The sequence below is a fragment of the Natrialba magadii ATCC 43099 genome (assembly GCF_000025625.1).
Classification (GTDB): Archaea; Halobacteriota; Halobacteria; order Halobacteriales; family Natrialbaceae; genus Natrialba; species Natrialba magadii.
The window spans coordinates 1,358,939-1,471,796 of the sequence record NC_013922.1; the positions used below are offsets into that span (position 1 = coordinate 1,358,939).

At 62.3% G+C, this 112,858-nt stretch carries 110 protein-coding genes and 1 tRNA gene (2 of these 111 cut by a window edge); 43 read left to right on the plus strand and 68 right to left on the minus strand.

From position 1 onward, the window contains the following. The 3 genes from NMAG_RS06375 to NMAG_RS06385 form a co-directional block, all read right to left on the minus strand. A protein-coding gene (locus tag NMAG_RS06375) for a DUF1102 domain-containing protein (RefSeq protein WP_004267965.1) crosses the window boundary here: on the minus strand, positions 1-338 show its 5' portion. 214 nt of this gene lie to the left of the window's left edge; only the first 338 of its 552 coding nucleotides appear in the window; the start codon lies at positions 336-338; the stop codon falls past the left edge of the window. Between the two features lie 51 nt (positions 339-389). Then, positions 390-953: a DUF1102 domain-containing protein gene (locus NMAG_RS06380; RefSeq protein ID WP_148221902.1), complete on the minus strand. Its 564-nt coding sequence runs from the start codon at positions 951-953 to the stop codon at positions 390-392. A gap of 277 nt (positions 954-1,230) precedes the next feature. Continuing rightward, a complete protein-coding gene (locus NMAG_RS06385) occupies positions 1,231-1,830 on the minus strand; it encodes a hypothetical protein (protein ID WP_004267969.1) in 600 nt (199 codons plus the stop codon). Positions 1,831-2,467: 637 nt separating this feature from the next. Here NMAG_RS06385 and NMAG_RS06390 point away from each other — a divergent pair. Together NMAG_RS06390 and NMAG_RS06395 are read left to right on the plus strand one after the other, a co-directional pair. After that, positions 2,468-3,085, plus strand: a complete 618-nt coding sequence (locus tag NMAG_RS06390; RefSeq protein ID WP_004267971.1) for a DUF7344 domain-containing protein — start codon at positions 2,468-2,470, stop codon at positions 3,083-3,085. A 77-nt stretch (positions 3,086-3,162) separates the two neighbouring features. Then, complete coding sequence (locus NMAG_RS06395) at positions 3,163-4,275, plus strand: hypothetical protein (RefSeq protein ID WP_004267972.1); 1,113 nt, start codon at positions 3,163-3,165, stop codon at positions 4,273-4,275. Between the two features lie 109 nt (positions 4,276-4,384). Here NMAG_RS06395 and NMAG_RS06400 read toward each other — a convergent pair whose 3' ends face one another. The 3 genes from NMAG_RS06400 to NMAG_RS06410 all read right to left on the minus strand — a co-directional run bounded on the left by NMAG_RS06400 (position 4,385) and on the right by NMAG_RS06410 (position 8,624). Further along, positions 4,385-5,305, minus strand: coding sequence for a TIGR03571 family LLM class oxidoreductase (locus tag NMAG_RS06400; RefSeq protein ID WP_004267974.1), 921 nt, complete (start codon positions 5,303-5,305; stop codon positions 4,385-4,387). Between the two features lie 82 nt (positions 5,306-5,387). Next, a complete protein-coding gene (locus NMAG_RS06405) occupies positions 5,388-6,458 on the minus strand; it encodes a M20/M25/M40 family metallo-hydrolase (protein ID WP_004267976.1) in 1,071 nt (356 codons plus the stop codon). A 195-nt stretch (positions 6,459-6,653) separates the two neighbouring features. Then, positions 6,654-8,624, minus strand: coding sequence for an aconitate hydratase (locus NMAG_RS06410; protein WP_012996503.1), 1,971 nt, complete (start codon positions 8,622-8,624; stop codon positions 6,654-6,656). Between the two features lie 421 nt (positions 8,625-9,045). Between NMAG_RS06410 and NMAG_RS06415 the strand changes: the two genes are divergently transcribed. Beyond that, positions 9,046-9,528: a deoxyuridine 5'-triphosphate nucleotidohydrolase gene (locus NMAG_RS06415; protein ID WP_004267981.1), complete on the plus strand. Its 483-nt coding sequence runs from the start codon at positions 9,046-9,048 to the stop codon at positions 9,526-9,528. A 361-nt stretch (positions 9,529-9,889) separates the two neighbouring features. Here the strand turns inward: NMAG_RS06415 and NMAG_RS06420 are convergent. The 7 genes from NMAG_RS06420 to NMAG_RS06450 form a co-directional block, all read right to left on the minus strand. Continuing rightward, a tRNA-Arg gene (locus NMAG_RS06420) sits at positions 9,890-9,962 on the minus strand. 140 nt (positions 9,963-10,102) lie between these two features. Next, positions 10,103-10,429: a HalOD1 output domain-containing protein gene (locus NMAG_RS06425; RefSeq protein ID WP_004267984.1), complete on the minus strand. Its 327-nt coding sequence runs from the start codon at positions 10,427-10,429 to the stop codon at positions 10,103-10,105. 327 nt (positions 10,430-10,756) lie between these two features. Then, entirely contained in the window at positions 10,757-11,656 is a 900-nt protein-coding gene (gene gnd / locus NMAG_RS06430; protein WP_012996504.1) for a phosphogluconate dehydrogenase (NAD(+)-dependent, decarboxylating), read from the minus strand. A gap of 236 nt (positions 11,657-11,892) precedes the next feature. After that, positions 11,893-12,309, minus strand: coding sequence for a hypothetical protein (locus NMAG_RS06435; RefSeq protein ID WP_004267988.1), 417 nt, complete (start codon positions 12,307-12,309; stop codon positions 11,893-11,895). 151 nt (positions 12,310-12,460) lie between these two features. Further along, positions 12,461-12,931 (minus strand): hypothetical protein, encoded by a 471-nt coding sequence (locus tag NMAG_RS06440; protein ID WP_004267990.1) that lies wholly within the window; start codon positions 12,929-12,931, stop codon positions 12,461-12,463. A gap of 165 nt (positions 12,932-13,096) precedes the next feature. Then, positions 13,097-13,654: a hypothetical protein gene (locus NMAG_RS06445; RefSeq protein ID WP_004267993.1), complete on the minus strand. Its 558-nt coding sequence runs from the start codon at positions 13,652-13,654 to the stop codon at positions 13,097-13,099. 138 nt (positions 13,655-13,792) lie between these two features. Beyond that, positions 13,793-15,031, minus strand: coding sequence for a hypothetical protein (locus tag NMAG_RS06450; protein WP_004267995.1), 1,239 nt, complete (start codon positions 15,029-15,031; stop codon positions 13,793-13,795). 149 nt (positions 15,032-15,180) lie between these two features. Here NMAG_RS06450 and NMAG_RS06455 point away from each other — a divergent pair, with 149 nt between their 5' ends. The 3 genes from NMAG_RS06455 to NMAG_RS06465 all read left to right on the plus strand — a co-directional run bounded on the left by NMAG_RS06455 (position 15,181) and on the right by NMAG_RS06465 (position 17,178). After that, positions 15,181-15,576 carry a DCC1-like thiol-disulfide oxidoreductase family protein gene (locus tag NMAG_RS06455; protein ID WP_004267997.1) on the plus strand — a complete coding sequence of 132 codons (396 nt, stop codon included), beginning with the start codon at positions 15,181-15,183 and terminating at the stop codon, positions 15,574-15,576. Between the two features lie 192 nt (positions 15,577-15,768). After that, positions 15,769-16,518, plus strand: coding sequence for an alanyl-tRNA editing protein (locus NMAG_RS06460; protein ID WP_004267998.1), 750 nt, complete (start codon positions 15,769-15,771; stop codon positions 16,516-16,518). Between the two features lie 33 nt (positions 16,519-16,551). Continuing rightward, complete coding sequence (locus tag NMAG_RS06465) at positions 16,552-17,178, plus strand: TFIIB-type zinc ribbon-containing protein (RefSeq protein WP_004268000.1); 627 nt, start codon at positions 16,552-16,554, stop codon at positions 17,176-17,178. 133 nt (positions 17,179-17,311) lie between these two features. Here NMAG_RS06465 and NMAG_RS06470 read toward each other — a convergent pair whose 3' ends face one another. The 6 genes from NMAG_RS06470 to NMAG_RS06495 form a co-directional block, all read right to left on the minus strand. Beyond that, the gene (locus NMAG_RS06470; protein WP_004268001.1) at positions 17,312-18,544 is read right to left on the minus strand and encodes an MFS transporter; all 1,233 of its coding nucleotides are present in this window, start codon (positions 18,542-18,544) and stop codon (positions 17,312-17,314) included. A 174-nt stretch (positions 18,545-18,718) separates the two neighbouring features. Further along, a complete protein-coding gene (locus tag NMAG_RS06475) occupies positions 18,719-21,514 on the minus strand; it encodes a heavy metal translocating P-type ATPase (protein ID WP_012996507.1) in 2,796 nt (931 codons plus the stop codon). 186 nt (positions 21,515-21,700) lie between these two features. Beyond that, positions 21,701-23,278, minus strand: coding sequence for a carboxylate--amine ligase (locus NMAG_RS06480; protein ID WP_004268006.1), 1,578 nt, complete (start codon positions 23,276-23,278; stop codon positions 21,701-21,703). 28 nt (positions 23,279-23,306) lie between these two features. Continuing rightward, on the minus strand, positions 23,307-24,659 hold the full coding sequence (locus NMAG_RS06485; protein WP_004268007.1) for a GNAT family N-acetyltransferase: 1,353 nt from the start codon (positions 24,657-24,659) through the stop codon (positions 23,307-23,309). A gap of 216 nt (positions 24,660-24,875) precedes the next feature. Further along, a complete protein-coding gene (locus tag NMAG_RS06490) occupies positions 24,876-26,393 on the minus strand; it encodes a WD40/YVTN/BNR-like repeat-containing protein (protein ID WP_004268008.1) in 1,518 nt (505 codons plus the stop codon). A 311-nt stretch (positions 26,394-26,704) separates the two neighbouring features. After that, positions 26,705-28,351 carry a sulfatase-like hydrolase/transferase gene (locus NMAG_RS06495; protein WP_012996508.1) on the minus strand — a complete coding sequence of 549 codons (1,647 nt, stop codon included), beginning with the start codon at positions 28,349-28,351 and terminating at the stop codon, positions 26,705-26,707. 200 nt (positions 28,352-28,551) lie between these two features. Here NMAG_RS06495 and NMAG_RS06500 point away from each other — a divergent pair, with 200 nt between their 5' ends. Together NMAG_RS06500 and NMAG_RS22430 are read left to right on the plus strand one after the other, a co-directional pair. Further along, the gene (locus NMAG_RS06500; protein ID WP_004268010.1) at positions 28,552-29,664 is read left to right on the plus strand and encodes a transposase; all 1,113 of its coding nucleotides are present in this window, start codon (positions 28,552-28,554) and stop codon (positions 29,662-29,664) included. A 265-nt stretch (positions 29,665-29,929) separates the two neighbouring features. Next, positions 29,930-31,618 (plus strand): sulfatase family protein, encoded by a 1,689-nt coding sequence (locus NMAG_RS22430; RefSeq protein WP_237076821.1) that lies wholly within the window; start codon positions 29,930-29,932, stop codon positions 31,616-31,618. 14 nt (positions 31,619-31,632) lie between these two features. Here the strand turns inward: NMAG_RS22430 and NMAG_RS06510 are convergent, their stop codons facing one another. The 3 genes from NMAG_RS06510 to NMAG_RS06520 form a co-directional block, all read right to left on the minus strand. Beyond that, positions 31,633-32,040, minus strand: coding sequence for a hypothetical protein (locus tag NMAG_RS06510; RefSeq protein ID WP_004268012.1), 408 nt, complete (start codon positions 32,038-32,040; stop codon positions 31,633-31,635). A gap of 139 nt (positions 32,041-32,179) precedes the next feature. Further along, positions 32,180-33,115, minus strand: a complete 936-nt coding sequence (locus NMAG_RS06515) for a nucleoside hydrolase (protein ID WP_004268013.1) — start codon at positions 33,113-33,115, stop codon at positions 32,180-32,182. Between the two features lie 65 nt (positions 33,116-33,180). Continuing rightward, a complete protein-coding gene (locus tag NMAG_RS06520; protein ID WP_004268015.1) occupies positions 33,181-34,392 on the minus strand; it encodes a hypothetical protein in 1,212 nt (403 codons plus the stop codon). Between the two features lie 207 nt (positions 34,393-34,599). On the opposite strand from NMAG_RS06520, the gene truA reads away from it, so the two are divergent. Continuing rightward, positions 34,600-35,481, plus strand: coding sequence for a tRNA pseudouridine(38-40) synthase TruA (truA, locus tag NMAG_RS06525; protein ID WP_012996511.1), 882 nt, complete (start codon positions 34,600-34,602; stop codon positions 35,479-35,481). Positions 35,482-35,612: 131 nt separating this feature from the next. Beyond that, positions 35,613-35,858, plus strand: a complete 246-nt coding sequence (locus NMAG_RS06530) for a hypothetical protein (RefSeq protein WP_004268018.1) — start codon at positions 35,613-35,615, stop codon at positions 35,856-35,858. Positions 35,859-35,882: 24 nt separating this feature from the next. On the opposite strand, the gene NMAG_RS06535 is transcribed toward NMAG_RS06530, so the two are convergent. Beyond that, positions 35,883-37,247: a M28 family peptidase gene (locus tag NMAG_RS06535; RefSeq protein ID WP_004268020.1), complete on the minus strand. Its 1,365-nt coding sequence runs from the start codon at positions 37,245-37,247 to the stop codon at positions 35,883-35,885. A gap of 112 nt (positions 37,248-37,359) precedes the next feature. On the opposite strand from NMAG_RS06535, the gene pepF reads away from it, so the two are divergent. The 4 genes from pepF (at position 37,360) to NMAG_RS06555 (ending at position 41,568) form a co-directional block, all read left to right on the plus strand. After that, positions 37,360-39,201, plus strand: coding sequence for an oligoendopeptidase F (pepF, locus tag NMAG_RS06540; protein ID WP_004268023.1), 1,842 nt, complete (start codon positions 37,360-37,362; stop codon positions 39,199-39,201). A 102-nt stretch (positions 39,202-39,303) separates the two neighbouring features. Next, the gene (gene pan2 / locus NMAG_RS06545; RefSeq protein WP_004268024.1) at positions 39,304-40,536 is read left to right on the plus strand and encodes a proteasome-activating nucleotidase Pan2; all 1,233 of its coding nucleotides are present in this window, start codon (positions 39,304-39,306) and stop codon (positions 40,534-40,536) included. A gap of 69 nt (positions 40,537-40,605) precedes the next feature. Then, positions 40,606-41,085, plus strand: a complete 480-nt coding sequence (locus NMAG_RS06550; RefSeq protein WP_004268026.1) for a pyruvoyl-dependent arginine decarboxylase — start codon at positions 40,606-40,608, stop codon at positions 41,083-41,085. 90 nt (positions 41,086-41,175) lie between these two features. After that, entirely contained in the window at positions 41,176-41,568 is a 393-nt protein-coding gene (locus tag NMAG_RS06555) for a DUF5811 family protein (protein WP_004268027.1), read from the plus strand. A 118-nt stretch (positions 41,569-41,686) separates the two neighbouring features. Here NMAG_RS06555 and NMAG_RS06560 read toward each other — a convergent pair whose 3' ends face one another. The 3 genes from NMAG_RS06560 to NMAG_RS06570 form a co-directional block, all read right to left on the minus strand. Continuing rightward, positions 41,687-42,142 carry a DUF6276 family protein gene (locus NMAG_RS06560; RefSeq protein WP_004268029.1) on the minus strand — a complete coding sequence of 152 codons (456 nt, stop codon included), beginning with the start codon at positions 42,140-42,142 and terminating at the stop codon, positions 41,687-41,689. 78 nt (positions 42,143-42,220) lie between these two features. Further along, positions 42,221-42,940 carry a V-type ATP synthase subunit D gene (locus tag NMAG_RS06565; protein WP_004268030.1) on the minus strand — a complete coding sequence of 240 codons (720 nt, stop codon included), beginning with the start codon at positions 42,938-42,940 and terminating at the stop codon, positions 42,221-42,223. A 122-nt stretch (positions 42,941-43,062) separates the two neighbouring features. Beyond that, complete coding sequence (locus tag NMAG_RS06570) at positions 43,063-43,332, minus strand: zinc ribbon domain-containing protein (protein WP_004268032.1); 270 nt, start codon at positions 43,330-43,332, stop codon at positions 43,063-43,065. Between the two features lie 65 nt (positions 43,333-43,397). On the opposite strand from NMAG_RS06570, the gene NMAG_RS06575 reads away from it, so the two are divergent. Beyond that, positions 43,398-43,691 carry a hypothetical protein gene (locus NMAG_RS06575; RefSeq protein WP_004268034.1) on the plus strand — a complete coding sequence of 98 codons (294 nt, stop codon included), beginning with the start codon at positions 43,398-43,400 and terminating at the stop codon, positions 43,689-43,691. Positions 43,692-43,827: 136 nt separating this feature from the next. On the opposite strand, the gene NMAG_RS06580 is transcribed toward NMAG_RS06575, so the two are convergent. Further along, positions 43,828-45,453, minus strand: coding sequence for a long-chain-fatty-acid--CoA ligase (locus NMAG_RS06580; RefSeq protein WP_004268035.1), 1,626 nt, complete (start codon positions 45,451-45,453; stop codon positions 43,828-43,830). A gap of 21 nt (positions 45,454-45,474) precedes the next feature. On the opposite strand from NMAG_RS06580, the gene NMAG_RS22005 reads away from it, so the two are divergent. Beyond that, the gene (locus tag NMAG_RS22005; protein ID WP_160165670.1) at positions 45,475-45,633 is read left to right on the plus strand and encodes a hypothetical protein; all 159 of its coding nucleotides are present in this window, start codon (positions 45,475-45,477) and stop codon (positions 45,631-45,633) included. Between the two features lie 43 nt (positions 45,634-45,676). On the opposite strand, the gene NMAG_RS06585 is transcribed toward NMAG_RS22005, so the two are convergent. From NMAG_RS06585 to ahaH, 8 genes are read right to left on the minus strand one after another with little or no spacing between them, the layout of a single operon-like run. After that, positions 45,677-47,095, minus strand: a complete 1,419-nt coding sequence (locus tag NMAG_RS06585) for an ATP synthase subunit B (protein ID WP_004268036.1) — start codon at positions 47,093-47,095, stop codon at positions 45,677-45,679. 2 nt (positions 47,096-47,097) lie between these two features. Beyond that, the gene (locus tag NMAG_RS06590) at positions 47,098-48,861 is read right to left on the minus strand and encodes an ATP synthase subunit A (RefSeq protein ID WP_004268037.1); all 1,764 of its coding nucleotides are present in this window, start codon (positions 48,859-48,861) and stop codon (positions 47,098-47,100) included. Between the two features lie 4 nt (positions 48,862-48,865). Then, positions 48,866-49,213, minus strand: coding sequence for a V-type ATP synthase subunit F (locus NMAG_RS06595; protein ID WP_004268038.1), 348 nt, complete (start codon positions 49,211-49,213; stop codon positions 48,866-48,868). After that, positions 49,210-50,280 (minus strand): V-type ATP synthase subunit C, encoded by a 1,071-nt coding sequence (locus NMAG_RS06600; RefSeq protein WP_004268039.1) that lies wholly within the window; start codon positions 50,278-50,280, stop codon positions 49,210-49,212. Before NMAG_RS06600 ends, NMAG_RS06595 begins: the two co-directional genes overlap by 4 nt. Continuing rightward, entirely contained in the window at positions 50,277-50,858 is a 582-nt protein-coding gene (locus tag NMAG_RS06605) for a V-type ATP synthase subunit E (RefSeq protein WP_004268041.1), read from the minus strand. Before NMAG_RS06605 ends, NMAG_RS06600 begins: the two co-directional genes overlap by 4 nt. A gap of 21 nt (positions 50,859-50,879) precedes the next feature. Beyond that, positions 50,880-51,152 (minus strand): hypothetical protein, encoded by a 273-nt coding sequence (locus tag NMAG_RS06610; RefSeq protein ID WP_004268043.1) that lies wholly within the window; start codon positions 51,150-51,152, stop codon positions 50,880-50,882. 6 nt (positions 51,153-51,158) lie between these two features. Then, a complete protein-coding gene (locus NMAG_RS06615) occupies positions 51,159-53,414 on the minus strand; it encodes a V-type ATP synthase subunit I (protein ID WP_004268045.1) in 2,256 nt (751 codons plus the stop codon). A 4-nt stretch (positions 53,415-53,418) separates the two neighbouring features. Further along, positions 53,419-53,751: an ATP synthase archaeal subunit H gene (gene ahaH, locus NMAG_RS06620; RefSeq protein WP_004268047.1), complete on the minus strand. Its 333-nt coding sequence runs from the start codon at positions 53,749-53,751 to the stop codon at positions 53,419-53,421. Positions 53,752-53,909: 158 nt separating this feature from the next. Here ahaH and NMAG_RS06625 point away from each other — a divergent pair, with 158 nt between their 5' ends. Next, entirely contained in the window at positions 53,910-54,533 is a 624-nt protein-coding gene (locus tag NMAG_RS06625; protein WP_004268051.1) for a methyltransferase domain-containing protein, read from the plus strand. 297 nt (positions 54,534-54,830) lie between these two features. Here NMAG_RS06625 and NMAG_RS06630 read toward each other — a convergent pair whose 3' ends face one another. Both NMAG_RS06630 and NMAG_RS06635 read right to left on the minus strand, forming a co-directional pair. Then, the gene (locus NMAG_RS06630; protein ID WP_004268052.1) at positions 54,831-55,343 is read right to left on the minus strand and encodes a type IV pilin; all 513 of its coding nucleotides are present in this window, start codon (positions 55,341-55,343) and stop codon (positions 54,831-54,833) included. Positions 55,344-55,480: 137 nt separating this feature from the next. Beyond that, positions 55,481-56,722, minus strand: coding sequence for a DUF7096 domain-containing protein (locus NMAG_RS06635; RefSeq protein ID WP_004268053.1), 1,242 nt, complete (start codon positions 56,720-56,722; stop codon positions 55,481-55,483). A gap of 382 nt (positions 56,723-57,104) precedes the next feature. On the opposite strand from NMAG_RS06635, the gene NMAG_RS06640 reads away from it, so the two are divergent. Further along, complete coding sequence (locus tag NMAG_RS06640) at positions 57,105-58,409, plus strand: helix-turn-helix transcriptional regulator (protein ID WP_004268054.1); 1,305 nt, start codon at positions 57,105-57,107, stop codon at positions 58,407-58,409. 371 nt (positions 58,410-58,780) lie between these two features. Here NMAG_RS06640 and NMAG_RS06645 read toward each other — a convergent pair whose 3' ends face one another. Next, positions 58,781-59,776 (minus strand): radical SAM protein, encoded by a 996-nt coding sequence (locus NMAG_RS06645; RefSeq protein WP_004268057.1) that lies wholly within the window; start codon positions 59,774-59,776, stop codon positions 58,781-58,783. 179 nt (positions 59,777-59,955) lie between these two features. On the opposite strand from NMAG_RS06645, the gene NMAG_RS06650 reads away from it, so the two are divergent. After that, positions 59,956-61,089 carry a DUF373 family protein gene (locus NMAG_RS06650; protein ID WP_004268059.1) on the plus strand — a complete coding sequence of 378 codons (1,134 nt, stop codon included), beginning with the start codon at positions 59,956-59,958 and terminating at the stop codon, positions 61,087-61,089. A 54-nt stretch (positions 61,090-61,143) separates the two neighbouring features. On the opposite strand, the gene NMAG_RS06655 is transcribed toward NMAG_RS06650, so the two are convergent. From NMAG_RS06655 to NMAG_RS06675, 5 genes are all read right to left on the minus strand, one after another. After that, positions 61,144-61,986, minus strand: a complete 843-nt coding sequence (locus tag NMAG_RS06655; protein ID WP_004268062.1) for a polyprenyl synthetase family protein — start codon at positions 61,984-61,986, stop codon at positions 61,144-61,146. Between the two features lie 253 nt (positions 61,987-62,239). Further along, positions 62,240-64,843: a methyl-accepting chemotaxis protein gene (locus NMAG_RS06660; protein WP_004268064.1), complete on the minus strand. Its 2,604-nt coding sequence runs from the start codon at positions 64,841-64,843 to the stop codon at positions 62,240-62,242. Continuing rightward, positions 64,843-66,117, minus strand: a complete 1,275-nt coding sequence (locus tag NMAG_RS06665; RefSeq protein WP_004268066.1) for an ABC transporter substrate-binding protein — start codon at positions 66,115-66,117, stop codon at positions 64,843-64,845. The genes NMAG_RS06660 and NMAG_RS06665 overlap by 1 nt, the downstream gene beginning before the upstream one ends. Positions 66,118-66,341: 224 nt before the next feature. Then, entirely contained in the window at positions 66,342-67,295 is a 954-nt protein-coding gene (locus NMAG_RS06670; RefSeq protein WP_004268071.1) for an electron transfer flavoprotein subunit alpha/FixB family protein, read from the minus strand. Next, a complete protein-coding gene (locus tag NMAG_RS06675) occupies positions 67,292-68,083 on the minus strand; it encodes an electron transfer flavoprotein subunit beta/FixA family protein (RefSeq protein ID WP_004268074.1) in 792 nt (263 codons plus the stop codon). Before NMAG_RS06675 ends, NMAG_RS06670 begins: the two co-directional genes overlap by 4 nt. Positions 68,084-68,340: 257 nt before the next feature. Between NMAG_RS06675 and NMAG_RS06680 the strand changes: the two genes are divergently transcribed. The 4 genes from NMAG_RS06680 (at position 68,341) to NMAG_RS06695 (ending at position 71,745) form a co-directional block, all read left to right on the plus strand. Then, positions 68,341-68,856, plus strand: a complete 516-nt coding sequence (locus NMAG_RS06680; RefSeq protein WP_004268076.1) for a TRAM domain-containing protein — start codon at positions 68,341-68,343, stop codon at positions 68,854-68,856. Positions 68,857-69,288: 432 nt separating this feature from the next. Then, on the plus strand, positions 69,289-69,759 hold the full coding sequence (locus NMAG_RS06685; RefSeq protein WP_394295572.1) for a Tfx family DNA-binding protein: 471 nt from the start codon (positions 69,289-69,291) through the stop codon (positions 69,757-69,759). Positions 69,760-69,900: 141 nt separating this feature from the next. Further along, a complete protein-coding gene (locus NMAG_RS06690) occupies positions 69,901-70,686 on the plus strand; it encodes an SDR family oxidoreductase (RefSeq protein WP_004268087.1) in 786 nt (261 codons plus the stop codon). Between the two features lie 54 nt (positions 70,687-70,740). Then, entirely contained in the window at positions 70,741-71,745 is a 1,005-nt protein-coding gene (locus NMAG_RS06695; protein ID WP_004268089.1) for a hypothetical protein, read from the plus strand. Positions 71,746-71,802: 57 nt separating this feature from the next. Here the strand turns inward: NMAG_RS06695 and ubaA are convergent, their stop codons facing one another. Further along, positions 71,803-72,639 carry an SAMP-activating enzyme E1 gene (gene ubaA, locus NMAG_RS06700; protein WP_004268091.1) on the minus strand — a complete coding sequence of 279 codons (837 nt, stop codon included), beginning with the start codon at positions 72,637-72,639 and terminating at the stop codon, positions 71,803-71,805. Between the two features lie 201 nt (positions 72,640-72,840). On the opposite strand from ubaA, the gene NMAG_RS06705 reads away from it, so the two are divergent. The 5 genes from NMAG_RS06705 (at position 72,841) to NMAG_RS21540 (ending at position 77,503) form a co-directional block, all read left to right on the plus strand. Next, on the plus strand, positions 72,841-73,026 hold the full coding sequence (locus tag NMAG_RS06705) for an HVO_0416 family zinc finger protein (RefSeq protein ID WP_004268093.1): 186 nt from the start codon (positions 72,841-72,843) through the stop codon (positions 73,024-73,026). Between the two features lie 278 nt (positions 73,027-73,304). Continuing rightward, entirely contained in the window at positions 73,305-73,463 is a 159-nt protein-coding gene (locus NMAG_RS22830; RefSeq protein WP_012996513.1) for a DUF7563 family protein, read from the plus strand. A gap of 153 nt (positions 73,464-73,616) precedes the next feature. Then, positions 73,617-75,482: a UvrD-helicase domain-containing protein gene (locus NMAG_RS06710; RefSeq protein ID WP_004268095.1), complete on the plus strand. Its 1,866-nt coding sequence runs from the start codon at positions 73,617-73,619 to the stop codon at positions 75,480-75,482. A gap of 15 nt (positions 75,483-75,497) precedes the next feature. After that, positions 75,498-76,814 (plus strand): M24 family metallopeptidase, encoded by a 1,317-nt coding sequence (locus NMAG_RS06715; protein WP_004268097.1) that lies wholly within the window; start codon positions 75,498-75,500, stop codon positions 76,812-76,814. Between the two features lie 209 nt (positions 76,815-77,023). Next, complete coding sequence (locus NMAG_RS21540) at positions 77,024-77,503, plus strand: hypothetical protein (RefSeq protein WP_012996514.1); 480 nt, start codon at positions 77,024-77,026, stop codon at positions 77,501-77,503. A 522-nt stretch (positions 77,504-78,025) separates the two neighbouring features. On the opposite strand, the gene NMAG_RS06725 is transcribed toward NMAG_RS21540, so the two are convergent. Beyond that, positions 78,026-78,205, minus strand: a complete 180-nt coding sequence (locus tag NMAG_RS06725) for a hypothetical protein (protein WP_004268102.1) — start codon at positions 78,203-78,205, stop codon at positions 78,026-78,028. Further along, a complete protein-coding gene (locus NMAG_RS06730; protein WP_004268104.1) occupies positions 78,205-78,504 on the minus strand; it encodes a DUF7533 family protein in 300 nt (99 codons plus the stop codon). Before NMAG_RS06730 ends, NMAG_RS06725 begins: the two co-directional genes overlap by 1 nt. Positions 78,505-78,629: 125 nt before the next feature. Between NMAG_RS06730 and NMAG_RS06735 the strand changes: the two genes are divergently transcribed. Then, on the plus strand, positions 78,630-79,256 hold the full coding sequence (locus NMAG_RS06735; protein WP_004268106.1) for a riboflavin synthase: 627 nt from the start codon (positions 78,630-78,632) through the stop codon (positions 79,254-79,256). Between the two features lie 78 nt (positions 79,257-79,334). Here the strand turns inward: NMAG_RS06735 and NMAG_RS06740 are convergent, their stop codons facing one another. Both NMAG_RS06740 and NMAG_RS06745 read right to left on the minus strand, forming a co-directional pair. Next, positions 79,335-79,685 (minus strand): hypothetical protein, encoded by a 351-nt coding sequence (locus NMAG_RS06740; protein ID WP_004268108.1) that lies wholly within the window; start codon positions 79,683-79,685, stop codon positions 79,335-79,337. A 111-nt stretch (positions 79,686-79,796) separates the two neighbouring features. Then, complete coding sequence (locus NMAG_RS06745; protein WP_004268110.1) at positions 79,797-80,813, minus strand: PrsW family intramembrane metalloprotease; 1,017 nt, start codon at positions 80,811-80,813, stop codon at positions 79,797-79,799. Between the two features lie 130 nt (positions 80,814-80,943). On the opposite strand from NMAG_RS06745, the gene NMAG_RS22010 reads away from it, so the two are divergent. The 3 genes from NMAG_RS22010 to NMAG_RS06755 all read left to right on the plus strand — a co-directional run bounded on the left by NMAG_RS22010 (position 80,944) and on the right by NMAG_RS06755 (position 83,290). After that, a complete protein-coding gene (locus tag NMAG_RS22010) occupies positions 80,944-81,117 on the plus strand; it encodes a hypothetical protein (RefSeq protein WP_004268111.1) in 174 nt (57 codons plus the stop codon). Positions 81,118-81,327: 210 nt separating this feature from the next. Continuing rightward, entirely contained in the window at positions 81,328-81,711 is a 384-nt protein-coding gene (locus NMAG_RS06750; RefSeq protein ID WP_004268119.1) for a DUF7532 family protein, read from the plus strand. Positions 81,712-81,805: 94 nt separating this feature from the next. Beyond that, positions 81,806-83,290 (plus strand): DUF402 domain-containing protein, encoded by a 1,485-nt coding sequence (locus tag NMAG_RS06755; RefSeq protein WP_004268121.1) that lies wholly within the window; start codon positions 81,806-81,808, stop codon positions 83,288-83,290. 25 nt (positions 83,291-83,315) lie between these two features. Here the strand turns inward: NMAG_RS06755 and NMAG_RS06760 are convergent, their stop codons facing one another. Both NMAG_RS06760 and NMAG_RS06765 read right to left on the minus strand, forming a co-directional pair. Next, positions 83,316-84,326, minus strand: a complete 1,011-nt coding sequence (locus NMAG_RS06760) for a bile acid:sodium symporter family protein (protein ID WP_012996516.1) — start codon at positions 84,324-84,326, stop codon at positions 83,316-83,318. A gap of 180 nt (positions 84,327-84,506) precedes the next feature. Beyond that, positions 84,507-85,562 (minus strand): aldo/keto reductase, encoded by a 1,056-nt coding sequence (locus NMAG_RS06765; protein ID WP_004268125.1) that lies wholly within the window; start codon positions 85,560-85,562, stop codon positions 84,507-84,509. Positions 85,563-85,751: 189 nt separating this feature from the next. On the opposite strand from NMAG_RS06765, the gene NMAG_RS06770 reads away from it, so the two are divergent. The 3 genes from NMAG_RS06770 to NMAG_RS06780 all read left to right on the plus strand — a co-directional run bounded on the left by NMAG_RS06770 (position 85,752) and on the right by NMAG_RS06780 (position 87,432). Further along, entirely contained in the window at positions 85,752-85,967 is a 216-nt protein-coding gene (locus NMAG_RS06770; protein ID WP_004268127.1) for a hypothetical protein, read from the plus strand. A 120-nt stretch (positions 85,968-86,087) separates the two neighbouring features. Further along, entirely contained in the window at positions 86,088-86,987 is a 900-nt protein-coding gene (locus NMAG_RS06775; RefSeq protein WP_004268129.1) for an acyltransferase, read from the plus strand. Positions 86,988-87,102: 115 nt separating this feature from the next. Further along, positions 87,103-87,432, plus strand: coding sequence for a DUF7577 domain-containing protein (locus tag NMAG_RS06780; RefSeq protein ID WP_004268131.1), 330 nt, complete (start codon positions 87,103-87,105; stop codon positions 87,430-87,432). 33 nt (positions 87,433-87,465) lie between these two features. On the opposite strand, the gene NMAG_RS06785 is transcribed toward NMAG_RS06780, so the two are convergent. After that, positions 87,466-88,347: a hypothetical protein gene (locus tag NMAG_RS06785; RefSeq protein ID WP_004268132.1), complete on the minus strand. Its 882-nt coding sequence runs from the start codon at positions 88,345-88,347 to the stop codon at positions 87,466-87,468. A 384-nt stretch (positions 88,348-88,731) separates the two neighbouring features. Between NMAG_RS06785 and NMAG_RS06790 the strand changes: the two genes are divergently transcribed. After that, a complete protein-coding gene (locus NMAG_RS06790) occupies positions 88,732-88,977 on the plus strand; it encodes a hypothetical protein (protein ID WP_004268134.1) in 246 nt (81 codons plus the stop codon). On the opposite strand, the gene NMAG_RS06795 is transcribed toward NMAG_RS06790, so the two are convergent. Then, the gene (locus NMAG_RS06795) at positions 88,974-89,780 is read right to left on the minus strand and encodes a helix-turn-helix transcriptional regulator (RefSeq protein ID WP_004268135.1); all 807 of its coding nucleotides are present in this window, start codon (positions 89,778-89,780) and stop codon (positions 88,974-88,976) included. The two genes, NMAG_RS06790 and NMAG_RS06795, sit on opposite strands and share 4 nt — an antisense overlap. 234 nt (positions 89,781-90,014) lie before the next feature. Continuing rightward, positions 90,015-91,274: a peptide chain release factor aRF-1 gene (gene prf1, locus NMAG_RS06800; protein WP_004268138.1), complete on the minus strand. Its 1,260-nt coding sequence runs from the start codon at positions 91,272-91,274 to the stop codon at positions 90,015-90,017. 176 nt (positions 91,275-91,450) lie between these two features. Between prf1 and minD the strand changes: the two genes are divergently transcribed. Both minD and NMAG_RS06810 read left to right on the plus strand, forming a co-directional pair. After that, positions 91,451-92,356, plus strand: coding sequence for a cell division ATPase MinD (gene minD, locus NMAG_RS06805; RefSeq protein ID WP_004268140.1), 906 nt, complete (start codon positions 91,451-91,453; stop codon positions 92,354-92,356). A 298-nt stretch (positions 92,357-92,654) separates the two neighbouring features. Continuing rightward, positions 92,655-93,200 (plus strand): hypothetical protein, encoded by a 546-nt coding sequence (locus tag NMAG_RS06810; protein ID WP_004268141.1) that lies wholly within the window; start codon positions 92,655-92,657, stop codon positions 93,198-93,200. 128 nt (positions 93,201-93,328) lie between these two features. Here the strand turns inward: NMAG_RS06810 and argS are convergent, their stop codons facing one another. From argS to NMAG_RS06840, 6 genes are all read right to left on the minus strand, one after another. Next, positions 93,329-95,131, minus strand: coding sequence for an arginine--tRNA ligase (gene argS / locus NMAG_RS06815; RefSeq protein WP_004268145.1), 1,803 nt, complete (start codon positions 95,129-95,131; stop codon positions 93,329-93,331). A gap of 398 nt (positions 95,132-95,529) precedes the next feature. Then, positions 95,530-95,724, minus strand: a complete 195-nt coding sequence (locus NMAG_RS06820) for a cold-shock protein (RefSeq protein WP_004268146.1) — start codon at positions 95,722-95,724, stop codon at positions 95,530-95,532. Positions 95,725-95,997: 273 nt separating this feature from the next. Next, positions 95,998-96,708 (minus strand): uridine kinase, encoded by a 711-nt coding sequence (gene udk, locus NMAG_RS06825; RefSeq protein ID WP_004268148.1) that lies wholly within the window; start codon positions 96,706-96,708, stop codon positions 95,998-96,000. 26 nt (positions 96,709-96,734) lie between these two features. After that, complete coding sequence (locus tag NMAG_RS06830) at positions 96,735-97,331, minus strand: NUDIX domain-containing protein (RefSeq protein ID WP_012996517.1); 597 nt, start codon at positions 97,329-97,331, stop codon at positions 96,735-96,737. 25 nt (positions 97,332-97,356) lie between these two features. Then, positions 97,357-98,472, minus strand: coding sequence for a threonine synthase (locus NMAG_RS06835; RefSeq protein WP_004268151.1), 1,116 nt, complete (start codon positions 98,470-98,472; stop codon positions 97,357-97,359). Between the two features lie 92 nt (positions 98,473-98,564). Further along, on the minus strand, positions 98,565-99,524 hold the full coding sequence (locus NMAG_RS06840) for a succinylglutamate desuccinylase/aspartoacylase family protein (protein ID WP_004268153.1): 960 nt from the start codon (positions 99,522-99,524) through the stop codon (positions 98,565-98,567). 147 nt (positions 99,525-99,671) lie between these two features. Here NMAG_RS06840 and NMAG_RS06845 point away from each other — a divergent pair, with 147 nt between their 5' ends. Further along, a complete protein-coding gene (locus NMAG_RS06845) occupies positions 99,672-99,875 on the plus strand; it encodes a hypothetical protein (RefSeq protein ID WP_004268154.1) in 204 nt (67 codons plus the stop codon). Here the strand turns inward: NMAG_RS06845 and NMAG_RS06850 are convergent. Next, positions 99,870-101,405, minus strand: coding sequence for a stage II sporulation protein M (locus tag NMAG_RS06850; RefSeq protein WP_012996518.1), 1,536 nt, complete (start codon positions 101,403-101,405; stop codon positions 99,870-99,872). The two genes, NMAG_RS06845 and NMAG_RS06850, sit on opposite strands and share 6 nt — an antisense overlap. 74 nt (positions 101,406-101,479) lie before the next feature. After that, positions 101,480-101,755 carry a hypothetical protein gene (locus tag NMAG_RS06855; RefSeq protein ID WP_012996519.1) on the minus strand — a complete coding sequence of 92 codons (276 nt, stop codon included), beginning with the start codon at positions 101,753-101,755 and terminating at the stop codon, positions 101,480-101,482. Between the two features lie 133 nt (positions 101,756-101,888). On the opposite strand from NMAG_RS06855, the gene NMAG_RS06860 reads away from it, so the two are divergent. After that, a complete protein-coding gene (locus NMAG_RS06860; protein WP_004217233.1) occupies positions 101,889-103,094 on the plus strand; it encodes an MBL fold metallo-hydrolase in 1,206 nt (401 codons plus the stop codon). A gap of 83 nt (positions 103,095-103,177) precedes the next feature. Here NMAG_RS06860 and NMAG_RS22015 read toward each other — a convergent pair whose 3' ends face one another. Then, positions 103,178-103,321: a hypothetical protein gene (locus NMAG_RS22015; RefSeq protein ID WP_004217234.1), complete on the minus strand. Its 144-nt coding sequence runs from the start codon at positions 103,319-103,321 to the stop codon at positions 103,178-103,180. A 59-nt stretch (positions 103,322-103,380) separates the two neighbouring features. Between NMAG_RS22015 and NMAG_RS06865 the strand changes: the two genes are divergently transcribed. Continuing rightward, entirely contained in the window at positions 103,381-103,629 is a 249-nt protein-coding gene (locus tag NMAG_RS06865; RefSeq protein ID WP_004217235.1) for a hypothetical protein, read from the plus strand. Between the two features lie 9 nt (positions 103,630-103,638). Here NMAG_RS06865 and NMAG_RS06870 read toward each other — a convergent pair whose 3' ends face one another. Next, positions 103,639-104,013: a nuclear transport factor 2 family protein gene (locus tag NMAG_RS06870; RefSeq protein ID WP_004217236.1), complete on the minus strand. Its 375-nt coding sequence runs from the start codon at positions 104,011-104,013 to the stop codon at positions 103,639-103,641. Positions 104,014-104,171: 158 nt separating this feature from the next. Between NMAG_RS06870 and NMAG_RS06875 the strand changes: the two genes are divergently transcribed. Beyond that, positions 104,172-105,986 (plus strand): Rieske (2Fe-2S) protein, encoded by a 1,815-nt coding sequence (locus NMAG_RS06875; RefSeq protein WP_004217237.1) that lies wholly within the window; start codon positions 104,172-104,174, stop codon positions 105,984-105,986. A 90-nt stretch (positions 105,987-106,076) separates the two neighbouring features. On the opposite strand, the gene NMAG_RS06880 is transcribed toward NMAG_RS06875, so the two are convergent. From NMAG_RS06880 to NMAG_RS06900, 5 genes are all read right to left on the minus strand, one after another. Further along, positions 106,077-107,459 (minus strand): ABC transporter ATP-binding protein, encoded by a 1,383-nt coding sequence (locus tag NMAG_RS06880; RefSeq protein ID WP_004217238.1) that lies wholly within the window; start codon positions 107,457-107,459, stop codon positions 106,077-106,079. After that, the gene (locus NMAG_RS06885; RefSeq protein WP_004217239.1) at positions 107,452-108,537 is read right to left on the minus strand and encodes an ABC transporter ATP-binding protein; all 1,086 of its coding nucleotides are present in this window, start codon (positions 108,535-108,537) and stop codon (positions 107,452-107,454) included. Before NMAG_RS06885 ends, NMAG_RS06880 begins: the two co-directional genes overlap by 8 nt. After that, positions 108,537-109,481, minus strand: coding sequence for an ABC transporter permease (locus NMAG_RS06890; RefSeq protein WP_004217241.1), 945 nt, complete (start codon positions 109,479-109,481; stop codon positions 108,537-108,539). Before NMAG_RS06890 ends, NMAG_RS06885 begins: the two co-directional genes overlap by 1 nt. Then, positions 109,478-110,458, minus strand: coding sequence for an ABC transporter permease (locus tag NMAG_RS06895; protein WP_004217242.1), 981 nt, complete (start codon positions 110,456-110,458; stop codon positions 109,478-109,480). The genes NMAG_RS06890 and NMAG_RS06895 overlap by 4 nt, the downstream gene beginning before the upstream one ends. Before the next feature lie 87 nt (positions 110,459-110,545). Next, positions 110,546-112,210, minus strand: coding sequence for an ABC transporter substrate-binding protein (locus tag NMAG_RS06900; protein ID WP_004217243.1), 1,665 nt, complete (start codon positions 112,208-112,210; stop codon positions 110,546-110,548). A 207-nt stretch (positions 112,211-112,417) separates the two neighbouring features. On the opposite strand from NMAG_RS06900, the gene NMAG_RS06905 reads away from it, so the two are divergent. Then, positions 112,418-112,858, plus strand: the 5' portion of a protein-coding gene (locus tag NMAG_RS06905) for a DUF367 family protein (protein ID WP_004217245.1). 87 nt of this gene lie beyond the right edge of the window; the window shows 441 of its 528 coding nt (coding positions 1-441); it begins with the start codon at positions 112,418-112,420; its stop codon lies off the right edge, out of view.

Genomic DNA, 112,858 nt, shown 5'->3' on the forward strand with positions numbered 1-112,858 from the left:
ACGACGACGGGGTCAGTTCCCTGATTTCGAACTTCGACTAGCCGGTCGAAGTAGTACTCAGAGTTTGTTCCGAGGCCGTCTCCTCGAATCACATCACCCTCGCTCGCTCCTGGGAAACTGAATTTAGTTCGATATCCCGGGTTTCGGGATCGTTCGAGAACGTCTCCCTCTTCGTTTTCAGTTGGGAGAGCGTTTAATCCGAGATATGCTCTCTCGTCAGTCTCGATGTCAACCGAGATTTCTCGGTCAACTCGGCTCGTATTGAACGCACCACTACTAACTACCAGTGAACCGCTTGCTGCGCCCGTAACGAGACCGAGGAAATTACGTCGTTTCATTTGTATCACCTTGCGGCTACACGGGCTGAAAACCGTGTTCCGCAAACGGGCTTAGTTCGTTGCCTCAGCGTAGACGCCGAGCGTTTCTGGAAGGTCGTCTGGTTCCCCTTCAGTTTCAGCGTCTCGGCCAACGAACTCGAAGTGGACGTAGACCTCGTCACCAGGGGCGATGGTCGCTCCATCGGCAGCTGTTCCACCGGTGAAGTCACCGTCGCCGTTGACATCGTTGCTGGTGCCGATTTCCTCGAACGAGTAATAGGCGCGTGGGTACTCTGTCTCCCACTCAATGGAATCAAGGGATTCCGAGAGAGTGACGGAAATGTCGTCTGTTCCGTTGTTACGAATCGCGAACACGTCCGTGAAAACGTAGTTTGCGTTCTCGCTCAGCCCTTGGCCGCCTTCTCCGTTCGACCCGAAGTCGATCTTGAATTCTCCGTCGTCTTCCGTCGAATAGGCACTAGTTGCTTCGAGGCCAAGGTAGGCGTTACTGTCCTCGACGATGTCGACGGTTACTTCTCTGTCTGCTCGGGCGACGTTAAACGCGCCAGTGCCCATCGCCGCAGCTGCTCCTGATGCCAGTGCTCCCATTCCGATTACGAATTTGCGTCGTTGCATTGTTGGATTCTCCGTGTGTTGTCGCCTGCACGTCGTCACCGGCGGACACCGCGTCCACCCCGACACCGGTCGCCACCGCCGCAATCCCCATCGAGGGATCACAATTCGTCCATCGGGAACACCGGATATTGTAATATATTCGTAGACTAGCTTCTGAGAAGAATTGAGTTTAGTCAACGGACCCAAGAGAACGGACTCGAGACAGTATCGGACGAGTTGAGAACACACTCGACCAGTAAACAGCAGATAGACCACCCCTCAATCAGTCATCTCTCGGTCAGATATCGAGGACGTCGAACGGATCAGCAGCCGCCTCGAACGAAATCTGATCGAGAAGGAGCCCCGACCCGCCGTCTTCGAGCACCGTCGTATCCAGGACGATATCGACGGCTGCCGCTTCGCCCGGCCCGAACGACGCGGCTCGCCCCGGCACAGTCAGATCGCTCTGCCCGCCATTCGGCCACGCTTCCGTCGGAACGAACTGAACGACGTCCTCTGGGAGCGCCTCGGTTACGTCTTCTCCGTCGTTGAAGAGCCGTGTATTGACCGCACCCTGATCGCCTGGACCTGAGCCGTTCGTTCCCTGATAGCGGATCGTGAACGCCTCTTCGATCCGTGTCACGGCGTTTGGGTTGACTCCCTCGCCAGCGGTAACGCTGTCATCGAGTCGCACACGAAACTGGCCGTCGGCGTCCTGATCGACGAATTCCGTTGTGTTGTCGGTCGCATCCAGAGCGAGATAGGCCGTGGAATCGTCTGCGACGGTTATCGCGACCGATCTGTCCGCTTCCACACTCGAGAACGCGCCTGTTCCCATTGCCGCGCCGATTCCAGAGACCGCTGCGCCCAGTCCGATGATGAATTTGCGTCGGTGCATTGGTAGGTTTCGTATCTGTGGTCGTCGTCGTGGTCGTGGTCAGCACGAAATCATCGCCTGCGACGTGAATTCCTGCCTCTCACGGCATATCATTGAAACGCCCAGTAGGTGTGGAGGTAGCGTTCGGTTATTATTGTAATACGTTCATAGTCGCCCTTCCATTCGATGTTTCGGTTGTTCAGGGTGAGCCAGACCACTGAACTGGGTGGGAAACGGACACCCGAGAGTAGTCACGTCAGCTCTGCTCAGATGGCTACAGCAGCCACCCCATCCCACCAACCAACTTAACTGATCACTCAAAGCAACGTATTAACCGAAATCGACAAAATCAGCCAAACCAGCCAAACCAGCCAAATTAGCCAAACCACCTCCGAAACCACTCGCAAGGCACGATACAATCAATCGCTGAGTGTCGTATTGAGGCAATTGACTCCACAACGCCAGCAGTAACACAGCGGTTGACACGCACAGGCTCACCAATACCACCTCTTATTCAACCGTTCCGAAGCGAAAATTGGCGATAACGCCCGGAATAGCCGCTTTGAAGCCACATAGGAGGAGTGGTAATAGCCAATTTTATTTCAAAAAGGCTGAACGATAGATAGTTTTATCTATAGAAGTGTTGACCCACCAACCGATGCGGGGGACTGGAATTGATCATGCGCAGGAGGTACATGTCTCGCAATCGGGTCAAGAGAGGCTCACTGAGGACGAACTCTTCGAATTACTGTCGAACCGGCGACGGCGACACATCCTACACACACTCATCAACGAAACCGAACAGGTCGATATCGGAACACTCTCACAGGAAATCGCTGCCGAGGAAGACGAGCTCGCGTTCGACGAAGTCTCGAGTAGCGACCGAAAACGCGTCTACACTGCACTCCAGCAATCACACCTCCCAAAGATGGACAACGCGGGTGTTCTCGAGTTCGACCGTGATCGCGGCACTGTCGAGGCGACGCCGGCACTCGAGGACATCGAGATCTACATGGATGTCGTTCGCGGGCGCGAGATTCCCTGGAGCGACTACTATCTCGGCTTGACGGGGATCATCGCCGTCGTACTCGGCGGCGCAACCCTGAGTGTCGGACCGTTTGCACTCCTCCCACTATCCGCGTGGGTCGCGTTTGCGATCGTTGCGCTTGCTGTCTCAGCGCTTTCGCACCGATACTACGCGCGACAGAATCGGCTGGGGATCGGCTCGTCACCACCAGCATCGAGCACCGAACTCGAGTACGAGGAGTCAGCGTAAGCGTCGATCATGAACGAAACGGGACCGACGAACGGCACCAGGAGTTCGTTCGAGCGGGCTGGAGGTCGATCGAACCGATGAAACGGACACGACGCGCTGCGCTTGCGCTGGTCGCCGGTTCGAGCAGCCTGCTCGCAGTCGAGACGCTCGGGTACTCGAGTAGCAGCGTGGATCGGTCGTTCACCGCCGACGTCGTCGATGACGAGCGGGCGTATCTGGGTCTCGATGAGGAGAGCCCGAACGACGGACAGTTGTTCGATAGCTCGCGAGAGGCACCGGCAGCGTTCGACGTTGTGAATCAGTTTACGGTATCGATCGAGGTTGCGGTTGCATTCGAGAGCGACGGAGGAAGCGAGAACGAGGGCGCCCACCCAACAGACAGCAACAGACCCGACCTTCGGGTTGGCACCATCGAGGACGGCGAGTTCACACCGGGAGTTCACGCGTCACTCACACCAGGAGCGCAACAGTCCAGACTCGCCGTCGACCTGAACCCCTGTGGAATCAGTCACGGCGAACTCGCTGCCGAGCGGTCCGGAACGCTCATCATTACCGCCAAGAACGATGCCAGCGACGCAGACGGATCGGAAGCGATGGCGACGGTGTCCCGATCGTTCGTACTCGAGTCGAATCTGCTCGCGCGAATCGGCGTCCCGTGGTCAGATGCGGTTGCGGTGGTTCGAGCGGAGTCCGGCGCCGAACTGGTAGTCGAAGTCGTCGACTGTCCGAGCGGGGAAACGAGGACTCGTCTCGAGACAGGACTGGACTTCCCAGCGATCCTCCGGTTGATTCCGGAGCGACACGACAACTCGAGTGCACGACGGGAGCAGCGAGACCTCACTGTCGATTCGATCGATGAAATCGAGGCGACGGTTGAACAGTCGACGCCAAACGGTGAGCCCAAAAATGGGGGCAATGGATCGGGAGAGAATTCTGGAAACGGTCAAAGAGACACATCTGAGAACAATTCAGATGATAGGACGGGGAGTGGACCCTCGAGTACGTCCGGTGACGGAGACGACGGAAATACTGAACCTGCCGAAGACAACGTAACCGACGAAGCAACGAGACAACCAACCCAGGACAACGAGCCATACGTCGAGGTCACACCAAAATCGATTGCGCCGAATGAGTCTGACGCTGACGTTCCCGTCAAAACGATTCGGGTTCCGTTCCCGGCGACTGACTGACTGACCTCGAAACCGGCGCTTTACGTTCCAGTTTTCACGTTCGATTCTCACGTTTGGCTTTCACCGTTCAACCTGTGGGGTTTTGGCTGTAGCTGTCAGAAAAAGGCTCTCAGTAACGGTTCAAAACCCCATCCGCGAACCGATCCAGCCCGCGCTCTGCATCCTCGGTGTCAACTGAGACGATCACGTGGTCGAGGCCCAGCGCGTCGAGCCGGTCAAAATAGTCCTGGAACCACTCCATCCCGGCCCGATATCCCAGATGAAGCGGCTCCGGCTCCGCGCCAGGGTCGTCGGCGAATTCGACGCGAACCGCGATGGCGAACGGTTTCTCGCCGGCAGCCTCGCGCCACTGCTCGAGGTAGCTCTCGAGTGTCGGCTCTGGCAGGTGGTAGAACAGCCAGCCGTCACCGTGGTCGGCGATCCAGGCGTCGGACTGGCGTGCGTTGCCGGTCGGCAACAGTGGAATCGTCTCCGTCGTCGGCGTCGGGACGAGATCGAGGTCGCCCTCGAGGTGGCCCCACTGGCCCTCGCGTTCGACGAAGTCCTCGCGCCAGAGCGCGCGGACGGTTTCGACGGCTTCGCGGAACAGTGCCCCGCGTTCCTCGCGGTCGACGCCGAACGCCTCGTACTCTGGGTCGCGGTCGCCGGAGGCAACGCCGAGGACGAGTCGGCCGTCCGAGAGCTGGTCCACCGTCGCAGCGGATTTTGCGACGTGAATCGGGTGTCGAAGCGTGAGGACGACACTCGAGGTACCGAGTGCGATTTCGTCCGTGTGTGCTGCGACGTGTGAGAGCCACGGCCAGGTGTCGAACGTCTGGCCGGCATCTCCGAATTTCGGCCAGTACGTCGGAACGTCGCGCGCCCAGAGGCCGTCGAACCCGAGTGCCTCGGCTCGCTGTGCGAGTTGTATCTCGGCTTCAGCGTCGGGCATCGACCGATTCGTACCCGTTATGGGGAAGCCGACACCGAACGTCAGCCCGTCGCCGTCGAACAGCCGTCGATAGCCAGCGTTTTCGTGTCCAGTCGGCATTCGTCCGAGCTATCGGGGCGGAGCGGATGACGGTATCGGTCTGTACGCACGCCGAGGCGAAATTTCACAATCGGCGGCCTGCTCAGAGATCGACTTCGAACGGCGCAAACTCGTCTGCACGGCTCGCGAACGCACCCAGCAGCGTCGCAATCTCCTCGAGGTCGTCCGTATCGATCAGCTCAACCGGCGTGTGCATGTACCGGTTCGGCACGCTGACCACCTGCGAGGGGATCGCCCCCGCCGCAGTGAAGAAACTGTCCGCGTCCGTCCCGGTTCCGCGACCGAGCGCTTCGACCTGTAACTCGAGTTCCCGTTCGTCTGCGATCGATCGCAGCGCGTCGAAGACGGCCGGATGATTCGTGCTGCCGCGGCCGAGGGCCGGGCCGCCGCCGAGTTCCATCTGGCTTGTCTTTGTGCTCGGCGCGGAGGGGTAGTCGACCGCGTGGCCAACGTCGACGACGAGGACGGCGTCAGGTTCGAGGTCGAAGCCGACCATCTGTGCGCCCTTCCGACCGACTTCCTCCTGAACCGTGGAGACGGCGTAGACGGTCGCGTCGGTGCCGGTTTCGACGGCCTGTCGGAAGCCCTCGGCTGCCGCCCACGTCCCGACGCGGTTGTCGAGCCCGCGGCCGGCGAGGCGAGTTTCCGAGAGCCACGACACTGTCGAGGAGAACGTGATCGGATCGCCAATTTCGATGCGCTCGCGCGCCGCGTCCTCGCTTTCAGCGCCGATATCGATCCAGAGATCCTCGATGTCGGCTTCCGACTCGTCCTCACGAAGGTGGATCGCGTTCTGCCCGATCACACCCTCGACAGGGCCGTCGGAAGCGTAAATCGTGACGTGTTGGCCCTGCGAGACCGTCGGATCAGTACCGCCGACACGACCCGGCCTGACGAAGCCGTTATCGTCGATCGACTTGACGAGGAAGCCGATTTCGTCGACGTGGCCGGTAAGCGCGATTTCGGGTGCGTCAGCGTCGTCGGCACTGGCCCCCTCGTGTACTGCAACCGCGTTTCCGTAGGCGTCCGTCCGAACCTCGTCTGCGAACTGGCTGACGTAGTCGATCCAGACCCGCTGGCCGCGCGTTTCGTAGCCCGATGGCGAGGGCGTCTCGAGTAGGTTCGTGAGGAATTCACGCGAATCGTCGTTCATGGCGTCCGATTGGTCGGGTTGTACTTTACGTCCGGTGATTTCCGTGTCGGTGCGACTGGGTAGTGTCGCCACTGGTGAGCGGGTTGCATAACGCTGTGGAGTCACCGTTCACACGTCGTTGCCTAAAAATGGAACCTAGTCGTCGAGCGGGCGAGCCACGCGACTAATCGGTGACCAGCAGTTAGCGGTCAGCGATCAGTCGTCTGCCGGCGTCGCGCCGCTTGCGCCCTCGGCCTGCTCGCGCGTCCAGGCGAGCTTGCCACCGGCGGCGAGGATGTCGCGCTCACGTTCGGAGGCGTCGAGGGTTGCGGTGAACTCGTCGTCGCCAACGCGGACGGTGAACTCTTCTTGACCGCTCGTGACGGCCTCGTAGACGTCGTCGACGATTTCGATCTCGTCGCCCTGATCGATCGACTCGTAGGTGTCCTCGTCGATCGTCAGCGGGACGATACCGAAGTTGAAGAGGTTCGCGCGGTGGATCCGGGCGAAGCTCTGTGCGAGGACGGCCTCGATGCCGAGATACATCGGACAGAGGGCCGCGTGTTCACGCGAGGAGCCCTGTCCGTAGTTCTCGCCGGCGACGAGGAAGCCGCCATCGGCGTCGAGTGCGCGCTCGGCGAAGGTGTCGTCGACGCGCGAAAGGGTGAACTCGCTCAGTTTGGGGACGTTCGACCGGTACATCAGGATGTCTTGCGTTGCAGGGATGATGTGGTCGGTCGTGATGTTGTCCTCCATCTTGAGGAGTGCCTCACCCTCGACATCGGCACTCAGCTGGTCGCGAATCGGCACGTCGCCGATGTTCGGACCCTTGATGAGCTCGTCGTCGACGGCCTCGTCGGGTGCGATGAGGTCTGTCTTGGAGCCGTCGTACTCTTCGGGGAGTTCGACGCCTGGGGCCTCGAGATCCTCTTCTTCCTCTTCGAGGTCGCGTGGGTCGATGATTTCGCCCTTGATCGCCGCGGCGGCGGCGACCTCCGGCGAACAGAGGTAGACGTTGTCGTCTTCGATGCCCGAGCGGCCCTCGAAGTTGCGGTTGAACGTCCGCAGCGAGACGGAGTCGCTCGCTGGCACGTGGCCGATACCGATACAGGCACCGCAGGTAGCCTCGGAGAAGTTGACGCCGGCGGCCATCATCTCCGCGACCCAGCCCTCACGGGCGAGCATCTCGGAGGCCTGCTTCGAACCGGGTGCAACGATCGTCTCGGTCTCCATCGAGGTCTCGCGACCCTCGAGCATCTTGGCGACGGGGAGGATGTCCTCGTAGCCGCCGTTCGTACAGGAGCCGACGATGACCTGTTCGACGTCCTCGCCAGCGACTTCGCTAACTGGGACGACGTTGTCGGGCATGGACGGCTGGGCGATGAGCGGTTCGAGGTCCGAGAGGTCGACGACGATCTCGTCGTCGTACTCGGCGTCCTCGTCCGGCTGGATCTCGACGTACTCGTCGCCGCGACCGACGCGCTCGAGGTAGTCCTCGGTCTGCTCGTCGGTTGGGAAGATCGACGTCGTCGCGCCGAGTTCCGTCCCCATGTTCGTGATTGTCATCCGCTCTGGTGCGGTGAGCGTCTCGACACCTGGGCCGGTGTACTCGAGAATCTTGCCGACACCACCCTTCACGGAGAGACGGCGGAGCATCTCGAGGATGACATCCTTCGCCGTGGCCCACTCGGGGAGTTCGCCTTCGAGGCGGACGTTGACGATTTCCGGCATCTCGATGTAGTACGGTGCGCCACCCATCGCGACGGTGACGTCGATCCCGCCGGCACCGATGGCGAGTTCGCCGAGGCCGCCGGGGGTTGGGGTGTGGCTGTCGGAGCCGAGCAGCGTCTTGCCGGGCGCTGCGAAGTTCTCGCGGTGAACGTTGTGACAGATACCGTTGCCGGGGCGAGAGAAGTGAGCGCCATATGTACCGGCTGCAGAACGGAGGAAACGGTGATCGTCAGTGTTCTTGAAGTCGAACTGATACGTCTGGTGATCGCAATACTGGGCAGCAATTTCGGTCTGGACTTCGTCCAGTCCCATCGCTTCGAACTGGAGCCAGACCATCGTCCCAGTGGTGTCCTGGGTAAGTACCTGGTCGATTTCGATCCCAATCTCCTCGCCGGTCTCGAGTTCGCCCTCGACGAGGTGGTCCTCAAGGATCTTTTCGGTGAGAGTCTGTCCCATAGCACCCGAATCTCGGGTGGCCGGCATGATAAATCCAGCGTGTTTCTATCCAGATAGACCATGTTAATTGCGCCCATATACGTTGTTTTCACGCAACTTTTGCAATTCGAGGACGTTCGTCAAGGCGAGTGCACACGAGCGTGAGATACCGCCAGTCGCCAGTCGCCAGTCGCCAGTCGCCAATCGCCAGTTCCACGCCAGTCCCAGACCAGTCGCCAGTCCTACGCCAGTCCTACGCCAGTTCCACGCCAGTCCCAGACCAGTCGCCAGCCTCACGCCAGCCCCAATTCAGCCGCCGGTTTCAGTGACTGGGGCAGAATTGGAAACAATGGACAATGTGAACCTGGCTCGAGATTTCCTTCCCGAGTCGGCCCGAAAGGATACGCTTTTCTCCATACCAGCATCTCTCCGGTATACGACCATGTTCCGCTCCGGTGCCTTCGTCGCAGACCACGTTACACCAACCGCAGACAGTCAGGTCCAGCCAAACGGCGTCGACCTCACCCTCGATCTCGTCTTCGAACAACTCGAGCCCGGTCGCATCGGCCGCGACGGGAAACAGATCGGCGACCGCGTCGCGCGACCACTCGAGCAACTCGAGCAGCGCGACCCGGACACCTACTACCTCCCGAAGGGTGCGTACGTCGCGCGGTACAACGAGCGCATCGCGATTCCGGAGGGCCACATCGGCTTTGTCTACCCGCGCTCGTCCCTGATGCGCAACTCCTGTATGCTCAATACAGCAGTTTGGGACGCCGGCTACGAGGGACGCGGTGAGGGGCTCTTGCAGGTCCACCACGACGTCGAGATCGAACGTGACGCTCGCATCGCCCAGCTGGTGTTCGCCGAGGCGAACCACGAAGACGTCTACGATGGCAGCTATCAGGGCGAGAACATAGAGTAAGGAGATTCACTCTCTGTCCGATGCACGGACGAGCGACGCTGGTGAACGATGACATCACCGCTGAAAACAACTACCTGTTATTGGACGGGCGCGACAGGATTGTGAATCACGCCCGAGAACCTGCGCGAAGCGCAGAACCGCGGCCACATTCAAATCCCGCGCGGTTCGCTATTCGTGTTCGCTGTTGCTCATACAGAATAGCGGGCGCGACGGGAGTGAGCGAACGCACCGCGTTCGTGAGGTGAGCGAAGCGAACCGAACGGGCGCGACGGGATTTGAACCACGGTCGGAGCAAAGCACCTCCCTGATTCAAATCCCGCACGGTTCGCTATTCGTGTTCGCTGTTGCTCACACAGAATAGCGGGCGCGACGGGATTTGAACCCGCGACATCTTGGTCCGGAACCAAGAACTCTGTCCACTGAGCTACGCGCCCTTCCCTGTTTGTAGGGCGACGGGAGCAAAGTAATTCCCGTTCCGAACAATCGTACATCGCAGATCGCAGGCAACAGGTCGTGAATGATCGACACAGCACCCGCTCACGGGTTTAACAGGCAGCAGACGCATATCCGCAAATTAAATCGTTGGCTCAGTGTTGACCATCCCACCCGCACCGTCGACGGCGGCACTGCCCTCGCCGAGCGAAATCTCGACCGTCTCAGTCGCCGTGTCGTCCGTCGCTTCGACCGTCACTCGCTGTCCGTGATAGGCGAACTCGAGTCGATCGAGTCCAGGACTCGACTCACAGAGTGAATCGAGTACGTCGGGATCGATCACGTTATAGAGCGGTTCGAGTTCGATCGGATCCGCACCCTCAACGCGGGCGACGAGGTCGACGACGGCCATGCTCGGGCGTTGATCAGTGACTGCAACGGAGACTGACTGCGCGCTGTGCGAGTTCATAACTAATGCTGTGGGGACCGGTGGTAAAGAAAATGACTCAATATTCCAGTCGAAGCAATCACGAGAGAATGAGTGTCAGGTGTGGTATCCAGTTTGGATACGGAATTCCTGAGACTACGGTTATCAATAGGTAGCGGCGACGGTGGCATAATGGTTCCGGTATCTGACGATGGTACCACAGCCAGTTCGAGCAGGTGTAACGACTCGGTTTTGAGAATTACTGTCGGTACAACGGTCTGACAGCCACTTTTTGAACAACGGTTATATAGGGCAGATACCCCGCTCAGGTGGCCGTTTATCAGGTCCAGAAAGGCGAACGAACGAGTCTCAGTCGCGGCGCTGAACCTCGTGGCGACCGAAACCGTACCGCAGTCGGTTCGCAAGGCGGCGCGAGAAGCGGCCGTCATCGGCCCGCGAACCGAACCGCTCGGAGAGTGCCGTATAGATCAGCGGCAGCGGCACCTCCTGCTCGAGTGCTTCCTGAACTGTCCAGGTACCGGTGGAACCACCCTCGATGCGGTCAGCGACATCCCCGAGGTCGCTTCCCTCTTCTCGGAAGGCTTCCTCACAAAGTTCGAGGAGCCACGAGCGGATCACCGCGCCGTTGTTCCAGACCGAGGCGACGTTTTCGAGATCGAGATCGTACCGGCCCTCGTGGAGCAGTTCGAACCCCTCGCCATAGGTCTGCATGAGCGCGTACTCGACGCCGTTGTGGATCATCTTCACGTAGTGGCCCGAGCCCGCAGGACCCATTCGCTCGTGGCCGTCGGGACCGGTCGCGACAGCATCGAAGACAGGCGTGAGTTCGCCGTAGGCCCAGGCCGGTCCGCCAACCATGAGGGAGAAGCCGAGTTCTGCACCGGCGGGACCTCCGGACGTGCCACAGTCGAGGTACGCCGCGGAGCAGGCCTCCGCACGGCGAACGGAATCCTCGAAGTAGGAGTTGCCGCCGTCCACCACCACGTCGTCGTCTGAAAGATGAGGATCGAGGTCATCGAGCGTCGCGTCGACCGCCTCGCCGGCAGGAACCATCAGCCAGATGCGTTTCTCGTCGCCAAGTCGGTCCGCGAGGTCGGCGACGGAGTCCGCCGGTTCGGCACCGGCGTCGGCAGCCGTTGCGACCGCTTCCGGATCGAGGTCGAAGGCGACGACATCGTGGCCTGCGTCGAGCACCCGCTCGACGACGATCTGTCCCATACGTCCGAGTCCGATAACGCCCAGTTGCATGGCAGTCGGTCCGCGGCGGAGTGAGGTAGGGGTTGTGATTTTCCAGCCCGCTTCTCGTGTCGCAGTGCTGGTTGGCTGTCCTCAAGTGCAACAGAAGAGCGCGAAAAGCGGGCTCTGAGGTGTGGGGTCTGCGGGCGGGTACCGGTAGTGCCACTGCCACTGCCGGTGTCGTTGCCGATAGGGTCGCGCTAGCGAGTGTACTCGAGTCGAGTACCCCTGGAACTGGAAACTGGACCCTACTGCAGTGGTTCTTCGAGGCGAGCCCAGCCGATTGCATCGAGGACGACGATGCGGTCGTCGTACTGGACATAGACACCGTTGTACTCGCTGCCGCTTCCCTGATAGTAGGGGAGCGATTCGCGGACGGCGTCGACGATGGACCAGGCACCGTCGCGCTCGAGAGTGACGTGTTCCCACTCCTCGCGGGCGTCGTGGCGGACTGCGCGCGTGATTGCTCGCCGAGCGCCGGGAATATCGTCGAGTCGGCGTGAGGAGATATCGACGACGGTCGCACCGGTCGGGACCGACGACGGGCGGACGATACGTGCGCCGAGATTTGCCCTGGATCGGGCAGCAGGTTCCTCAGAACGGGACGAACTGAGTACGTAACCGGCAACGGCAGCTGTTCCGACCGCGAGAACAGAGAGTGCCATACCTTTCCCCCTGAACATCATGGGAGTACCTTACAGTAACTGACTAAGTATCTTTCGCAAGAATGTTGCTTGCCTCCGCAGACATCCTTCAAAAAAGAACGGCTTGCACGTCCCGGGACGACACGCAATCGGAGTGAGAAACCAAACCGACCTACAGCGGCAGTGTCGCCGAGAGATTCGCCGTAATCGCACCGGCGACGACGAGCAGCGCAATGGCGACGACGGCAGCGAATCGGTATAGACCAAGGGCGTTTGCCGCCGGTTCGCGGAGTTTCTTTCCGTTGAGGCCGCTTTCGAGACGTTTCGAGCCGATCTCGACGAGCGCCGCGAGGACGAGCCAGAGGGCAACCATCGCGAGGACGAGCTGGCCGTCGATCGATCCGAACAGGCGCTCAGACGTGTATCGCTCGGCGGCAAGGTGACTGCCCGTAAGCAACAGGACAAGCGCGCTCACGCGCGAAATCGTCGTCAGTTTACTCGAGATGACTTCGAGCGGTGCCGTCGAGTTGAACGCGCCGTCGCGGGCGAGGGGCAACACGACGAACGCCACGTAGAAGACGCTTCCAGCCCAGATCGCGGCGAAGATGAGATGCAGCGTCTGCGTAACGAACGTCTCGACCATGTCATACTCTTGGAGACTGATGGTATCAGCGTTCCGACTCGGAAGCGATTGTGTGAGTAGTCACACAAGTTATACCCTATCTGAAGCGGATCACGATCGTTTCGCCGGTGATGAACCGAGAGTGTGCCGGTGGTGAATTGCGGAAACTCAGGGAACGCAAGCCAGCTACTCGAGCCACTCCCACTCGGCGGTCCAGTGGATCAGCCGTCGCCGAAGAAGCGCGTAGGCGAGTGAGACGGTGAGGCCGCCGAGAATCGCGGCGACGATCCAGCCGTCGAAGACGAGCAGCGCTGGGACGGCGAGGACGGTGGCGAACACCGCGTCTTCGGGTGCGCCGTCGTAACGGATCCACCGCCGGGGACGAATCCATCGGCCGTGAACGTGGTCGTAGACGGCCCGTTCTGTACGGTTTTGCCAGGGATCCATCTCGGGGCCGCCGCCGAGTGCGTCGCTAGCGGCATGGAGCCAGGCTGCAGCGACGAAAGCGGCGAGACCGACGGTTACAGAAGCTGGAGAAAGCACTGCGAAGGCAACCACGCCGAGGGCGGGAGCAACGCCGGCGACCGGAAAGTGAAACGTCCGTCGATGGGTAAACGGCAGGTCGAGGTCCGGGGCGAGCCCGCCCGCAATCGCGCCGAGTGCGAGCGGCCCCGAGAACTCCGGGGCGAGATACGCGACCGGAGCGACGAGCGCGAGGCCAGCGAAGACGTGGGTCGTCGCCATCATCGGAGGGGATCACCGGCCATACTCGACGTTCGGTGCAGAGATGCAAAAACACTCGTTCGCCGGCAGTTCGCCTGCAGGGTTGCTCGCGTAAACGTAACGTTGGAGGGAGAACAGAGTATTGCCGGAGTGTCGTCGTCAAACGGGGTTACAAAGCGCCCACACGTCCGCTGTCGGCTCGAGTCGGTGTGGTTCTGCACCCCGACTCGTCAGAATCCCCGTGTGGTACAGCATCGCCTTGAGCTGGAACACCGTCGGTGCATGGTAGACCTCGCCGTTCGTCAGTGCCTCACGCTGGAGAGATCCCTCCTCGGTCAGCACCCGCCGCCGCACGGCCTCGTCACCGCGAACGAACAGTTCGATGGTGAACGTCGGGTGCAACTCGTGACAGTGGGTGACCAGGTCGACGAGCGACGGGTCCGTGTTCCAGTCGTCGTGCATCGTCTGCAACTCGCCGACGAGCAGTTCCGTCGCGGGGTACTGGAAGACGACCCGGCGCGCCAGCCGACCCCACGCTGGCGCGAGGTCGACGAACCGTTTTCGCGAGCGGTACCACTCCTGGAACTCCGCGAGTGCCGCCTCGACCGACCCACAGTGGGCCTTCGCGAATCGGATGACCTCCTCGCCGAGCGACGTGAGTGCGACGCGTTCGCGGTCCTCGATCAGACCGAGGAACGCTGCCCCGCGCCTGGCGTCGTCGACGGCCCCAACCACGTCGTATTCGTCGAGGAGCACCGCTGTATCGCCGTCCGCGTAGTGCGCCAGCGGATAGCCGAGGTAGTTCTTCGGATGGTTCAGGCCGAATGACTTGTCCGCAACGCCCTGTGCGCTCGCCTGGAAACGCAGCGCAGAGGCTTCGGTCGTCGTTCGGTTACCCACCAGTCGGGGCCGCTCGAGTACCTCGACATCGCCGCTGACCATCACGCCGAGAACGCCGACGTTCAGTTCCCGGGCGAGCGTCCGATCTGTGCTCGTAATCGCCGTTGCCGGTGCCGCGATATACGCCGCATTGGCCTCGTGGAGCCGGTCGTAGGCCTGCATGATGGCGCGCTCGGTGTCGACACTGCCCGTGTTCGTGTGTCCCTTCGCCTCGACGGCGACCAGTGGTGGTTCCTCACCGAGTCGGTCGACCGCGAGCAGGTCGGACTCGAGTACCTGTACGCCGACGAGGTCGGGGAACCCACCGCCGATTTCGACGTGGTTGAACGGGGCCAGACAGTCACGGATTGCAGGATCGATGGGCTGGCCGGGAAGCCACTCATCGCGGGCGAACTGCGTGTCGGCGACGACGTAGGACCGGTCGGTCGCAGGGAAGAGTCGCCGCTTGGTATGGGCGAGGACCTGCGGTTCCGAGAGCGGTCGGGCCGCACTGCTCATGGCGCTGCATTGGTGACGGGAAGCAATAATGTTCTGGCGACGGTCGCGGCGACGGTGGCAATGGCTAGCCACGTCCTGAGCGGAGAAGTACGGACACCAACGGCAACCCGACACAGTACTGGTTAGTGGCTGGCGGACAAGTAGTACGTATGGAGACACCGACACTCGTCTACGACGACGATTGCGGTTTTTGCACCTGGTGGGCAGACTACCTCACGTCACGGTCGTCGATCCAACTCGTCGGCTACAGTGATCTCGATCACACGTCCGAACTGCGAGCGGCGTTGCCGGAGCAGTACGACGACTGTTCGCACCTGGTCACCGAGGACGGCGTCCACTCCTGTGGTGCATCGATCGAGCAGGCGTTTCTACGCGCCGAGTTCGACGGACCGGTTCACGACCTCGTCCGGTTCGTCCACCACTTCGAGGAGTACCAGCGGCTGCGAGACCACGGCTACCAGTGGGTTGCGAACAATCGGGGTCTCCTCGGGAACTACTTCTCGAAGACGCCGCCGGCCCGGGTGGACGGACAGGGTAGTGAGTGACGAGTGACGAGCGACGAGCGACGAGTGACGGCAGGTAAAACACGACGAACAACGGACAACAAGCAACGGACAACAGACGACGACAAGGGCGACGGACAGCCTGAGAGTCAGGCAGCATCCGAGTGACAACCGGCCTCCCCCACCCCATCACTCAGCGAAGGATATTCGACGCCGTAGTGTCTGCACTCACCTATGACTGAGCCACTCTATCTCGAGGACTCCGGACAGACACAGTTCAGGGCGACTGTCGACCGCATCGCCGGCGACCGTCTCGTTCTCGACCAAACGGCGTTCTATCCCGAAGGTGGCGGCCAGCCGGCCGATATCGGCAGCCTTAGACTCGAGGACGGTACCGAATCGTGGTCCGTCACCGACGTTCAAAAGAAAGACACGATCTACCACCACCTCGAACTCGAGAACGGTGCGGAAGCGCCCGCTCCAGGAACGACAGTCGTCGGCGAACTCGACGCCGACCGCCGCCGTGCACACAACCGCTACCACACCGCCCAGCATTTGCTCTCGGCGGTGCTACTCGAGGAGTTCGACGCCCAGACGACGGGCAACCAGCTCTACGCCGACCGTGCGCGCCTCGATTGTGCGTACGAGCGATTCGAGGACGCCGACCTGGAGCGACTCGAACAGCGGCTGAACGATCTCGTCGACGACGAACTCCCAGTCACGTGGGACACCCTCGACCGCGAGGACGCCGAAGCGCGCCTCGATCCGGACCGAACGCGACTCCACCTTCTCCCGGAGTCGATTACTGAGGTACGGATCGTCCAGATCGGTGCCGACGACGCCGTCATCGACCGTACTGCCTGCGCTGGTACGCACGTGGAGAACACGGGCGAGATCGGCCATATTGAGGTGACTGGGCGCGAAACGCGCGGTCCCGACGAGGAACGGGTTCGGTTCCAACTCCGTGCCGATCCGAGACAGTAACAATTTCTTGGCAGTCCGTCACGAACAGCGCGCATGGAACACGTCTCGATCGACGATATCGAGTCAACACCGTACGACGACCTCCACACCGGTCGGCGCGACCTCGCGACCCCGCTCGGCACCGACCACCTCGCTATCACACACTACGTACTCGAGTCCGGCGAGCGATTCAGCGGGTCGGTTCACGCGCACATGGATCAGGAAGAGGTGTTTGTCGTACTCGAGGGGGAGGTGACGTTCGAGGTTGCACGAGTGGGTGGAGAGCAGGACGAGCAGAACGGGTTGGACGAGCAGGACGAGCAGAACGGGTTGGACGAGCAGGACGAGCAGAACGGGTTGGACGAGCACGATGAATACGATAGGCAGGACGTGAAAGACGGACAGAACGGCGTGGAACTCACCGTTGCCGAACGGGAGGCAATTCGCTTTGCACCCGGTGCGTTCCAGTCCGGGCGAAACGATGGTGACGAGCGGGTCGTCGCGCTCGCGCTTGGCGCGCCGCGGGACAGCGACGACATTCGAATTACGCGGATTCCGGCGCTCGATGATAGAGATGTTTCGTGTCCGGACTGTGGCCACGACCACCTGCAAATTGGACGCGAGGGTGAAGCCGAACTGGTCTGTCCGGAGTGTGGTGCGGAAGTCGAGATTGCGGAGTGAGCTGTGCTGATCGACCCGCTCACTATAGTAACAACTGCAACTAGTTACACACTGATCACCGAGCAGGCTGGCGATCAGGTGTGCAGTGACTTGCAGTGGCTACTATAGCCGTACCCACTCGAACAGCAACAGCCTACGGCCGCAACGCCCACCCCGCAAGCACGACGACCAGTCCGCCTGCCGCGAGCAGCCCGAACCCGGGGACGAACGAGCCGGTCGCATCCCGGAGCGCGCCGATCAGGACCGGCCCGAAGAAGCCGCCAATCTCGCCGACTGCGAAGATAAAGCCGACCGCGGTTCCGGTCAGTCTGGCACCGATGCCCTCGAGTTCAGGCGGGATTGCGCGGACCAGCGGCGAGACGCCACCGGTGCCGATACCAGCGACGACGATACCGAGAACCGCCAGCGCGCCGGTAGTACCCGCGATGAGGAGTCCGACACCGACGAAGGCGACCGTTCCACACGTCATCAGCGCCTGTCGCCGCGCGTCGAACCGGTCTGCCAGTTCGGGAACCGCGAGGACGCCGCCGACGTAGGCGACGACGAACAGGCTCGTCGCCTGGCCCGCGCGGCCGGCCGACAGCCCGCGGGACTCCAGCAACGTCGGAAGCCAGCCCTGCATGCCGTGGTTGAGCAGGAGGTACATCGTGCCGAGCACGACGACAAGCTGCAGCTGGCGATGGGTGAGGACGAGCCGGAGATCAGTGCGGACGGACTCGAGTGAGAACGAGTCGTCGGAATCGTCGCTGTCGTCCTGAGTGGAGTTCGTGCGGTCGTCGAGCCGCGTACGGAGTGCGACGAGGAGCCAGAGGAGGCCGTAGGCGACCGTGACGATGCCACTCCAGAGGAACAGGGCGCGCCAGCCGCCGAGCGCGGGGCCGAGGATGGGCCGGCCGACGGCGAAGACGAACGCAGAGCCGGCAGAGGCACCGACGAGGTAGATCGAGGAGGGGCGGCCGGTTTCGCCGGGCGGAAAGAGAACGCCGACGAGTTTCGGGAGGCCGAAGGTAATCGCGGTCGCGCCGACACCGAGCAGGAGCGTCCAGGCAAGCAGCGAGGGGAAGCCGGTGGCGACGCTGCGGCCGATCTGGGCGATGCCGTAGCAGAGGACGCCGGCCGCGAGACTGCGACCGGGGCCGATGCGGTCGACGGCGAGTCCCGAAAACAACGCGAGCGGGATGTAGGTAAGCGGGACGGCACCGGCGAGGAGACCGGCCTGCGTGCTCGTGAGGTCCAGTTCGCCGATGATCGTCGGGAGGTACGCCGGAAGGGAGAACCAGACGAACATCAGACAGGTGTAGCTCCCGGTGGCGAGGAAAACGAGCCAGTAGGCGCGTCGCATGTCGACGGCGGTACTCGCCGTCATCGCGACCGGTCGCGCAGGTGGCGACACGCACAGTGTAGTGGCGACAACATCGACGCTGTTCCTCGACCGTGCGCGGGATGCGACCCGATGGGCCGAGTAGTTTGCCCTCGCGGTGGAAACCACCGGCTCGCGGGACGACTCCCGAGTCGTTGTGTCCGTCAGTGTCGCCGAGTACTACGGCGAGAGCAACGACCGCCACGAGTTCGCCGCGATGAGTCCCGCAGTCCCCACGACACCAATCGTCGTGAACAGGGGGTTCAACACACCCGCAACTGCGAGCGGGAGCACGAGCGCGTTGTAGCCGAACGCAAGTACCAGGTTCTGGTACACCCGACGACGGGCCGCCCGTGCGAGCGCGAACGCCCGCTCGACGCCCGCGAGGTCGTCGTCGACGATGGCGAGGTCGGCCGCGTCGGCGGCCAGCGCTGTCCCGCTACCAAGCGAGATGCCGAGGTCGCATGCGGCGAGTGCCGGCGCGTCGTTCGTCCCGTCGCCGACCATTGCGACGCGGTTTTCCTCACAGAGACGGCGAATCGCTGCGGTCTTGCCATCCGGCGATACGCCTGCAAAGACGTGGCTCACGTCCGCGTGGGCCGCGAACGACGAGGCTGCGTTCCCCTCGTCACCGGTGAGAACGACGACCTCGATACCGTTCGCTGCAAGCGCCGTAATCGTCTCCTCCCACTCCGTCCGCGCCTCGTCGCCAATGACGATAATACCCTCCGCAGAACCATCCCGACCGACGAGCACCGGCAACCGTCCTGCTGATCGGGCCGACGCTGCGCGGTTTTCGAGTGACTCAGGACAGTCCCACCCGCGGGCTGCGAACAGATCCGGATGGCCGACGAGCACGCGGTTCCCGTCGACGAACCCGGAGACGCCGCGGTCGTGTGCGGTAAACTCGTCGATGTGCTCGACGGCAGAATCGTCTGTGGTCGTCTCAGAACCCGTGGTCGCGCTGCCCTCGGCGTCGTCGGCGTTCGGTGATGCGGTGCCGCCGTCAGTGCGGACTGGCTCCGACCCCGCAAAGGCATCCGAAATCGCCTTCGCCGCCGGGTGTGCAGCGCGGTACTCGAGTTCCCCCGCCGCCTGCAACAGGTCGGCCGGCGCGTCGGCCTCGATGACGCTCATTTCGCCGGTGGTGAGGGTTCCGGTTTTGTCGAAGACGACGACGTCGATACTGCGGAGGCGTTCGAAGACGGTTTCGTCGAAGACGATGATACCGTGGGTCATCGCCTCGCGAATGCTCGCGGCGACGGAGCAGGGAGTGGCAAAGCCGAGCGCCCACGGGCTGGCGACGAGAATTGCCAGGAACGTCGCCAGTGTGGCGGTCGTGTAGTCGCCGCCCTGTGCGATGGTGAAGACGGCGGCCGCTCCGGCGGCGACGAGGACGAGCGGGAGCGCGAGGGCTGCGAGGTCGTCCGCGCGGCGCTGGAGGCCGTGAGTCGCACTCTGGAGGTTCCAGACGACATGCGTGAGCCTGTCGATGCTGCTCGTCGGGTGCTCACCGACGGCAACAACAGCGGCGTTGTCTAGCACGACGGAGCCGCCGACGACCACCTCGCCAGCTGTCTTCGTGACGGGCAGCGATTCGCCGGTAACGACTGCCTCGTCGACCCGACAGGTACCCGTCGTGAGCGTCCCGTCAACGGGGATGCGTTCACCCGCCCGGACGAGGACACGATCACCGGGTGAGAGGGCCTCGACGGGGACTGAACGGGTGTCCGTCGCGTCGTCATCCTCGGGCGGTGCGCTCGTCTCGTGGCCCTGACCGACCTGACCGGGATCGTACAGTCGCGCGGTCGATACCTGCGATATTGTAAGGTCTGTGAGTCGGCTCATCGCCTGTCGCTTGACCATCGCCTCGGCGAAGAACGCGGCCATGACCAGCGCAGCTACGAGCACCGTGAGATCGTAGTAGATGTCGTTTCGGCCGGCGAGGATGGTGAGCGTGCCGTAACAGAACGCGGCGCCGACGGTGAGCGTGGCGAGCAGGTGCGTGCTTGCCCGACGGCGTCGGAGACTGATGTAAGCCCCGCGTAACAGGGGCATTCCGGCGAGGTAGAGCACGGCACCGGTGACGGTGAAAAATAGCGGCAGGATCAACGTCCCGTCGAACCGCTGGAACGCCTCCTCGTAGAGTGCGAGGAAACCCCAGTCGACGACGCCGGCGAGATACGTCGGATACAGCACCGCGACATACGGGACGAGCAGGAACGACCCAAAGACGATGCCAACGATGTATCGAATCTCGAGCATGTCGTCCGCGCGGCGCTTTCGAATGCCCGTCATCTCGCGTGATCGCTGCGTGCCGCCGGTCGACTCGGCGGCAGCACTGGTAGCGGACTCTGCGTCTGGTGCTGACTGTGATCTCGTCGTTGCCGTTTCTTTGGTCCTCCCCGTCGCCTCCTCGCGCCGGTAGGCAGTGTAGCCGGTTCGCGTCAGGATCGACTCAAGTTCGGCTGCAGAAATCCGGTCGGGATCGTGATCGACGCGGACGGTTTCGGTGACGTAGCTCGCGGTGGCCTCGTGGACGCCGGGCGTGGATTCGGCGACGTACTCGAGATAGGATTCACAGAGGGCGGCGTGCATGCCGTCGATGCGGAAGAAATTGCGAGTGGAGGAGTCGGGTGTGGTTTCTGTCTCTGTCTGTGTTTGTGGGGGTGTGTCTGCGTCTACAGCTGCATCTGTGTTTAGCTTCGTCTCCGTATCTGACTCCACCGCCGACCCCGCAACATCGACCGGCGAACCGAGCGCGGCCGCGACATCCCGGCAGCCGCGAGAGCAAAACGACTCCTCGTTTTGGGAGGGGCGACCGGTGTCGCTGCCGCTACCGCTGTCGCTGTCGCTGTCGCTGCCGCTGTCGCTGTCGTTCACGGACCCGAAAACGGAGTCCTGTCCGTCCCCAAGCGCGGCTCCACACAGCGAGCAATGGTCGGTCCCCGATCGCGATCGCCGGTCAGGAGTCACAGGCGAGTGTGCTCCGCGGAGTCAAATAACGGTACGCACACGCTTGTTGTGTGATAGGTGTGATAGGTGAGATAGATGTGATAGATATGGTAGGTGTGATAGGTATGGCGGGTATGATAGATTCCGTGATGGACAGTCAACGTTCTGCCACTGTAGTCGACCTGGCTCGCCAACGTCGTCCCAGAACTACCGCAACGACTGCGCCGCGTTCAACAGATCCCGGGCGAACGGGCGTGGGTCGTTCCAGCTGAGGTAATCGAACCGTGGCTCCGCAGCGATCGATCGGCAAATGTCCCAGAGCGCCGTCGAAAACCGCGGCTTCTCCACCAGCGGTACGTCCGCCGTCAGGATCGAATGGAGGTGCAACAGCTCCCCCCGGAGGAGGTGGCCACCGATCCCCACCTCGTAGCTGTGGTCGATCCGTTCGCCCTCACCCGTCGCGAGCAGCCAGTAGTAGTACGGAAAGTCAGCTCCTGTCTGTACCGTAAACGGCAGCGACGACCAGAATCGTGGATTGATCTCCATCAGCTTGAACTCGCCCGTCTCCTCGTCGCGCAGGAACTCGACCATCGCCAGCCCGTGCCACTCGAGTGCATCGAGCAGATTCCGACCAGCCGTCTCGAGTGCGGGAATGCGAACCGACTCGCGGTAGGAACTCGGACCGCCAGCGTAGCTGTAACCCCGCCGTTGACGGTGCTGGAAGGTTGCGACTGGCTCGCCGTGGTCGTACAGTGCGAAGAAGGCATACTCGTCGCTCGTCGGAACGTACTCCTGAACGATCGGGGTGTGACGCATTTCGGTGCGGAGGGACTCGAGTACTGATGCTGCGGTGTCGGTGGTGTTAGCGGTGTCGGCGGTGTCGGCGGTGTCGGCGGTGTCTGCGGTGTCGGCGATACTGGTGGTGTCACCAGCGCGCTCGCCGTCGCCACCTCCCGATGGCGAAGAAGACGCTGCACTGGTCCCGCCGTCGGTATCGAGGGAGTCGTGCGAGTAGCCTGTCTTGCCGGTGGCCGTGCGTATCGGATTGGTCGCTATCGCGGTCAGCGTATCACCACGAACGTCGCCACCCTCGTCGTCAGTGGCTGCAGCCGTCGAAGACCCAGTAGAGCTGTCGTCGCTCGCTGGCGGAGACCCGGTTGCACCGTTCTCAGGTGTGGGCGTTCCGCTTGCCGGTGCGACTTCGATTTGTTCAGAGTCGCCGCAATCGAACTCGAGATAGCGAGTCGACGGCGGTGCGAGACAGGTCTCAGGACCGTATTGGTCGACGTACTCGGCTGTAAGGATCGAATACCGCGGCTTGACGATCCACTCTCGGTTCGGGTCAGGGACCTCGGTACACAGCGTCGTCTCGGGAATCGCCACGCCCGCCTCTGACGCGGTATCGAAGAGTTCGATGCGATCCTGGACGCGCGCGAGCGTCTGCAGGTCGGGCCAGGGCGTCCCGATGTGGTCGGCGAACTCGTCCCGGTAGGCTGCAAGGGCGTAGACATCCGGCTCGCGCACAGGAACGATCGTTTGCACGTCGGGACGCTTCGCGAGCGATAGCAGCGCGTCCTTGTACGCGAGCAGGTTCTCGTGTGGCGACGGCACGACGATTGCCTCGTCACAGTAGCGCGACCGGAACGACGGGGTCTGCTCGTCGCTCGAAACGACAATGGTCCGGATTCCCTGTCGCGCGAACGAGCGGAGGCACGCGAGCGAACTCGGCGCGGTAATCCCCGGCACGACGACTGACTTGCGCCCACCCCAGACGTTCGATTCCATAGCGAGCGGTCCACAGCGGGGAGAAATGTTATGTTGTGTCTAAATCGAGCCGCGAGAGACACCAGTCGGCTGCCGAACACGTTTCGAACCCGCCCGCTGTGTTCGCATCGGAACGAGACTCCTCACCCACGAGGTCCCGAACCAGCAACGTCCGACAGGCCGGCTGCAGGATCGTCGAGAGCGGAAATCGTGTATCCGGATAGAACCGGTACCGAAGCGGCTTCGGCAGCGTCTCCCCGAACGCCGTCACGAACGCCCGCTCGCGCGCATCGGCGAGCGCCCGAACGAGGAGGGACTCGAGTGCATCGGCCTCAGCCTCGAGGTCGCGCGGCAACGTCTCGATGATCTCGATGGATTCACCGGCGGCGGTGCTGTTGGGAGCGGTAACGAGTGCGGCAACCGGTTCGTCATCGCGTGTGGCGACGTACGTTGGGTAGGTCTGGGTTGGTCTATCGAAGCGCCACCGGTAGAACGTCTCGCTCCGGTTGGTGTGGAAGCCATCGGGGATCGAACGCTGATAGGTGGCTGCGAGGACTGCAGCCGGTGGCCGGTCGTGTTGCTCGATGGTGAGGTCGGTATCGGTCGTCGCGAGCAGCCGATCGCCAGCCCGGTGGACGGTCGGTACTGCAGCCGTGACTGACTGGGCGACGCGGTCGGCCGCGCGAACGCCGCGGTCGTCGGCGACCGAATCGGCCTCCGTGGCGTTGGCTGTCGTCGCCGTCGACGATGACGGGCCGACCGTAAGCGGTGATTCCGACGACTTCGCTGGGTGAGGTGACGAAAGTCGTGTCGAACTGCCGGCCACGTTCGACTCAGTCGACCCGGCTGTCGCAATCGACGCGGCCGAGTCCGTCGGCTCCGTCTGTGCTGTCTCGCCTGTAACCGCTCGCAACACAGTACTGGGGTCCTGGGGCCGGTAGTACATCGGCACCGACCCTACGTCCCGCCAGCCGTGGTTTATGTTCCCCTGTTTCGAGTGCTCGTTTGGAAAGTTAAAACAGAACGCCGGGTCCTGCGCCTGGCCAGCGTAGCGCTCGAGTGCCAGTTCGTTCATCCGACCGAACAGCCCTTGGCGTCGGTGGTCGGAATGGACCATCGTGTCGCAGGGCTGGAACGCCGGGAAGACGGTTTCCCCGTTGCGGACCGGTTGCGCGAAGAACGACCGCGCGCCGACGAGTTCGCCGCCCCGCTCCGCGACGATGATCGGCACGTGGTCGACGAAGGGATTCCGTTCGAACTTCCAGCGGAACCAGCCGGTTCCGCGCTTCCGGTCGAAGACCTCGTCGTAGAGGGAGAGGAAAGCGCTCCGGTCGCTCGGTCGAAACGGGCGAACCGTGTACGACGCCTGCGGACGCGGTCGAGTCGAGCGGAACTGGGTCATGGGTGATGTCGATACCGACGGTGGACTGTTGCTTCGTCTCGTCTCGCCCCCGCGTTCACGCCGGTACGACAATAGTCCCTTCAGTCCCTTCGAAAAAAGCGGTTGAGCCTGAATACGCAGTGCTTACCAGCCAGCTAACCAGTTCGTTCGCTGCGCCCGGTTGCGATTTCGGCTATGAACGTCTGCGGGCGTGCTTGTCCGAACGCGACTAGATTGTCATCCGTTACTAATTTTTGGGTTGTCATATGCGTCCTGTTGGACGATCATTCCACCAGTCCCCACTGCGAGACACCGACCGGAACCGATCGCAACGGCGTGTAGGGCGCCGATCTCGGCGGATTCCAGCGTTCCATCGGCGTCGACCGTCGACCACGATGCTGTCGACGCGCGCTCGAAAAGCGAGCCGTCATCGTCGCAGGCCACTGTCCGGTTCCCTTCGCGGGCGATTCCGGTCAGTGTTGTCGAGGACACTCGCTCTGGTGTCCAGTTCGTGCCGTCATAGCGGTGGACAACGCCATCGTCGGCGCTGAGAAGGACCGATGACTGTGATCCGGCGTCAGGGTTTTCATCATCTGCATCCATCACGGCTCGCACCGCAACGTCGGTCAGCGTTCCATCCGCACCCTCGATTCCGATCCGTTCGAACGATTGGCCGCCATCAGCTGTTTCGAAGACACCGTCGTTCGTATCGCAGCAATACCCCGTCGTGGGGTCGGCTAACGCCACACCGCTCAGACTCGAGCCGCTGCCGGGTGTGACCGGTTCGTTCCACGTCACGTCACCGTCGCGGTACTGCCCACGGACGACGTTCCCCGACCCATTGACGAGCAGGACCGTCTCCTCGCCGGCCGAGCCGCCGACGGCGAGCCCGAGCCAGTTATTTGTGATATCCCGCGGTGCCGTGTGATCGGTGTGGCGACCCGTGTCCGTCTCGAGTCGCCCCACTGTGCCGCTGTCGCCAGCGACCCAGACCGCGTCGCCGTCGTCTGTTGCGTCGACACCGACGAGATCGTTCCCGGCGGCACCAGGGCCGTCCTCGAGAACGGTCGTCCACTCGTCGGCCTCAGCGAGAACGACGCCGTCGTCACCGACTGCGTAGCCGCGACCAGTGTCAGTGACGACCACGTCGTGCAGTGTCGCTGCCGTCGGAACCGACGGGAGCACCCACTGTTCGGTCTCGTCCGGTCTGTCGTCGTCAGTACTTTCGACCCGCTTGTCAGCAGTTACAGTCCTGCTGTCAGCAGTCGCAGCGTCAGAGTCGGACATCGCAGTCGATCCAGCTTCCGTCTCAGCCGCAACTGCCCCGTCTCGCACTTCCACCGGTGTCTGCTCGGGTTCGTCGGATCGATCGTCGTCGAACTGGTCAGCAGGAGGCTGCCGACCATCGGGCGTCGTCGACGTTGACGAGTCTTTCGCTGCCTGCGCGGTCGCCGCTTCGGGTTCAGTCTGCTCGCCCTCCGTTTTGGGCTCAGTCTGGGACGGACTCGAGTGCCCCGAGAAGACGTCCAGGTCACCGGCCTGTCTGCGCCAGCGGATGTAGAGAACGATTGGAGGAAGGAGGTACGAGGCGAAGGCGAGGGCGGCGAACCAGCGGTGAACGAACGTCAGCGTTCCGAAGGCGGTGAGACCGACTGTTGCGACGGTATGGATCCACGTCTTCGTGTAGTTTCGGAAGAAGGTTCCGAAGCCGCGTTCCCCCGCCTCCGTCTCGGTGCTGTGTTCGTTCGCAGCCATTTCACGAGTCGTGCGGTAACGGTGACGATCCAGTGGGGGTGCTCTGGGTGCGATTCAGTTGGGCGGGCGCGCAAACAGTCACAGCCCACGATTCTAGCGCGAGCGGCAAAACGGCGTTGCAGGCACAACGAGCGGACTCGAGTTTCCGGAGTCGAAAGTTGACAGCGCTAGTCGGGTCGAAACTGCACAGCGCTACTCAAGTCGGGATCGGTCCGCGTCCGCGTCCACATCCGCGTCCGCGTCCACATCCGCGTCCGCGTCCGCGGGACGTGTGACGTGTCAGGAACAGCAGTCCAGCCCCAGCCACGCGCTTACAGATAACCGAGATCAGCCAGTCGCTCTTTCGTCCCCTCTCGCATCGCCACCTCGTCCGTCGAGTCGGGTTCCGACTCGGCCAGCGGATCGAAGCGCTCCTCGAGTTGCTCCTGGAGCGCGCTGACGGTGTCGGGTTCGGCCTGGACGAGGTTCGACTGCTCGGCTGGATCGGTCGGGACGTGATGGAGCCGTTCGAAGCCGTCGTCGCCACGGACGTACTTGTACTCGTGTGTCCGAATCGCACGAAGTCGGCGGTCGAACTCGCGGACGCGGTCCGGAATATCGCCGAATCGGGCTTCGAGCCGGTCGATCGACGGCTGTGGGGCGACGTACTCGGCGAAGACAGCGTCTCTCGGATCGTCGTCCGACGCGGGGTGGAGTGAGCGCCCGCTTCCCTGTTCCCGCAGTTCGGGATCAGAAACACCGACGGCGTCGAGGAGTGTGAGCGGCAGGTCGAGCAGTTGGACGAGGTCGTCGCGGTGGGTACCCGTCACATCGTCAGTGGTGGTTCCGGATTCAGTTCCAGTTTCGGTTCCACTTCCGGACTCGAAATCGGCGTCAGTAAACGGCCCCCCGTGACAGACCAGCGGCACGTTGATCAACGTATCGTACAGGTTGTACTGGTGGCCGAAGAAATCGTGTTCGCCGATATGCTCGCCGTGGTCGCCACAGACCACGAAGAGGGTATCCTCCCATTCGCCGTGGGACTCGAGTGCCTCCCGGAGACGACCAACCTGGGCGTCGGCGTAGGCGAGTTCGGCGCGGTAGAGGCCACGGAGCAGTTCGAACTCACGCTCGGTGATTTCGTAGTCCTCGCAATCGTAGGCGCGGGGGTCCTGTCTGATCGCGGTCGCCTCCTCGTAGGTCGCGTCCTCGGGGAGGAAGCGTTCTGCGTACTCTTGCGGCGGGTCGTACTCGACGTGGGGTTCGATGAAGTTACAGAAGAGGAAGAACGGCTTGTCGTCGTCGCGGTCGCCGAGCCAGCCGTCGACCCAGTCCGCAGAGCGGGCGGCACCGTCGTCACCCGATGGCTGCAGGACTTCGCTGTAGAGGATGTTCGCCGCGTTGACGACGGGATTGCCGTCGAACAGTCGGTTCCGGGTCGCCTGGAGCTTTTCGCGCAGATCCTCACCCCGGACGACGGCCCCCATGTCGGCGTCGGACTGGATGTACTGCCATCCTTTCCGGAGGTCGTCGAAACCGCGGTCAAAGCCGAACTCCTCGGTTATCCAGGTGTTGTTCGAGATACCGACGGTCTCGTAGCCGGCGTCGGCGAACGCCTCGGGAAGCGTTCGAAGTTCCGGATCGAGGAACGTGTGCCCGCCGTGCGTGCCGTGTTCGGAGGCATACAGGCCGGTGAACATCGAGCCGTGGGAGGGAAGTGTCCACGGAGCCGTCGCAAACGCGTTCTCGAAAACGGTGCCAGTTTCGGCGAGCCGACACAGCGTCGGTGTTGGTTGGGTCGGATCGTGGCGCTCGTCTGGGTCGTCTTCGGCTGGATCGTTCGAACTTGCGTCCGTGGTCGGCCACTCGCCGACACTCCTCGCACGTGCCGTATCGAGTACGACGAGAACCACGTTCCTGGCTGTTGAATGTGACTCCGATTCACGTCCGTTAGACTCGGCTGCTGATTCCTCCGCCATGGTTGACAATGCTCCGCCACACGTGGGGAAGGCTACCAGCCCGGAACGTGCAGGTGATTCACGATATCGTGATGCCACACACGACGTATCGGATTCGGATACATTCAGCTGTAAGAAATACTTACGGAAGTGCAAGGAGAAAGCCCCGCCCTTCACAGTAGACGCCGAACCTAATTTTCGGCGTTGCTGGTAGGGTGGCTATGGTCAAGACAACCGAAGCAAAACAAGTCTGTCGCGCCGCATCTACCGTGGTTTATCCAGCACTCGATTTCGGAATCAAACCTTGTGGGAGCTATACGAGAGAGGACTTCGAGAAAGTCCTCTCTCGTGTCGCCTTTGAACAAGAGTTCGCTAACACTGCTGGAAAAACGTGCCAACTCGATCATGGCGAACCCGTCGACATTACGTCGACGGCTCGCAACGGGCTCGCAAAATCACTGCTCTACCATCTTCGGAACTTGGAAGCGGACGCTATCGACGGTCAGTTCGATGGCGTCCGCGACGATCTCTTCGAGATTCTTCGGAAACAACGGCTCTTGCCTGACTGTGTTGATGTTGCGATCGATCTCCACGAATGGCGGTTTTACGGCGATGCAGACACTGACCACGTCCTGATCACCTATCCCGATCAAGGAACCAATCGAACGTACTGTTTTGCGACGATCTGTATCGTCGCACCGGGAACGCGATTCACGCTCGACGTGCTGGCGCTGGAGGCGAACGGTTTCCGCGAAAAGCGCGAAGCCGTTCGCTCGTTGCTGGAAACGGCACAAGAGTATGTCTCGATTAGACACGTCTACCTCGACAGAGGCTTCTACCAGGTCCACGTCGTTGCGGAACTCGAACAGCTCGACGTCGATTATATCGTCCGTGCACGCCCGAGTAAGGGGATGAAAGCCCGTCTCAGCGCCGGCGCTGAGACGGTCGTTGACGAGTATCTCGTGCAACGGAAACGTAAGCCAACCGCTTCAGTTGCAGTGACTGTGTTTGCTGTGCCACATCGGTCAACCGAGGACGAGCACGTCTGGTTCGTTACGAATCTCGACCTTGAGCCTGAGGCGGCGAGAGCGTACGCGGCGGCGTTTCGCCGCCGCTGGGGAATTGAGACTTCCTACCGCCAGATCGGAGACTTTCTCCCGAGAACGTCATCGCCGACGTTCTCGGTGCGACTGTTCTACTTCCTGTTCGCGGTTTCGATGTACAATCTGTGGATCCTCGCAAATGTGCTTGTCTCAGCTGGTGCTGTCCCGGAGAAACCGCCAATCTCGACACGTGTCTTCAGAAAATTCGTCGATGTGACCGATTACGGCTAGAGGAAGATCTGTCCGACCGAGATGATCGGTCAGAACGTCGTAACCGAGTGGCAACGCTCAGAAACGCCGCCGACAGCGGCGTTTCTTCGTGCCCTTCCTCGCTGTGTCGCATAGATCGTTGGAGCGCTGCAATCCAAATCGGTTGATCAACCAGTTACGTTCGGCTGTCCGCGTTGAATCGGCAACTACTGTTCAGGGCGGGGAGGATGTCAAGGCCCGTGTCGCGACCAAACGCTTACTCAGTTGCTCACTGTATCTCATCCGCATGACCAACGACCGGCCGAACATCGTTCTCGTCCACTGCCACGACCTCGGGACGTATCTGGGCTGTTACGGTGTCGACGTGGAGACACCCCACATCGACAGTCTTGCCACCGACGGCATCCGGTTCGACCGGCACTTCGTCACCGCACCCCAGTGCTCGCCGAGCCGGGCGAGTCTGTTCACTGGCCGCCACCCCCACCAGAACGGTATGCTCGGCCTCGCGCACGCCGACTGGGAGCTCGGCCCCGACGAGCGCGTCCTCCCGGACCTGCTCTGCGATGCTGGCTACGAAACCCACCTCTTCGGCCTCCAGCACATCACCGAGTACCCCGACCAGCTCGGCTACGACCACATTCACACCGAACAGCCCCTGACCGTCGAGGCGTCGCCGGCCGTCCACGAAACCGCCCGCGCGAACGCCGTCGCAGACGAGTTCGCATCCGTACTCGAGTCCGACGGTCTCGGCGACCCGTTCTTCGCCTCGGTCGGCTTCTTCGAACTCCACCGCGTCGAGGAAAACGGTGGCTTCGGCTTCGAGGGCGACCGGTACGACGCGCCGGCCCCCGAGGACGTGGCCCCACTCGAGTTCCTGCCGGACAGGCCCGGCATTCGGTCGGATATCGCCGAGATCAACGGGATGTTGAACGCGTTAGACGAAGCGACGGGGACGGTACTCGAGGCGCTCGACGAGGCAGGTGTCGCAGACGAGACGCTGGTCGTCTTTACGACCGAGCACGGGCTGGCGATGCCGCGTGCGAAGGGGTGTTGCTTCGATCCGGGGATCGAGGCGGCGTTGCTCATGCGCTATCCATCACGAATTGACGGTGGCCAGACGGTTGACGATCTCATCAGCAACGTCGACGTGTTCGCGACACTCATCGCGGTTGCCGACGCACCGGTGCCGGAGACGCAGCTTGCCGGGGAACGGTTCACGCCGCTGTTGTTCGGTGACGCGGGCGACGAGGGCGACGAGGGCAACGCGGGTGACGCGGGTGACGCGGGCGACGAGGGCAACGCAGGTGACACGGATGACGCGGGCGACGAGGGCAACGCAGGTGACACGGATGACGCGGGCGACGAGGGCAACGCAGGTGACACGGATGACGCGGGCGACGAGGGCAACGCAGGTGACACGGATGACGCGGGCGACGAGGGCAACGCAGGTGACGCGGATGACACGGATGACGCGGGCGACGAGGGTGACAAGCGCGAGAAGCGCGAGGAAAATAGCGAAGACAGTGACCGCGGCGACTACGAGCCCCGTGACCGCATCTTCGCCGGCATGACCTGGCACGACCGCTACAATCCGATGCGGGCGATCCGGACGGAGCGCTGGAAGTACGTCCGCAACTTCTGGCACCTCCCCCACGTCTACATGACGACGGATATCTACTGCAGCGCCGCCGGCCGGGAGATGCGCGAGGAGTTCACCGGCGATCAGCGCGCCTACGAGGAACTGTACGACCTCGAGGCCGACCCGCTCGAGCAGGAGAATCTTCTACTGGCGGACACGCCCGATACAGTGGACACTCCCGACCAGCATGGGAGCCGGGACGTTGACGATGTCCGTACCCGACTTCGGGACGACCTCGTCGACTGGATGACCGAGACGGACGATCCGCTACTCGACGGCCCGGTCGTCCCCAGCGACTGGGAACGCATTCATCCCGAAATGGGCGACGACCGCTAGCACGACGCCTCGATTCACTCGCTGCCGGACTCTGGGTGCTGTCGTTCGTACTCGAGTCGCTGGCAGCCGACGACCAGCGAGTCGGGAACGTCTGACGCTGCCTCGTGGAGCGTGGTGAAGACGACTGCGACCTCGTCGAAGCGGTCTCCACGGACCGCACGCAGCGGGTCCGACTCCCACTCGACGAACCCGAGGTCGGCGAGCAACGGCAGGTGTTTGTGCACCAGTTGCTGTCGAAGCGTCGTCGGGTCGACGGGAACGTTCGGGTTAATCGCCGCCGCCGGTAACGCAACGGACTGGTCGGGCCCCTGATCTAATAAGGCGATAATGACCTGCCGTCTCGGTTCCGCTGCAACCGCTGTGAACACCTGGTCCCACCGCTTGACAACACGCTTCCCGTTGTCGAACCGTACCACCGTCATGGCACAGTATGGTAACTACACCGATATAAATCGTGTGCTCTTGGTAACAAATAGCAGCGGCCCTACCAGCCGCTTGTTACGAAACGAAATATAGATGCCGAGCTAATGTAACAGATATAACTATTCTTGTCGGTGTGGACTACTGCAACAGGAACTCGAGTCCCTCGCCGAGAACCGACCGAAACCGTGCGGTATCGACGGCGGTCGCGACGTAACCGTTCGGCGGGCGCTCGGTGACGCCGCGTGCATCACAAACGAGCGCGCCGCGTGCGAGGTCGTTGTCGGTTCCAACGCGCATAGCGCAGGGTTCGATCTCGAGAATCCCATCGTCGAGCAGCCAGGCGACAACGAGCGCGTCGTGGATCGCAGCCGACTCGATGTCGTAGCGCGCCAGTTGCTCCTCGTCGTAGTAGGTGAGCCACTGACGGATGGTCCACTCGAGTTGTCCGTCCCGCGAGAGCGCTGGGAGGCGGTCCGGCGGGAAGGTTGCACCTCTGGTGACATCCAGGCCAACGATGGTCGGCGAGAGGTCTCGCACGACGCGATGGGCCGCGTGGGGATCGGAGTGGAAATTCGCCTCCGCGAGCGGGGTGACGTTCCCCTGCCCGAAGGCGGCCCCGCCCATGACGACGAGCTCGTCGAGCAGCTCTGGCAGGTCGGGCTCCAGCGCGAGGGCGAGAGCGACGTTCGTCAGCGGTGCGATGGCGACGAGCGTGAGGTCGCCAGCGTGCTCGCGTGCCTGTTCGACGATGAACTGGGCGCCAGGGGCGTCGACGGGCTCGGTTGCAGCAGTTGGCTCCGGCAGGTCTCCAAGGATGCCGTCGGGGCCGTGGATGTGCTCGGCCGTCTCGAGGTCGACGGTCAACGGGCAGTCTGCGCCCCTCGCGACGGGAACGTCTGTCCGGTCGACGAGTTCGAGAATTGATCGGGCGTTCGCAGTCGTGTTCTCGACCGTGGTGTTTCCGTGGGCCGTCGAGAGGCCAACGACCTCGAGGTCGTCGCTGGCGAGAGCTAGCGTAATCGCGACGGCGTCGTCACAGCCGGGGTCCGTATCGAACAACACTGGACGGCTCATACCGAAACTGGCGCTTGCGGGCGTATAAAACGCGGGTCGGCGTCGTCCAGGACCGACTCACGGGGTCAACTCCTGTCGCCGGTCAGGAGGTCGACCGCCTCGGGGATACGGTCGAGCATCCCTCTCGCGAGCATGTACCGGGCGTAGCCGTTGGCGAGGCTCCAACGTTGGTCCTCGTCCATCTCTCCTGCATCGATATCCTGATCCCGATCACCGACGGACACCAGCGTTCGCGCCTCCGAACAGAACAACCGCGTTAGCGGTTCGGGATCGGTCACAAGCAGGTCCTCGAGTCGACTCACTGCGTCTCGCTTCGCCTCGTCGATCACGACGGCGTCGAGTTCGTCTGTCTCGTCGGTCTCGAACCGTTCCCATTCGTCACGCGCCGCCGTGAGTCGGAGCCACACATCTGCGAGCGTGACGGTCCCGTACACCTCGTATCCGTCGTTGAGGTATCGCGTGACACGCTGGAGGGCCGACTCACCACTGGCCGAGCGCGAGTACAACGCGCTGCGGACGTCGCGTCGTTCGCCCTCGAACTCGTCGGCGTCGAATCGGTCACCCCACTCCTCGCGGGTGGCAAGCAGATCATCGATCCGGCCCTCGAGTTCGTCCCGCCGCTCGGCGAGTGCGTTCCCGATCGGGTCGCTACCGGAATCACGCTCGCGGAGCGCCTCGCGGTAGGCCTTCGCGTCACGGACGCGCAATCGGCTTCGCTGGACGCCGCTGTACACCGCTGCGATCTGTTCAGCGCGATCCGAACGGTCCTCGCCGTCGATCTCGGCGTCTCTCCGTCTCGAAAGACCGGACTCCGCCTGGTGCAGGCTGTACTCGATCGACTTGCCATAGGCGAGAAACGTTTCGGGCGCTGCGGTCTCGTACTCGAACTGGCTCGCCAGTTCCGTCACCGTCTCGAGTCCGTCGTCGACGCCCGCGGTTGGGTCGTCGTCGAACTCGTCCAGAACGGCACGGGTGTAGGCATCACCCTGTGCTGCCTGATGGAGGTGCAAACCCGAGGATTCGACAGTGCTGACCACGGGCGGTTTCGTCGGCGCTTCTGTGGCGAACTCGTCGGCCGATTCGATGTTGGCACTGGTGACTGGCGGCTGCTCGGACGGGTCGTCCAGTCGGTCCCAGGCAGCGAGGGCAGCGTCGGCATGTTCGGCGATCTGGTCGGCCGTCTCGCGGACGTGTACATCGGTCGTCTCGACGGCCGGCGGAACCTCGGGAATATCCCGCCGTCGGGTGCGAGCATAGACGATTCGGTCCGGAAGCACGTGGTACAGCGTGGTGCACCCAGCCAGAGCGGCCGTTCCAGCAACGGCCGTTCCGCTGAGGAACGCTCGTCTGGAACGTCGGGAGGGAAAGGACGGGCGGTGCATGTCGAAATTATGTCCACAATGGTTGAAATAAATTCGGTTCGCTGGTCGCTCGCGTATTCGACGACGCTAACACACTCGAGTGACTTTCTCGAGTCACCACCGATGCGCGCGTTTCGACTCGCCTACGACGGCACCGGCTACTACGGCTTCCAGCGCCAGCCCGACGTGCCGACCGTCGAGGACGCGATGTTCGACGCGCTGCGCGCGCTCGACGTTCTCGCACCCGACGCAGACAAACCCGCCGGCTACGCCGCCGCCGGCCGCACCGACGCTGGCGTCTCTGCGCTCGCACAGACCGTCGCCTTCGAGGCCCCCGACTGGCTCACTCCGCGGGCGTTCAACGGCGAACTGCCGGCCGACATCCGCGCCTGGGCGGCCGCCGACGCGCCTGACGAGTTTCACGCAACACACCACGCACGCGAGCGCGAGTACACCTATTATCTGTACGCACCGCCCGCCAACGACGACGCACCGCCCGCCAGCGACACCGATGAGGACCACGCTGGTACTCCCGTCACGGCCCACACCGTCGACGACGACCGCTTCCAGGCCGCCTGCGACGCCCTCTCCGGCCCCCACGACTTCCACAACCTCACACCCGACGACCACAACACCGAGCGCTCGCCGGTACTCGAGTCCACCCGCGATGGGCACTTCCGCATTCTGACCGTCACCGCGGGCGGCTTCTGTCGCGAACTCGTCCGCCGACTCGTCTCGCTCGCCCGGGACGTCGGAACCGGCGAGGCCAACCTGCAAACGATCGAGCGGGCACTCGAGTCCGACCCGCTGCCCGGCCACGAGGGAATTGCGCCCGCACCGCCCGAGCCGCTGGTGCTGACCGATGTCGAGTATGGTGTACTCGAGTTCGCCGTCGACGAGGAGGCAGCCGAGAGCGCGCGGGCGGTGTTCGAGCAGCGGCGACGGAAGCGGGTGACGGGGGCGCGTGTGGCGGAGCGAGTTGTAGAAGGTGTACGAGAGCGGTAGGGCTGCGCTGTGGTGTGCTGTGGTGTGCTGTGTGTGCCGATCCAGAACGACGACGGTGCCGGCGAATCGGTCAGCACCCGTGACGGTCACGATGACGAGACGTTTTTATGGTCGGACTCTCACCACGGCGTATGGAACTGTCCCCCGAGGAGTACGGTGCGTACTGGCAGGCGTCGATCCGCGTTGCGATGGGTATCGTGATCGTCTTCCTCGGCACGCAAGTTATCGTTTCACCGCTGCTCACCCATCCGAACCTGCCTGCGGTCGGACTCGGGATCTTTCTGTTCGTCGCGATCGTCTTCGTCGGGAGTTTTCTCGCGATGCTCGGGATCGCACGGGTCGTTCGCACCGCGATGGACGTTGAGCTTCGAGGGTGATCGGCAACGGGTCGGTCTGCGATGCTACGTCCACCCAACCGGCCAAATTCCGGCTGCCCGCATCCCCGGCTCGTAATCCTGTTCGACCAGTCGCTCGCGCAGGTCGTCCACCGCGATCGACGCCACGTCCGTTCGCGTGAGTTCCCACACCAGCAGCGTCGTCAAGATTGCGTGCTCGCGGAGATTCCGCGGGTCAACCTTGTCTCGCGTATCGGCTGACGTGTGTCCCCAGCCGCGTCCCCGGTCGCTCCCCTTCGGCGGCTCGCTGTGGAGCTGTACCGAGGGAACGCCCGCCTGCAGGAACGGCCAATGATCGCTGAACGGGTGCGGATCCGGCTCGTGAACGACCGGCTGGCCGGCCCCACCTGCGACCGACGCGGCGAGTTCCTCGAGTTCCTCCGACGCGTGCGAGTAGACTTGCACGTCACGGAATCGGCCCGCGCCGTCGACGTTGACCACTGCCCGAATCGAATCTGGGTCGAGGTCGTCGGCAAGCGCCTCGGCACCGAGCAGGCCGATTTCCTCGCAGCCGACGCCCGCGATTCTGACCTGGGACTCGAGTACCCCCTCGACCGCAGCGAGAATCCTGGCCGCGCCGGCGACGGTGGCGATGCCACAGCCGTTGTCGAGTGCGCCTTCGCCGATATCGTGGGCGTCGTAGTGGGCGAGGACGAGGACGAAATCATCAGTGTCGGAGCCGAGGGTCGCGTGGACGTTCTGACTGGTGCCATCGGTGGTCCGGGCGTCGACGTGAAGATGGGCACGAACGTCTTCCGCACGGCTCGCATACTCGCTTAGCCAGTCGCCGCTCTCGGCACTGACGCCGACGGCTGGAATCTCGCCCTCCTCGTTGAATCGGAGCGAGCCCGTCGGCGGCAGCTGGCCTGGTACGTGATTGACGAAGACGAACGCCGACGCGCCGGCCTCGACCGCGTGGCCGTACTTCTCCATCCGGTGGACGAACCGCCGGTCTGCGGGCGTCGTCGTGCTCGCGACGGCAATCGCGCCCTCGAGGTCGACCGCGTCGATCTCTGCGGGTGTACCGTAGCCCACGTCCACGAGCCGTCCCTCGACGTCGCCGGCGGGCGAGTACGGCAGTGCGATCGTCTCGAACTGCCGCGAGAGCGAGTTCGTCTCGACGGTGAGTTCTGACGTTCCGCGCTCCCAGTACTGCATATCGAACTCGTCGATTCGGGCGTCGTCGAGACCTGCGTCGGTAAACGACTCGCGGACCAGTTCGGCCGCGCGGCGCTCGCCGGGCGAGCCGCCCATTCGGTTCGGCAGTTCGGTGAGATCGGTCAGGAGTTCCCAGGCGCTGTCGTCCGTCCAGGCGCGGCCGATTGCACGGGCGACGGCGTCGCCAGTCAGCTGTCGGTCAGCATCAGTCATACCCACATATTCGCTCGACGCGACAAAAACGCCGATGGGCCACACGGCCGGGTGGCACTCCCCGGTCACGTCGTTCGATACCCTTTACCACCTTCGTTCCGAAACCGGGTGTATGAGTTCCGTTCCCGAACGGTCAGACATCGACGAGGAGTATACCTGGGATCTGGAGAGCGTCTACGCGACCGACGACGAGTGGCAGGACGCCTACGAAGACGTCGCCGAACGCGTCGAAGAGCTACAGGCGTACGAGGGACAGGTCACCGACGACGCCGAGACGCTCCACTCGGTACTCGAGTTGCGCGATTCGGTCATGCGTGACGTCTCGACGGTGGCAGCCTACGCGCGGATGCGCCGCGACGAGGATACGACGAATCAGGAGTACCAGGCGCTGACCGCTCGCGCGCAGTCGCTCGCAGCCGATGCGCAGTCCGCGGCGTCGTTCATCGACCCCGAACTGCAGGAGTTGACCCGCGAGGAGTTCGACGACCTGGTCGAGACAGAGCCGGCACTCGAGGTGTACGACCACTACGTCGACGACGTACTCCGGATGAAGCCCCACACGCGCTCCGCGGAGGTGGAGGAGTTACTCGCTGACCTGAGCGAGGTCACCGGGGCAACGGGCGAGGTGTACAACATGCTCTCGAACGCGGATATGTCGTTCCCGAGCGTTGAGGATCCCGATCCCGAGAGCGAGGGCGAGGGCGAGGGCGAGAGCGAGGCCATCGAAATCACCCAGAGCAACTTCACGAACCTGCTCAAGCGATCCGACCGGGAGTTCCGCCAGCAGGTCTACGAGGAATACTTCGACGAGTGGGAGTCGATGCGAAACACCGTCGCCTCGGCGTACAAGAACAGCGTCAAGGCAGACGTAAAGACTGCGCGGGCGCGAAACTACGACACCGCCCGCGAGGCGGCCCTCGACGGCCCGAACGTTCCCGTCGAGGTCTACGACACGCTCGTCGAGAGCGTCCACGACAACCTCGACAAACTCCACCACCACGCCGACCTCAAGCGCCAGGCGCTCGACGTCGACGAACTGCAGATGTGGGACCTCTACATGCCACTGACCGGCGACGAGGGCCCCGACGTCGAGTACGACCAGGCCGCCGAGTACGTCGTCGACGCACTCGAACCGCTCGGCGAGGAGTACCAGTCCCGCGTCGCCGAAGGACTCGAGTCGCGCTGGGTCGACGTCTACGAGAACGAGGGCAAACAGTCCGGGGCGTACTCGAGTGGCACCTACGACACGCAGCCGTTCATCCTGATGAACTACCAGGACGACATTGCCTCGATGTACACGCTGGCCCACGAACTCGGCCACTCGATGCACTCCCAACTGACGAAAGACGAACAGCCGTTCGTCTACTCGGGCTACGAAATCTTCGTTGCCGAGGTCGCCAGTACGGTCAACGAGGCGCTGCTGACGGCACACCTGCTCGAGACCGTCGACGATCCGGAGTTCAAGAAACATGTCCTGAACGAGTTCCTCGAGCGTGTGCGCTCGACGCTCTACCGCCAGACGCTGTTCGCCGAGTTCGAACACGAGGCCCACCGACTGGAGGAGGAAGGCGAACCCCTGACGGCCGACCGACTCGACGAACTCTACGGTGGGCTCAAGGAGACGTACTACGAACCGGCCGCGGTTGACGACCGCATCGCTCGTGAGTGGATGCGCATTCCCCACTTCTACCGCGCGTTCTACGTCTACCAGTACGCGACCGGCATCTCGGCCGCGCTCGCCATCGTCGAGGACGTGCTGCCCGACGGCGCGGGCGGCGAGCCAGACCGCGAGGCCGCAGACGACTATCTCGAGTTCCTCCAGCAGGGCTCCCGGGAGTACCCACTCGAACTCCTGCAGATTGCCGGCGTCGACATGAGCAGTTCCGAACCAATCGACCGCGCACTGGCGACCTACGGCGAGCGACTGGACGAACTCGAAGAACTGCTCTCCTGAGCGCTGATCAGCAATTGCAGGCCGATTCGGTCCTCCTGTTTCGAAATCCCTCCGGGACCCAAAGGCACATTTATCGTCGGGGACTTATCCGTGCACGTCAAGATGTCTCGAAGCCCGTCTCTCCCCGAACGACCTCACCGCGATATCGATCCTGATCTCCCCGCCGACGAGCGGCTCGAGGCCCTTCGCGGGCACTATGCGGAACTCGTTGACGTCAACGAACAACTCGAGAGCCAGCTCGATCAGACGACCGACCGCCGCGAGGACCTGCGCGAGCGCGTCGACCGCGTCGAGCGCGAGAACGAGACGCTCAAGAGTTCCTCACTGTACATCGCGAGTGTCGAGGACGTCGTGGGCGACGGCGAAGTCGTCGTCAAACAACACGGCAACAACCAGGAGGTTCTCACCGAGGTCTCCCCGCGCATCGCAGAGCGCGTCGAGGCCGGCGACCGCGTCGCCGTCAACGACTCCTTTGCAATCCAGACGATCCTGGAGACGGAAACCGACGCGCGCGCACAGGCGATGGAGATTACTGAGCGTCCCGAGGTCGGCTACGAGGATATCGGCGGCATCGACGAGCAGGTCCGTGAGGTCCGCGAGGCCGTCGAACAGCCACTCATCGAACCCGAACGCTTCGAGGAAGTCGGCATCGACCCACCGAGTGGCGTCTTGCTCCACGGCCCGCCAGGCACCGGGAAGACGATGCTCGCGAAGGCCGTCGCCAACCAGACCGACGCCACTTTCATCAAGATGGCCGGCTCCGAACTCGTGCGCAAGTTCATCGGGGAAGGCTCGCGGCTCGTCCGCGACCTCTTCGAACTCGCCCGCGAGCGCGAACCGGCAATCATCTTCATCGACGAGATCGACGCCGTCGCGACGACGCGAACGGAGTCCAAGACCTCCGGTGACGCCGAGGTCCAGCGCACCATGATGCAACTGCTCTCCGAAATGGACGGCTTCGAGGCTCGTGGAGAGATCCGCATCATCGCCGCCACGAACCGCTTCGACATGTTAGACCGCGCGATCCTCCGTCCCGGTCGGTTCGACCGCCTCATCGAGGTCCCCGAGCCAGACCGTGACGGTCGCGAGCAGATCCTCGAGATCCACACCCGCGGCATGAACATCGCCGACGGCGTCGACTTCGCCGAGCTGGCCGACGAAACGGACGGCTACTCCGGTGCCGAAATCGAGAGCCTGGCTACTGAAGCCGGCATGTTCGCCATCCGCAACGAGCGCGATGAGGTCCACCACGAGGACTTCGTCGACGCCTTCGACAAAATCGAGGCCGACGACTCGAGTGACGTCATCTCCTCTGCGGGTTACTTCTACCAGTAAGCGTTCTGTCCCGTCTTTCCCGCGGATCGCAAGTCCTTACGCTGTTCGTCCCCGAACCCGACTACAGCAATGAGTACGATCCGAATCGTTCAGGGCTCCGCATCAGCCCCGACCAAGATGGCCTCCTACGACGCCGCTCTCGCCGACGCCGGCGTCGAAAACTACAACCTCGTCGCCGTCTCCTCCGTGATTCCAGCCGATGTCGACGTCGAAGCCGTCGGCACGGCACCCAACCTCGGTCCCGCCGGCGAACGACTGACCGTCGTCGAAGCGCGGGCGACCACTGCCGGCCCCGGCCAGGTGAGCGCCGCCCTCGCCTGGTCACGATCCGCCGACCGCGGACCTGGTCTCTTCTACGAAGTCGCAGACGAAACCGACTCCGACGACGTCGAACACCGCGTTCTCGAGGGGCTCGCCGCTGGACAGGACCTGCGCGACTGGGAGTTCGGGGACTCGAGTGTCGCTGTCGAGCACAGCCAGGCTGAGGCGGGCGTCTACACCACATCGCTCGTGCTCGCGGTCTACGGCGAGAGCGAGCCGATCTGCTGAGACGAGTTCGGACACAATCGGCGTTCTCACCGACTGTGTGAAGGCGAACCCTTTTCACCTGCCGGCCCATTGCTACCCAATACGCTTCTCATGAACGGAAATACGCCGTACGCAGGGTTACCAGGGGAGACTGCTGCTGGCCAGCGTGCCGCAGCCGACGTCCCCGACCTCTCGAGTTCCCAGAAACGGCTGTTACACCGCGATGTTTCGCGGATCGCCGCTCGAACTCGTGAGTTCCTGCCCAACGAGTACGCGGTCGACGCCGACGTTTCGACGGGCGCAACTGGCCCGCAGGTGACCGTCGCCGTTCGCCCGCCGGTCGGCCACGCCGTCAGCGCTGGGTTCACGCCTGATCTCGAGGACGTCTCCGAAGAGATCATCACGTCTGACGAACGCGACGAGGTCGCCCGTGGTCTCGCAGCGAGTGCAGCGCTGCAGGTGAAACAGGCGGTTAGCGATGCGATGACGCCGACGGCGAAGTAGCCAGCCAGAGGCGGTTGCGTTTGCAGTTGCACGCTACTTTGTTCGTCGTCGCTACAATACGTTACAGTACAGTACACAGCGCAACAGCAATCGCTACAGCGCTACAGCGCTACAACCCTCAGTAGAGCACCTGTTCGAACTGATGCTGTCGCCTCTCCAGATCGATCGCCGGCTCGACCGACGGATCACGCTGGAGTCGGTCCAGCACCAGCAGGGGGTCAGCCCCAGCGCGCTCGACATCCCGGAGGAACGTTTCGATCGCCGACCGATTCATCGCCAGCGACTCGGCGAGTCCGATCGCAAGCGCCAGCGGAACGGCCTGTTCAGGAGTCGTCGGAAACGCGTCGCTGACGCGCGAGAAATCGGGGGCAGTGGACCCGTCCGTCGTCGGGCTAGCTGCTTCAGCATCGTCGTCGAACTCGAGTACCAGACAGTGCGTACAGAACGTACAGGAGTCGAGGGTGTGCGTGTGGTCGTCCGCGACGGAGACGGAACCGGCAGTAGAGAGAACGCTACGGGAGTCAGCCGGTACTGCGAAGTGAACAGTTGGAGAGCCACACGCCGAACAGGTCATCGTCTCGTGTAGTTGTGGTTGTAGCCGTGGTTGTAGCCGTGGTCGTGGTCGTGGTCGTAGCCGCAATTACAGCCCCACTCAGTTCCCCGGCACACCGCCCGCCGCCGGTGGTTCCATATCCTCTTCTTCAATTTCGTCTTCGTCCGCCTCAGCCTCACGTGCTTCCTTCTCTTCCTGTTCTTTCTTCTCCTTGATCTTCTTCAGGCGGAAGGTCTCCTCACGCTCTTGCTCCTCGAGTTTCTGCTCGATGTACTCCTGGCTGTTGTACAGATCTGGGAGGAGTTTGAACTCGAGTGCGTTGACGCGGCGCTTGGTCGTCTCGATTTCGCGGAGCATCTTCTTCATCGCCGTCTCGACCTCTGCGGCGAGGATAATGCTCTCGAGCAGGTCTTCGTAGGCTTCGGCGGCCTCGTCGATGCGCGCGGAGGTCCCCATAATCCCGTAGCCGCGCTCGCTGAGGTTTTTTGAGACGCGCGAAGATTCGATCTGTGGGACGACGACGCCCATAATGTTCTTCGATTCGGTGGTGATCTCGGGGTGTTCCTGCAGTGCGGCAGCAGCACCGCGGACGGCGACGTCACCCTCCATGGCGCGTGCCATGTTGATCTTGCGCTGGGCCTGATCGTAGTCGTCGGCCAGATCCCCGCGGACGTCCTGGGCCTTGTCCAGGATGTCCATGAATTCCATGATCAGCCCGTCCCGTTTCTTCTCGAGTGTCCCGTGCCCGCGTTCGGAGAGTTCGATCCGATCCTCGATCTCCATCAGGTTCTTGCGGGTGGGCTTGACGTCCTTGGCCATGTTGTGGGGAGATTGCGCCCCCAGTCGGATAACTGTTTACAGTTGTGTTCGCTCGTCCTGACAGTGGTGTTCGCGAATGCGAGCCAGAGTGTGGTCCGATTCGCCAAAACAGAGAGTGGCAATTACCCCAGAAAGAGGTCGGTTAGATCGTTGGTCTTGCCGCCCTTGTAGAGTTCGGCGTAGCCGCAGTTGGTACAGGAGACGACCCGGAAGCGCCGATTCTGAATGTCGAAGAACTTCGAGAAGCCGGTGCCGGTCGTCGAGATGTCGTCGACCGCCGTTTCCGTGTGGCCACACTTGAGACAGCCCTTCTGCTCGCTGCCAGTTCCGTGGCTGCCGCCGGTAGTCGCGGCGTTGTCTGCCGCGGATGCAGTCTCGTGATCGTCGAACATGTACCGGACTGCGGAGACCGTCAGTAAATATTTTGTGCTCCACACGACGAGCTAGAATCAAACCCATGGCCGCTGGATTTGCGTTCATACTCATACTGTTCGTCGGGCTCGCGTTCACGGTCGGACTCTACCTCCTGATCGCGGACGAAACGTCGAACCCGACAGTGATGGACCGCGAACAGGCCGAAGCAGAAGCAAAACGGCGAGGCGGACTGAACGGTGAGCAACACCGAACCCAACCGCGAGAACGGATCCAGTCGCCGCACAGCGAACGCGCTGAGCGAAACGACGATCGAAACAATCCGCGAACGGGAACAGACGAACCACGAAACGGCTGGGAGTTCGAGCGCGATCCGTAGCCCCGATCAGTGTCGACTCGAGTCGGGTCCGGGTCGGAGTCACCAGAGGTGATCGGTTCAGCCCTGGCGGACCCTGGTCGGTCTGGTCGGTCTGGTCGGTCTGGTCGGTCTGGTCGGTCTGGTCGGTCTGGTCAGCCTACCCTTGCCCGACCATCTGCTCTTCGTCCTCCCACTCCTGCTCGCGCAGTTCGTACTTCTGGACCTTCCCTGTCGCCGTCGTCGGCAACTGCTTGACGAACTCGATCCGGTGAACTGTCTTGTACCCCGCGAGGTTCTCACGGGTGAACTCCACTAGCTCGTCCGTCGAAACGCCGGGTTCGTTCGGATCGCCACTGTTCGGGACGACGAACGCCTTCGGCGTCTCGCCCCACTGCTCGCTCGGTGCCGGAATCACCGCCACGTCCGAAACCCCGGGATGATCAAACAGGGTGTCCTCGAGTTCGATACTCGAGATGTTCTCCCCACCGGAGATGATGATGTCTTTCTTGCGGTCCTGGATCGCGACCAATCCGTTTTCGTCGACGGTTCCGAGGTCGCCCGTGTGGAAGTAGCCCTCGATCCGGTCGGAGAACGCCTCCTCGGTTGCGTCGGGTTTGTTCCAGTACCGTTCCATGACCTGGTTGCCGCGGACGACGACCTCGCCGATGGTCGTACTGTCCCGTGGCACGTCCGCCCCGTCCTCGTCGACGACGCGGACCTCGGTGCCGAGGAAGCCAAGTCCCTGTCGCTTCTTGATTGCGAACCGCTCGTCGCTGTCGGCATCGAAGTGACGTCGTGCGTCGGAGGTCGTGATCAGCGGCCCGGTTTCGGTCGCGCCGTAGACGTGTTTGAGTCGCCAGTCGAATTCGTCTTCGACGGTGCGGATAGTCGCCTCCGGCGGCGAACTCCCTGCGGTTGCGATGCGAACGTCGGTCCCACCGCGCATCTCGGGTTCGTCGGCGGCGTCCTCGTAATAGTCGATTAGCAGATTTAGCACCGTTGGCGCACCGCAGAGGTACGAGACGTCTTCTTCCTGGATCGTCTCGATGATCGACTCGGCGTCGACACCGCGCGTACAGACGTGTGTCGCGCCCATTCCAGTGATAGCGTAGATGTGTCCCCAGCCGTTGACGTGGAACATCGGCAACGTCCAGAGATAGACATCGTCGTCCCGGATCTCCTGATGAATCGAGATGAGGTAGGCATGAAGCGTCTCGTTCCGGTGGGTCCGACAGACGCCTTTTGGATCACCGGTCGTCCCGGAGGTATAGTTGATCGTGATGAGTTCGTCTTCGGTCATCTCGGGGCGGTCGTACTCGGGGGTCGCCTCGGCGAGCAGGTCGTCGAACGACTCCCAGTCACTGCCTGCCTCGACCGCGTCGACATCGTTCGTGATGAACGTCTCCGTCGGCACCTCCTCGCGGATTGCCTCGATCTTCTCCGCGTACTCGTAGTCCGCGTAAATCACATCGACACCAGCGTCATTGAGAATATAGGCGTAGTCCTCGGGCGTCAGGCGATAGTTGAGCGGCGTGTGGATCGCGCCAAGTTGCATCGTCCCGTAGGCCGCCTCGAGCTGATAGTGCGTGTTCGGGTCGAGCACCGCAACCCGGTCGCCCTTCTCGATGCCCCGGCCCTGGAGCACTGCCGAGAAACGGTCCGCACGATCACCGAATTTGGCGTACGTATAGCGCTCCCCAGTGGTCGAAACAACTGCCTCCTCGTCACTGTAGTGACGTCGTGCTCGATCGAGAAAATCTGTCACGAGCAGTGGCTTGTGCATACATCTTATTCTCAATCAACAATGACCAAGGTTGTTGCGATGGAGGCAGTTCTTTTCGTCACGATACTCGATACGTATCTTGAGACGCATCTCGAGACAGATCGAGACGGAGCACGAGCGACTGGGCCAAAACACGACCACGACCACGACCACGACACCAAAGAACGAATCGAGGAGTAGAAACTGCAAGAAAGAAACCGGCTACCGGCTGAATCGAGCCGCGTTAGGCTTCGACTTCGGCGGCTTCCGGCTCGTCTTCGCGGTAGTGCTCTTCGATGAGGTCCTCGTCGATCCGGTTGAGTGCCTCCTTCGGGAGATCCGAGAGGAGGTCCCAGCCGAGTTCGAGCGTCTCCTCAATGGAGCGGTTGTTGTCGTAGCCCTGCTGGACGAACTCCGTCTCGAAGCGGTCGGCGAAGTCGAGGAACTTGTTGTCCCGCTCGCTGAGCGCTTCGCGGCCGACAATGTTCACGAGGTCGCGCAGGTCTTCACCCTCTGCGTAGGCGGCGTACATCTGGTCGGAGACGTCGCCGTGGTCTTCGCGGGTCAGACCCTCACCGATCCCGTCGTCCATCAGTCGCGAGAGCGATGGCAGGACGTTGACCGGCGGCTCGATACCCTGGCTGTTCAGGTTCCGGTCCATCACAATCTGGCCTTCCGTAATGTAGCCAGTCAGGTCCGGAATCGGGTGGGTGTCGTCGTCGCCCGGCATTGTCAGGATCGGGATCTGCGTTACAGACCCTTCCTGGCCCTCGATTCGACCGGCACGCTCGTAGAGCTGTGCCAGGTCGGTGTACATGTATCCGGGATAGCCACGCCGGCCCGGAACCTCCTCACGTGCAGCACCGATCTCACGAAGCGCTTCACAGTAGTTCGTGATGTCGGTGAGGATAACGAGAACGTGGTAGTCCTTCTCGAAGGCCAGATACTCGGCCGTCGTCAGAGCGAGACGCGGAGTGACTGTCCGCTCGACTGCGGGGTCGTCCGCGAGGTTCATGAAGACGACGGAGCGCTCGAGTGCACCGGTGCGCTCGAAGTCGTCCATGAACTCGTTTGCCTCTTCCTGGGTAATCCCCATGGCACCGAAGATAACTGCGAACTCGGAGCCCTCCTCGTCGTCGCCAGCTTCCTCCTCTTCAGGCACCGTCGCCTGTCGAGCGATCTGGAGTGCGAGTTCGTTGTGAGGCAGTCCGGAACCCGAGAAGATCGGCAGCTTCTGGCCGCGGACCAGGGTGTTCATCCCGTCGATACCGGAGACACCGGTCTGGATGAACTCCTCTGGATACTCTCGGGAGAAGGGGTTGATCGCTTCGCCGACGATGTCTTCACGGGACTCGGGAACGATTTCCGGCCCGCCATCGATCGGTTCGCCGGAACCGTCGAGGACGCGACCGAGCAGATCCTCCGTCACGGGCATCTTCATCGTTTCACCCAGGAATCGAACGGAGGCGTTGCGGTCGATACCGCCCGTTCCTTCGAACACCTGGATCGAGACGAGTCCGTCGCTCGATTCTAGTACCTGACCGCGCAGCGTTCGTCCATCGTCGGTTTCGATCTCGACAATTTCGTCGTAGCCGACGGGTTCGTCAACTTCGGCGAACACCAGCGGGCCGCTGATTTCAGTGATTGTCTGGTACTCTTTCATGATTAGTACAGGCTCCGAATCTGTTCTTCGAGCTCCGATTCGAGTTCGTCGATGAACTCGTTCCACTCATCGGACGTATTCATCCGGTTCAGGCGCGGGGTCGCATCGACATCCGTGATCTCTTCGACAGGGACACCCGCTTCGAGTGCATCGAATGCCTCGTCGTTGAACGTCTTGATCGCGAGCAGCATTCGGTAGGTCTTTTTCGGATCACAGTAGGTGTCGACGTCGTGGAACGCATTCTGCTGTAGCCACGCCTCACGCAGATAGCGTGCGACTTCCAGCGTCAGCTGCTGGTCTTCAGGCAGTGCGTCCTTGCCGACGAGTTGGACGATCTCCTGGAGTTCGTCCTCTTCGTCCAGCACGTCGACGGCCCACTGACGGACCTCCGGCCAGTCATCCGCGACGTTGTCGCGGAACCACGGGTCGAGCTGCTGGCGGTACAGCGAGTAGGACTCGTTCCAGTTAATCGATGGGAAGTGCCGACGCTCTGCAAGGTCGGCGTCCAGCGCCCAGAACGTCTTGACGATACGCAGGGTGTTCTGGGTGACCGGCTCGGAGAAGTCACCACCAGGGGGCGAGACGGCACCGATCGCCGTCACCGATCCCTCGGTGTCGTTGATGTTCTGGAACTTGCCAGCACGCTCGTAGAACTCCGAGAGCGATGCGGCCAGATATGCGGGATACCCCTCTTCGCCGGGCATCTCCTCGAGTCGGCTCGAAATCTCACGCATAGCCTCTGCCCACCGGGAGGTGGAGTCGGCCATCAGCGCGACGTCGTAGCCCATGTCGCGGAAGTACTCCGCGATCGTAATCCCAGTGTAAATACAGGATTCACGGGCTGCGACGGGCATGTTGGACGTGTTCGCGATGAGACACGTCCGAGACATGAGCGGCTTGCCGGTCTTCGGGTCTTCCAGTTCGGGGAAGTCCTCGATAACCTCGGTCATCTCGTTGCCACGCTCACCACAGCCGACGTAGACAACGATGTCCGCGTCAGCCCACTTGGCGAGCTGGTGCTGAGTGACCGTCTTGCCCGATCCGAACGGACCGGGAATCGCCGCAGTCCCACCCTTCGCGATTGGGAAGAGGCCGTCGAGAATCCGCTGTCCGCTGACCAGTGGGACCGTCGGCGTTTCCTTCGTGTCAGCAGGGCGGGCCTGTCGAACGGGCCACTCCTGGTGCATCGTGATCTCCTCGCCGGAGGAGAGCTCCGCGATGACTTCGTCGACCGTGAACGCGCCGCTCTCGATCGATTCGATCTCGCCACCCTCGTAATCCGGCGGGACCATCACCTTGTGGGTGATGCTCTCCGTTTCGGGGACTTCACCGACGATATCGCCGGCTTCGACGGTGTCGCCGACATCGACAGTCGGCGTAAACTCCCACTCCGTCTCGAAGTCAATCCCGGGGGCGTCGACCCCACGGTCCAAAAAGGCCGTTCCCATCTTCTCCTCGAGGACGTCAAGTGGACGCTGCACGCCGTCGTAGATGGCGTCCAGTACACCCGGTCCGAGGTCGACGCTGAGCGGTTCGCCCGTGTTCTGGACGGGTTCGCCCGGGCCGACGCCGGAGGTTTCCTCGTACACCTGAATCGTGGTCAGGTTCCCTTCGATTTCGATAACCTCTCCCATCAGCCCTTCGTCGCCGACGTAGACGACGTCGTTCATCCGGGCGTCGAGGTCCGTGGCGGTCACGACAGGACCACTCACGCTTTCGATTACACCGTCTTGATCGACGGATTCGATGTCTTCTGCCTGGCTCATAGTGTTACTCGCTGTCGCTGTCTTCTTCCTCGTCCTCTTCCATCAGGTCGATACCGATCGCGCGTTTGATCTGGTCGCGCAGTCCGCCGCCACCGGTGCCGCTACCGATCGTCACGACGACCGGCTCGACGCTGGTCTCGACGTTCTGGCGAACGTTTCGCGAGAGGTGATCGAGGTCGTCGTCGTGCATCACGACGATACCGACATCCTCGTCGTCTAACGCCGTCGTGACGGCATCGTCTAGCTCCGACTCCTTCTCGTCGTCCGGGACGTTCTCGAATCGGCGAACGCCCGCGAGTCGGAACCCAGTGGTGAACTCCGGACTGCCGACGACTGCAATTTCCTGGCTCATAGGATCACCAACTCCTCTTCGATCTCGCTCTCCGACAGGCCGACTTCTCGGCCCCGTGCGATCGCGCGAATGTTCTCGACCTCGCGCTCCTTGGCGAGAATGTACGACAGCACGGCCGACACGGAGGCCGGGTAGATACTCGAGAGCGTATCAGCGTACTGGAGCAACGCAGCGTCTAGTGCGTGCTCGAACTGGATAAGGCTGTCAGCCTCACGCAGTCGACCCAGTGCGCCCGAGAGTCGGTCGCCGTAGCGCTTGTTCTCGGCGATGTGATCGACGAGCGCGTCATAGTCGCCGACGAGTCGGTTCAGATCCGACGCATCGAACAGCACGCCGCCCTCGATGTAGTAGGCTGCCGGATCCAGATCCGCGCCACTGCGTGCGAGCCGCAGCGCGTTCCGGGCGTTCCGGAAGTCGATCTCGGCCTGCAAGAACTCGATGTACCGTGCTTCCGGCCCCTCATGGGGCTGGGTTCGCCCCGGCGAGCGACTCACGTCCTCGAGTAGGTGCTCGTAGAACTCACGATCCAGCGCGTTCTCGAGTGGCACGAGTGCGCCAGTCTCTTCGTACTCCTCGTGGGCGGCCGAGAGCGATTCGTAGAAAATCGTTCCCGACACCACTTCGATCGCGTCCTCGATCGTATCGACCTCGAGCAGTCGATCGATCGTCCGGTCGTCGAGTTCACCGGCGCGGATGAGGTCGGTCTGGACCTCCTCGGGGTCGGTCTCGGTGTAGATCCCGCGGATGATCGTCTTCAGGTTCATGACGTCGAACTTCCGCAGGTACCGAGAGACGAGGTCGTACAGTCGCCCCTCGGACCAGTCGAGGAGGTCCTCGAAGTGCTTTGCGAGGTTGCGGTTCAAGGCGTACTCGATCAGGTCGACACCCGAAAAGCGCGTTCCGAGCGCGTTAACCTCCCGTTCGTACTCCGTTTCCTCCATGAACCGCGCGATTTCACTCGGCCCCATCCGGATCAGCTTCCGATAATCTTCGTCCGCGAACAGCGAGGCTCGGCGCGACCGAACGCGAGCGTTCACGTATTCCGGATTCGAGGCACCTAGACTCATTGCTCGAAGAGTTGGTTGCTGATCTCCCGGAGGTTGTCTTCCCACACGTCCTCGAGTACCGAGTCGAACGTGTTGTTGACGCGAACACGGGACTGTTCGCTCTCGACGACGACGCCGCCGAGACAGTCGTATTCGCCGGCGAACTCGTAGCCATCGTAGTCGTCGAGGATCGACTCGATCAGGTCCTGGTCGTCTGCACGACCGTAGACGCTGACGTCGTTATCCTCATCGAACTCCGTGCTCGCAGCGTCGAGGAGTGCACGGGTGAGCTCTTCACGCGTGTCGCCCTCGAGTGCGGTGAGTTCGCCCTCGACTTCCTCGCGGACGTCACCGAGGACGTCGCGGCGGGCCTCCAGGCGCTTTTGTTTCGCCTCCAGCTTGGCGCTGGAGAGTCGCTGTTCGCGCAACTGCTCGATCTCACGGTCGGCCTCCGTCTCGGCCGACTCGCGGATCTCCTCGGCATCAGCCTCGGCTGCCGATTCGATCTCCTCGGCGCGAGCCTCACCCTCGTCGCGGATGTCCTCCGCACGCGCGTGGGCCTCATCTCGAATGTCTTCTACGACTGTGTCCAAACTCATTGTAAGAGAAGGGGGACGGGGTTATCCGACGATGAAGACGACGACCAGTGCCAGAATCACGAGCGTCTCAGGAAGAACGGTCATGATCAGGCCCGGGACGAACATGTCGTCGTCCTCGGCGATCGCGCCGACTGCAGCAGCGCCGATACCGCGCTCTGCGTAGCCAGCTGCGAGTGCTGCCAGACCGACTGCGATTGCTGCTGCGGCCTCGGCGTAGCCGACCGAGAGATTCTCTGCTGCTTCTGGACTCATTGCCTCTCCGTTCTGCAGTACGATGTCAAGTGCTTCGATCATTTTTACTTAGTCCTCACTGCGGGTTCGATCGTCTCCGAACGGTTCGTAGTTCTTTCCACCGCCATCATAAAACTTCCCAAAGAACTCGACGTACTCGAGCCTGATACCCTGTAATCCGGCACTTGTGATACCAAGTAACAAGACCAGAATGTGGCCAAGGATCAGGACGACTACACCGAATGCGAAGGCGGCAATTGCAACCGCGCCGTCGCCCATGTGGAAGAGTCCGGGGAACATCTCGACGGATCCCTCAGGGATCTCGTTCCACGGTGCGGCGAACGGGCGGCTTCCGTCTGTCGTCTCGTAGGCACCGAAGGTCAGCAGGTTGACGACGAACGCCATCCCACCCTTTGCGAGCAGGACGGCCGTCATCCGGGCGTACGAGACGACGTGTGCGAACGGCATCGCGAACTCTGCGAGTTCGACCGGGTCACCGATGGCGAGCAGGACGATCCCTGCAATAACCATCAGGAACGGGAAGGTGGCTTCGAAACCGCCGAGATAGGCGATATCGGCCGGGACGGTGAATACCGTCATCATATCGAAGCCGCTGAAGCCGAAGTCGAACGGCTGGCCGTCGAAGGCCGTGAAGATGAACTCCGGCTTGACGCCGGCAGCCTGCGGCGTAAACACCCAGATCCAGATCCCGTTCAGCATCAGGAGCCACGAGCCACTGTGGGTAATCGCACCCCAGAGACCGTGGCCGTGCTGGATGTTCTCGATGAAGTCGAGAATCCAGGCGATGTTCAGGTGCATCACACCGAGTGCAACGGCGACGATCAGCCACGCGTAGACGAAGTCAGCCGTCGCTGGTGAGAGTCCCTTATCGCCCATCGGCGCGCCGCCCTCGCCGAAGATCATGTAGCCGAGTTCGTGTAGGCCGAAGAACTCGCCGAACAGGATCCCGAAGAGGATCGTGAACGCGCCAGCCCAGATCGCAACGCCACCGAGACTCGAGATTCCTGGGCTATCGAATCCCTTGTACATGTAGAACCCGATCAGGACGTACAGCAGCCCGTACCCGACGTCACTGATCATGAATCCGAAGAACAGTGGGAACGTCAGGAACAGGAAAATCGTCGGATCGAGTTCGTTGTACTTCGGCCGATTGACTGCCTGGACCAGCATTTCGAACGGCTTCGCCGCCGACGGATTATCCTGAATCGTCGGCGGTTCGTCGCCCATCGTCACCGCAGAGCCGCCATCCGTGACGGCCTTCTGTTGTTGCTGGTCGTCTTCGTCTGCATCAGCCGACGGTTCGTCGCCTTCTTTCGCATCCTGCGTTCCCTGGTGGACGCCATCCGTATGGGTCCGACCGTGGCGGTCGTAGCTCGCGCGCTCGAGTTCTTCGATCTCGAGGCTGTCGCCGACCGCATTTCGCAGGGCTGTTTTGAGCCGCTCGAGTTCGTCGGACGGAACCCAGCCCTCGGCGATGAAGGCCCGGTCGCTCGTCGCGAACTGCAGCGGCGCTTCCGCACGCTGAACCTCGATGGTCAGCTCCGCCTCGAGCTGGAGCAGGAACGAACCCTCCTCGCGCTCGATACGTTCGAGTTCGTCGTCGATCTCGTCGATCCGGGACTCGAGTTCGTACTTGCGATCCTCGAGTTCGGAGACGTACGCCGACGGACTCTGTTCGGTGTCCGGCACGTCGTATCGCGTGAACTCGATGCCGACGAGCGCGTCGTCGATGACGTTGTCGGCGTCGCCAGCGTCTTCGACCGGATCGATCTCACCGGTCGGTGCAGCGACGATTGCGACGACGTCACCACTGGTGAACGTCTCGTAGGCGCGGATGTCCTCGGCTGCCTCGAGTGCAGCCTGAACCTCTGCCTCCGAGCCCTCACCGACGAGCACGTCGACCGTGTCGTACCCCGACAGCAGGTCGAGATCGATACCGAGTTCCGCGAAGGGCGCGACGCGGTCGATCCGTTCGTCGACCTGTCGGAGCTCCTCACGAACCTCAGTTTGCTGGTCGTCGAGTTCGTTGATCCGCGTGCGAACCTCCTCCAGTCGCTGCTCCCAGTTCTCCGCGAGTGTCCCCTGGCCCGATGCCTCCGCTTCGGACAGCCCGAGGGTACTCTCGAGTGCCCGGACGGTGACGAGTTTCTCGGAGGCGTCGTCGGCACCCTCGATCGGGTTGCCGTTATCGAACCCCTCCCAGGAGCCGTCGTAGTCCGAGAGATGCACCAGATTCAGCTCGTGGATCGTCTCGATGACCGTGGGCATAACGCCCTTGGAGCCGGTCACCGAGACCTTGCTCATCCGTTCAGGTCTGAGCATGGACGTCCTCCTGGAACAGGGAGACGACGTGGTCCGTCACCTCGTCGACTCGGTTCTGGGCACGCTCGGCTAGCGCCTCGCGCTCCTGTTCACCCTCCTCGAGGACGCGTTCGCACTCCTGGTCGATCTCGTCACGCGCCTCCTCCAGGCGACGTTCTTTGAGATCTCGCGCCTCTTGTTCCGCTTCCGTGCGAATCTCCTCGGCACGTTCCCGGGCCTCGGCTATCCGCTCGTCGCGGTCGTTGTCTGCCAATGCGACGATCTCGTCGGCCTCTTCCTCCGCCGACTTAATTCGTTCGAGAACCTGTGGCCTCGGCATACTCTAAGCAAGGGAACGTTTGCGACAGCGCGTATATGGTAGTTGCGAAAGTACCTCAGCTCGAGCCGCCTCGAACCACTGCCTCGGTGGCGTTCGCGCCGGCGCGCTCCGGCGCGGAACAGCAGACATATCCCGGTCCGCCGAAAACCCCTTCGACAATGGGAATTCTCGAGAACAAAGCCCGTGCACGGCTGTTCTACAAGTACCTCTCGAAGGTCTACGATCAGGTGAACCCCTTCATCTGGAACGAGGACATGCGTGCGGACGCGCTGTCATTGCTCGACCTCGAGGAGGACATGACCGTGCTCGACGTGGGCTGTGGCACCGGCTTTGCGACTGAGGGGCTCCTCGAGCACGTCGAGGAAGTGTACGCACTCGACCAGAGCGAACACCAACTCGAGCAGGCCTACGCGAAGTTCGGCAAGCACGCCCCGCCAGTGCACTTTCACCGTGGCGACGCCGAACGGCTCCCGTTCGCGACCGATACGTTCGACGTCGTCTGGTCCTCTGGTTCGATCGAGTACTGGCCGAACCCCATTCTCGCGCTCCGCGAGTTCCGCCGCGTTCTGAAGCCCGGCGGGCAAGTGCTGGTCGTCGGCCCCAACTATCCGGACAACGTCGTCGCCCAGCACCTCGCCGACTCAATCATGCTGTTCTATGACGAGTACGAGGCCGACGAGATGTTCAAACGCGCCGGTTTCGAGGACGTCAAACACGCGTTCATCGGGCCGTCCTACGATCCCGACGTTGCGATTACGACGATTGGCCGCGCACCGCAGTGAACTGGCCGCGTCCGAGACTCGAACCAGTCGTTCCACTCGACTGCCGCTACTTCTCGCTGTCCCCCTCGCCTACTCGCTTCGCGCTTCCGACCAGTCGGAAGCCCTCGCTCTCCCCTCACGGCCGAAGGCCCGTTCGGATGGTCAGCGAGATCTCCGATCCCTCACGACTTGAGACCGAGGCTCCACCTCGAACGTGCTGACACTGCCACCACTTCCGACGTTGCTCGCCCGCAAGACACGCCAGCATACGAGGCGTCTCAAACAACACTCACACCGCACGCCGAAACTACCCCATACTCACTCCGCAACCGACTCGAGTTCCCCAATCTGTGTCCCTTCTACAACGACCACCACCCGAACTGTCGACCCCGACTCGAGTACTGGATCGTTCGTTTCCGCAATCGTAACGCTCGCCTGCTCGCCCACTCCCCAGAGGGACTCACTCTTCGCATTGAACGGCCCCTCCGGACTCCCGTTAAATCCCTCCGCACCGACGAACGGAACTGGCGGCTGGTACTCGAGTTCGGTGCCATCGACGGTCACGTGTAGCGATAGGTCTTCCACGTCAAGTGGATCGCCAGCCGTGTGTTCGAAGGAGAGTGTGCCAGTTTCGGCGTCAGCCGAGAGATCGAACGTTGCGACAGGGGCGGGCCCACCGAGGCTCCACCCGGAAACGATGACGGCGAGAACGGCGACGAGGAGACAAGTAAGCGCAAGCAGCGCAATGGTACCGATGACAGGATTGACTGCTCGCGACGGATCGCATAGTGCACTCGACCGGCGCGACGGACGACGACGAACCGCACACACGGACGGAGTTGGGTCTGTCTTCCGGTATAAACCGTCGGCCAGGGAGGACGGTGAGACGACAGGAGCAAGCCGCAGTCAGTAGCTGGTTGGGAAGGGTGAACCAGAGCCTGAGTCAGAATCTGCGCCGGGATATGGGGTTAACCGTTCGAGACCGGTGCCGAAACGCTCTCTGTCTCACCGTCGATGGTAATATTGTACGAATCAGCGGGTGGGAGATACGTTATCGAACCGTTCTCGTCCGTTGCACCAATTTCTCGTCCATCGACTCTGATAGTCGCCTGAAGTGGCTCGTCGCTGCCATCTTCGGTGACAGTCAGTACCGTGGGACCGATTGATGGTGTTTTGTCGAACGTTCGTTCGATTCGTCCCGTCGATTTTGTCTCCGTCTCTACTGTCGGTAGTGACTCGACTGAGACCTCCTGTGCCTCTCGATAGACATCACCTGTTCCGGCATCGACGTAGATATCTAGCTGCCCGTTATCGTGGGGGAGATCGACCCAGTAGAGGTTCTCGAGGCTATTGTCCTGATAGTGTGGTGAACCGTGATCGTGAGCCCACGGATATTGCGCCGTAATGTCTTCGATCATCTGATCAATCGATTCATACCGGTTTGGTGCGTCTGCATCACGGTTGTCGAACCGAACCGTCTCTGTACTGTACGTGTCGCCGTCGAGTGCCGAGAGTCGGTATCCGCTCTCTGAAGTCTGAATGCGGAATTCATACGACGTGTTGGGATTCCCAGCCTCGTTGGCTTCGGCGAGAGTTTCACGAATTGCTGTCGTCTGGAATTCGAGAAGCGTTCTGTCTGCACGGAATTGTTGTCGCTGCGAAGGAACCACATCGATATCGTCGTCGTTCTGGAGGGCAAACAGTGTTTCTTCGAGCGCAGACGCTTCATAGTAGTTCTCTACCAAGACCTGTACCAGTTCCCCATCGGAAAGATCTCCATTTTGATGGGCGAGGACTGCCTCGCGTTCACGTGTTTCGAGTGCGTCAATCTGGTCTTTCGTATTTTCGTATGCTGTCTGAATCCGTTGCTCACGATCTTCACCGTCTAGCTCGTCTAGATCTCGCTCTGTGAGTACGTACTGCTGCTGGTCGACTTGCAGCTGTGTCGTGGTCTTCGCAAACGAGGTGCCGAGATTCGATTCAGAAACCGTGTGTGAACCCCGAATGTCACCAGTAAGCGGTAACTGATTCGACGTGTTTTCGATCTCGACTGGCGAGGAGGGTTCCTGTGCGGTTGTACTCTGCTGGAGGGACTGCTGCTCGTCAACGTCGCCGGAGGCTCCATGCGATGGAGATGCCGCGACAATCGAAATCGCGGGTAGCGAACAGACGAGAAGCAACGCGAGGAGGACAGGGGTCGCGTTGTTCATTGTGCCGCTGTAGGAACTCCTGATACAAAAACTGGTCGCACTTACGAACTCACCGATTCGCAACACTACACAGTCCTGTTACTGTTCAGTTTGTAATGTATTACCTTTTCCGTGAATACTGAAAGGGACTGTTACCGACTATCGACCGCCTATTCGAGGTGTGCTGACTGAAACACGCCGCAGACGATCGGGTTTTACACTGATTTCAACTCAGTTTACGGTGACTGTCGTGCGAGACGAAATTATTTGTGGGAGATTTTGACGAGTTACCTACTGCAGTAAGACGCTGTTATCTACCCTGATGACGTTTTAGGAGCGCTAATAACGTTTTATTTGTCGATGGAAAGGGTTTTTTCCCCCGGGAAACCACCAGTTGATAGGTATGCGGTTGTCCACCGCCGTTACACTCACCCTCGTTGCCCTCCTCGTCACAGCCGCCTTCGGTCCGGTGGCCGCGACGCCGACTGCAGCCGCTGGCAATCCAGCTTCTGCACCTAGTGCCGAATATGAGACAGCACTCGAACAGCCTGCGGCCTTCTCACAGAGTTCGGTTGATCCATCCTACGGTCAGCCCGCCGAAATTGAACACATCACCCGGATCACCGTCAATGACAACGGCGACGCCCACTGGAGTCTAGAATACCGTTTCGTTCTCGACGATGCGGATGAGATCGACGCGTTCAACGACTACGCAGCGGCCGTCGTTGCTAACGAACGTGGTGTCGAGACACCGATACAGGACGTTCGCCAGCAAGTAACATACGCTGACGCCAATACCGATCGAGAGATGTCGATCGTCGGCGCTGGCTGGGACAGCTACGAGACCCGATCGTACGACGACGATATCGAAACAGAAAATGATCCCGAAGGAACCCACGACGGAACTGAAATTGGCGTCATTACATACACGTTCACCTGGACGAACTTCGCCGACACGGACGGCGACCGGATCTACCTCGGTGATGCACTCCAGGTGGACGGCAGTGACCGCCCAGCCATTTCCGTGCTCCACGACGGACAGCGTCTCGTCATCGAGTCGCCCAGTAATTACGGTCTCCAGACGCCAACGCAACTGACCTGGAATGGGTATCACGAGTTCAGCGATGACGAGTTCGAGATCGTCTTCCTGCGCGGTGCCGAGCCGCCCAGTGACTTCTCGTGGCTCTCACTCCCACTGACACTCGGTGCCGTTGCACTCACTCTCGCCCTCGCATTCGTCGGTCTCGCCGCCTATCGGTACAGCAGGGACGACCCACTCCCAGGAGAGCCACAGATCGCTGCGCTTCTCGGTACCGACGCAGCGGAGAACGCAAGCGCAGACGCAACCGAGCAATCCAAACCGACGCCGTCCTCTCAGGGCAGGCCGGCCACTCACTCCCCAGAACCGGAATCCGTACCGGCAACATCAAACGCCGGTGACGACGGCACACAACTCGAGTTCACCGAGCCTGCGGACGAGGATATTGACCCCGAGTTGTTGAGCGACGAAGAGCGTGTCCAGCGGATGCTCGCGGGCAACGGTGGTCGAATGAAGCAGGCGGCGATCGTCTCGGAGACGGGCTGGTCGAACGCGAAGGTGTCGCAGTTGCTGTCGCAGATGGATGAGGATGGCCAGATCGAGAAGTTGCGGATCGGCCGTGAGAATCTGATTACGTTGCCGGAAGTCGATCCGACGGAGATCGACTGAACTTCGGGTTGTATGTGAAACGTTCGGTACGCGGTCTCGAGAACACGATGATCGAGTAGTAGCTGGACACGACAATCGATTATCGGCGGACGATGGCTCTGGAATGTGCGTGGTCAGGATCGGTGATGCGCTAGCGACCAGTGGTGTGACGTCTGGAAACCCATTCTCAATAGGTAGTTCGTTCGCGGCACACAGTTGTTCGTATGGAAATGCTCGGCATCGTTGCAACCGGTCTCTTCGTGTTCGGGTGTGTGTACTCGCTGCTTCGCGGATACTGGGACGACGATGCAGTCAACCGGCTTGGATAGCGGAAAGAAATGGGTCCGGACGTGGTTACGCTACCGGTGTCCGCTTACGCTACCGGTGTCCGCTTACGCTAACGGCGTTCGCTCGACGACCTGCCCGTCGTAGCTCGGATACTGCTCGACGATTTCGCCGTCATCGAGGTCGCCCTCTTCGATCATCTCCTCTAAGAGCCACCAGGCGACTTCGACGTGCTCGGACTTGACGGTGTAGAACTCTTTGGGAACGCCGAGTTCAGCGAACCGTTCCGGTTCGGTGTAGGTCTTCCCGTAGACCAGCGTGCCGTCGTCGGTCACGTCGTCGAACTCGCGGCGGACGTTGCGGGCCATGCGTTTCAGTCGACGGCGGTGCTGGGCGGCGTCCTTGAACACGGAGGTACAGAAGTAGACGCGCTCGTGGTCGCCCATCACGTCGAGAATGTCGTCTCGAGAACCGTCGACGGCGCTCATGTGGCCTTCTTTGAGTTCGTAGCCCTCTTCCTGCATCCGGCGGTAGTTCCCCTGGGACATTTCGAACTCGTTGACGTTGCAGAAGTCCGCTGCGCCCTCATCGAGGAACTCGAGGAACTCTTCTTCCGCGCGGATGCCGGGAATCTCGAACGCGGGGGTGAGTCCCTCCTCACGAGCGATGTAGAGGATGTCCTCCCACTCGGTGCCGTGGAGGTCACCCCAGAGTTCGTACGGCGGGTGGAACCGAATTTCGTCGAGGCCGGCCTCCGAGAGTTTGCGCATGTTCTCGCGGCCACCCGTGATACCCGTATAGAGATGGGTGTGGTGGTCCTCGCCGAACTCGTCCTTCAGAAGTTCGAGATAGTGGCAGGTGCGCTCGAGTGCCTCCTGTGGTTCGCCGCCCGTGATCGAGGTGCCGAGAGCGTCCATTCGGTAGGCCTGCTCAAGGACGTCCTCGTCGGACTCGACGCGGCGTTCGTTCGCGTAGACGTCGGTGACGTTCTTGCGATTCTCGCCAAGTGGGCAGTAAAAGCAGTCGCGCTGATCGCAGTAGCCGTAGACGAACAGCACCATCTTGCCACCCTTCGCGCACTGCTCACAGCCCTTCGAGATCATTCAGTACACTGGGTTATCGGCGCGCGTTCAAAAACCGCACGGATCCAGACTGCTGTGACGGTCGATTCGAGCAGTGTTGGTGGTTCACACGGATCTTCGGAGTCTGGCAGGACAGTTGCAACGGCCAGAACGCGGACAGCCCAGAAAAGGCATATACCGCCCCGACGAACATTCGGGCGATGCTGCTGGTCCTCTGTGTCGACCTCGACGACGACCTCGGCCGCAAGACCGGGTTCTCGACGCCGGTTATCGGCCGTGATTCCGTCGAAGAGGCAGGCGTCGCGCTCGCGACCGCGGACCCGGAGGATTCGGACGTCAACGTCATCTTCCAGGGGTTGCACATCTACGACGACCTGGACGCACGCGACGAGAGCGTCGAAGTCGCCGTCGTCACTGGCAACGACGAGGGCGACGTCAACGCTAACCGCGAAGTCGGCGACGAGGTTGACACCGTCCTCGCGAGTCTCTCCACCTCGGAGGACGTCACCACCCTCGTCGTCACCGACGGCGCACAGGACGAATCCGTCATCCCGATCATCCGCTCACGCGTGCCGATCGACGGCGTCAGACGCGTCGTCGTCAGACAGGCCCAGGACCTCGAGTCGATGTACTACACGATCAAGCAGGTGCTCGACGACCCCGAAACGCGGGGAACGATCCTGATCCCGCTCGGCATCCTGTTGCTTATCTACCCGCTCGCGCTGATCGGCAGCGCACTCGAGATGCCCGGCTTCGTACTCGGGACGACGTCGGCGCTGCTCGGCTTTTATCTCATCTCCCGCGGCCTCGGACTCGGCGAGCGACTCGACACAGCCGTCGAGCGCGCTCGGCGGTCGCTGTACGCCGGGCGGACGACTCTGCTCGCGTACGTCGTCGCGGCGGCACTGTTCGTCCTCGGTGGCGTGAGCGGGGTGAATACGCTTGAGTCAGTCCAGGCGGAAACGACCGGTGACGTCGGCGTTCCCGTCATGATTTCGGCGCTGGTCTACGGCTCGGTCCAGTGGCTCGCCGCCGCGGGCGTGACCACCAGCCTCGGCCAGATCACCGACGAGTACATCGCGGGGACACTCGAGTGGCGCTATCTCAACGCGCCGTTCTACGTGCTGTCGATCGCGGTCGTCCTCTATGCGGTGAGTGCGTTCTTCCTCGATGAGGCGGGGATTGGGTTTCTCGCGGCGGCGCTGACGGCGGGGACGCTGCTGGGGATCGTGAGTACGCTGGCGTTTGCGATCGTCGAGTCACGGTTGTCGGAGTCGACGGGAGACGCGGAAACAGAGCAAGAAGAGCGGGCGAAGGCGGACGGAGCACACTGACGGCGACCGTCGCCGTCGATTCGTAGATTTTTCGGGGACGTGGATGTGAGGGCGCTATCGCTCGCGTTCGACGACGAACTCCGCAAGTTCTCGGAGATATCCTTCAGCAGTTGGGTCGGCAACGTCGACACGGTCGAGCGCCTCGAGTGCGCGGTCGGCCTCCGCTCGGGCGCGTGCGTTGGCTTCCTCGGGTGTGAGATCGGTCACCTGCACGACCGAGGGGCGGTCCATCTCGGCGTCGTGGCCGGTCGGTTTGCCGAGTTCCTCGGCGTCGGCGACCGCGTCCAGCACGTCGTCTCTGATCTGGAAGGCGATGCCGACGCGTTCTGCGTACTCGCCGAGGGCTTCGACCGTGACGGCATCAGAGTCGGCCGCGATCGCACCGAGTTCGGCCGCGGCGCGAAAGAGCGCGCCGGTCTTGCGGCGTGCGAGTGTCATGTACTCCTCCTCGTTCGACGGCATGGCGGAGAGTTCGGTCGCCTCGCCGACGCCGAGTTCGACCATCGACTCGGTGACGACGCGCATCGCGTCGGGGTCGGACGCGAAGAGATCGAAGGCTTCCCCGAGAAGGCCGTCACTGGTGATGATCGCCGGTCCGTAGCCGAACTCGGCCCAGGCGCTTTCGGTGCCACGGCGCAGCTCCGAGCGGTCGATGATATCGTCGATGACGAGCGAGGCGTTGTGAACGAGTTCGATGCCGACGCCGAACTCGACAGCGTCCTCTGCGGTCCCGCCCACGGTCTCGCAGGCGAGAATCGTGACCATGGGTCGGACGCGCTTGCCTCCGGAGAGCGTGACGTGGCGAACCTCATCGCTGAGCGTCTCCGGGTCGACGCCGTCGACGACCTCGTGGAGTCGCTCCTCGATCAGCGCCCGCCGGCGCTCCAGCAGTTCCATTGCCAGCGTTTAGGCAGGTGGTAAAAAGTACGTGACGGTTCGGAAGACGGCGCGTGAGTCCGTGTCGCGTCCCACGGTGCGGACAGTTCGTTTTTGTTACTCTTCCATCATTCTTCCATCATTCTTCTATCACTCTTCTGCCACTCTCCTGTCGCGTGAGACGATAGCGGTGGGACGCCGATACAGAGCGGCGGCTGGGGACGATGATGAGAAAAACGGACAACGGAACCCAAGAAGAGACGTGACAGCGAACTCAGTTACTGCCGTCGCTGACCTCGTCGTAGGTGAACGGATCGTCGACCGGTTCGTCGTCCCCGTCACCATCGTCTGCAGCGTCGCTACCACGTCCGCTCACAGCGTCACCATCGTCTGCAGCGTCGCTACCACGTCCGCTCACAGCGTCACCATCGTCTGCAGCGTCGCTACCACGTCCGCTCACAGCGTCGCCCTCCTCGCCAGCACCCACATCATCCGCGTTGGACGACGAAACCACGTTCTCATCGAACTCGAGTGTGGCCCCCTCGTCAGCTGTATCGTCAGTGCCAGTGGCATCGTCGTACTCACCGCCGAGGACGTCACCGGTCTCGCGTGTGTCGAGATCCTCGAGGTCGTCGACCGCCGCGTCGCTGGCAGCGTCGGTGTCGAAACGGTCGAGCATCTCGTTGAGCTGCGAGGCCTGATTGGCGAGCGAGCCGGCGCTCTTCGTGACTTCGGAGAGCGCAGAGGTCTGTTCCTCCGCAGCAGCGGCAACGCGCTGGGATTCGGTCGCCGTCGCGTCGGAGATTTCGGTCGCGGTCGAGACCATCGCGACGACTTCCTGGGTCGAGGCCGCCTGCTGTTCGGTGGTCGCCGAAATCTCCTGGACGCCGTCGTTGGTCTCCTGTGCGTAGTCTGCAATCTCGTCGAGTGCCTCCGCGGCGTTCTCGACGGCGTCGACGTGCGAGGAGATCTTGTCCGCGGTCTTCTGGACCTCCGTCGCGGTCCGCTCGGTGCGGTCGTTAATCCGTTCTAAGCGCTCCTCGATGTCTTCGGCCGTCTCCTTCGTGTCTGCGGCCAGTTCCTTGACCTCGGCGGCGACGACCGCGAAGCCGTCACCCTGGGAGTCCCCGTCACCGCTGCGGGAGGCCTCGATGTTCGCGTTCAGCGCGAGCATGTTGGTCTCGCGGGCGACCTCGGTGATGAACTCGATCAGTTCGTCGATCTGTTCCATCTCCGCGGTCAGTTCTTCGATCGCTTCGACGGTCTCGGTCGATTCGGCCTCAATCTCGTGCATTCCCTCGATTGCGTCACGCGCGGCTTCGCGGCCGTAGCGGCCGGTCTCTGCCGTCTGCTCTGCGATATCTGCGACCTGGTTCGAGGACGCAGCGATCTGCTCGGTCGTCGCCGAGAGCCCGCTCATCTCGTCGGAGACCGCCTGCAGCTTCTCGTTCTGTCGGTCTGCACCGTCGGAAATCTCCTGAATAGAGTTGCTGACCTGTCCGGAGGCAGAGCGCACTTCCTCGGCGCTGGCCGTGACCTCCTCGCTGGCGACGGCCACCTCGTTCGCGAAGGACGTGACGTGAGCCGTCGTCGCCTCGAGTTCTTCGACCATCTCGTTGAACGCGTGAGCGATGTCGGTCATCGCCTCGTTCTCACTCTCGGGGTCGAGCCGCCGGGTAAGATCACCCTCGGCACAGACCTCCATCACGTCGCGGTACTCGTCGGCCTTCGACTCGAGATGCTGGTTCATCGCCTCGGTCTCTGCGCGGGCCTCCTCGGCGTCCGCGCGAGCGGATTCGGCCTCCTCAATCTGGGTTCGCAGCGACGTTCGCATGCTGTCGAACCCATCGTAGAGGCGACCGATTTCGTCGATGCGCGACGTCTGTAAGTCGACGTTTAGATCGCCGTTCTCCATCGACTCCGTCCGATCGCGCAGTTCTGCAAGCGGCACGACCGTCTGGCGACCGAGTACGACGCCGACGAGGCCGAGCGCAACCAGACTCACGAGCACCATCGCGATGACGTTCGTTCCAACGTCGCTCGCGACACCGTAGGCCTGGTCGGTCGGCACAGTCGTCACCGCGACCCACTGCGTGTCGCCGACCGGCACGTACGCCTGCACCACGTCGTCGTCTTCAACCCGGTCCGGTCGACCACCGAGTGCCGCCTCGATGGCATCCTCGTCGGTCGTCGCGGTGAGTTCGCTCTGCCCGGTCTGGAAGATCGGCTCACCGCGGTCGTTAACAATCGCCGTCGATCCCGCCGCACCGTCCTGCTGGAGCTGGTCCACGCGGTACTCGAGTGTCCCGATGACGACGACGACGCGGTCGTCCTGGTCGGGGACGGGGCTCGCGAAGGCCATCACCTGGTCGTCGAGGGCAGCGGACTCGTAGGCCTGTTCGGAGTGCCAGACGTCCTCGTCGAAGGAGAGTTCGCCGGCAAAGTCCGTCTCGGCCCACGGATCGTCGACGGCGGCGAGTTCGGTGTCGCGGATCTCGGCGTCGGTACTCGTGAGGACGGTTTCCTCGCTCGTATCGACGTAGTGTATCGCTCGCACGTCGACACCCATTCGGGCCTGTTCTTCGACGATCGCAGCCTGGACAGCCTGCACGTCGTCGCTCTGAGTCCCCGGTGACGTAGACGCTGTTCGGGTCTGGACGTGCATCGACTCGATCCAGTCACCGATGCCATCGGCCTGAAGTTCGGCGGTCGACTCGAGTTGCTCGTTCGAGTCGGCTCGCACGGTATCGTTGATCTCGGCGTAACTGACGGCACCGACAGCACCGATCACGAGCACGACAGCGAGGATGGAGATGACGAATTTGAGCAGGTATCGCCGTCGGATGAACGACGGGACGAGTTTGGCAAGCAGCGACATCAGGCGCTCACCCGGTCGAGTTCGGTAATACCACCAGCTTCCGATTCGTCGAACTCCCAGTAGGAGAAGCTCGCACCGCGGACGTCCCCGTGCTGGTCGAACGTGACCGAACTCGAGGCGCCCTCGTAGGCGACGTTTTCACCCTGGGCGGCGAGTTCGAGGCCTTCGTCGAGGTTTTCGGGCGTGATGGTTGTCCCCGGGCTGTAGGTGACAGCCTGCATGGCGTTTCTGATTGCCGTCCCCTCGTTCTGGCCGGCGTAGGCGTTCGCGAGCAACAGCGCCGCCGTCGCGTCGTAGGCGTGGGCAGTAAAGAGTCCCGGGCTCTCGCCGTAGGCGCTCTCGTACTGTTCGCTGAACGTCTCGTAGCCCGGTCCGTTGGCGATTGGCGCGGTGCCGCGGATGCCGTCGAGCGAGGAATCGGTTGACTCGTGAAGGTCACCATCTTGCATCCCCTCGGTGACGAGCACGTCGACGTCGTCCCGTGCGCCGGTTGCGGCCAGGTCGTCGAACAGCTGTCTGCCGGTATCAGGGTAGCCGATGACGACCAGGAGCTCCGGGTCTTCAGCCATTGCCGTCTCGATGGCGTCGTCGTAGGAGTCTGCACCCTCGGTGACCGGGACTTCGGCCGTCACGGTCGCGCCGTGGTCGGTCTCGAACGTCTGCGAGAACGCCTGCGTAAGCTGCCAGCCGTAGTCGTTGTCGACGTACAGCACCGCTGCACGCTCCGTGTCGAGGTCCGTGACGGCCTGTTCAGCGAGGACAAGTGCCTGCAACGAGTCAGAGAGTGCCGTCCGGAAGATGAGACCGGCATCGTTCACCGACGTAATCGTCGGCGACGTTGCGCCCGCAGAACAGTTGACTACCCGGTATGGGATCAACACCTGCTGGGTCGCCTGCAGCGTCACGTCGGATGCAAGCGGGCCGTTGACCATCGGATACCCATCATCGACGAGTTCGGCGGCACTCTGGACGCCTGCCGACGGAGAGGTTTCCGTATCGACGACCGTATAGTCGATATCGAGGTTGATCTCGTCCTCGAACTGTTCGATCGGTAACAGTGCGGCGTCTCGCGTTGTCTCCCCAAAGTTCGCGAGTCCCCCGCTCAGCGGAGACATGATCCCAAGTCTGAGTGTTCGATCCGTCCCACCGACCGAGTCGGTGGACGCTACCTCCGATTCGAGCCCGGGAACGTCAGAAAGACACCCGGCCAGGCCGCCAAGTGACACAGCACCAGCCCCCATCAGGAGTTCCCGTCGCTTCGGTCGAAACGTCATATCCGTGGTATCAAATTACTGGTTTATAATTCTGCTGTACAGTCACTCGAACAATCATGGGTCAGACTGTCATGACTCACTAGCAAAAGAGAGACGCTCTCCAACGGCATAATTACGATTGCCGGTGGCTATCGATAGACCGCCAGCCAGACATGTATGATGCGTAACATACTGTCGAGAGACGCACGATCACGGCGGACAAAAAAGACCGCGGGAAGCGTCGGTTACTGGAACTGGTCGGTCAGCGCCGGCACGACATCGAAGAGGTCGTCGTGGATCGCGTAGTCCGCGATGTCCATGATCGGCGCGTTGGGGTCCGTGTTGATCGCGACGATCGTGTCGGAGCCTTTCATGCCAGCAACGTGCTGGACGGCACCGGAGATACCGATCGCGATGTAGACGTCAGGCGTAACGACCTTCCCGGACTGGCCAACCTGGCGGTTCTTCGGCAGCCAGCCGTTGTCGACGATCGGACGCGAGGACGAAACCGTCGCGTCGAGTGCGTCTGCGAGGTCGTGGATGAGTTCGAGGTTATCCTCTTCTTCGATTCCACGACCGACGGAGACGAGCACGTCCGCTTCGCTGATGTCGACGTCACCGCCGCCGACCTCTTCGAAGCCGTTGACGGTGGAGCCGATCGCGTCCTCGTCGATATCTGCATCGAACGCCTCGACAGCGGCGTCGCCGGTGCCTTCGGCGGTTGGCCACTCGGCTCCGCGGATCGTGACGACGGCGTCGCCCTCGAGTTCGTTCGTGGTTTCGACCTTACCACCGTACATCTCGCGGGTCGCGGTCAGCGTCTCGCCGTTTGCCGACAGATCGATCGTGTCGGTGACGACCGGGAGGTCGAGTTCGTTGGCGACAGCAGGCGCGTAGTCGAGGCCATTGACGCTGTTCGGCGTAAGGATGTACTGCGGTGCGAGCTCGTCGTAGAGCTGCGTGATCGTCTGCGTGTAGACGTCGTGGTTGAACTCCTCACCGTGGGAGACGGTGTGGATCGCGTCGACGCCCTCGCGGTTGAGCTTCTCCGCGAAATTGTCGACGGGGCCGCTGATGACAGCGAGATGGAGGTCGCCGCCGGTGTCGTCTGCAAGCTGGCGGCCTGCGGTGATGATTTCGTAGCTCACGTCGCGCAGGTCGCCACGGCGGTGGTCCGTGACTGCGAGGACGTCGCTCATTGTGCCACCCCCTTGTCGCGGAGCAGTTCACCCAGCTCTGCAGCCGTCTCGTCGGCGCTGCCTTCCCAGACGGTGACGTCGCTCTCGCTTTCTGGTTCGTACATGTCGGTGAGTTCCAGGTCGGAATCGACGGCGCTCTCGTCGACACCGAGGTCGGCGAGGCTCTTCACGTCGAGTTCCTTGCGCTGGGCCTGACGGATGCCGCGCAGGCTCGCGTAGCGTGGTTCGTTGATACCGGTCTGGATCGTGAGTGCGGCCGGCAGCTCGATGTCCGTGAGCTCCTCGACACCGCCCTCGAGTTCGCGTCGAACCGAGGCGGTGTCGCCGTCGAACTCGTGCTCGAGGTGGTTGACGACGGCACCCCACTGATAGCCGATCTCTTCAGCGAGGGCAACGCCCGTCGCGCCAAAGCTGTCGTCGCCGGCCTGAACGCCGGTCAGGACGAGGTCTGGGTCCTCTTCTTCGACGACGGCACTGAGGATTTCCGTCTTCGCGTTGACGTCGAGCAGGTCGACGCCTTCGAGGGAGTCGTCCCAGACGCGAACCGCGCGGTCTGCGCCCTTCGCAAGGGCCTGACGGATGGTCTGTTCACAGTCTTCGGGGCCGATTGTAACCGTGACAACTTCGTCGGCGACGCCAGCTTCCTGGAGCTGAACGGCCTCTTCGACGGCGTAATCGTCCCACTCGTTGAGATCTGCACCGAGGTACTGATCTGCGATTTCAGTACCGTCGATTTCGAACTCGTCTTCGACGGTCGCAACTTCTTTGACCGTAACGAGGATTTTCATCGTTCGTCACTCGTACGTCACACCCGTAAACGTTTTCGAAACGCACAGTATTGGACTCTCCGTTCAACTGATAGTTCGGGTGGTGTCGGTTTTGCACTGAACCTGGAGATAGTGGGAGCAATCGATCAAAGACGGGGTGTGAAGGCGGAGAAAACGCACAGTGACTGGTCAGCAAGAGTGGCGAAGAACGGCCGTTTGTACCGGTTTCGCGCGTACAAGACGGAAACGGTTTAACGACACCGCCGGTAGTACACCGTATGGCAGACTGTCCACTGGCCGACGATTGTCCGAGCTATTCAGCGCGAATCTCGGGGATGGGGTGTCAACACTACGGCGACCGCGGCGGCAAGGAGTGGTGTCAACACTACAACCAGCCGATCGAGGACCTGAAAACGCAGCCGGTCAAGTCCGGCGAGGAGGTTGTTATCGACGTCGTCGACATGCACGAAAGCGGCGCTGGCGTCGGGCGAACCGAAGACGGGTTCATCGTGATGGTCGACGGCGTACTCCCCGAAGCACGGGCGCGCGTCGAAATCACCCGCGTCCACAGCAATCACGCGCGTGCAAAAGAACTCGAATTACTCCCGATGGACGAGGACGAAGGCGAAGCGGAAGACGACACGGCGGACGCCGATGCCGATGCCGATGCCGCTGCGGACGAGAGCGACAGCGACGATGCGGACGCTGACGCCGAAACGGACGACGAATCCAACACCGGTCGGGCATCGAGACGCGAACGCCTCGGAAGTCGCGAGAACTTCTGGGGGAACTGATCGACACGATCACTCGAGACCCCCAACGTCTCGAGGGATCGGCCGTCGGTACCTGGACAGTCGTGCGGCCGTCGATTTGCTTTTTCCTGTTCTGATCGGTGTCTGCTGTTGTGCCCGTTTGATCCCCTTCGAACACACTCGTAGCCGCTCGCACACAGCGCTTGCAGCACGAGCGACCGGGAGAGCTTTCATCCTTCCCCCCGCTAGTAATTATCGTATGAGTAGGCGCGTGCAGAGAACAGCGGACCGCACGACGGAGCGACGAGCGGAACGACGGGAGTGGGACGCGCCCGGTGAGGCGACGACTGGGACGAGACCACAGACAGTCCGCCGGCCATCGAGCGGCGGGCCACGCGAACGATGTACCGGGTGTGCGAAGACGAGGCGTAGCAGTCAGCAGGGGACGCAGCGACACAACAGCGGGTGGTCGGGGTGTCCATGATCGACGACGTCGAGGAACTGCTCGCCGAGATCGGGTTCGAAGCCGAGACGAGCGTACTCACGAATCGGCAGGCGCAGGTGCTCGCCCTGCGCGAGCGCGACACTTCCCAGGCCGACATCGCCGACGCACTCGGGACCTCCCGCGCGAACGTCTCTTCGATCGAGGCCAGCGCCCGCGAAAACGTCGAGAAAGCCCGCGAAACGGTCGCCTTTGCCGAGGCGCTTCGCGCTCCCGTCCGGGTCCGCGTTCCCGCTGGAACCGACCTCTACGACGTGCCGAACCTCGTCTACGACGCCTGTGACGACGCCGGCGTCAAGGTCGACCACACCGCCCCGGATCTGATGAAAGTTGTCAGCGACGCCGCCGGCGCTGCCGTCTCCGGTCGCGAGATTGCCGCTCCGATCGTCGTCGGCGTCACCTCCGAGGGTGTGGTTCGGGTTCGTCATCAGGACCGCGATTGACATGCTGGTGTGTGACAGGAGGGCACAGCAAGTCTGGCCGCACGCACAAGGCCACTTCACAGACCAACTCGCAACTTTCTGTCGCTCACAGTCGCCGGTCGTGCCCCGAACGATTTGGTCTCCGACGTGGTTCGACTGCCTATGAACCTCGACCTCGACGGTAACGCAGCACTGGTTACCGCCTCCTCGAGTGGCCTTGGACTCGCGAGCGCGACGACCCTCGCCTCGGAGGGCGCACACGTCACTATCTGCGGGCGCGACCCCGACCGACTTGCGGCCGCCCGCGACGACCTCGCCGACGCGGGGTCGGGCGAGGTCCTCGCACTCGAGTGCGACCTCACGGATCCGAACGAGATCTCCCGACTGGTGAGTCGGACGGTCGACGAGTTCGGCGGCCTTGACCACCTCGTGACCTCCGCGGGTGGACCGCCGAGTACGACGTTTCTGGAGACGGACGAACAGGACTGGTATCAGGCGTACGACCTGCTTGTGATGAGCGTCGTCTGGATCGTCGAAGAGGTTCACGCGCACCTACTCGAGTCCGATGTGGGCTCGATCACCTGTATCACCTCGACGACGGTGCAGGAGGTAACCGACGGGCTGGTGCTGTCGAACTCGGTTCGGCGGGCCGTCGTCGGCCTCGTGAAAACGATTTCGCGCGAGTTCGCGCCGGAGATACGGGCCAACGCGGTTATGCCGGGGACCATCGAGACACCGCGAATCGAGGAACTCGTCGAGGCGGGTGTCGAGCGCGGCACGTACGCAGACTACGATGCGGGCATCACCGAACTCGCGGCCGAAATCCCACTGGAGCGGCTGGGTGAGCCAGCCGAGTTCGGCGACGTGGTCGCGTTTCTCGCGAGTTCACGAGCGAGTTTCGTGAACGGCGCGTCGGTGCCAATCGACGGCGGCCTGTTGCGGAGTTGATGCGAGAGGGGCTGAACCGTAACGCTCTCGGTCGCCCTCCAGCGACTGGCTCGTGTGTACCGCCCGGTCCAGTTCGCCGGCTTCCTCGCTCTCCTCGCGACACCCGCCGTGTTGCTCGCCAGCGTCCACGCCGTGCCGCCTGCCCTCCAGAGCGGGACGTACAGTCCCCTCCTCGGGGCGTACAGTCTCCAGCTCGGTACGTACAGCCTCCAGCTCGGTATCGGTCTCGTCGGCGCGGTCGCGGTCGTCGCTGAACGAAACCGTTCTTTCAGCCCCGACTCCCTGGAATCTGGCACATTCGACCAAACTGACGCCACGAACGCGCTCGCTGTCACTGCCGGCGCAGTCGTCACCTACGGCGCGAGCGTCTTCGCCGATCTCGGCCCGGTACTCGCCTCTGCGCTCGTCGGCCTCCTCGCTGGACTCGCCCTCCCGCGCGTCGCCGTTCCCGTCTACTGTGGCTCCTTCGTCGGAATGGCCTCCCCGTCCGTGTTCCCCGGACTCGAGTACGTCGCCGTCGCCGGCGCGATTGCTGGGCTCGCGTACGTCGCCACGACCGCCACGTTCGGTGGCGTCGGCGGGAAACTCGGGACCATCGCACTCTTTGGGTGCGTGGCGGCCGTCGCGCTGACCGGACTCGAGTACGGCTCGCCGAGCGCGCCCGCCTGGGAATCCCTCCAGTTCGTCGTCCCGGTCGCCGTCGTGAGCGCAGTTGCAACCGTCCTGCTGAGTCTGGAACTCGAGTTGGGGCCGGTCGTGGGCTCGGGGCTCGTCGGCGTCGGTGCCGGCCTTGGGTTTCCGCTCGTGCTCCCGGGCGAACTCGGCGCGACGCTCGCCGCGGTCGCGTTCTGTGCCTCCTTCGTCGGGATGTCGAGCCCCGAGCGGTTGCCGATAGGCCACGTCGCAGCGGCTGGCGCGCTCTGCGGACTCGTGTACCTCGCCGTGACGCCGGCGCTGACGGGTGCTGGTGGCAAACTCGGAACGATCGCGTTCATCTCTTGTGTCGCACTGGTCGGGCTGGACGAACTGTCCGATGCAGTAGGAACGCGACGTCGATGACTCCGCCGACACCGTGGACTCCGAGACTTCAACGAGTGCGATGACCGCGAAAACGGTTCAGTCCGCCGAGATCTGGCACGTCCCGTCGTAGGAGACGTCCTCGACCGACTCGATTGCTGGCTCGTCGCCACAGACCGGACACGCCGGGTTCGGTCGAACGTCCACCGTCTCAAACGTCATATCCATTGCGTCGTAGAGCAGCAGGCGGCCCTCGAGTAGGTCGCCCTTGCCGAGCAGGTACTTGACGGCCTCGGTGGCCTGGATGCAGCCGACGGTGCCGGGGAGGACGCCGAGCACGCCAGTCGTCGCACAGTCGGGGACGGTACCGGGTTCGGGCGCTTCGGGGAAGAGACACCGGTAACACGGCCGCTCAGCGTCGCCGCCCCGCTCGTTCGTGAACGTCGTTACCTGCCCCTCGAAGCGGTAGATTGCACCGTGACAGAGCGGCGTCTCCGTGAGTACGCAGTGGTCGTTGAGCAGATAGCGCGTCGCGAAGTTGTCGCTCGCGTCGAGGACGAGGTCGTAGTCAGAAACGAGTTCGTCCACGTTGTCGGCGGTGAGGCGTGTCTCGTGGGCGTCGACGTCGATGTCAGGGTTGAGCGCCGAAACGTAGTCTGCCGCGCTCTCGACTTTCGGCCGGCCCACGTCCTCATCGCGGTGGACGATCTGGCGTTGCAGATTCGAGCGCTCGACCACGTCGTCGTCGACGATACCGAGGCGGCCGACACCCGCCGCAGCGAGGTACTGAATCGCCGGTGCACCCAGTCCGCCCGCGCCGACGACGAGGATGCGTCCCTCGAGGAGCCGTTGCTGTCCCTCGGGACCGATTTCGTCCATGATTACGTGTCTCGAGTAGCGATCGAGTTGGGTCGCATCGAGGCGCAGGTCGCTCATGCTCGCTGATTGGGGCGAGAGCGAGAAAAAGCCGCGGGTCGGGAACCAGTAGATTGACGGTTCATAGACAAAGCCCCGTGGTACTGATCAATTGTGGACTCCGCCGCCAGAACAGATCAGGTATCGGTACTGTTTCCCAAAGAGACGGCAGGATCTTCACCGACCCCACCACTTAAGACCATGCATGTCTTTGTCACGCCTATGGCATCCGCACCCAATGGTGCCGGCGACGATGTTTTCGATCAATTCCTCACTGACCGCGGTCACACCGTCGAACGACTCGACTGGGAGGTAGAGTATAACAAGAAACAGTGTCCCGAATGTAGCGGTCTCCACGACCTCTCCGCGAGTACCTGTACCGTCTGTGGGTGGGAGCCAACACGGTAGACGACGATACCCGGCTACCGATTCCGTTTTTTGACAGCACTAACCTGATCCGATAGCGGCGCCACTGTTGTGCGAGTCACTGGCTGGTTATCCTCTCGTTCCACTCCCTTGCTGGTCACCACTCCCAGCACCAGTGTCCCCGGAGATACCCACCCGAAACCCATGACGACGCGACACAGTCGTGGACAACCACTTCGGTGAGGCCCCGGTAATTTCCGCCGTTCGATGGCGATAGAATTATAGTGTGGTCCGCCCCAACACGTCAATCGAGGATCATCATGCCGGAATGCCAGAACTGTGGGAACTTCGTAACCGATGCATACGCTCGTGTCTTCACGCCACGAGGAGTAGACGATCCGCGCGTCTGCCCGGAGTGTGAGGACAAGATCCGCGACGGTGCCGGCGTTCGAACCGCTCGGTCGTCGCGAAACACGTGATCCCGCTTCGTTCACCACGAACCGCCTGAATCGCCCGTCAGTCACCCCACCGTTTTCGAGCGACCAGACCGCCGACAGAGCCGACAGACAGTCCCTCTCGCGGTCGCGGAGAACCCACGTGACTTATGGGTGTCGCGGCCCTGAACAGGGATAATGGCTACCACGGAGACGAAGGTGACCCGGTTGTTCGGTGGACCGGGAAGCGGGAAGACTACCGCGCTTCTCGACCACGTTGAAGAGATTCTAGAGCAGGACGACGTTACATTCCGGGACATCCTCGTCGTTTCCTATACGCGAGCAGCAGCACAGGAGATTCGCGAACGGCTGGCAGAGCGACTCGGCGAAAGTCCGCGTGCACTGCAGGGCAACGTCTGTACCATGCACGCAAAGGCGTACGATCTTCTCGATCTCTCTCGAAGCGACGTTATCGGCGAATCCGACAAGGAAGAGTTTTGCGAAGAGTACGGACTCGAGTTCGAAGACGAGTACAGCGGGGCCGGCCGCCGGACCGCTCGCTCGACGACGATCGGAAACAAGATCATCGCAACGAGTCAGTGGCTCCAGCGAACCCGTCGAGACGTCACGGACTGGTACGACGTCCCGTTCCAGTGGGACGACGAGGAGGTTCGCCTCCCGCCGGAGATTGACGATCACGCCCAGGAGGGCAACAAGTACACGCCGACCTGGCCTTCTGATGACGACCGGATCGACGTCCCAGAGGCAATCCGCGGCTGGCGCTCGTACAAAGGCGAACAGGGCAAGATCGGCTTCGCGGACATGCTCGAGCGAGTCAAGCAGCGTTCGCTGCTCCCGAGCGTCGACTACCTGGTGATCGACGAGTTTCAGGACATCACGACGCTGCAGTATGACGTCTACGAGGAGTGGAAACCCCACATGGAGCAGGTGCTGATCGCCGGCGACGACGACCAGGTCGTCTACTCCTGGCAGGGCGCAGATCCTGCCCTGCTGCTCGACGAGGAGGTCGACGAGGACATCATCCTGCCGAACTCCTACCGACTGCCCTCGAACGTCCTCAACGCGGTCAATCAAGAGATTCGTCACATCGAGCACCGAAAGGACAAGGACCTGAAACCGCGCAAGGAAGGCGGCGCAGTTGAGGCCCGGCGTAACGCCTCGATGCTCGACGTCGTCCGCATGGTTCGGCGCACGCTCGCCTCGGGCGACGGCACCATCATGATTCTCTTCCGTGCGCGCTACCAGATGTTCCAGTTCATCGACGAGTTCATCACGGAAGGAGTGCCGTTCACGTCGCTGACGGACCAGCGGATGTGGACCGACCGCCTCACCCAGTACGTCCGCGCCGTCGAAGCCATCGACCGCGGCGACGACGTGACTGGCCTGCAGGCTCGCCGCCTCGCAGACATGCTCCAGGAGTCGGCGTTCGGCACCAACGAGCGCGATGACCTGTTCGATACGATCGACGAGCGCCAGGAAGAGGCCGGTATCGACGACCTCCAGGAACTCATGATTCCCGCATCGGTCATCGAGGACCACGTGCCGTTCATGCCCGGCTCCGAGTCCGCGGCCGATATGGTTCGGAAGGTCACGAACTTTCAGAAGAAGAGCGTCCGCGCGTACTTCGCCATCGGCGAGTACACCCGAATGGACACCGACCGCGTCCGCGTCGGCACGATCCACTCCGCGAAGGGTCGTGAAGCAGACCACGTCATCGTCGGCACCGACCTGACCGAGAAGGTCGTCGAGCAGATGGTCGCGACGGTCGACGATCCGACGAACGTCCCTGGCGTCGAGGAGTTCACCAAGACCACCTCGCCCGTTCCCGTCCTGACGGACAACGAGCGACGTGTTTTCTACGTCGGTATGTCCCGCGCCCGCGAACGACTCGTGATGCTCGAGAACCTGGTCGACGGCGCACCGACGCTGCCGATCGACGTTCTGCTCCACAACGAACTCACCGAGACGCCACTCGAGGACCTCATCGAGGACGCCCAGCAGGCCGCGGAGGGCGGCGAGGAACTCGAGGCCGAAGCGCCCTGAGCCTGCGAGGCGACTGTGACAGACGCCGACGGCGATTTCACGCGATGTAGCACGGGAGCGGCTGGTAGCGACAGCAACGGTGATGGCGATGACTATGGCGATGGAGAATCAAAATCAAAATCAAAATCAAAATCAAAATCAGTAGCTGCTACACCGACCAGCACAACGCTCATCGACGAGACACTCACACAGAGAGACGCCGCCGCGTTCGTTCACGTTGGACAGGCGCACGAACCGGCGATTCAGTACTGTCTCGACTGCTGGACACAGGCTGTTGCGAACGACGAGGCTGTCGCCGACCCGCCGGCGGACTCCGACCTCGTCGCGCTCTCGTTCGACGGCGAGGGCTGGGAGATGCGGGCCAGGCCGCGAAAGCCAGGTCGAGGAGAATCAGACACACATCCCGCCTCCCAGTTGGCATCGACGCTCGCGGACCGCCACGGCTCTGCGACCGTCCTGACGCCCCCCAGCATCCCACACGACGCGGCACTGTATCTCGAGAACGCCGGGCTCACACTGACCTCGACGGACGTACTCGAGTGCGCCCGTGCGAAAAAGACCCCAGATGAGCGAGCGCGGATCGAGACCGCACAGGCTGGCGCCCGTGCAGGGATTCGTCGGGCGGCCGCCGTCCTCGCGGACGCGAGAGTCGTCGACGGAGAACTCGTTCGCGGCGATACGACAAGAGAGGACGAACCGATCACACCAGATCACCTCCGGACCGAAGTTGACAAGGCTATCGTTTCGGCCGGCGCGTACCCCGCGGGCAACACCGCGATCAATCCCGACGCTGATCCCGAACGGGTTCCGTCGACGGTCGGCACAGCCGACACGCCGCTTCGCCCCGGCGAGCCGATCGTTATCCGAACCGCACCGCGCGAACCCGGCGGCTACCACGGCGGCCTCGTCCGGACACTCGTCGTCGACGGCGACGGCGGCCGCGAGCGCCGCGCCCACGTCGGCGCAACCCAGTCGTTCCGCTCGGCCAGCGCCATGCTGACCGCCGACACAGAAACCGTGGGTGCCGTCAAAGCCGACCTCGAGGCCGAGGTCCGCGCGTTCGGCTTCGAAGACGCCGACGCCGTCGAAACGAGCGTTGGGGGCGTCGGACTGGCTGCACTCGAGTCCCCGTGCAAACTGACCGACGAGATCGAACCTGGAAGTGTGGTGCAACTCGAGTCGGCCGTGCGCGTCGAGGAGGGGGTGTGGCTCCGAATTGCGGATGTGCTGGCGCGCGGTCGTGACCAAGATCAAGATCGGGATGGGGAGAGACCGGAGTGGCTAGCACCGCTGTCGCGGTCGTTGGATCCGGAGACGGTGCGCAAGTCGTAGTGAGACACGTGGCGTATTGGCTGACTCGTTAAAGCATCCTAACAGTTGATACGTTCTGTCTGCTGAATATAGAGGATGCGTGCGGCAATAGGGGGCTGCTTGGTGCAGAACAAAACAATTGAAACAACTGTTCGGTAACCTTGCGTATCGTTCATTGGGATATGTCTGTCAAGGGAAATAGTAAAGGGCCCGTATAACATACATCCGACATGTATCGCCGATTGCTGCTCAGCAGTATCTCGCTCGTTGCTGTAAGTGGCTGCACATCTAATTCCGACAAGGAAGATGGTACTGACGGTGACACTGCAACAGACAGTAATTCTGATGACTTAGGTTCCAGTGATACTGGATCTGATAACTCTGACGAGTACCCACCAACGGGATATATTTACGTGTATTTAGCGATCACAATTCCTGATGATGAACCAGTTTACGATGCAAAAGAGGATAATTTGACAGAAGTGACAGACATTGAACGAGCCCTTGAAACAGCGAGAAGTGAGTACACCGATGGGTTGGAAGATGAAATTGAGCCAGAAGATGAAACTCACTGGGAAAACAAGCTTGCCGAGATTAGTGGCAACTCTGTAGCAGATGGCAACGCAGGGTCAAAAATTGAAGGAGACGGCGTGTACGTCGAATATGAGGGGGAGAAGTATATTTTGCTGTATGATCAAGCGGAGTCGTAATCTCGGAATCACCCATATTTTCATCCTGTGTTACGTTTTAGTTCAGTAGATGTGGGAGGACATTCACATGGTATGGCATACGGATCCTCTATGGTATGTCCTATCCCTGGCAAATTGAGCAAAGTATCGTTCTACATTCGCGCTATGTATCTTGCAGAGGTATAGCGAACTATCGATTTCTGTCGGTAAGGGCGTGCGAGATACAGAGGATGAATCTATCGCCAGTCTCCGTGCGAGCGAAGCAAGCGCGGTTCCCGGGCTGCGAGGCCGAGGGCCGAGCCGTCCGCCTTTTTATCGAAGTTTTGCGCGAGCGGTTCGCCGAAGGCGAACCCGACGCGGAAAAGTTCGCGCTCTGTGTTCAGCAAGACAGTTGGAATTCATCACTGATTGAGAGTGTCAACAAAGCCGCTCGGCTGTGTTACTATAGTAGCCACTGCAAGTCACTGCACACCAGATCGCCAGATGACTCGGCGATCAGTGTGTAACTAGTTGCAGTTGTTACTATAGCTGCGTGTCGGCAGGCTACTGCTCCTCGTCGGCTTCGTCGGTTGCAGTTGCTACGGACTCGTCGTCGCTAGCTGGGGACGCCCGTTCGTCACGGTTCTGCTCTGCAGTAGAGCCTCGGAACCGACCGTACACCGAGACAGCGGTGTCGACGACGAGTTCACCGGCTCTGAGCGCCGCAACGACCAGATCGGCCATCAGTCCCCCTCCTCGTTGGTTGTGACGCTGGTCGAATCGGTGGGCGTGTCGTCGTCGGCCGACTCTGACTCTGGATCTCCGATGACGGTGCCCGCCGCGCGCTTGGCCACGAGACCCGGCACATCCGACGGCATCGTCAGCCAGCGCTCGACAACGACGAGCCCGACGGCGAGTCCGATGAGAATCCCACCCGTGCCCGTATCGCCACGAACGAAGAGGAACTCGAGTCCGGCGAGCGCAGCGGGGAGTGCAAGGATGAGCACGCCGGCGAGTTTGATCGTATCGATGAGTCCAGCCATTTGGCATGAGTACACCGGAGTGAACCAAAAGGACGGCGACCGAGTACCCTGTCACCGAGCCATCACAGAAGTGGAACGCATACCGGGATCAGAATGGCTTTATCCGTCGGCTGGTATCGTCGAGTATGTTCACGGGAATCGTCGAGGAGACCGGCGAAATCGTCGGCCGGGAGCGAACGGAGGACGGCCTCCGGCTTCGGATTGCAGCCGACGCGGTCGCGACCGGAGTAACACACGGCCAGAGCATCAGCGTCAGCGGGGTCTGTCTCACCGTCGAACGCTACGACGATGGCGCGTGGTTCGAGGTCTTCCTCGCGACCGAGACTGTCGAACGAACCTATTTGGGCGACCTCGAGGAGGGTGACACGGTCAACCTCGAGCGCGCGATGCCGGCCAACGGCCGCTTCGATGGCCACATCGTGCAAGGCCACGTCGACGCAGTCGCGACGGTTTCGAATATCGAATCCGTCGAGGAGGATTGGTTTTTCGAGTTCGAACTCCCGGCGGGGTACGGCCGCTACGTCGTGGAGAAGGGCTCGATCACGCTCGACGGGATCAGCCTGACCGTCGCCGACCTGGAGACGACCGAGGATGAGCAGGATCGAGTTACCGTCGCCATCATCCCAACGACCTACGAGCTGACGACGCTCTCGGAAAAGGCGATTGGCGATCCAATCCACCTCGAAGTCGACGTGCTCTCGAAGTACGTCGAGCGGCTACTCGAGTCCCGGTTCGACTCTCGGGTCGACTGAACGGCGAGTAAAGGGTGAGCCGGCGGTCAAAGGGCGAGTCGGCGGTTAAATCGTGAGTCGACGATCCAGGGAGTGATTTCAGGCACCCGGCACGCCGAACGCGCCGACGCCAAGTCCCAGAATCGTATCGAGGACGAAGAGGATGGCGAGGGCGGCGAGCCAGGCGACGACACCGATGAGTGCGGCATCCAGCCAGCCGCCGGGGTAGCGCCAGTTGACAACCCAGATCCAGGCGATGAGTGCGAGGAGCGGGCCGAAGAGCGGAATCCAGGCGGTGAGTGCCCACGCGAGTGCGCCGACGATGGCGGTGACCACGGCGTGGGAGTAGTCCTCGAGACCGACGATGAGCGAGGCGCCGACGTAGATTGCCAGGCCGCCGACGAGCAGTGCGACGACGAACGCGACGAGCGAACCAATGAGTGCGACCATCACGAGATCCTACTTGTTCCGGGGTTATAGAGACTGTGCTGATTCGGGTCCGGTGGGCTGGTGCGGACTGGTGAACGTGGCTGAACGCTGTTGATTCGGTGTGTACTTGTGTTATCGCCGAGGTGGCTCGAACTCCGTTAGTTCGGGTGTTGGTGGACCTGACGTATCATCTCGGACCGCGCGGTACGTGCGTCGGTAGCGGGCGATTTTCCGGTAGAGGTAGTAGCCGATCACGAGGTTGAACCCGACGACGTAGACAATAAATGCCAGTCCAGGACTGAGCGGAGTGACTGCAGCGATGACGATGGGGGCACCCAGCCAGGACAATGTGTTGTAGGTCGCATGGACGAATGCAGCGATCAACAGCCCTTTGGCGACGAGTGGGCCGGCATACTGGGGGTTGAACTTCGCCAAACCGAGGTAGTAGCCCGCAATCGCGGAGTAGATAACGTGACCTGGACCGACGAGTGCACGAACAGTAGCGATACCGGTTGCAGCGGACACTACACCGTTTTCCGGCTGGGCTGCGATGACCTCGCCGGAGATGTAAAGCGTGTTCTCGAACGCTGCAAAGCCAAGACCCGCCACAGCGCCGTACACCGTTCCGACGATTACTGCATCGAACGTCTCGCTTCGATAGGCGAAGACACGGACGGCGAGCAGTTTCACAGCCTCCTCAACGGGGCCGACGATAAGGTAAAAAAAGAGCGCTGTTCCGATGATCGGGATCGCTTGAAGCGGCGGACCGAAAAACGAGTTCACCACGGCCGCGAATGTCGCGAAGAGGATAGCGAGGATAAACGTCGCGACGAGAAGTCCGAGCGGTTCGTTCTCAGTGATATCCGAATGCCAGATGAAAGCGGCAAGCAACCCTGCAGGAACAAACGAGAGTGCAAAGAACAGGGTGAGTGAGGGATCATCGAGAACGAGTACTGTCGGTTGAATGAGTAAGAAGAGGGTGATGACAAACGCGACAAGGAGCACTAGCGTGCGGAATCCGTAGCTTATCGCGTTGTAGACTGAATACGCGAGATTGTCGACGACAGACCGCGGCTCCCACGTCGAGACATCGTAGAGATCTCGCGACTCCTCATCTGCTCGTTCGACCGGGTCACGACGACGCTGCATGTGCAAGCGTACAACACACCCACTGGTAAGCGTTGGGCGTTGGACGTTCTTCCAATCCTAGAATGATACTTATTATCATATTCGTATAAGGGGGACGCTTATACTGGCTCAGCCGTGAGAACAGATAGCTATGCACAGTCCACGCCGCGGGTTCCACTACACCGCACCGCCAAATCCGGATGGGGAACGAACACCGATGACCGACACCGATGCGAAAACCGACGCTGACGCCGACTCCGAGGAGGCGGCCCAGGACGCAATCGCTCCCTCGAAACCGACTGATCGTCTCGCCGCCGACGACTGAGAACCGGTTCTGTCTGTCTCTCCCTTTTTGCCGCTTTCCCGTAGCGGCCAGCAGCAGTATAGAGTTCTGTTTTCTCTCAGCCACAGACGTTCCTCTCAGCCACAGACGAGAACACACGTCCATCATTGATTTCCAACGACAACGATACCCACAATCACGACCACAGGAGGACTCGGAATCCACAAAGCCCCCCCGTGCGAACGCACACCCATGCACTTCGACCAGCGAACACAGCAGGCGCTTCGCGCCGTCGGCCTCGAAACCGACGACCTCCAGACGGCCTCCGACGCCGTCGCCGAAGCCGTCGCCGACGATGCGGCCGCACTCGAGTCCTTCTTCGAAACCCACGACACTGTCTACTCGGACATGGATATGGCCCACTCCGCGTCCGACTACCCCGAACACAGCGTCGATTACGCCGACATCACGACCCACGCGGCTGAGATGCGTGGCTGGCTGCGCTTCGACACGTGGGGTGTCTACGTCGAAGATGGTCGCATCCTCGACGCCGAGGATGACTACGTCGAACTCACGCTCGGCCCGACGATCAACGCCCGCGTTCGGTTCGCCGCCGAACGCGAGACCCTGCGGTGATCGCCGTGCTCGCTGACGCTCATCGCGTACTCGAGTTCGGATGCGAGTACGACTGCGAGTGCAACTGTGATCGACCAGTAGCGGAGGGCCAACTGTGACGGAGACCGACACCAGTTCTGACGCCGCCGCAGAGACCACGGTCCGCGTCCGCGGCATCTACACGACGGCCGTTACACACCGCCTCGAAACGAGCGCAGAGGCTGACTTCAGTGTCGTCCAGGCCTCCGAGCCGATCCGCGAACGCTTCGACCAAGCGTTCGAGACCGCACCGGCTGACGCAGCGGTCGAGACGACCCGCGACCGACAGGGCGTTGGCGTGTCGGGCAGCGCTGACGCAGTCGAACTGGTGGCTGCGGAACTCGCCGACCTCGCGATCGATACCTTCCGCTGGGAGTCGACAGTTCCGCGCGGCGCGGTCTTCGACGCCGAAGTGATCGACGCCGCAGGCGGCAGCGGTGCCGTCGTCGACCTCGGCCAGGGCCGCCGTGGCTATCTGAAGTACGACGACGTCGACGGCTACGTCGACAAGGGGAACCGCTACCGCGTGCAGGTCACCGAACCTACCCCGCCGTGGGACGACGACCAGCCGCGAGTCGAGCCCACACTCGCCGTTCGCAGCGGCCTCTGTACGCTCTCGCAGGATCGGACCGGCGTCTCGGCCGCACTCCGCGGCGAGCGCGCCGACGAACTCGTCGGCATGACCGACCTACTCTCAGTCGACCTTCCGCAGGGCTGGGGACTGCGCTGGCAACACACCGCGACCGATGCAGATCTTGGCGCGATGGAGACCGCACTCGAGTCCGTCGCCGGACGTGCACGTGCACTCGAGTCCGATCTCGCGGACGCGCCCGACGAACCGGGCGAGCCAGGACTGCTTGCCGCCCCACGGGCGACGGAGTGGCTCTGGTTCGGCCGCGACTCGCGCTTCGCGCTCGACGAAGCCCGTCGTGCCGTCGAGACGACGATGCCGGGCCACCACCGGACGAAGGCCGCCGACAGGGCGGCCAGTTCGGCCGTCGACTTCGCGGAGGCCGTCTGTGGCTCGGTCGTCGACGACCTCGAGAGCGGTGAGGACGCGTTTCCGTTCGATGCTGTTTCCCGGCAGTTCGGCCCGCTCTCTGGCGACCGACTCGAGATTGGCCACGGCAAACCCGACGGGAGACTGATCTCACTCGGTTACGGCGACGTGACCGAGTGGGACCCCGAGGGGAAGGTCACACTCGAGCGCTCGATGGGCGGGGGCGGCAGCTACGACGCCCTCGGCACACCGAAGGAGGACGGCGACACCGCGGTCACGAAGTTCCGCGAAGGTCGCTGGTGGTACCCGACGACGTACAAAGGCGCAGATGGTTCTTCGAAGGGGACCTACGTCAACATCTGCACGCCGGTCGAACTCCTTCCGGATACGGTCCGGTACGTCGATCTCTACGTCGACGTGATCCGCCAACCGGACGGCGAGGTCGAAGTTGTCGACGAGGACCAACTCGAGGACGCTGTCGCGGACGGACTGGTCTCTGAAGAGCTTGCGGAGAAAGCGAAAAGCGTCGCAACGGCTGTCGAGCGGGCGCTGTCGAAGTGAAAGGCAACGGTAACAGGTACCCGCGCTAGTCGGACGCCACCGTCGGCTTGTACGCCGGCGTCGACTCGTCGTCCATCCGGGTGAACACCGTCGCCAGCGCCGGCCCCGTGACGTTGTGCCAGACGCTGAACAGCGCCGGAATGAGCGCGGCGAGCGGATCGAAGAAGGCGACGGCGAGTGCGACCGCCAGCCCGCTGTTCTGCAGGCCGACCTCGAACGCGCAGGCACGCGCTCGGTCCTCGGCCATCCCGGTCGCGTGGCCGATGCCGTATCCCGCCCCAAGCCCGAGCGCGTTGTGGATAATGACGGCGAGGAACACCAGAGCGCTCGCAGCGAAGATTTCCTCGACGTTGAGACCGACGATTGCCGCGACGATCAACACGATCGCGAGCACGCTGATCGCGGGAAAGACAGTGAGTCCGGCCTTCGCTACCGCTGGCGCGTATCTGTCGAGCAGGATGCGAAGGAGTAGCCCCGCGACGACCGGAATGAGGACGATCAGGACGATCTCCTCGGCCATCGCGGCGAAGGTGACGGTGATCTCCTCACCCGCGAGCAGAACGATCCAGGCGGGCACGACCAGCGGCGCGGCGATCGTCGTCACCGACGTGATCGTCACCGAAAGCGCGACGTCGCCCCGTCCGAGATAGGTCATGACGTTCGAGGCCGTCCCACCCGGTGCCGCCCCGAGCAGGAGTAGCCCGATGCCGAGTTCCCACGGCAGCCCCAGCAGTGCGACGAGGAGGTACGCAAAGAGCGGCATACACAGCCACTGGGCCGCCGCACCGATGAACACGTCACGGGGGCGCTCGAGTACCCGCCGGAAGTCCTCGACGGTGAGCGTGAGCCCCATGCCAAGCATGATGATGCCGAGCATGAGCGAGATGTGGTCACCAAGCGGGGTGAACGTCGCCGGCGAGTAGAGCGCAAGCCCAGAGCCGAGCAGGATCCAGACGACGAAGTACGTGCTCAGTACGTCGGCTGCGCGTTCGACGACGTGTCCCAGGCCACCCGACTCGCCCACAGAGTCTGTCATAATCAATCATGGCTGAGTGGGAGCGTATAAATCAGTCGATCAGCCGCTACCAGGAGGTGAGACTAGAGGAATCGGGAGTCGAGAGTCGGGTGTCAGAAACCAGCAATCAGAAATCAGCGAACCACAGCACGAAAACAGCGATAACGAATCAGGCGTGCTCGCTACCCGCAAACGGCACAGTTAGTCGGCTGCGAGCTTGCCGAGCCCCGCAGACTCGAGGTCGTCTCCGTCGACCGACGAACGCAGGGCGTCCATGCCGTCGTCGCGGTCGACTCCAAAGTTGGTCTCGTAGAGGTCGGCGACGCGGTCCATCTCCTCGTCGGAGAGCTTCGGCACGTCGCTCGCTGCCGCCCACTCGTCAATATCGTCGGTCGTCCGGAACGTCGGCGTGACGGACGCGACTGGCTCGTGCGAGAGCAGCCACGCGATCGAGGCCTGGCTCATCGTACGCTCGCCGTCTCGCTCCAAGAAGCGCAGTTCCTCGAGTTTCTCCCAGCCCGTCTCGTACCACTCGTCGGGGCGGAAACCGCGATGGTCGCCCTCATCGAGTTCGGTCTCGGGCGTCACCTGCTCGTTGAGAATGCCCGAGGAGTGGGGCACACGCGGGATGAGACTCGTGGTCGAGCCGGTCTCCTCGATCGTTTCGAGGAAGTGATTGCCAACATCTTGCTCCAGTACGTTCCAGACCAACTGCACGGAATCGAACTCCTTCTCGATGGCGAGGTCACCCTCCGCGAGCCAGCCGATCGAGGGACCAAGCGCGAGTCCAACGGCGTCGATTTTGCCTTCCTCCTCGAGTTCGTCGAGTAACTCGAGTACGTCGGGCGTGATTTCGTCGGCGTTGGCGTTGTGGAGCTGGAGCAAGTCGACGGAGTCCATCTCGAGGCGGTCGAGACTCTGCTCGACGGCGTCTCGGAGGTACTCGGTGTCCATCTCCTTCGGGAGTTCGCCGTGGCCGGCCTGCGGGTTGTTGTAGAAGTCGTAGCCGACCTTGGTTGCGACGGTCACTTCGTCACGGACCTCGGCGAGTGCCTGGCCGAGGAGTTCCTCGCTCCGGCCGTGACCGTAGACGTCACCCGTGTCGAAGTAGGTGATCCCCTGGTCGACGGCGTACTGAACCATCTCGATGGCGTCCTCCTCCGAACGGTCACCCCACCAGTCGGTTCCGACGACCCACGCACCGAAGCCGATTTCGCTCACTTCGACACCGGACGTTCCGAGTTCGCTGTGGTGCATACGCAGCCCTTCGTACCGAGAGAACTTATGGGGTACGGAACGCGAGGCGGGGGAATCCGAACCCGTTCGGTTTCCGCGGTGTGTGCCTCACGGCGCAGTTCGTGACGGAGTACAGCTGCGTGGTCGTGACAGCTACTCGTGACAGTGGAGAGTCGAATCGTTCTTGGGAGAAGGGGCCGGAGTAGCAGTATGGACGAGGTCTGTCGGACGACTGCCGGGCGGCGGTTGCTCGGTGTCGTCCTCGCCGTCGCCGTACTCCTCCCGATCGCGCTGACCCAACTCGAGGTGAGCCCGCAGCGTGTGACGGTTGGAACGGCTGTCGTGAGTGGGCTGCTCGTGATCGGCGCGCTCTCGCTGCCGGCCCTGATTTTCGCGGAGTGGCGGGCCGCCGATGCCGGCCAGTGACGGCTCATCGTGTGGGAACTGCGATCGTGGAGCCGGTAACACTCGTGTTATCGGTCGATCCACGGGAAACACGAACCGACAACCGAACCCCTATCAACTCCGCGGACAATACCTGGGTGTATGACAAAGCGGTACGTCTCGCTCCCCGACGAGGCGGAGTCGGGCATGCGCGAGTTCATCGAGGAGGTTGACCGGCGGCTCTCGGGCGAGGAGGACACCTGTTCAGTCGTCGAAGACGTGCTGATCGACCTCTCGGGCGACCGCGAGGCCTACGAACGCTGGCAAAACGGCGAGGATGTTTCGCCTGCAGAGCAGGTTCGCCTGCAGAGCTACGATCCGTGTAACACGACCTTAGAGAGCGAGTACTACGCCGAGAAGGACGAGGAGACGTTTCGTCGCTCGAAACACCTCCAGTGGCTCTGGCGGCAGTTCGACAGTCTCCCGATCGCAGATAACGTCGAGTTCGCACTGCGCTTCCGTGGGATGCTCGCAGATCACCTCTTCGAGGAGTGTGGAGAGAACTGCCGGTTCTTCAAGGGAGTTACGTTCACCTACGGGCACAACATTACGATCGGCGATAACACGATCGTCCACGACGATGTCCACCTGGACGACCGCGGGGAATTGACCATCGGCGACCGCGTATCGATCTCCGACGGCGTTCACATCTACAGCCACGATCACGACGTCGTCGACCAGACCGAGGTTCGCAATTTCCACACCGTCGTCGAGGACGACGTGCGCCTCACCTACGACTCGATGATCCGCGCTGGCAACAGGGTCGGCGAGAACGCCATCGTCGGCGCACGCGCCGTCGTCCAACACGATATTCCTGCCCACCACATCGCCGTCGGGATGCCGGCACAGAGCGTCAAGATCAAGCCCGGCTGGGAATCCGTCGCGACGCCCATCGACGACGCCGGCGTCAACCGCCAGGACGAGCGCCACCTCCCCTACGACCTCCCGGACGACTTCGACGTTTTCGACGAGTTCGACCGCGACCTGCAGCCGCCAAACTGATCCCCCTTTCGTTCAGACACTCACGGTTCTGATGTGTGTAATTCTGCCGCCACAGACAGTCAGACTGCCGTGAATCAGGGAATATCCAAGTGGCTTGAGAGCCAATGTCATAGTGATGGAGCTCTGGGGTTGGCTCATCGGCTACGTCGTGCTGTTTGCGCTCCTCCATCTGTTACTGTACTATGTGTACGTCCGGCGCGAAGATAGCGACGGCGCGACCTCCCCCTCGTTCGCCGATCCAAACCGTGCCCCCTCACGGTCGTCGGGAACCGCAGATCGCTATCCGTCCAGCGGTGATGAACGCGGCAGGCACGATCCACCGCCTGTTGAAGACGATCACGAGGTCGACGGCGAATCGATTCGCTGTCGGCACTGCGGCGCGGAAAACGCCGCTGACCAGACCTACACCTACTGCTGGAACTGTGTGACAACACTGCGTCAATAGGCGTGGGACGCAGTTCGCAGTTGACTGCGCAGGTTAGCTGTCGGCCGAAAGTTCGTCCGCGAGCCGTTCGAGATGGTCGATTCCAACGACGGCAACCACGTCATCATCGGTTTCAGACCGGATCTCGGTGAGCCGGTCGATCATACACCGTTCGCGCGTGTCGTCCCTGTAGGCGAGCGCACTGTCCGTCGTTTCGAGACTGCCGAGCAGCGCCTGTACGCTCGCGACGTGTGCGCGCTCGTGAGCTGCCTGTTCGGCCGGCGGGTCGTCGAACGAACAGTCGTACTCGATCGGATCGTCGGGCGCGATCGTCATCGAGGTCGCGTCCGTTAGCGTCGCTGCGATCCGACAGGTCAGTGCATCTCGCGTCGCGCCGCCGAGACTCGAGAGGAGTCGCCGTGCAGTACCTGGCGAGACGCGGTCTGCGACGAGTCGCGTCACGAGTCGGCGCAGGAACGACCAGTTCGGCGCGTCGATCCCGACGAGCGAGGCGCTGTCGGTGGCACTGATTGCAGCACTCATTTCGCCGCCGCGCGAGGGCGGCACGTACTCTGTGCCGTCGTCCGTCTCGTTCGTGCCGCCCTTGCGAGCGTAGACCCGGTACAGGGGGAGCGCTGCTGGCGGTAACTCGAGTGCGAGGACGCTCGGGTCGATTTCGTCGACGGCCCGCATGACGCGGCCGATGCTTGCGGGGTGGTCGTGGACGACACCGAGGAGGTAGAGGGTGCCAGTGGTGGTGTTGGTGTTGGTGTTGGTGTTGGCAGTGGTGCCAGTCCTCTCAACGTCCATCGTTTCGGCACCGGTCGGCGTTGCCTCTGCTGACGCGGGTGAGCAAGGGCCTGGGACGCACCGGTAGAACTGCCCGGTGATCCGAGGGTCGTCGACCGATTCGGGGAGGAGCGGGGACTCGTCCATCGATCGAATAGTAATACGGGACTAGCAGCATAACGCTTCCGTTGTGCCCTCGGGAACGGTGGAAGTAACTGATTACCTGCCAGCGGGCAACAGGACCCCGAGCCAACCGAGCAGTAGGGACAGTGTACGCGCGGGCAGTACACTGGTAACCTGTAATTACGACCGTCGCGCTGTATAATCGTTCAGTGTGACGGCATGACGGTTTCTGCGATTTATTGCCAGCGTCGTCTCCGAGATAGACATCACCCTACCGGGTAGCTGTGTTCCGCTGGCACACGATGGCTCATCGCCACGCCACGCAGCGACAACCGCACTGACCCGGCCCAACACTGCACCGGAGAGCAACACACCCTGCCGGCTAGCCACGTTCCACTCCACGTTCCAATGACACAGGACGCGCTCACAAAAGCTGACGAAGGAAAACGAGTCCTGAACATCGACGGCACCGAAGTCGGCCGCATCATCGCCGTCGAGGAGGGCCGTGGCTACGTCGACCCGAACCCATCACTCACGAAAACGATCAAGGCAAAGCTTGGCTGGGGCGACCTCACCGAGGACGCACACCCGCTCGACGAGGGAAGTGTCAAGGAGATTACCGAAGACACAGTGCGACTCCGCGGGACGCTTTAATGCTGATTCTGATCCTCCGACCGATCCGGTGGCTCCACCGGTGACGCCGCCGCCCGTAACTCGGCAAACGCGGACTCGGCCCACTCGAGTGCGGCCTGCGTATCGTTCTCGATGACGCCTTCGATTTCGGCGCGATCGTTGAGTGCGAACAGGAAGATCCGACAGTCGTCAGGTTGTTCGACGATCGCGAGTTCGTAGGGGATCGATTCGATCTCGTACATGTTGGAGTCAGCCTCGGAGACGACACCGGAGACCTGGCCAGGATACGCAGAGAGGAGGAACTCGGCGAGGTCGGTTGTGAGAATCAGTTCGACCGAGAGGTCGTCCTCGATAGTCCGCTGGTGCAGTCGGGCACGCGTCTCGGGGATCCGTTCGGCAGACGAGCAGCCGCGGACTCGCGTTGCCGTCTCGAAGCTCGCCGCCAGTTCCTGCAGGGGTGCGTTCGGTGCGTGTGGCTCGGGTTCGGAAACGGTGGCGTCCTCGAGAAAGGTGGGCGACATCGGTGCCTCCCGCGGGATGGCGGCGAGTACCTGGCTCGCCTCGTTGATCGATGCGAATGTCCTGGTGGTCCGGCTGAACTCCTCGAGGGCGAGGCGGCCGACAGCTGTCAGTCGGTAGCCCGACTCGGCGCGCTCGATAAACTCGAAGCGCTCGAGTTCCCGGATCGCGCGGTCGATCGTCGACCGCGAACACGCCAACTGCTCGACGAGGTCACGCTTTCGCTGTGGCCCAGTTGCGAGCGCCTCGAGTAGCTCACGTCGTCGGGAGACGGTCTCGACGACGTCGGCAGTCGGCGGATACATACAGTCTGTTAGATGGTCGTCAGTTTTGATTAAAAGAGCATCGGCCAAACTGATGGATTGCGTTCATTGGTTCTCGAGTACTGGTTCTCAGTTTCGGTCGTCAAGTACTGGTTCTCGGTTTCGGTCGTCAGGACGTACAGGCATCAGCGGTGTCGATACGGTGAGATGAACGCAGCGAGGAGAGTACCCAGAAGCGCTGGCCTGGTTTCGGCCCGGACGAGAATCACTTCACCCCTAGACACCGGTGCTGTAGCGCAGAATACCCGCAAAGCCGCCGAAAGCGTTGTAGAGTTGTTCACCCTTCTCGAAGTCAGTCGAAATGAACTTCGTCTCGGTGCCGCGCTGTTCGGCGATCTCGATGAGGTGATCGATTGCGTCCTCGCGGTCTTCCTCGGTGGCGTCGACCTCGGATCCGCAGTCGCTACAGGTGTGTTCGGGCGTCGACTTACGCCGGTCGATAACCTCGCGGTCGGTGTTGCCACACTCCCCACAGTCGTAGGTGACGACATCCTTGCGCAGGTCCTCACTGATCAGCAGCCGGTCGACAGCCCCCATCATGAGGTTCTGACGAGTCTGCTCGAAGCCGTAGGTCGCGCGGTCGCCCGCGTTGAGTTCCTCGAAGAACTCCTCCATCTGCTTTTTGTCCTTCATCACCTCGGCGTCGGCCAGCGCGTCCTCCGCGTTGTCGACGAGGTCTTTGAGACCGGATTCGTCCGTATAGGCGACGTCGAACTTGCCGATGACGTTGTCCTGAATCTCGTGGTGGAGATAGTCACCGTCCAGGAACTCGTCTTTCGTCGGCGAGGGACCGCCCACGAGGATCCCATCGAGCTCGTGGCGCTTCGGGACGAACAGGTCGTTCGCCATACCGGCAACCTCCTGGTAGAAGTTGTCGATTGCCTCGAGACGCAGGCGAGCGAAACGCTGGGCGGACTGACCACCTTTGCGCTGCTTGCCGGGGACGAGCGAGGAGGCGGACTTCACCGGCTCGACGCGCTTGCCCTTCAGCCAGCCGACGTTTGCCTCGCGCCGGTCGAGCACGACCAACCCGTAGAGGCCCTTGTCCGCCAGCATGTTCTCGAGTGGCTCCGTCAGAAAGTCAGAGTCACAGTGATAGCGGAACGACTCGACTGGCTGGGGTGGACTCTCGAGTACGTGCGTGACCATCTCGGTCTGACCGCCGCCGGAGTCGACCGCACCGGAGAACAGTACGATGCCGTTCTCTGGTGGGAAGGTATCGAAGTAGCGCAGTCGGTCCTTGATGCTCGTCAGCGCGTCCTGGACGGCCGTTCGCGTCTGTTTCGACTTGATGTTGGCTGCTTCGCTGTGTTCTTGTGTGACGTGGGCGACCACGTCGCTGATCTGTCGGTCTTCGGGAACGTAGATCGAGACGAGTTGCGTCCCGGATCCATCGAAGTTCTTGAGGTCCTCGATAACCTTCCGGAATTCGTACTTTTTCCGGTCGGATTGGTCCTGCTCGCCCTCCTGGCTCATTATCCGTACAAAACGGTGCTGCGGGTAAGTATTCTTTGACACGCACCAGTGCGTATGCAGGTCATTCTCGGGGAAAACGTCGGCATTTCGGCGGTCGCGTGGCCGCTCGACTACCGCGAGCGCCGGAGGTGACGATTTAAGGTGTTCCCGTCCCACTGTCCGGACAGTAATCGAATATGTCTCACGAGACGGTATATTCCATCGCGAGCGGGAAAGGCGGCGTCGGAAAGACGACGACGACAGTCAACCTGGGGACCGCGCTCGCGCAGGCGGGCAAGCGCGTCGCCATCGTCGACGTCGACCTCGGCATGGCGAACCTGGCCGGCTTCGTCAGCCTCTCACCCGACTCGACGACGCTCCACGACGTCCTCGCCGGCAACGCAGCAGTCGAGGACGCAACGTATCGACTGGCAGAGAACATCGTCGCCGTCCCAAGTGGCATCGGACTAGACGAGTACGCAGAGACCTCACCCGAAGGGCTTCGCGAGGCCGTTTCCGACCTGCGTGCGGCGTACGACTACGTCCTGCTCGACGTCGGCGCGGGCATCAGCCACGAAACCGTTCTCCCGCTCGGCCTCGCAGATGCTGTCCTGCTCGTCTCGACGCCGGAACCCGCCGCCGTCCAGGACACACAGAAGACGATCGAACTCACCGCGCGCGCTGGTGGCGACATCGCCGGTCTCGTCCTCACGCGCACCCTCCCCGGCAGCGATATCTCCCACGAGGACCTCGCCAGCCGTCTCGACGTCCCGCTCCTCGCGAGCGTCCCCGAAGACGACGCCGCACGCGAGAGTGTCTACGCCGGCACCCCGCTCGTTGCCTACGAACCGAACGGCCCCGCAGCCGCGGCCTACCGCCGACTCGCGGCTGACCTGGCTGGCATCGAACTCGAGTCCCCTGACGATGGAGCGAACGACACGGATGGTGCGGATGACGTGGACGAAACAGCAGAAGACGACAACACAGCTGGAGATACCGATGCCGAAACTGGTAGGACGGACGACTCCGACAACGCCGACAGCGATGACGCTGACTCGACAGCCGTCTCGAGTGCAATCACCGAAGCGGAGTCAAACGACTGAGCCCCAGTTCCAGACCCCAGAAAGCGGACGGTAGGCACCGCCTGAATTGCCGAAATCGACCGATAGAGACGATTCCTGTTGGCTACGGTGAGTACGACGAACTGACGACTGTTGTCGTTTTGAGACTGTGTTTGGATGTGACTGATTCGATTTCGTGACTGTTGGAAGATGCCGAAATCGCGGCTGCAAGAGCCTGTAGGCCACGATACACAGAACCGTGAGGCCGGGAAATGGATTTTTCAGCCCCAGAAACGGTACGAGCTAATTACTAATTCCATCCCTTCTGGATGGCTCGTGCATGGAGCGACGAAAAATCCTCCTCGGCAGTGGAGCCGCACTCGCAACCGCACTCGCTGGCTGTTCCAGCAGCGAGACCGACGAACCATCCGGCAACGGATCTGACGACGACGGCAGTTCGGGATCCAGCGGCAACGGATCCGATTCCAGTTCGGACTCAGACTCGGACTCGGACTCAGACTCGGACTCGAGTTCGAGCGCAGACGTGCCCGGGTTCGATAGCGACGGATTCGAACTGAGCAGCAGCGAACTCAGCGTGATCGAACTCGACCGCAGCGGCGAGACGGTCGACGTACTCGTGAGCACCGAGGTCACCGAGACCGAGCAACTCTACGCGGAACTCGATTCCGTAGCCGCGGACATCGCGGCCGCAATCTCGGACCCGGATCGATTCAAAGACGAGATCGAGACGGTGTCGTGGGTCCTTGAACACGACGACAACCGCGTCGTTGGTCTCTACGTCGACGTCAGCTGGGTCATCGAATACATCGAAGACGAGATTTCGCGCGACGAACTCGTCGACAAGATGCTCGACACGGCTCACTGATCCGAATCAAGCGCTCGCCGGTCGATGCGAGCGACGACGCTGTCGGCAGGAGCCGAGTTACGGCCTGTTTTCTACGGAAGACGACCCAACGGAGAGCTGTGGGTCGGCGATCGATGCCCGGGTCCGGACTACATCGATCGCGGCGCAGCCACACCCAGCACGGAGAGTGCGTTCGCGATCGTGTGCTTCGACGCCGCAACGAGTGCGAGACGCGTCTCGCGGACCTCGGGGTCGACATCGTCCGCCAGCACCGGGCACTCGCGGTAGAACGTGTTGAACCGATCGCCAAACTCGCGGGTATAGGTCGCGATCTGGTGGGGTTCGAGGTCCGATGCAGCTTCGTCGACGACTGCCGGGAAGCGCGCGATCGTCTCGAGTAGGTCCTGTTCTGCGGGCGTCTCGAGGAGGTCGGCGTCGATGGCGTCGAGGTCGAGGGATTCCGCTTGGCCTGCCGCAGCGAGCGGTTCTGTCGGGTCGAAGCCGGCTTCCTCGAGGATGCCACAGCAGCGCGCGTGGACGTACTGGACGTACGGCGCGGACTGAGCCTCGAAGTCGAGGGCCTGGTCCCACTCGAAGGTGATCGCCTTGGTTGCCTGCTTCGAGACGATATCGTAGCGGACCGCGCCGATGCCGACCTGGTGGGCGATGCGCTCGATGTCTTCTTCGTCCAGGTCGTCGTCGCGGATGCGGTCGTCGAGGCGGTCTTCGACCTCCTCGCGGGCGCGGTCGATCGCCTCGTCGAGCAGGTCGTCCAAGTCGACGCCAGTACCCTTGCGGGTAGACATCCCGAGTCCGCCGGGGAGGTTGACCCACGAGAAGATGACGTTCTCGAGTTGGTCGGTGTCGTTGCCGAGCAGTTCGAGGGTCTGTCCAAGCTGGTCGGCCTGGAGCTTGTGGTCCTCGCCAAGCACCGTCACTGCGCGGTCGTAGTTCTCGAACTTCCACTCGTGGTGAGCGAGGTCGCGGGTCGTGTAGAGAGTGGTGCCATCGGAGCGCAGGAAGACGAGATTCTTGTCGATGCCGTGGTCGTCGAGTTCGAGCTGCCAGGCGTCGTCCTCGTAGACGGCCTCGTCGAGTTCCTGCAGGCGGTCGACCAGTGCGTCCGTATCGCCGTTGCGCATGAACTGCGTCTCCTTGACGAACTCGTCGAACTCCGCGGGCAGACGGGCCAGACACTCCGTCATCCCGCCGAGCACCTGGTCGACGACCTCGCTGACGCGGTCGTAGGCCTCCTCGTTGCCCTCCTCGAGTCCCTGCATGATGGCCTCGATTTCGGCTTCGGCGTCTTCGACCTCGTCTTCGGGGCCATCCTCGAGGAACGCGTTCCCCTTGCGATAGTAGCGCACCAGGTCGTACTCGATGCGGTCGCGCTCGGGTTCGTCCTCGAGATCCTCCTCATCGAACGTCTCGTAGGCCCAGGTAAACGTCGCGATCTGGCGACCCGCATCGTTGACGTAGTAGTGGCGCTCGACGTCGTAACCCGCGGCATCGAGCAGGTTCGCGACCGCGTCGCCGATGATCGGGTTGCGCGCGCGGCCGACGTGGACCGGCCCGGTCGGATTCGCGCTCGTGTGCTCGACGACGACGGACTCCTCGCGGTCGTCGAGGTGGCCGTAGTCCGCCTCGGTCGCAGTCTCGAGTGTCGTCGCGAGATAGGCGTCACTCGGCAGGAAGTTCAGATACGGTCCCTGTGTCTGCACCACGGCGACGTAGGTTAGTTCGTCCGTGTCGATTTCGTCGGCGAGCTGGCCCGCGACCTGCGGTGGGGCCGCCCCGGCCTCGCCGGCGAGTCGGAACGCCACGCTCGATGCGAGCACGCTCTCGACGTCTTCCGGCGGTTCTTCGATCCCGAGGTCGTCCGTGGGGTACTCGAGTGCAGCGAGTGCGGACTCGAGTGCGCCCTCGACCTCTTCGCGTAGGGCAAGGAACATACCCGCCCGTATTCAGGGCGCAAGTAAAGGAATGTCGGGTTTCGTTGCTGGCGGGTGCTGTGGGTGGAGGTGGCTGTGGTTGAGGGTGCCGTGGGCAGAGGTGCTGTAGTTGAGGGTGCTGTGGGTGGCGGTGCTGTAGTTGAGGGTGCCGTGGGCGGAGGTGCTGTAGTTGAGGGTGCTGTGAGTGAAGTGCCGTGGTTGTGAGTGTTGTAGTTGGGAGTGACGTGGTTGTGAGCGAGAGCGAGAGCGAGAGCGAGAACGAGAGTGTGACCACTCTGTCAGCGTAGCGCCCCTGTCTACACGGAGACGTCTCTCTGCGGTGGTGTGGTGTGTTGGGAAAAGTAAACTTACACGCTATCGTCGGAAGACGACGTCGTGAAGTCGTACGTTAAACGTACTTACGCGCGAACGACGTTCGTTGCGCGGGGACCCTTGGGGGCCTGTTCAATGTCGAATTCGATTTCGGTCCCTTCCGTCAGATCCTCGCCGCCAACGTCTTCCATGTGGAAGAACACGTCGTCGTCAGCATCCTCTGTCTCGATGAAACCGTAGCCGCCTGTGTCGTTGAAGAAATCAACAGTACCGTTTGCCATTACGACTAAACGAATCCCCGGCACACAGGTAAACCTTCCGTATTCGTTTTCAGATTTGGTATCTCAGTATACGAATGTCTACACTAGTTCGTTTTTGGAGAATACTTGTCTACCTGTGGTGCTATTCGGGTCATTGTCGCTGTTCCAGCAGAACCTGACCTAACTTCTGACGGACCTTCGGTTTGCCCACTACGGCAACACCGCTCTGCAAACAATCACAGCCGCAAAATGCACGAAATCAGCATCCGACTGGCCGGTTGATCGACAACGTGACTACTCTGTCGGCTCCAGCGGAGAGACAGCGGACTCGAGTTCGTCGCGTTCTGGCCGCTCGCTATCCGGCGGTACATCCCGTGTCACCTCGTGTTCACCACCCAGTTCGGCCTGCACCTTCTCGACGAGCAGGTCGACCGCCATCCGGTTCGCTCCCTCGGGGATGATCACGTCGGCGTCCTTCTTCGTGGGTTCGACGAAGCGCTCGTGCATCGGTTTCACCGTCTCGAGATACTGGTCGATGACGCCCTCGAGTTCCCGGCCGCGCTCGACCACGTCGCGTTCGATCCGCCGGAGGATGCGCACGTCCGCGTCAGTCATGACGTAGACACGCAGATCGAGCAGCTCGCGGATCGCCTCGTCGTGCAGCGCGAGGATCCCCTCGAGAACGATCACGTCGGTTGGCTCGACGCGGACGGACTCGTCCTTGCGGGTGTGGCGCTCGAAGTCGTACTGGGGCATCTCGACGGGCTGGCCCGCGAGCAACGATTCGAGGTGCTCTCGGAGGAGGTCCCACTCGAAGGCGTTCGGATGGTCGTAGTTGACGTCCGCGCGCTCCGCGCGGTCGAGATGCGAGAGGTCCTCGTAGTAGTTGTCGATCGGAATACGGGTGACGGCCTCGCCGACGGTGTCGGCGACCGTCCGGGCGACGGTGGTCTTGCCGGCACCCGTGCCGCCGGCGATGCCGATGGCGAACGAGGGGATACTCATCGTCCGTTGCTAGTCCGTTGCAGTCATTAATCCGGTGATTCGGACTGAATGCGCTGTGTCGGCAGGTCGGCGGTCGGAGCGCGACTCGTCGACTGATCAAAAACGGCCGCTGCAGCGCGAAAGCGCTCCTCGTGAACCGGGCGGAACGTTTCCGCTGTCGCATCGAACTCGCTGGGCGACCAGAACGCTGCGTCGGTCGCGTCACTGCCTGCGGTCAGATCGCCGGTAGCCGCCGCGCGCTCGACCACGTAGTACGTCGTCATCACGTGCTTGCCGTTTCGTGGCGGGAGCGAGACCGCATCAAGAATCTCGAGCGCCGAGGGGTCGACTTCGAGCCCGGTCTCCTCGGCGAGTTCGCGCGCCGCGGCAGCCTCAGGTGACTCGCCAATGTCCATGTGACCGCCGGGAAGTGTCCACTCGCCGACGCCAGGCGGGACCCCGCGTTCGACACAGAGCACCGCCGATTCGTCGGAGTCGACGACTGCGACGGTCGCACAGGGAACCGGATTGTGCCAGACGACGCGTTCGCAGCCAGGACAGTACTTTCGTTCGCGATCCTCGATCGTGGTCGTCTCGAGTGCATCGCCACACTGGGGGCAAAACGTCGGCGGTCGACTGACCATCTACGCGGTCATCGGGGATGGGGGTTCAAAGCGTTTTCAGTCCGCTGCCGGTGAGCGGGACGACCACGTCGTCGGCTTCGGCGAGCGTGCCGTCCTCGCGGTACTGCTGGAGGGCAGCGGGGGCGACGGCAGCCGTCGGTTCGACGTAGAAGCCGTTTCGGTGGAGGCGGTCGAGCGCGGCCTCGATCGGATCGTCGCCGAGCGCGATGGCGTCGCCGTCGGTCTCGGTGATGGCCTCGATAAGCTGGGTCTTTCGCGCGGGGAGTTCAATCTGGATCCCGTCCGCGATATCGGTCTCGTCGTGGTCATCCACCTCGCCTTCCACCATCGGACCGCTGCCGACGGCCTCGACGATGGGCGCGTGGCCGGCCGCCTGCGCGCCGAGTAGGCGCGGCATCTCGTCGACGATACCGGCCTCGTTCAACAGCGAGAAGCCGCGGTAGGCACCAAGCAGGAGGGTTCCGTGACCGACCGGGAGGACGATCGCGTCGGGAACGGTCCAGCCCCGCTGGGCTGCGACCTCGAACGCGAACGTCATCGTGCCCGCGTAGAACGCGGGGTTCCAGGCGTGGCTCGCGTACCAGCCGTCGCCCGATTCGACCGCCTCGATACAGGCGTCAGTCACGTCCTGTCTGCTCCCCTCGATTCGAACCGGGCGGGCGTCGGCGCGCTGGATCGTCATCAGCTTCGACTGCTTGACGTCCGCCGGCACGTAGATATCCGCCTCGAGACCGGCCCGGGCAGCATACGTCGCGATGGCAGCCCCCGCATTGCCCGAGGAGTCCTCGATGATCCGGTCGACCCCGAGTTCGACCGCGCGCGAAAGCGTCGTCGTCGCGCCGCGGTCCTTGAACGACCCCGTGGGGAAGACGTACTCGAGTTTGAACTGTGCGTTCCACTCGTCGTCGTCGACCAGGGGGGTGAACCCCTCGTGGAAGGTGACGTGTGGTTCGATCGGGAGGAACTCGAAAAAGGTCCAGAGGCCGTCGCTGGTGTCGAGTTGGGACAGGGGGAGCGGGTCGCCTTCGGGGTGTGGACGCTCGGTGAACTCGAGTGCGCGGCCACATTGGCAGCGCCACGGTTCGTCGGGGCCGGCGTCGTACGTGGTTTCGCACGCGGGGCAGATGAGATTGGATGGCATGTGCGGTGGGTGAGGTGAGTGGTAGTGGGTTGGATGGACAGTAGCGAGTGTGTGTGTGTGTGTGTGTGAGTCCCTGTTACCAACGCTAGCAATTAGTAGGAATCGATATCGGTGCCGACCGAACAGACGTACTCACCGGTCGCGACCTGTGGCAGTCGACGGGTGCGCCAGAGGATACCCTCGTTGTCGGCGGTGACAGTCGCCTTGGTCTCGCCGAAGGGGGTCGTCACCTTGAAGAGGGTGTCACCGCGGACGACGCGGTCGCCCAGGTCCTTCTCGAAGCTGATGAGGCCGCCGTTCGGCGAACCGTACTGATCGAAACCGTTTGCGCGAGTCTGGCGCTCGAGTTCGACCGTGCCCTCGAGGAAGTCGTAGTGGGTGAGTACGTTGAAGATTCCTTCGACGCCTTTCCGGATGCTGGTCTCGTCCCAGCCGACACAGCCGCCGAGTTCGGGGTCGATGGTCGGGATGCCCTCGTCGGGGGCGGCGCGGGCGAGCTGGCCGTCGGGTCCTTTCTGATCCAGGACGTAGCCACAGCCGAACGTCTTCGCGAGTTCGAGGCAGTCCTGATGGAGGCGGTGGCGTTTGCCACAGCGGACGCGGACCTCGTTTAACATGCGGCTGGTCGAGCCCTGGTGGAGGTCGAGCACGAGATCCGCGCGTGTTGCCACGTCGAAGGTGGCAGCGGCGATGCGCTCGCTCGAGGTGCCGTTCTCGTTGCCGGGATAGGCCCGGTTCATCTTCGTGTCGTCGATCGGGTTTCGGTGTTCCGCGACCTGGAACGCGTGGTAATTGACGATGCCGACGATCAGGATCGTCCCCGAGAGTTCCGCGGGATCGAGTTGCGGGACGACCCGTTGCAATACACCGACGCCGTTGAGTTCGTCGCCGTCGCTGACCGCCTGCATGTACAGCGTCTTCCCCGGTTGTGCGCCGTTGATGACGGCGACCGGCAGACCGATCGGGCTCCCATCCCGGGTCTCGCCGACCTCGAGACGGCCCGTATCGATCTCTCCGGGCCCTGCACTCGCCGTTCCGAGCGTCGTCGTCATGTTTCAGTCGACGGACCGATCGGTCTTTATACTGTCCTTTGATGTCGACTGTCTGCTCGGGTCGAGTGATCGATGGACCGAGGACAGCGGGGGAGACCGGAGAGCAGAACATAAATACAGACGCACTTCGATGGAGCCACTACTGGTATGGAAGAAAAACTGAACGATAGTCTCACGGTGGCAGGCTCAGCGCTCGTCATTGTCCTGGGAGCCCTCCTCGTGTATACGGTGTTACCATCACGAACACTGCAATGGCTACTGAGCATCGCCTCGTTTGCACTCACGCTCTTCGTCATCTATCTGTTCTACCGACTCGTAATCGCCGTCGAGAAAATCGCCGCGAAGCTATAACAGCAGGTCGTAGTAGTACGGACTCACGAACCCTTCGATAATACCCGCAATCAGGAGCAGGAGTCCGACACCAACGAGCACCCAGAACGCCCGCTCGAGTTCGTCCGCAAACGCGACCCGTGTGGTCCGTCCGCGGAAGGCCCGCCACCCCGTCAGTCCCAGCGTGACTCCGACCGCAGTCGCGATGAAAATCGCCGGAATCTCGAAGATTCCGTGCGGGATCACGAAGGCGACGAGCTCCATCAGTTCGGCTTCCGTGCGCGCAATCACACCTATGTAGACGCCGTTGAACACCAGCGAGACGATCGCCGGAATAACGAGCGCGATACCGCTAAACGCCGTCGTGATCGCGACCATCCAGTTATTGCCGAAGAACTCGAGTGCGGCCGCCGGCGCAACGTGTCCCTCGAGTCGGGCCGCGATCGAGGTCTCGATGCCGGCGTCGACCAGCGGCGCGCCAGCACGCCAGCCGATCCAGAAGCTGGCAACTGCGAGAACGACGACCGCCGCGTGGAGCAGCGGCGTGTCGCGGACGTAGGCCACCATCTCGCGCCAGCCGCGACCAACGCCGCCGCGGAACTGGGTCCAGAGGGACTGTTCGGGCATCGCTGGCGGTTCGAGTCGCCCACGGTAGTTGACGTACAGTGCCATCTTCAGCAGGTCGAGCGCCGGCAGCAGGACGATCATCGTCACGAGCGACATGAACGCGACGACGTCGACGAGCAGCAGGATACTCGAGATGACCCCGACGACGAGGAACGATCCGATCGAAAGCACGTAGTAGAACACCGCGTCAACCGGCCGGGCGCGGATGAAGCCGGCGGTACTCGAGAGCGAGCCCAGCACGCCCGCATCATCGGCAACGACGGCGACTGGTGCGAACGCGAACAGTGCGCGGATCACGGCCAGGAGAGCAGCGACGAGGAGGACTGCGAGGAGGACGGCAGGTGCGGCGACGACCGATGCGCCGGTGAGCGCCGTGATAGTCCCGACGGTCGCGACGAGACCGATGCTAGCCATCCCGAAGATGCCAATCCAGAGGACGAGTTCGAGGAGTACCAACCCGAGCAAGCGCAGCCAGTAGCGGCGAGCGCCCGCGAGGGCAGCGATCAGCCCGCGGTCGTTGCGAGTGCGGCCGTAGCAGGCACTCAGCTGTGCCGCCGCGGCGACGGCGTAGAGGACGAACGAGAGGACGACCGTGATGAGGATCGTTCCGAGAACTAACAGGGCCATCGTCGGCGTGGCGAGCAACTCGATGAGCGGTTCGAACTGGGTCACCCACTGTTCGACGGCCTCCTCGCTGGCCTCGGGGCCAGGCATGGCTCCCGGGTCGGTCTCCTCGACGAACGTGAGGATGGACTCGAGTCGACCGCTGAGCGCGAGGTAGAGCACGCCGAGGAGCGCGGCGATCATGGGAACGACCCGGATGATCGCGGGGAGTGCGGCCCCGAGGAAGTACACGGGAAGCAGATCCCCCGGACGACGCCGGAACGCTGCGACGACGGCGGTGACGGAGTCAGAGAGTGACATCGCTATGGACCGCTTTCGAACCAGTATCAGTTAAGTGAACCTGTCGGAACCGACCACAGTACTGTACGTGGCGATCAGTTGAACGTGCGGTCGTCGAAGCCGTCCTCGGGGCCGTCGTCGCGGTTGCCGGAGAGTCGCGGCGTGAAGCCGCCGGTGAGGATCACGGCGACGACGATGAGCGCGGCCGCAAGGACGACGTAGTCGGCGCTTGGCTCGTAGCCGGCGAGGCCGGCACCGGTCGAGATGACGAAGATCGTGACCGCGAAGACGACGGTCGCGATCAGACCGATAACGAGGATTCCGATAACGCTCGCGAGGAGGCCCTTCATGATGGACTGAATGGATGCCATTGTGGTCCGCTTTGGAGCCACCGCACGTAGTGATTGTGACATCCACCGAATTTCACGCGACACAACGGTCACCGAATCAGCAGCGAGCGACTGCCACGACGAGGTTTACAGGACTGCCTCGCCTACCGTCTCTATGGTCACCACACTCTCGGCCGATCGCCTCGCGGAACTACAAGACGAAGGCGAATCGTTCGCGCTCGTCGACACCCGTCCCGAAGACAGCTACGAGGCCTGGCACGTCCCCGACGCGATCAACTTCCCGTTCGACCCCGAAGAAGAACTCGACGAGAACGGCCAACTCGAGTCGTTCAAAGAAACAGTCGGTGACACCGACCAGGTGATCACCATCTGTGCGAAGGGTATCTCCTCAGGGAATTTCGCGACCCAACTCGAGTCCGCCACAGACGAGTACGAGGTGCAGACGGTCGACGGCGGGATGGAGGGCTGGAGCGGCGTCTACGATCACGTCGACCTGAGTGACGAGATTGCGGCGGACGGCCTCACGGTCATCCAACTCCAGCGCCGCGCGAAGGGCTGTCTCGGCTACCTCGTCGGCTGCGGTGAGACCGGCGAGGCCGTCGTCGTCGATCCAACCGCCGATATCGACGAGTTCGAAATCGCGGCCGGCGACGCCGGTCTCTCTATCGTCGGCGTCATCGATACGCACGTCCACGCGGACCATATTTCGGGCGGTAGAGAGCTCGCAGACAGCCTCGACGTACCCTACTACCTCGGCACGCGTGCCAAAGAGCGCGGCGTCGAACTCGAGTTCACCGGTCTCGAGCGCAACGAGGTCCTCGAAGTCGGTTCCCTCGAAATCAAGGCACTCGCCACGCCCGGCCACACCAGCGAGATGATTACCCTCCTCGTCGACGCCGCTGCACTCCTGACCGCCGACACGCTGCACGTCGACTCGACGGGACGGACCGAACTCGAGTTCGGGCAGGATAGCGAGGCGCAGCACGCCTCGGGGGAGTCGAACGGTGAAACCGTGAGGGAGGGCGAGGAGGGCGCACGGATGCTCTACGAGACGCTCCACCGGACGATCCTGGCGGAACCCGAGCGCCTCGCGGTCCTGCCGGGTCACGTGACCGTCACCGCGGAGGGCGAGTTCGAGCACGGTTCTCCCGGTGAGCCGATTCTGACGACCGTGCGCGCGGCACGGACTGGAATCAACCTGCTCGACCTGGACGAGGAGGCGTTCGTCGAGCGGATGGCCGACGCCGGCGAGAAGCCAGCGAACTACGAGGAGATCATCGACAACAACCGCGGGGAACTGGACCTACCGCCCGAGGAGCGAGTCGAACTCGAGATGGGGCCGAACAACTGTTCGGCGTGAGTGTGGTGTGACTGCTCGCGCCAAGAGCGAGCGATGGGTCGTCTCTGAACTGACCGGCGGGGACTCTGAACGATGACCCGACGCTACGACTCGTCGGCACTCACCTGATTCGAGTCGAGGTGACGCATAATCGCAGCGCTCGCACCGATGTAGGACGCAAGTCCGACGGCGACGAGAAACACCAGCGCGGCCAGCGTCGTGTAGCTGAAGATAATCTCCGTTACCATGATGGAGACAGTATGTCTACGGACTAAAATTTTTGTACCAGAGAGTCGTCTGAAACGACATGATCTCTCAGGCATGGTCCGACCGCATCCACCGGGTCCGGCTGTTCCTCGGCGAACATCCCGCGTTGCGCTGGTTCGCGCTACCGCTCATCTTCATGGGCGCGGTGATCACCGCGCTCCTCTTGCTCGCATCGGACGTCACTGTCGTCGAGGCCGGCCAGGTCACCGGCCTCTTTCTCCTCGCGTCTGCTGGCGTCGTTGCGCTCGGGCTCGGTACCGAGCGCGCGCTTAGAGCCGTGTTTGCCTGACGGAACTCGCTATCGGGAGTACGTCTCCAGACGCACCAGTCGCCCTTGCTCGCGATCGACTGTGAAAAAGTCCGCAAACTCGAACAGCTCGCCGGACTCGTCGCACACTCGTCCGCGAGCCGCGACTGTGAGTTCGTCGGTACTCGAGTTCGAGTCGCCATCACCATCTCCCGCGTCACGTCCTGCGACGACCTCCTCGAGTTCATGAGTCGTCTCCGGGTTCGGCCGCTCCTCGCGCATGAACTGGATGAACGCCGTCCGACTCTCGAAGGTTCGGTCGGGGCGGCGCTGGGTGAACTCGGGTGCGAGCACCGACTCGAGTGCGTCGTAGTCGTGGGCGTCGAGCGCGTCGTAGTAGCGTCGAACGAGGCCGGTGGCGTCCATGGCGGGCTATTCTGGCTGGAGTGTGAAAAGGGTGCGCGCCTCAAGAACACCGTTGCAGGTGCTCAGCGTCCCAAACGAAACAGGCGACGACCTATCACCGTCTCTACCAAAATAGCGTTCAGCGAACACTTACACACTCCCCCGTCGACATGTCTGTCATGGCAACTGCTGACGACAATCAATCGGACACCGAGTTCAGTCCGGCTGTCTCGCTCGAGGCACTCGAGGAGACCGGGCGCGAACTGGTGAGTATCGACGGCACGCCGCTGGCGATCTTCGCCCACGAAGGCGAGGTCAAGGCCGTGAACAACCGCTGTCCGCACATGGGGTTCCCGCTCGTCGAGGGGACTGTCGACGACGGCATTCTCACCTGCCACTGGCATCACGCGCGGTTCGAACTCTCCTGTGGCGACACCTTCGATCCCTGGGCCGATGACGTCCAGACGTATCCCGTCGAGATCCGAGACGGCACCGTCTACGTGAACCCGAATCCAGAGCGAGACCTACCACCCGCCGAACACTGGGCGACCCGACTCGAGACCGCACTCGAGGAGAACCTGCGACTGGTCGCAGCGAAGTCCGCAATCGGGCTGCTAGATGCGGGCGTCGAACCCGAGGAACCGATCGGGACGACGATCGCGTTCGGAACCCAGTACCGGGAGTCGGGCTGGGGGTCGGGACTCACGATCCTCGGCTGTATGACGAACCTGTTGGACGATGTCGATCCCGAGGACCGAAAGCGAGCGCTGTACACGGGTATGCGCCACGTCGCGGACGACTGTGCGGGCGAGCCACCGAGCTTCGACCAGCCCGCCTTCGATACGACGGAGGTCACCTTCAGCCGGCTGAAGTCCTGGTTCCGCGACTGCGTCGAGGTTCGGGACGCCGACGGCGCGGAACGCTGTCTGCGAACCGCCGTCGCGGCGGACTACTCGGCTGCCGAGATTGCCGAACTCGTCGTCGCCGGCGCGACTGATCACCCCTACCTCTCGAACGGACACGTCCTCGATTTCGCGAACAAGGCCTTCGAGAGCCTCGAGGAAACCGACTGGGAACACGCCGAGACGACACTCGCGGCCCTCGTCGAACCCCTCGTCACCGCCGCCCGCAGCGACGAACGCTCCTCGTGGCGACAGCCGATCGATCTCGTTGCACTCCTCGAAGACACCTACGGTGGGAACGTTACAGAAACGAGTGGACTCGAGTCCCTCGCCGCTGCGAGCGGGAAGACGGATACCGACGAACCGTGGACGCCACCCGCGGACCTCCAGGAAACGCTTCTCGGCGACGACCCCGAGGCCATCGTCGACGCACTCGCCGAGGCGATCCGACAGGGGGCGACGACCGAGGACCTGTCCGCAGAAGTCGCCTCCGCCGCCGCGACGCGCGTCGCCCAGTTCGGGACCGCAAACGAGTTCAGCGACTGGAACACCGTCCACCACACGTTCAGCTACGCGAACGCAGTCCACCAGTTCGCGCGCCGAACGGACGCCGTCGAGACCTACCGTGGCGTCTTCGATGGCGCGCTCTCGGTCTACCTCGACCGGTTCCTCAACACGCCACCCGCGCCGATTCCCACCCCCGGCGAGAACGACACCGGCCGCGATCCGGACGCCGTTCGCCAGGGGGTACTCGAGACGTTCGACGCAGAGGGAGAGGTGAACGAGGCGGGGCGATTAGTCGCCGAATTCTTCGACTGTGGCGGCGACCCCGCTGACTTGCGGCAAACACTCGGCCACGGGTTGTTGCGCGAGGACGCCGGGTTTCACACGCTCCAGAACGTCGAGGCGGCGTTCCGGCAGGCCGAACTCGCCACCGACGAACGCGAGCAGCGCCAGCGCGTGCCGCTCATCGCGACGGCCCGCTATCTGGCAGCACACTTCCCGACGCGCCGGGAGGCCGAACAGACGTACACCATCGCTGCGCGGCTCAATCGGGGCGAAGCGATTCACGAGGCTGCCAAGTCGAACTGAGGAACCAGCGCAGCAACAGAAAAAGCACAACGAACTCGAGCGCCGCACGCAGGGAACGAGCGCGAGAGACAGGGCGCAGGTCGCAGGTCGTCAGTCGCCCTGAATCGTCCCGCCGCCCTCTGGACTGTACCGCTCGGCGTCGTCGTACCGGACACACTTCGCCGTCTGCTCCGGTGTCACCTGATACGTCGTGATCTCGCCGCGTTCACAGGGCGAGGCAAACTCGGTTTCGATCCGGTTGCGAGCCTGTTCGCGGTCGCCCTCTGTCGCCGTCGTGAGGACATCCGAGAGGACGCGCTCGGCCTCCGAATCGGAGAGTGTAGCCGGGATGTCGTAGGACTCACGGAGCGCAGCAGGTGTCGCCTCCTCGTCTTCGCTCGTGAGCGTGAGGTCGTCACGGAGCAGATCCTGGCGGAAGTTCGCGACCGCACGCCAGTGATCCTGGTCCATCTCGTAGCCCTCGGGCTGGACCAGTTTCGGACAGCGCGGGTGGAACCGACAGCCACTCGGCACGTCGACGGGGTCCGGCACCTCCCCGACGAGTTCGATCCGCTCGCGCTCCTCGGTCGGGTCGATCCGCGGGACCGAGGAGACAAGCGCCTGCGTGTAGGGGTGTTTCGGATCGTTGATGATCTGGTCTGCTGGGCCGACTTCGACCAGTTCGCCCAGGTACATGATCCCGATCCGGTCGCACATGTGCTTGAGCAGGGAGAGGTCGTGACTGATGTAGACCGCCGTCAGCCCGAGCTCCGTTTGGAGCTCCTTGAACAGGTCGAGGATGCTCGCTCGAATCGAAACGTCGAGCATACTCGCCGGCTCGTCGGCCAGCAGGAACGACGGCTCGAGTGCAAGCGCGCGAGCGATGCCGACGCGCTGGCGTTCACCGCCCGAGAGTTCGCTCGGATACTCGTCGGCGTAGGCCTCGGCGGGTCGCAGTCCGGCCTGTTCGATGGTCTCGTAGACGCGGGCGTCGCGCTCCTCGCTGGTGCCGACGTCGTGCACGTCGAGGGGCTCTTTGACCCACTCGTAGACTGTGAATCGCGGGTTGAGCGACTTGTACGGATCCTGGTGGATGATCTGGGCCTCACGGCGGAACTCGTTGAGTTCAGCACCGCCGACGTCGGTGATCTCCTTCCCGTCGAAGTGAATCTCACCGCCCGTCGGCTCGAGGAGTCTGATCGCACTCTTGCCGAGCGTCGTCTTTCCACAGCCGGACTCGCCGGCGAGACCGAACGCCTCACCCTCGCGAATGCCGAGTGAGACGCCGTCGACGGCTTTGACTGCGTCGTTGCTCTCACCGTGGAGGATGCGCGAGACGAGTCCCGTGTTGACCGGGAAGTGCTTCTCGAGTCCCTCGATGCGGAGCTTGTACGCTTCGTCGCGTTCGTCGACTGCGCTTGCGTCGGTCGATTCTGAGTCGGTCGCAGTGGCGTCGGACTCGGAGTCGAGCTCAACCGTGTCCGCGTCAGTCATCGAGTTCCACCTCCGCTTCCACGGCCTGTTCGTCGGCTGTCCCGACGGGTTCGGGTTCGCCGATATCCTGCTCGCGCCAGGTCTCTTTCTTGCCGGCTTCCGCCTGCAGGTGCTCGATTTCGTCGGCACGGTGGCACTCGACCTGATGGCCGTCGCCGTAGGATTCGGGCTGGGGCGTTACTTCCCAGCACTCCTCCTCGGCGAACGGACAGCGTGGTGCGAAGCGACAGCCTTCGCCGGGGTCGACGAGTTCCGGCGGCGAGCCGGGGATGGAGATGAGCTCCTGGTCGTCGTCGCTGATGTCGGGGAAGGCGTTTCGTAGGCCGAGCGTGTAGGGGTGGCGCGGATTCGTGATGATCGTCTCGGCGTCCGCGAGTTCGACGATTCGGCCGCCGTAGACCACGGCGATGCGGTCACAGGTTTCACTGACGACCGACATGTCGTGGGTAATCATGATCATCGCGCTGTTCAGTTCCTCCTGCATCTCTTTGATCGTCTCCAGGATGCGGTCCTGAATCACCACGTCGAGCGCCGTTGTGGGCTCGTCTGCGAGCACGAGTGACGGCGAGAGCGCGAGTGCGAGCGCGATCATCGCACGCTGGGCCATCCCGCCGGAGAACTGGTGGGGATAGTCGTCGATGCGGTCGGGATCGATCCCGAGGTCGTCGAACAGTTCGCGGCCGCGCTCGCGGGCCTCGGCCTTCGAGGTGTTGTCCTCGTGGTGTCTGATCACTTCGACGATCTGCTCGCCAACGGTGTAGACGGGGTCGAACCCGTTCATCGCGTTCTGCGGAATCATCGAGATTTCCGACCAGCGGATCTGGCGTCTGAGCTCCTTGTTGGAGAGCTCGGTAATCTCGGTTCCGTCGAACTCGATGGAGCCGTCGACGATTTCGGCGTTGTCGGGTAGCAGCCGGATAATTGACTTTGCAAGTGTCGTCTTTCCGCTGCCACTCTCGCCGACCAGGCCGACGGTTTCGCCGCGTTCGATCGACAGCGAGGCGTCGTCCGTCGCACGAACCCAGCCGTCGTCGGCACCGTAGTACGTCTTCAGTCCGTCAATATCGAGTAGCGTCATTATTGGTGGTTGAGTTCAGGGTTGACCTCTTTCTCGAGCGTGCGGCCGATGAAGAACACCGACATCACGAACAGCATGATGCAGATGCCCGGTGGGAAGACCCACCACCACGCCTCGCGGATCGCGTTCGCGGTGTAGACGTTGTAGATCATCTCGCCCCACGAGAGCATGTTCGGATCACCGAAGCCGAGGAACGAGAGGCTGGCCTCGGCGATCACTGCCCACGCAACTGCGAACGCTGCGTACAGGAACGTCAGCGGCAACACGTTCGGCAGGATGTGTCGGTACATGATCCGCACGTGGCCGGCACCGATGGCCTGTGCACTCTCGACGTACGGTCGTTGCTTGTGGCTCAACACCTGCGCTCGGATCACCCGTGCCGTCGAACGCCACAGAATCAACACGATCGCCGCGATGATGTTGACGATACTGCTGCCCAGGACCGCCACGAGGACGATCGCGAACGGCAGAAACGGCACACCGTAGACGATGTCGGTAATCCGCATCAGCACGTCGTCGACCCAGCCGCCGAAGTAGGCGCTGATAAGGCCGACGTTCGTACCGATGAAGACAGCCATGAACGCCGCGAGACTGCCGACGATCAACGTCACGCGCGTCCCTGCGATAAGCTGGGACAGCACGTCACGACCCATGTCGGTCGTTCCGAGCGGGTGCGCCGCCGAGGGGGACTCGAGTCGGTCGCCGACTGCTCGTTCACCCGGATCGTACGGAGCGAGTCCGGGCGTCGAAATCGTAAAGTCGAAGAGTTCGATCGTGTACGGCCGAGCGAAGATCCCGATGAAGATGAACAGTGCGAGGATCGCCAGCCCAATCTGACCGAGTCGGTCGCCTTCGAATACCTCGAATCGCTGGCGGAGCGATGCGAATCGCTCGCCGGCGCTGGTCGTCGTGCTGTCGGTTGGTGACGGTTGTTCGGTGCTCATTCGTACTCCACCCTCGGATCGAGGTAGACGTAGGCGAGGTCAGCGACGAAGTTCATGATGATCACGACCGATCCCATGAGGAAGAACGCCGCCATCGCCAGCGGATAGTCGTTGTTGTTTACCGCACTCACCATCTCACGACCCATTCCGGGCCAGTTGAAGACGGTCTCGATGACGACCGAGCCACCCATCGCAGTGCCGGTCGCGATCGCTGCGACCGTCACGATCGGCAGGATCGAGTTGCGAGCGGCGTGCTTGTACAGCACCGTCCGCTCTGGCAGCCCCTCTGCCTTCTTGATCTCGATGAAGTCGGCGTTCAGGACGTCGAGCATCGTCGAGCGCATAAGCAGCGTCGGCGTCGCTAGATAGGCAATCGCACCGGTCAGCGCCGGCAGGAACAGGTGGCGCAGGAAGTCAAGCGAGCCGTACCGGTCGATGAAGCCGCCGCCGAGCTCACCACCCGTCGTGCGCATCCCACTCGAGGGGAACCAGCCGAGCCAGAAGACGAACACGGACAGCAGGACGATGCCGACCCAGAACTCCGGTGAAGAGCGGGCGACGAGCGTCACGACGATGCCGCCGCGTTCGAATCGGGAGTCGCGCCACCAGCCCATGAGGGCACCAAAGGTGATGCCGATAACGTAGGCGAAGATGAGCGCCGTCGCCATCAGGACGATCGTGTTCATGAACCGGACGGCGATGATACTGGTCACCGGATCGTTGTAGATGAACGATTGACCGAAGTCGCCCGTCAGCAGCTGTCGAATGTATTCGATATACTGTACGTGAAGCGGTTCGTTTAATCCGAGCTCTGCGATCCGCTGTTCGCGCTGTTCGGGCGTCATGCCGTCCATGATGAACATCGACGTTGGATCGCCCGGCATCATCCGAAAGAGAACGAACAGGAGCGTAAAGAACGCCCAGAACGTGACGACGAGCTGGAGACATCGTCTCACGACGTATGCTCTCAGTCCCATCGGTCACCACACCCAGTGTCGCTAATGAGTATCATGTATCGTATCGTATAGTCGTTAAATATAGTAGTGGAGGGTCGCGTCGGTCGATTACTGGTCTTCGCCGTAGTGGAGACGTCCGTCGTCGTCCCAGCCGTAGCCACCGTCTGCGAGCTCCTGACGTGCAGCCTCTAAGTCCTCGTTGAACTGCTCGACGTCGGGGTTGTGCCAGAACTCGTTGTGCTCGGAGATGGTCGAGTGCGTCACCGTTCCCATCCCGTCACGGATGAACTCGACGTACTCCTCCTTCGGAACACCGTAGGAGAGTGCCCGGCGGACGTGACGGTCGTCGAACGGTTCGCGACGCATGTTGTACTCGATCATCGCGTATCCGATCGCCTCGAACTCGGCGAGGTCGAGATCGTCGTCCTCTCTGACGCGGTCGACAGCCGTCGGCTGTGGCACCGCACCGACCATATCGAGCTGGCCGGCCTCGAGGTCGTTGACGAGCTGTGCGGTGTCGGAACCGGGGACACGGATGAGGTTGTCCGCGTTCGGGGCCTCGAAGTGGTCGTCGAACGCCGACAGCTGCAGTTCGGCCTGGCGCTCCCAGTCGACGAACTCGAACGGGCCGCTGCCGATCCAATCCTCGTCTTCGTAGTCGACGAGTTCCTCCGGATCGACGTCGCCCCAGACGTGTTCGGGGAAGATGTACACCTGTCCGAGGACGTTTGCCACGAACGGCGAGTACTGCTCTTCGAGGTGGAACGTGATCTCGTTCCCCGAGGTGTCGATCTCGTCGATGTCCTCGACGAGCGAGCTGTACGTCGGCGAGTCGGCGTAGAGTTCGTACGTGAACTCCACGTCGTCGATCGTCACTGACTCGCCGTCGTGGAAGGTGTGGCCGTCCCGAATCTCGACGGTGTAGGTCATCCCGTCGTCTTCGATGACCGGGTCGTCCGCCGCCAGCCACGGTGTCGGCATTCCGTCCTCACCGATCCGGTAGAGCTGATCGTAGATGAGGCGGACGAACTGCCGGTCGGGCGTCGCCAGGTCCTGCATTGGGTTCAGCGAGATAATCTCGGATGGGTAACCAAAGCGGACCGTGTCGTCGTCCGTCGGCGTCACCGACGTCAGATTCCAGAACGAGTTCAGCCCTTCACCGAGCGTCGGGTTGATGTCGGTAACGCGGGCGCTCGCGTATGGCTCGTAGCCGCCTTCGTTTGCGATGTACGTTCGCGGCTGCGCTTCCGCGATCATCTCCTGTGCCTCGTAGACGGTCTGCTGGCGCTCGTCTTCGTCGACCTGCGCTACCTGCAGCTCCGCCAGTTCGTCGTACTCGTCGCTCTCCCAGCCCGGCGTGTTTCGACCGCCCTCTCCCGTCGTCGAGGAGTGGTGCATGTCGAAAATGAACGTGTGCGGGTCGATCCGCTCCGGCGTGCCACCCCAGCCGAGTAGCGACGCATCGAAGTTCTGTTCGACGACCACCTGATCGACGTGAGCGTTGAAATCGAGTTCTTCGCGGTCGACCTCGAAGCCGAGTTCTTCCCAGTTGTCGGCAACGATATCCGAGAGCTCGTTACGGAACGGGTTCGCACCTGCCGTCGGTGCAACGAGATGAATCTCGGGCACTTCGTCACCGAGATTTTCCGCACCTTCGACATCTGAGCCACCGTTCTGACTGACACATCCTGCGAGACTAGTCGTTAGCCCCGCTGCGCTTGCAATCCCAACACCCTTCAGCACGGTACGCCGCGATTTGCTATCGTCTCCCATTCTACAGCCGTATCTCTGATCAGAGATATATAAAGGTGTGTGATTCCAAAACAACAGAACAAGTAGCATACCGATTGTAAACCTTTCACTCATTGATGGATAGTTACACATTCATGGAAGTGTGAATGTGGTAATTAGTAATTCTTACAAATTGACGATCCGGCCACACGAGGAACCTTCTTGTATAGGGGGCGGCAGATGTGACCTGTGGAGTGTCACGTTTACTACGAGGGTGACGACGACCCCAAGAAGTGCACCGCGCGTCGACTCGAGAAGTTCGACGAGGCGACACTCTATCGCACAATGCGACAGGTGCCGTACGGCGTCGTGCTCAACCCCCACGCCGAGCAAGCACTCTCGCCAGCCGACGCCGACGACGGATTGGGAACACTCGTCGCCCTCGACTGTTCCTGGGAGTCAGCAGAGGAAGCGGCGTTCAAGATGAACGGCGTTCACCGGGCACTCCCCTTTCTCGTTGCCGCGAATCCGGTCAACTACGGCCGGCCGTTCCAGCTCACGACCGTCGAAGCGCTCGCCGCTGCCTGTTGTATTTTCGACGACTGGGACCGCGCCGAGGAACTGCTCTCACACTTCCGCTGGGGAGAGACGTTCCTGACGCTCAACGAGGAGCCACTGCGCCGGTACAGC

Bases quoted from the DNA above. Each gene is read 5' to 3' on its own strand.
- NMAG_RS06380 (WP_148221902.1), bottom strand. From the start codon at position 953: ATGCAACGACGCAAATTCGTAATCGGAATGGGAGCACTGGCATCAGGA.
- NMAG_RS06385 (WP_004267969.1), bottom strand. From the start codon at position 1,830: ATGCACCGACGCAAATTCATCATCGGACTGGGCGCAGCGGTCTCTGGA.
- NMAG_RS06390 (WP_004267971.1), top strand. From the start codon at position 2,468: ATGCGGGGGACTGGAATTGATCATGCGCAGGAGGTACATGTCTCGCAA.
- NMAG_RS06395 (WP_004267972.1), top strand. From the start codon at position 3,163: ATGAAACGGACACGACGCGCTGCGCTTGCGCTGGTCGCCGGTTCGAGC.
- NMAG_RS06400 (WP_004267974.1), bottom strand. From the start codon at position 5,305: ATGCCGACTGGACACGAAAACGCTGGCTATCGACGGCTGTTCGACGGC.
- NMAG_RS06405 (WP_004267976.1), bottom strand. From the start codon at position 6,458: ATGAACGACGATTCGCGTGAATTCCTCACGAACCTACTCGAGACGCCC.
- NMAG_RS06410 (WP_012996503.1), bottom strand. From the start codon at position 8,624: ATGGGACAGACTCTCACCGAAAAGATCCTTGAGGACCACCTCGTCGAG.
- NMAG_RS06415 (WP_004267981.1), top strand. From the start codon at position 9,046: ATGTTCCGCTCCGGTGCCTTCGTCGCAGACCACGTTACACCAACCGCA.
- NMAG_RS06425 (WP_004267984.1), bottom strand. From the start codon at position 10,429: ATGAACTCGCACAGCGCGCAGTCAGTCTCCGTTGCAGTCACTGATCAA.
- gnd (WP_012996504.1), bottom strand. From the start codon at position 11,656: ATGCAACTGGGCGTTATCGGACTCGGACGTATGGGACAGATCGTCGTC.
- NMAG_RS06435 (WP_004267988.1), bottom strand. From the start codon at position 12,309: ATGGCACTCTCTGTTCTCGCGGTCGGAACAGCTGCCGTTGCCGGTTAC.
- NMAG_RS06440 (WP_004267990.1), bottom strand. From the start codon at position 12,931: ATGGTCGAGACGTTCGTTACGCAGACGCTGCATCTCATCTTCGCCGCG.
- NMAG_RS06445 (WP_004267993.1), bottom strand. From the start codon at position 13,654: ATGGCGACGACCCACGTCTTCGCTGGCCTCGCGCTCGTCGCTCCGGTC.
- NMAG_RS06450 (WP_004267995.1), bottom strand. From the start codon at position 15,031: ATGAGCAGTGCGGCCCGACCGCTCTCGGAACCGCAGGTCCTCGCCCAT.
- NMAG_RS06455 (WP_004267997.1), top strand. From the start codon at position 15,181: ATGGAGACACCGACACTCGTCTACGACGACGATTGCGGTTTTTGCACC.
- NMAG_RS06460 (WP_004267998.1), top strand. From the start codon at position 15,769: ATGACTGAGCCACTCTATCTCGAGGACTCCGGACAGACACAGTTCAGG.
- NMAG_RS06465 (WP_004268000.1), top strand. From the start codon at position 16,552: ATGGAACACGTCTCGATCGACGATATCGAGTCAACACCGTACGACGAC.
- NMAG_RS06470 (WP_004268001.1), bottom strand. From the start codon at position 18,544: ATGACGGCGAGTACCGCCGTCGACATGCGACGCGCCTACTGGCTCGTT.
- NMAG_RS06480 (WP_004268006.1), bottom strand. From the start codon at position 23,278: ATGGAATCGAACGTCTGGGGTGGGCGCAAGTCAGTCGTCGTGCCGGGG.
- NMAG_RS06485 (WP_004268007.1), bottom strand. From the start codon at position 24,659: ATGACCCAGTTCCGCTCGACTCGACCGCGTCCGCAGGCGTCGTACACG.
- NMAG_RS06490 (WP_004268008.1), bottom strand. From the start codon at position 26,393: ATGGCTGCGAACGAACACAGCACCGAGACGGAGGCGGGGGAACGCGGC.
- NMAG_RS06495 (WP_012996508.1), bottom strand. From the start codon at position 28,351: ATGGCGGAGGAATCAGCAGCCGAGTCTAACGGACGTGAATCGGAGTCA.
- NMAG_RS06500 (WP_004268010.1), top strand. From the start codon at position 28,552: ATGGTCAAGACAACCGAAGCAAAACAAGTCTGTCGCGCCGCATCTACC.
- NMAG_RS22430 (WP_237076821.1), top strand. From the start codon at position 29,930: ATGACCAACGACCGGCCGAACATCGTTCTCGTCCACTGCCACGACCTC.
- NMAG_RS06510 (WP_004268012.1), bottom strand. From the start codon at position 32,040: ATGACGGTGGTACGGTTCGACAACGGGAAGCGTGTTGTCAAGCGGTGG.
- NMAG_RS06515 (WP_004268013.1), bottom strand. From the start codon at position 33,115: ATGAGCCGTCCAGTGTTGTTCGATACGGACCCCGGCTGTGACGACGCC.
- truA (WP_012996511.1), top strand. From the start codon at position 34,600: ATGCGCGCGTTTCGACTCGCCTACGACGGCACCGGCTACTACGGCTTC.
- NMAG_RS06530 (WP_004268018.1), top strand. From the start codon at position 35,613: ATGGAACTGTCCCCCGAGGAGTACGGTGCGTACTGGCAGGCGTCGATC.
- NMAG_RS06535 (WP_004268020.1), bottom strand. From the start codon at position 37,247: ATGACTGATGCTGACCGACAGCTGACTGGCGACGCCGTCGCCCGTGCA.
- pepF (WP_004268023.1), top strand. From the start codon at position 37,360: ATGAGTTCCGTTCCCGAACGGTCAGACATCGACGAGGAGTATACCTGG.
- pan2 (WP_004268024.1), top strand. From the start codon at position 39,304: ATGTCTCGAAGCCCGTCTCTCCCCGAACGACCTCACCGCGATATCGAT.
- NMAG_RS06550 (WP_004268026.1), top strand. From the start codon at position 40,606: ATGAGTACGATCCGAATCGTTCAGGGCTCCGCATCAGCCCCGACCAAG.
- NMAG_RS06555 (WP_004268027.1), top strand. From the start codon at position 41,176: ATGAACGGAAATACGCCGTACGCAGGGTTACCAGGGGAGACTGCTGCT.
- NMAG_RS06560 (WP_004268029.1), bottom strand. From the start codon at position 42,142: ATGACCTGTTCGGCGTGTGGCTCTCCAACTGTTCACTTCGCAGTACCG.
- NMAG_RS06565 (WP_004268030.1), bottom strand. From the start codon at position 42,940: ATGGCCAAGGACGTCAAGCCCACCCGCAAGAACCTGATGGAGATCGAG.
- NMAG_RS06570 (WP_004268032.1), bottom strand. From the start codon at position 43,332: ATGTTCGACGATCACGAGACTGCATCCGCGGCAGACAACGCCGCGACT.
- NMAG_RS06575 (WP_004268034.1), top strand. From the start codon at position 43,398: ATGGCCGCTGGATTTGCGTTCATACTCATACTGTTCGTCGGGCTCGCG.
- NMAG_RS06580 (WP_004268035.1), bottom strand. From the start codon at position 45,453: ATGCACAAGCCACTGCTCGTGACAGATTTTCTCGATCGAGCACGACGT.
- NMAG_RS22005 (WP_160165670.1), top strand. From the start codon at position 45,475: ATGACCAAGGTTGTTGCGATGGAGGCAGTTCTTTTCGTCACGATACTC.
- NMAG_RS06585 (WP_004268036.1), bottom strand. From the start codon at position 47,095: ATGAAAGAGTACCAGACAATCACTGAAATCAGCGGCCCGCTGGTGTTC.
- NMAG_RS06590 (WP_004268037.1), bottom strand. From the start codon at position 48,861: ATGAGCCAGGCAGAAGACATCGAATCCGTCGATCAAGACGGTGTAATC.
- NMAG_RS06595 (WP_004268038.1), bottom strand. From the start codon at position 49,213: ATGAGCCAGGAAATTGCAGTCGTCGGCAGTCCGGAGTTCACCACTGGG.
- NMAG_RS06600 (WP_004268039.1), bottom strand. From the start codon at position 50,280: ATGAGTCTAGGTGCCTCGAATCCGGAATACGTGAACGCTCGCGTTCGG.
- NMAG_RS06605 (WP_004268041.1), bottom strand. From the start codon at position 50,858: ATGAGTTTGGACACAGTCGTAGAAGACATTCGAGATGAGGCCCACGCG.
- NMAG_RS06610 (WP_004268043.1), bottom strand. From the start codon at position 51,152: ATGATCGAAGCACTTGACATCGTACTGCAGAACGGAGAGGCAATGAGT.
- NMAG_RS06615 (WP_004268045.1), bottom strand. From the start codon at position 53,414: ATGAGCAAGGTCTCGGTGACCGGCTCCAAGGGCGTTATGCCCACGGTC.
- ahaH (WP_004268047.1), bottom strand. From the start codon at position 53,751: ATGCCGAGGCCACAGGTTCTCGAACGAATTAAGTCGGCGGAGGAAGAG.
- NMAG_RS06625 (WP_004268051.1), top strand. From the start codon at position 53,910: ATGGGAATTCTCGAGAACAAAGCCCGTGCACGGCTGTTCTACAAGTAC.
- NMAG_RS06635 (WP_004268053.1), bottom strand. From the start codon at position 56,722: ATGAACAACGCGACCCCTGTCCTCCTCGCGTTGCTTCTCGTCTGTTCG.
- NMAG_RS06640 (WP_004268054.1), top strand. From the start codon at position 57,105: ATGCGGTTGTCCACCGCCGTTACACTCACCCTCGTTGCCCTCCTCGTC.
- NMAG_RS06645 (WP_004268057.1), bottom strand. From the start codon at position 59,776: ATGATCTCGAAGGGCTGTGAGCAGTGCGCGAAGGGTGGCAAGATGGTG.
- NMAG_RS06650 (WP_004268059.1), top strand. From the start codon at position 59,956: ATGCTGCTGGTCCTCTGTGTCGACCTCGACGACGACCTCGGCCGCAAG.
- NMAG_RS06655 (WP_004268062.1), bottom strand. From the start codon at position 61,986: ATGGAACTGCTGGAGCGCCGGCGGGCGCTGATCGAGGAGCGACTCCAC.
- NMAG_RS06660 (WP_004268064.1), bottom strand. From the start codon at position 64,843: ATGTCGCTGCTTGCCAAACTCGTCCCGTCGTTCATCCGACGGCGATAC.
- NMAG_RS06665 (WP_004268066.1), bottom strand. From the start codon at position 66,117: ATGACGTTTCGACCGAAGCGACGGGAACTCCTGATGGGGGCTGGTGCT.
- NMAG_RS06670 (WP_004268071.1), bottom strand. From the start codon at position 67,295: ATGAGCGACGTCCTCGCAGTCACGGACCACCGCCGTGGCGACCTGCGC.
- NMAG_RS06675 (WP_004268074.1), bottom strand. From the start codon at position 68,083: ATGAAAATCCTCGTTACGGTCAAAGAAGTTGCGACCGTCGAAGACGAG.
- NMAG_RS06680 (WP_004268076.1), top strand. From the start codon at position 68,341: ATGGCAGACTGTCCACTGGCCGACGATTGTCCGAGCTATTCAGCGCGA.
- NMAG_RS06690 (WP_004268087.1), top strand. From the start codon at position 69,901: ATGAACCTCGACCTCGACGGTAACGCAGCACTGGTTACCGCCTCCTCG.
- ubaA (WP_004268091.1), bottom strand. From the start codon at position 72,639: ATGAGCGACCTGCGCCTCGATGCGACCCAACTCGATCGCTACTCGAGA.
- NMAG_RS06705 (WP_004268093.1), top strand. From the start codon at position 72,841: ATGGCATCCGCACCCAATGGTGCCGGCGACGATGTTTTCGATCAATTC.
- NMAG_RS22830 (WP_012996513.1), top strand. From the start codon at position 73,305: ATGCCGGAATGCCAGAACTGTGGGAACTTCGTAACCGATGCATACGCT.
- NMAG_RS06710 (WP_004268095.1), top strand. From the start codon at position 73,617: ATGGCTACCACGGAGACGAAGGTGACCCGGTTGTTCGGTGGACCGGGA.
- NMAG_RS21540 (WP_012996514.1), top strand. From the start codon at position 77,024: ATGTATCGCCGATTGCTGCTCAGCAGTATCTCGCTCGTTGCTGTAAGT.
- NMAG_RS06725 (WP_004268102.1), bottom strand. From the start codon at position 78,205: ATGGCCGATCTGGTCGTTGCGGCGCTCAGAGCCGGTGAACTCGTCGTC.
- NMAG_RS06730 (WP_004268104.1), bottom strand. From the start codon at position 78,504: ATGGCTGGACTCATCGATACGATCAAACTCGCCGGCGTGCTCATCCTT.
- NMAG_RS06735 (WP_004268106.1), top strand. From the start codon at position 78,630: ATGTTCACGGGAATCGTCGAGGAGACCGGCGAAATCGTCGGCCGGGAG.
- NMAG_RS06740 (WP_004268108.1), bottom strand. From the start codon at position 79,685: ATGGTCGCACTCATTGGTTCGCTCGTCGCGTTCGTCGTCGCACTGCTC.
- NMAG_RS06745 (WP_004268110.1), bottom strand. From the start codon at position 80,813: ATGCAGCGTCGTCGTGACCCGGTCGAACGAGCAGATGAGGAGTCGCGA.
- NMAG_RS22010 (WP_004268111.1), top strand. From the start codon at position 80,944: ATGCACAGTCCACGCCGCGGGTTCCACTACACCGCACCGCCAAATCCG.
- NMAG_RS06750 (WP_004268119.1), top strand. From the start codon at position 81,328: ATGCACTTCGACCAGCGAACACAGCAGGCGCTTCGCGCCGTCGGCCTC.
- NMAG_RS06760 (WP_012996516.1), bottom strand. From the start codon at position 84,326: ATGACAGACTCTGTGGGCGAGTCGGGTGGCCTGGGACACGTCGTCGAA.
- NMAG_RS06765 (WP_004268125.1), bottom strand. From the start codon at position 85,562: ATGCACCACAGCGAACTCGGAACGTCCGGTGTCGAAGTGAGCGAAATC.
- NMAG_RS06770 (WP_004268127.1), top strand. From the start codon at position 85,752: ATGGACGAGGTCTGTCGGACGACTGCCGGGCGGCGGTTGCTCGGTGTC.
- NMAG_RS06775 (WP_004268129.1), top strand. From the start codon at position 86,088: ATGACAAAGCGGTACGTCTCGCTCCCCGACGAGGCGGAGTCGGGCATG.
- NMAG_RS06780 (WP_004268131.1), top strand. From the start codon at position 87,103: ATGGAGCTCTGGGGTTGGCTCATCGGCTACGTCGTGCTGTTTGCGCTC.
- NMAG_RS06785 (WP_004268132.1), bottom strand. From the start codon at position 88,347: ATGGACGAGTCCCCGCTCCTCCCCGAATCGGTCGACGACCCTCGGATC.
- NMAG_RS06790 (WP_004268134.1), top strand. From the start codon at position 88,732: ATGACACAGGACGCGCTCACAAAAGCTGACGAAGGAAAACGAGTCCTG.
- NMAG_RS06795 (WP_004268135.1), bottom strand. From the start codon at position 89,780: ATGTATCCGCCGACTGCCGACGTCGTCGAGACCGTCTCCCGACGACGT.
- prf1 (WP_004268138.1), bottom strand. From the start codon at position 91,274: ATGAGCCAGGAGGGCGAGCAGGACCAATCCGACCGGAAAAAGTACGAA.
- minD (WP_004268140.1), top strand. From the start codon at position 91,451: ATGTCTCACGAGACGGTATATTCCATCGCGAGCGGGAAAGGCGGCGTC.
- NMAG_RS06810 (WP_004268141.1), top strand. From the start codon at position 92,655: ATGGAGCGACGAAAAATCCTCCTCGGCAGTGGAGCCGCACTCGCAACC.
- argS (WP_004268145.1), bottom strand. From the start codon at position 95,131: ATGTTCCTTGCCCTACGCGAAGAGGTCGAGGGCGCACTCGAGTCCGCA.
- NMAG_RS06820 (WP_004268146.1), bottom strand. From the start codon at position 95,724: ATGGCAAACGGTACTGTTGATTTCTTCAACGACACAGGCGGCTACGGT.
- udk (WP_004268148.1), bottom strand. From the start codon at position 96,708: ATGAGTATCCCCTCGTTCGCCATCGGCATCGCCGGCGGCACGGGTGCC.
- NMAG_RS06830 (WP_012996517.1), bottom strand. From the start codon at position 97,331: ATGGTCAGTCGACCGCCGACGTTTTGCCCCCAGTGTGGCGATGCACTC.
- NMAG_RS06835 (WP_004268151.1), bottom strand. From the start codon at position 98,472: ATGCCATCCAATCTCATCTGCCCCGCGTGCGAAACCACGTACGACGCC.
- NMAG_RS06840 (WP_004268153.1), bottom strand. From the start codon at position 99,524: ATGACGACGACGCTCGGAACGGCGAGTGCAGGGCCCGGAGAGATCGAT.
- NMAG_RS06845 (WP_004268154.1), top strand. From the start codon at position 99,672: ATGGAAGAAAAACTGAACGATAGTCTCACGGTGGCAGGCTCAGCGCTC.
- NMAG_RS06850 (WP_012996518.1), bottom strand. From the start codon at position 101,405: ATGTCACTCTCTGACTCCGTCACCGCCGTCGTCGCAGCGTTCCGGCGT.
- NMAG_RS06855 (WP_012996519.1), bottom strand. From the start codon at position 101,755: ATGGCATCCATTCAGTCCATCATGAAGGGCCTCCTCGCGAGCGTTATC.
- NMAG_RS06860 (WP_004217233.1), top strand. From the start codon at position 101,889: ATGGTCACCACACTCTCGGCCGATCGCCTCGCGGAACTACAAGACGAA.
- NMAG_RS22015 (WP_004217234.1), bottom strand. From the start codon at position 103,321: ATGGTAACGGAGATTATCTTCAGCTACACGACGCTGGCCGCGCTGGTG.
- NMAG_RS06865 (WP_004217235.1), top strand. From the start codon at position 103,381: ATGATCTCTCAGGCATGGTCCGACCGCATCCACCGGGTCCGGCTGTTC.
- NMAG_RS06870 (WP_004217236.1), bottom strand. From the start codon at position 104,013: ATGGACGCCACCGGCCTCGTTCGACGCTACTACGACGCGCTCGACGCC.
- NMAG_RS06875 (WP_004217237.1), top strand. From the start codon at position 104,172: ATGGCAACTGCTGACGACAATCAATCGGACACCGAGTTCAGTCCGGCT.
- NMAG_RS06880 (WP_004217238.1), bottom strand. From the start codon at position 107,459: ATGACTGACGCGGACACGGTTGAGCTCGACTCCGAGTCCGACGCCACT.
- NMAG_RS06885 (WP_004217239.1), bottom strand. From the start codon at position 108,537: ATGACGCTACTCGATATTGACGGACTGAAGACGTACTACGGTGCCGAC.
- NMAG_RS06890 (WP_004217241.1), bottom strand. From the start codon at position 109,481: ATGAGCACCGAACAACCGTCACCAACCGACAGCACGACGACCAGCGCC.
- NMAG_RS06895 (WP_004217242.1), bottom strand. From the start codon at position 110,458: ATGGGACTGAGAGCATACGTCGTGAGACGATGTCTCCAGCTCGTCGTC.
- NMAG_RS06900 (WP_004217243.1), bottom strand. From the start codon at position 112,210: ATGGGAGACGATAGCAAATCGCGGCGTACCGTGCTGAAGGGTGTTGGG.